Annotated in this window: 103 protein-coding genes and 1 tRNA gene (1 of these 104 running past the window's edge); 43 read left to right on the forward strand and 61 right to left on the reverse strand. The window is 66.7% G+C overall.

The annotated features are described in order from the left end of the window. Positions 1–81 precede the first annotated feature (81 nt). Complete coding sequence (locus B9P64_RS01850; RefSeq protein WP_085314587.1) at positions 82–1485, reverse strand: aryl-sulfate sulfotransferase; 1404 nt, start codon at positions 1483–1485, stop codon at positions 82–84. A gap of 305 nt (positions 1486–1790) precedes the next feature. Here B9P64_RS01850 and B9P64_RS01855 point away from each other — a divergent pair, with 305 nt between their 5' ends. Beyond that, complete coding sequence (locus tag B9P64_RS01855; RefSeq protein WP_085314588.1) at positions 1791–3572, forward strand: PepSY domain-containing protein; 1782 nt, start codon at positions 1791–1793, stop codon at positions 3570–3572. Between the two features lie 74 nt (positions 3573–3646). Further along, the gene (locus tag B9P64_RS01860) at positions 3647–4036 is read left to right on the forward strand and encodes a hypothetical protein (protein ID WP_085314589.1); all 390 of its coding nucleotides are present in this window, start codon (positions 3647–3649) and stop codon (positions 4034–4036) included. A 244-nt stretch (positions 4037–4280) separates the two neighbouring features. On the opposite strand, the gene B9P64_RS01865 is transcribed toward B9P64_RS01860, so the two are convergent. Further along, positions 4281–7007, reverse strand: coding sequence for a TonB-dependent receptor (locus B9P64_RS01865; protein ID WP_235839872.1), 2727 nt, complete (start codon positions 7005–7007; stop codon positions 4281–4283). 10 nt (positions 7008–7017) lie between these two features. Between B9P64_RS01865 and B9P64_RS23450 the strand changes: the two genes are divergently transcribed. The 4 genes from B9P64_RS23450 (at position 7018) to B9P64_RS01880 (ending at position 13606) form a co-directional block, all read left to right on the forward strand. Then, complete coding sequence (locus tag B9P64_RS23450) at positions 7018–7527, forward strand: hypothetical protein (protein ID WP_139826097.1); 510 nt, start codon at positions 7018–7020, stop codon at positions 7525–7527. Between the two features lie 71 nt (positions 7528–7598). Further along, a complete protein-coding gene (locus tag B9P64_RS01870; RefSeq protein WP_085314590.1) occupies positions 7599–10118 on the forward strand; it encodes a DUF3772 domain-containing protein in 2520 nt (839 codons plus the stop codon). A gap of 138 nt (positions 10119–10256) precedes the next feature. Continuing rightward, a complete protein-coding gene (locus tag B9P64_RS01875) occupies positions 10257–12968 on the forward strand; it encodes a lamin tail domain-containing protein (protein ID WP_085314591.1) in 2712 nt (903 codons plus the stop codon). A gap of 23 nt (positions 12969–12991) precedes the next feature. Beyond that, positions 12992–13606 (forward strand): NF038129 family PEP-CTERM protein, encoded by a 615-nt coding sequence (locus tag B9P64_RS01880; RefSeq protein ID WP_085314592.1) that lies wholly within the window; start codon positions 12992–12994, stop codon positions 13604–13606. A 49-nt stretch (positions 13607–13655) separates the two neighbouring features. Here B9P64_RS01880 and B9P64_RS01885 read toward each other — a convergent pair whose 3' ends face one another. Together B9P64_RS01885 and B9P64_RS01890 are read right to left on the reverse strand one after the other, a co-directional pair. After that, positions 13656–14459, reverse strand: coding sequence for a response regulator (locus B9P64_RS01885; RefSeq protein WP_085314593.1), 804 nt, complete (start codon positions 14457–14459; stop codon positions 13656–13658). Continuing rightward, complete coding sequence (locus tag B9P64_RS01890) at positions 14444–15961, reverse strand: sensor histidine kinase (RefSeq protein ID WP_085314594.1); 1518 nt, start codon at positions 15959–15961, stop codon at positions 14444–14446. Before B9P64_RS01890 ends, B9P64_RS01885 begins: the two co-directional genes overlap by 16 nt. Before the next feature lie 219 nt (positions 15962–16180). Between B9P64_RS01890 and B9P64_RS01895 the strand changes: the two genes are divergently transcribed. Both B9P64_RS01895 and B9P64_RS01900 read left to right on the forward strand, forming a co-directional pair. Next, positions 16181–17755 (forward strand): ABC transporter substrate-binding protein, encoded by a 1575-nt coding sequence (locus B9P64_RS01895; RefSeq protein ID WP_085314595.1) that lies wholly within the window; start codon positions 16181–16183, stop codon positions 17753–17755. A gap of 2 nt (positions 17756–17757) precedes the next feature. Then, positions 17758–18990, forward strand: a complete 1233-nt coding sequence (locus B9P64_RS01900) for an esterase-like activity of phytase family protein (RefSeq protein WP_085314596.1) — start codon at positions 17758–17760, stop codon at positions 18988–18990. 18 nt (positions 18991–19008) lie between these two features. Here B9P64_RS01900 and B9P64_RS01905 read toward each other — a convergent pair whose 3' ends face one another. Then, positions 19009–19488: a PRC-barrel domain-containing protein gene (locus B9P64_RS01905; RefSeq protein ID WP_139826145.1), complete on the reverse strand. Its 480-nt coding sequence runs from the start codon at positions 19486–19488 to the stop codon at positions 19009–19011. Between the two features lie 733 nt (positions 19489–20221). Here B9P64_RS01905 and B9P64_RS01910 point away from each other — a divergent pair. Both B9P64_RS01910 and B9P64_RS01915 read left to right on the forward strand, forming a co-directional pair. Beyond that, a complete protein-coding gene (locus B9P64_RS01910) occupies positions 20222–20914 on the forward strand; it encodes a cysteine hydrolase family protein (protein WP_085314598.1) in 693 nt (230 codons plus the stop codon). Positions 20915–20940: 26 nt separating this feature from the next. Next, positions 20941–22539 carry a regulator gene (locus B9P64_RS01915; RefSeq protein WP_085314599.1) on the forward strand — a complete coding sequence of 533 codons (1599 nt, stop codon included), beginning with the start codon at positions 20941–20943 and terminating at the stop codon, positions 22537–22539. A 93-nt stretch (positions 22540–22632) separates the two neighbouring features. On the opposite strand, the gene B9P64_RS01920 is transcribed toward B9P64_RS01915, so the two are convergent. Then, positions 22633–22977, reverse strand: coding sequence for a hypothetical protein (locus tag B9P64_RS01920; protein WP_085314600.1), 345 nt, complete (start codon positions 22975–22977; stop codon positions 22633–22635). Between the two features lie 149 nt (positions 22978–23126). Between B9P64_RS01920 and fldA the strand changes: the two genes are divergently transcribed. The 6 genes from fldA to B9P64_RS01950 all read left to right on the forward strand — a co-directional run bounded on the left by fldA (position 23127) and on the right by B9P64_RS01950 (position 29818). Next, positions 23127–23609 (forward strand): flavodoxin FldA, encoded by a 483-nt coding sequence (gene fldA, locus B9P64_RS01925; protein WP_085314601.1) that lies wholly within the window; start codon positions 23127–23129, stop codon positions 23607–23609. 127 nt (positions 23610–23736) lie between these two features. Further along, the gene (locus B9P64_RS01930; protein WP_085314602.1) at positions 23737–25917 is read left to right on the forward strand and encodes a TonB-dependent hemoglobin/transferrin/lactoferrin family receptor; all 2181 of its coding nucleotides are present in this window, start codon (positions 23737–23739) and stop codon (positions 25915–25917) included. A 20-nt stretch (positions 25918–25937) separates the two neighbouring features. Next, entirely contained in the window at positions 25938–27017 is a 1080-nt protein-coding gene (locus tag B9P64_RS01935) for a hemin-degrading factor (protein WP_085314603.1), read from the forward strand. Continuing rightward, on the forward strand, positions 27005–27961 hold the full coding sequence (locus B9P64_RS01940; RefSeq protein WP_235839873.1) for a heme/hemin ABC transporter substrate-binding protein: 957 nt from the start codon (positions 27005–27007) through the stop codon (positions 27959–27961). The genes B9P64_RS01935 and B9P64_RS01940 overlap by 13 nt, the downstream gene beginning before the upstream one ends. Positions 27962–27986: 25 nt before the next feature. Beyond that, entirely contained in the window at positions 27987–29042 is a 1056-nt protein-coding gene (locus B9P64_RS01945) for a FecCD family ABC transporter permease (protein WP_085315067.1), read from the forward strand. Then, complete coding sequence (locus B9P64_RS01950; RefSeq protein WP_085314604.1) at positions 29039–29818, forward strand: ATP-binding cassette domain-containing protein; 780 nt, start codon at positions 29039–29041, stop codon at positions 29816–29818. Before B9P64_RS01945 ends, B9P64_RS01950 begins: the two co-directional genes overlap by 4 nt. Positions 29819–29889: 71 nt before the next feature. Here B9P64_RS01950 and B9P64_RS01955 read toward each other — a convergent pair whose 3' ends face one another. The 4 genes from B9P64_RS01955 to B9P64_RS01970 all read right to left on the reverse strand — a co-directional run bounded on the left by B9P64_RS01955 (position 29890) and on the right by B9P64_RS01970 (position 33240). Then, positions 29890–30627, reverse strand: a complete 738-nt coding sequence (locus B9P64_RS01955; RefSeq protein WP_085314605.1) for a 4'-phosphopantetheinyl transferase family protein — start codon at positions 30625–30627, stop codon at positions 29890–29892. Then, entirely contained in the window at positions 30620–31075 is a 456-nt protein-coding gene (locus B9P64_RS01960) for an RrF2 family transcriptional regulator (protein ID WP_085314606.1), read from the reverse strand. The genes B9P64_RS01955 and B9P64_RS01960 overlap by 8 nt, the downstream gene beginning before the upstream one ends. Positions 31076–31238: 163 nt before the next feature. After that, positions 31239–32534 carry an NAD(P)/FAD-dependent oxidoreductase gene (locus tag B9P64_RS01965; RefSeq protein WP_085314607.1) on the reverse strand — a complete coding sequence of 432 codons (1296 nt, stop codon included), beginning with the start codon at positions 32532–32534 and terminating at the stop codon, positions 31239–31241. Between the two features lie 205 nt (positions 32535–32739). After that, positions 32740–33240: an AsnC family transcriptional regulator gene (locus tag B9P64_RS01970; protein WP_085314608.1), complete on the reverse strand. Its 501-nt coding sequence runs from the start codon at positions 33238–33240 to the stop codon at positions 32740–32742. A gap of 220 nt (positions 33241–33460) precedes the next feature. Between B9P64_RS01970 and B9P64_RS01975 the strand changes: the two genes are divergently transcribed. Further along, positions 33461–34768, forward strand: coding sequence for a D-amino acid dehydrogenase (locus tag B9P64_RS01975; protein ID WP_085314609.1), 1308 nt, complete (start codon positions 33461–33463; stop codon positions 34766–34768). A gap of 153 nt (positions 34769–34921) precedes the next feature. Beyond that, positions 34922–35347, forward strand: a complete 426-nt coding sequence (locus tag B9P64_RS01980; protein WP_085314610.1) for a response regulator — start codon at positions 34922–34924, stop codon at positions 35345–35347. Between the two features lie 78 nt (positions 35348–35425). On the opposite strand, the gene B9P64_RS01985 is transcribed toward B9P64_RS01980, so the two are convergent. Then, a complete protein-coding gene (locus B9P64_RS01985; RefSeq protein WP_085314611.1) occupies positions 35426–36433 on the reverse strand; it encodes a TraB/GumN family protein in 1008 nt (335 codons plus the stop codon). A 159-nt stretch (positions 36434–36592) separates the two neighbouring features. Then, positions 36593–37009, reverse strand: a complete 417-nt coding sequence (locus B9P64_RS23455) for a hypothetical protein (RefSeq protein WP_139826098.1) — start codon at positions 37007–37009, stop codon at positions 36593–36595. A gap of 883 nt (positions 37010–37892) precedes the next feature. Between B9P64_RS23455 and B9P64_RS01990 the strand changes: the two genes are divergently transcribed. The 3 genes from B9P64_RS01990 (at position 37893) to B9P64_RS23465 (ending at position 39444) form a co-directional block, all read left to right on the forward strand. Continuing rightward, entirely contained in the window at positions 37893–38264 is a 372-nt protein-coding gene (locus tag B9P64_RS01990) for a DUF2513 domain-containing protein (protein ID WP_085314612.1), read from the forward strand. Positions 38265–38381: 117 nt separating this feature from the next. Continuing rightward, positions 38382–38903, forward strand: coding sequence for a hypothetical protein (locus B9P64_RS23460; protein ID WP_139826099.1), 522 nt, complete (start codon positions 38382–38384; stop codon positions 38901–38903). A gap of 283 nt (positions 38904–39186) precedes the next feature. Beyond that, positions 39187–39444, forward strand: a complete 258-nt coding sequence (locus tag B9P64_RS23465; protein WP_139826100.1) for a hypothetical protein — start codon at positions 39187–39189, stop codon at positions 39442–39444. A 783-nt stretch (positions 39445–40227) separates the two neighbouring features. Here the strand turns inward: B9P64_RS23465 and B9P64_RS01995 are convergent. After that, complete coding sequence (locus B9P64_RS01995; protein WP_085315068.1) at positions 40228–41151, reverse strand: LysR family transcriptional regulator; 924 nt, start codon at positions 41149–41151, stop codon at positions 40228–40230. A 115-nt stretch (positions 41152–41266) separates the two neighbouring features. Here B9P64_RS01995 and metE point away from each other — a divergent pair, with 115 nt between their 5' ends. Next, a complete protein-coding gene (metE, locus tag B9P64_RS02000) occupies positions 41267–43612 on the forward strand; it encodes a 5-methyltetrahydropteroyltriglutamate--homocysteine S-methyltransferase (protein WP_085314613.1) in 2346 nt (781 codons plus the stop codon). Between the two features lie 276 nt (positions 43613–43888). Here metE and B9P64_RS23470 read toward each other — a convergent pair whose 3' ends face one another. Both B9P64_RS23470 and B9P64_RS02005 read right to left on the reverse strand, forming a co-directional pair. Then, positions 43889–44482, reverse strand: a complete 594-nt coding sequence (locus tag B9P64_RS23470; RefSeq protein ID WP_139826101.1) for a hypothetical protein — start codon at positions 44480–44482, stop codon at positions 43889–43891. A gap of 1063 nt (positions 44483–45545) precedes the next feature. Further along, entirely contained in the window at positions 45546–46385 is an 840-nt protein-coding gene (locus B9P64_RS02005; protein WP_217808634.1) for a PhzF family phenazine biosynthesis protein, read from the reverse strand. A gap of 152 nt (positions 46386–46537) precedes the next feature. On the opposite strand from B9P64_RS02005, the gene B9P64_RS02010 reads away from it, so the two are divergent. Then, complete coding sequence (locus tag B9P64_RS02010) at positions 46538–47617, forward strand: alkene reductase (protein WP_085315070.1); 1080 nt, start codon at positions 46538–46540, stop codon at positions 47615–47617. A gap of 52 nt (positions 47618–47669) precedes the next feature. On the opposite strand, the gene B9P64_RS02015 is transcribed toward B9P64_RS02010, so the two are convergent. From B9P64_RS02015 to yaaA, 3 genes are all read right to left on the reverse strand, one after another. After that, on the reverse strand, positions 47670–48281 hold the full coding sequence (locus B9P64_RS02015) for a hypothetical protein (RefSeq protein WP_085314614.1): 612 nt from the start codon (positions 48279–48281) through the stop codon (positions 47670–47672). A gap of 134 nt (positions 48282–48415) precedes the next feature. Then, positions 48416–49534 (reverse strand): M14 family metallopeptidase, encoded by a 1119-nt coding sequence (locus B9P64_RS02020; RefSeq protein WP_085314615.1) that lies wholly within the window; start codon positions 49532–49534, stop codon positions 48416–48418. A 17-nt stretch (positions 49535–49551) separates the two neighbouring features. Then, complete coding sequence (gene yaaA, locus B9P64_RS02025; protein ID WP_085314616.1) at positions 49552–50346, reverse strand: peroxide stress protein YaaA; 795 nt, start codon at positions 50344–50346, stop codon at positions 49552–49554. Positions 50347–50466: 120 nt separating this feature from the next. Here yaaA and B9P64_RS02030 point away from each other — a divergent pair, with 120 nt between their 5' ends. Both B9P64_RS02030 and B9P64_RS02035 read left to right on the forward strand, forming a co-directional pair. Then, on the forward strand, positions 50467–51144 hold the full coding sequence (locus tag B9P64_RS02030; RefSeq protein WP_176256687.1) for an energy-coupling factor ABC transporter permease: 678 nt from the start codon (positions 50467–50469) through the stop codon (positions 51142–51144). After that, positions 51141–51620, forward strand: coding sequence for a putative toxin-antitoxin system toxin component, PIN family (locus B9P64_RS02035; protein ID WP_085314618.1), 480 nt, complete (start codon positions 51141–51143; stop codon positions 51618–51620). The genes B9P64_RS02030 and B9P64_RS02035 overlap by 4 nt, the downstream gene beginning before the upstream one ends. On the opposite strand, the gene B9P64_RS02040 is transcribed toward B9P64_RS02035, so the two are convergent. Continuing rightward, a complete protein-coding gene (locus tag B9P64_RS02040) occupies positions 51589–53979 on the reverse strand; it encodes a transporter substrate-binding domain-containing protein (protein WP_176256688.1) in 2391 nt (796 codons plus the stop codon). The genes B9P64_RS02035 and B9P64_RS02040 overlap by 32 nt on opposite strands. 42 nt (positions 53980–54021) lie before the next feature. Between B9P64_RS02040 and B9P64_RS02045 the strand changes: the two genes are divergently transcribed. Beyond that, positions 54022–55215: a pyridoxal phosphate-dependent aminotransferase gene (locus B9P64_RS02045; protein ID WP_085315071.1), complete on the forward strand. Its 1194-nt coding sequence runs from the start codon at positions 54022–54024 to the stop codon at positions 55213–55215. 70 nt (positions 55216–55285) lie between these two features. Here B9P64_RS02045 and B9P64_RS02050 read toward each other — a convergent pair whose 3' ends face one another. Both B9P64_RS02050 and B9P64_RS02055 read right to left on the reverse strand, forming a co-directional pair. Beyond that, complete coding sequence (locus tag B9P64_RS02050; protein ID WP_085314620.1) at positions 55286–55918, reverse strand: 3-oxoacid CoA-transferase subunit B; 633 nt, start codon at positions 55916–55918, stop codon at positions 55286–55288. 12 nt (positions 55919–55930) lie between these two features. Continuing rightward, on the reverse strand, positions 55931–56629 hold the full coding sequence (locus B9P64_RS02055) for a CoA transferase subunit A (RefSeq protein WP_085314621.1): 699 nt from the start codon (positions 56627–56629) through the stop codon (positions 55931–55933). A gap of 309 nt (positions 56630–56938) precedes the next feature. Here B9P64_RS02055 and B9P64_RS02060 point away from each other — a divergent pair, with 309 nt between their 5' ends. The 3 genes from B9P64_RS02060 to B9P64_RS02070 all read left to right on the forward strand — a co-directional run bounded on the left by B9P64_RS02060 (position 56939) and on the right by B9P64_RS02070 (position 62400). After that, on the forward strand, positions 56939–58618 hold the full coding sequence (locus B9P64_RS02060) for an electron transfer flavoprotein-ubiquinone oxidoreductase (RefSeq protein ID WP_085314622.1): 1680 nt from the start codon (positions 56939–56941) through the stop codon (positions 58616–58618). A 112-nt stretch (positions 58619–58730) separates the two neighbouring features. Then, positions 58731–59657, forward strand: a complete 927-nt coding sequence (locus B9P64_RS02065; protein WP_085314623.1) for a histone deacetylase family protein — start codon at positions 58731–58733, stop codon at positions 59655–59657. 55 nt (positions 59658–59712) lie between these two features. Beyond that, positions 59713–62400 (forward strand): bifunctional acetate--CoA ligase family protein/GNAT family N-acetyltransferase, encoded by a 2688-nt coding sequence (locus tag B9P64_RS02070; RefSeq protein WP_085314624.1) that lies wholly within the window; start codon positions 59713–59715, stop codon positions 62398–62400. A gap of 25 nt (positions 62401–62425) precedes the next feature. Here the strand turns inward: B9P64_RS02070 and B9P64_RS02075 are convergent, their stop codons facing one another. From B9P64_RS02075 to rpsO, 21 genes are all read right to left on the reverse strand, one after another. Continuing rightward, entirely contained in the window at positions 62426–63025 is a 600-nt protein-coding gene (locus tag B9P64_RS02075; RefSeq protein WP_085314625.1) for an NUDIX domain-containing protein, read from the reverse strand. Between the two features lie 9 nt (positions 63026–63034). After that, positions 63035–63355: a DUF2818 family protein gene (locus tag B9P64_RS02080; protein WP_085314626.1), complete on the reverse strand. Its 321-nt coding sequence runs from the start codon at positions 63353–63355 to the stop codon at positions 63035–63037. A gap of 10 nt (positions 63356–63365) precedes the next feature. Continuing rightward, the gene (nuoN, locus tag B9P64_RS02085) at positions 63366–64856 is read right to left on the reverse strand and encodes an NADH-quinone oxidoreductase subunit NuoN (protein WP_085314627.1); all 1491 of its coding nucleotides are present in this window, start codon (positions 64854–64856) and stop codon (positions 63366–63368) included. A 12-nt stretch (positions 64857–64868) separates the two neighbouring features. Continuing rightward, on the reverse strand, positions 64869–66362 hold the full coding sequence (locus tag B9P64_RS02090; RefSeq protein ID WP_085314628.1) for an NADH-quinone oxidoreductase subunit M: 1494 nt from the start codon (positions 66360–66362) through the stop codon (positions 64869–64871). A gap of 11 nt (positions 66363–66373) precedes the next feature. Next, entirely contained in the window at positions 66374–68404 is a 2031-nt protein-coding gene (gene nuoL, locus B9P64_RS02095; protein ID WP_085314629.1) for an NADH-quinone oxidoreductase subunit L, read from the reverse strand. A gap of 11 nt (positions 68405–68415) precedes the next feature. After that, complete coding sequence (nuoK, locus tag B9P64_RS02100; RefSeq protein WP_085314630.1) at positions 68416–68721, reverse strand: NADH-quinone oxidoreductase subunit NuoK; 306 nt, start codon at positions 68719–68721, stop codon at positions 68416–68418. Positions 68722–68765: 44 nt separating this feature from the next. Then, complete coding sequence (locus B9P64_RS02105) at positions 68766–69392, reverse strand: NADH-quinone oxidoreductase subunit J (RefSeq protein ID WP_085314631.1); 627 nt, start codon at positions 69390–69392, stop codon at positions 68766–68768. 37 nt (positions 69393–69429) lie between these two features. After that, on the reverse strand, positions 69430–69918 hold the full coding sequence (gene nuoI / locus B9P64_RS02110) for an NADH-quinone oxidoreductase subunit NuoI (protein WP_085314632.1): 489 nt from the start codon (positions 69916–69918) through the stop codon (positions 69430–69432). A gap of 27 nt (positions 69919–69945) precedes the next feature. Then, positions 69946–71004, reverse strand: coding sequence for an NADH-quinone oxidoreductase subunit NuoH (nuoH, locus tag B9P64_RS02115; protein ID WP_085314633.1), 1059 nt, complete (start codon positions 71002–71004; stop codon positions 69946–69948). Then, entirely contained in the window at positions 71004–73355 is a 2352-nt protein-coding gene (gene nuoG / locus B9P64_RS02120; protein WP_085314634.1) for an NADH-quinone oxidoreductase subunit NuoG, read from the reverse strand. The genes nuoH and nuoG overlap by 1 nt, the downstream gene beginning before the upstream one ends. A 93-nt stretch (positions 73356–73448) precedes the next feature. Continuing rightward, the gene (gene nuoF, locus B9P64_RS02125) at positions 73449–74762 is read right to left on the reverse strand and encodes an NADH-quinone oxidoreductase subunit NuoF (RefSeq protein WP_085315072.1); all 1314 of its coding nucleotides are present in this window, start codon (positions 74760–74762) and stop codon (positions 73449–73451) included. 4 nt (positions 74763–74766) lie between these two features. After that, positions 74767–75273 carry an NADH-quinone oxidoreductase subunit NuoE gene (gene nuoE, locus B9P64_RS02130; protein ID WP_085314635.1) on the reverse strand — a complete coding sequence of 169 codons (507 nt, stop codon included), beginning with the start codon at positions 75271–75273 and terminating at the stop codon, positions 74767–74769. 6 nt (positions 75274–75279) lie between these two features. Continuing rightward, entirely contained in the window at positions 75280–76533 is a 1254-nt protein-coding gene (locus B9P64_RS02135; protein ID WP_085314636.1) for an NADH-quinone oxidoreductase subunit D, read from the reverse strand. A gap of 1 nt (position 76534) precedes the next feature. Beyond that, entirely contained in the window at positions 76535–77131 is a 597-nt protein-coding gene (locus tag B9P64_RS02140) for an NADH-quinone oxidoreductase subunit C (protein WP_085314637.1), read from the reverse strand. Between the two features lie 4 nt (positions 77132–77135). Beyond that, positions 77136–77612: a NuoB/complex I 20 kDa subunit family protein gene (locus tag B9P64_RS02145; RefSeq protein ID WP_085314638.1), complete on the reverse strand. Its 477-nt coding sequence runs from the start codon at positions 77610–77612 to the stop codon at positions 77136–77138. Between the two features lie 61 nt (positions 77613–77673). Beyond that, positions 77674–78033 (reverse strand): NADH-quinone oxidoreductase subunit A, encoded by a 360-nt coding sequence (locus B9P64_RS02150; protein WP_085315073.1) that lies wholly within the window; start codon positions 78031–78033, stop codon positions 77674–77676. Positions 78034–78120: 87 nt separating this feature from the next. Then, positions 78121–78205 (reverse strand) — tRNA-Leu (locus B9P64_RS02155). A gap of 139 nt (positions 78206–78344) precedes the next feature. Continuing rightward, positions 78345–78674 (reverse strand): preprotein translocase subunit SecG, encoded by a 330-nt coding sequence (secG, locus tag B9P64_RS02160; RefSeq protein ID WP_139826147.1) that lies wholly within the window; start codon positions 78672–78674, stop codon positions 78345–78347. A gap of 47 nt (positions 78675–78721) precedes the next feature. Then, positions 78722–79456, reverse strand: a complete 735-nt coding sequence (tpiA, locus tag B9P64_RS02165; protein ID WP_085314639.1) for a triose-phosphate isomerase — start codon at positions 79454–79456, stop codon at positions 78722–78724. 253 nt (positions 79457–79709) lie between these two features. Then, positions 79710–81827: a polyribonucleotide nucleotidyltransferase gene (gene pnp / locus B9P64_RS02170; RefSeq protein ID WP_085314640.1), complete on the reverse strand. Its 2118-nt coding sequence runs from the start codon at positions 81825–81827 to the stop codon at positions 79710–79712. A gap of 181 nt (positions 81828–82008) precedes the next feature. Then, a complete protein-coding gene (gene rpsO / locus B9P64_RS02175; protein ID WP_085314641.1) occupies positions 82009–82278 on the reverse strand; it encodes a 30S ribosomal protein S15 in 270 nt (89 codons plus the stop codon). A gap of 342 nt (positions 82279–82620) precedes the next feature. Here rpsO and B9P64_RS02180 point away from each other — a divergent pair, with 342 nt between their 5' ends. From B9P64_RS02180 to B9P64_RS02210, 7 genes are all read left to right on the forward strand, one after another. Then, positions 82621–84183, forward strand: coding sequence for a methyl-accepting chemotaxis protein (locus B9P64_RS02180; protein ID WP_085314642.1), 1563 nt, complete (start codon positions 82621–82623; stop codon positions 84181–84183). 217 nt (positions 84184–84400) lie between these two features. Next, a complete protein-coding gene (locus B9P64_RS02185) occupies positions 84401–84994 on the forward strand; it encodes an RBBP9/YdeN family alpha/beta hydrolase (RefSeq protein ID WP_085314643.1) in 594 nt (197 codons plus the stop codon). Positions 84995–85004: 10 nt separating this feature from the next. Beyond that, positions 85005–86024 carry a sulfate ABC transporter substrate-binding protein gene (locus B9P64_RS02190; RefSeq protein WP_085314644.1) on the forward strand — a complete coding sequence of 340 codons (1020 nt, stop codon included), beginning with the start codon at positions 85005–85007 and terminating at the stop codon, positions 86022–86024. Between the two features lie 32 nt (positions 86025–86056). Continuing rightward, positions 86057–86956: a sulfate ABC transporter permease subunit CysT gene (cysT, locus tag B9P64_RS02195; RefSeq protein WP_085314645.1), complete on the forward strand. Its 900-nt coding sequence runs from the start codon at positions 86057–86059 to the stop codon at positions 86954–86956. Beyond that, positions 86953–87846, forward strand: a complete 894-nt coding sequence (gene cysW / locus B9P64_RS02200) for a sulfate ABC transporter permease subunit CysW (protein WP_085314646.1) — start codon at positions 86953–86955, stop codon at positions 87844–87846. The genes cysT and cysW overlap by 4 nt, the downstream gene beginning before the upstream one ends. A gap of 10 nt (positions 87847–87856) precedes the next feature. After that, complete coding sequence (locus B9P64_RS02205; RefSeq protein WP_085314647.1) at positions 87857–88930, forward strand: sulfate/molybdate ABC transporter ATP-binding protein; 1074 nt, start codon at positions 87857–87859, stop codon at positions 88928–88930. 137 nt (positions 88931–89067) lie between these two features. Further along, positions 89068–89283, forward strand: a complete 216-nt coding sequence (locus B9P64_RS02210) for a hypothetical protein (RefSeq protein ID WP_085314648.1) — start codon at positions 89068–89070, stop codon at positions 89281–89283. Between the two features lie 196 nt (positions 89284–89479). On the opposite strand, the gene B9P64_RS02215 is transcribed toward B9P64_RS02210, so the two are convergent. The 7 genes from B9P64_RS02215 to B9P64_RS02245 form a co-directional block, all read right to left on the reverse strand. Further along, the gene (locus B9P64_RS02215; protein ID WP_268877123.1) at positions 89480–90310 is read right to left on the reverse strand and encodes a sulfite exporter TauE/SafE family protein; all 831 of its coding nucleotides are present in this window, start codon (positions 90308–90310) and stop codon (positions 89480–89482) included. Then, complete coding sequence (locus tag B9P64_RS02220) at positions 90307–91128, reverse strand: ferredoxin--NADP reductase (protein ID WP_085314649.1); 822 nt, start codon at positions 91126–91128, stop codon at positions 90307–90309. The genes B9P64_RS02215 and B9P64_RS02220 overlap by 4 nt, the downstream gene beginning before the upstream one ends. A gap of 139 nt (positions 91129–91267) precedes the next feature. Next, positions 91268–92572 carry a sulfate adenylyltransferase subunit 1 gene (locus tag B9P64_RS02225; RefSeq protein WP_085314650.1) on the reverse strand — a complete coding sequence of 435 codons (1305 nt, stop codon included), beginning with the start codon at positions 92570–92572 and terminating at the stop codon, positions 91268–91270. 12 nt (positions 92573–92584) lie between these two features. After that, positions 92585–93499, reverse strand: coding sequence for a sulfate adenylyltransferase subunit CysD (cysD, locus tag B9P64_RS02230; protein ID WP_085314651.1), 915 nt, complete (start codon positions 93497–93499; stop codon positions 92585–92587). After that, a complete protein-coding gene (locus B9P64_RS02235) occupies positions 93496–94245 on the reverse strand; it encodes a phosphoadenylyl-sulfate reductase (protein WP_085314652.1) in 750 nt (249 codons plus the stop codon). The genes cysD and B9P64_RS02235 overlap by 4 nt, the downstream gene beginning before the upstream one ends. Before the next feature lie 37 nt (positions 94246–94282). After that, complete coding sequence (locus B9P64_RS02240) at positions 94283–94789, reverse strand: DUF934 domain-containing protein (protein WP_085314653.1); 507 nt, start codon at positions 94787–94789, stop codon at positions 94283–94285. Beyond that, the gene (locus tag B9P64_RS02245; RefSeq protein WP_085315076.1) at positions 94782–96452 is read right to left on the reverse strand and encodes a nitrite/sulfite reductase; all 1671 of its coding nucleotides are present in this window, start codon (positions 96450–96452) and stop codon (positions 94782–94784) included. Before B9P64_RS02245 ends, B9P64_RS02240 begins: the two co-directional genes overlap by 8 nt. Before the next feature lie 302 nt (positions 96453–96754). Here B9P64_RS02245 and B9P64_RS02250 point away from each other — a divergent pair, with 302 nt between their 5' ends. The 3 genes from B9P64_RS02250 (at position 96755) to B9P64_RS02260 (ending at position 100393) form a co-directional block, all read left to right on the forward strand. Beyond that, complete coding sequence (locus B9P64_RS02250; RefSeq protein ID WP_176256689.1) at positions 96755–97204, forward strand: Hsp20/alpha crystallin family protein; 450 nt, start codon at positions 96755–96757, stop codon at positions 97202–97204. 19 nt (positions 97205–97223) lie between these two features. Beyond that, positions 97224–98828, forward strand: a complete 1605-nt coding sequence (locus B9P64_RS02255; RefSeq protein WP_085314655.1) for a CYTH and CHAD domain-containing protein — start codon at positions 97224–97226, stop codon at positions 98826–98828. Positions 98829–99052: 224 nt separating this feature from the next. Beyond that, positions 99053–100393: a dicarboxylate/amino acid:cation symporter gene (locus B9P64_RS02260; RefSeq protein ID WP_085314656.1), complete on the forward strand. Its 1341-nt coding sequence runs from the start codon at positions 99053–99055 to the stop codon at positions 100391–100393. Between the two features lie 102 nt (positions 100394–100495). Here B9P64_RS02260 and B9P64_RS02265 read toward each other — a convergent pair whose 3' ends face one another. The 11 genes from B9P64_RS02265 to B9P64_RS02315 all read right to left on the reverse strand — a co-directional run bounded on the left by B9P64_RS02265 (position 100496) and on the right by B9P64_RS02315 (position 111883). Next, entirely contained in the window at positions 100496–101584 is a 1089-nt protein-coding gene (locus B9P64_RS02265) for a glycosyltransferase family 2 protein (RefSeq protein WP_139826104.1), read from the reverse strand. 121 nt (positions 101585–101705) lie between these two features. Then, entirely contained in the window at positions 101706–103262 is a 1557-nt protein-coding gene (locus tag B9P64_RS02270; protein ID WP_085314657.1) for a 2-isopropylmalate synthase, read from the reverse strand. A gap of 405 nt (positions 103263–103667) precedes the next feature. Continuing rightward, entirely contained in the window at positions 103668–104555 is an 888-nt protein-coding gene (gene pssA / locus B9P64_RS02275) for a CDP-diacylglycerol--serine O-phosphatidyltransferase (protein WP_085314658.1), read from the reverse strand. A 3-nt stretch (positions 104556–104558) separates the two neighbouring features. Next, entirely contained in the window at positions 104559–105197 is a 639-nt protein-coding gene (locus tag B9P64_RS02280) for a phosphatidylserine decarboxylase (protein ID WP_085314659.1), read from the reverse strand. 30 nt (positions 105198–105227) lie between these two features. Next, on the reverse strand, positions 105228–106640 hold the full coding sequence (locus B9P64_RS02285; RefSeq protein WP_085314660.1) for a sensor histidine kinase: 1413 nt from the start codon (positions 106638–106640) through the stop codon (positions 105228–105230). Continuing rightward, complete coding sequence (locus B9P64_RS02290; protein ID WP_085314661.1) at positions 106637–107323, reverse strand: response regulator; 687 nt, start codon at positions 107321–107323, stop codon at positions 106637–106639. Before B9P64_RS02290 ends, B9P64_RS02285 begins: the two co-directional genes overlap by 4 nt. A gap of 12 nt (positions 107324–107335) precedes the next feature. Then, complete coding sequence (locus B9P64_RS02295) at positions 107336–108103, reverse strand: SIMPL domain-containing protein (RefSeq protein ID WP_085314662.1); 768 nt, start codon at positions 108101–108103, stop codon at positions 107336–107338. Further along, complete coding sequence (locus tag B9P64_RS02300) at positions 108100–108336, reverse strand: hypothetical protein (RefSeq protein ID WP_085314663.1); 237 nt, start codon at positions 108334–108336, stop codon at positions 108100–108102. The genes B9P64_RS02295 and B9P64_RS02300 overlap by 4 nt, the downstream gene beginning before the upstream one ends. 138 nt (positions 108337–108474) lie before the next feature. Then, entirely contained in the window at positions 108475–109491 is a 1017-nt protein-coding gene (gene ilvC, locus B9P64_RS02305; protein WP_085314664.1) for a ketol-acid reductoisomerase, read from the reverse strand. Positions 109492–109534: 43 nt separating this feature from the next. After that, positions 109535–110026, reverse strand: a complete 492-nt coding sequence (ilvN, locus tag B9P64_RS02310) for an acetolactate synthase small subunit (protein WP_085314665.1) — start codon at positions 110024–110026, stop codon at positions 109535–109537. Between the two features lie 105 nt (positions 110027–110131). After that, a complete protein-coding gene (locus B9P64_RS02315; protein WP_085314666.1) occupies positions 110132–111883 on the reverse strand; it encodes an acetolactate synthase 3 catalytic subunit in 1752 nt (583 codons plus the stop codon). Between the two features lie 226 nt (positions 111884–112109). Between B9P64_RS02315 and B9P64_RS02320 the strand changes: the two genes are divergently transcribed. Continuing rightward, positions 112110–112646, forward strand: a complete 537-nt coding sequence (locus B9P64_RS02320) for an RDD family protein (RefSeq protein ID WP_085315077.1) — start codon at positions 112110–112112, stop codon at positions 112644–112646. Between the two features lie 7 nt (positions 112647–112653). After that, positions 112654–113697: an esterase/lipase family protein gene (locus B9P64_RS02325; protein WP_176256690.1), complete on the forward strand. Its 1044-nt coding sequence runs from the start codon at positions 112654–112656 to the stop codon at positions 113695–113697. Here the strand turns inward: B9P64_RS02325 and B9P64_RS02330 are convergent. Further along, positions 113658–114167, reverse strand: coding sequence for a GyrI-like domain-containing protein (locus tag B9P64_RS02330; protein ID WP_176256691.1), 510 nt, complete (start codon positions 114165–114167; stop codon positions 113658–113660). The genes B9P64_RS02325 and B9P64_RS02330 overlap by 40 nt on opposite strands. A 68-nt stretch (positions 114168–114235) precedes the next feature. Between B9P64_RS02330 and B9P64_RS02335 the strand changes: the two genes are divergently transcribed. Continuing rightward, complete coding sequence (locus B9P64_RS02335) at positions 114236–114949, forward strand: TetR/AcrR family transcriptional regulator (RefSeq protein ID WP_085314669.1); 714 nt, start codon at positions 114236–114238, stop codon at positions 114947–114949. A 30-nt stretch (positions 114950–114979) separates the two neighbouring features. Further along, positions 114980–115343, forward strand: partial view of an LOG family protein gene (locus B9P64_RS02340; protein ID WP_085314670.1) — the 5' portion only. It continues 230 nt past the right edge of the window; the window shows 364 of its 594 coding nt (coding positions 1–364); the start codon lies at positions 114980–114982; the stop codon falls past the right edge of the window.

Genomic DNA, 115343 nt, shown 5'->3' on the forward strand with positions numbered 1-115343 from the left:
CCCGCCGCGTCCAGCGGCGGCCGCTTGCGTCAGCCGCGCCCCGGCCCGATCCCCACCGCGCGCCGGAGCAAAACCAAAACCTCACCGGCCGCTGGGCAGCCACGAAGCCGGCACAGGCTGAGCCCGATAGAGCTGGTGATTCACGCTCGCGCGCCCCGTCACCGCATCCTTGCCGGTGCGCGGAAACGCATTCACGTACTCCCACACGATCTCGCCCTCGCGCGTCACCTGGAACAGCCGCCCGCTCTGCCCTTCGTCGATGAAGGTATTGCCGTTGGGCAGCCGCCGCGCGGCGCTGATGTGCGTGCTGCGGAAGCTCCAGCTCGGTCCGCCCGAATCCTCGCCGGTGTACTGCCACACGATCTGCTTGGTCACCGGATCGATCTCCAGCACGCGCGAGCCGCCGGTGGTCGGCAGCGCCACCGGCGGATAGCCGGCCTCGCCCTGGTTGTCGAACACCAGCAGATTGCCCGCGCCTGGCAGCCCCTCGGGAATGATCTGGGCATCGTGCTGGCCGCTGATCTGGTCGACTGGGCGCGGAACCTTCCGCCCGGCCGCGCCGCGCGGAATCTCGGGATAGTTGGGCCCGAGCGTCCACACCACCTTGCCGGTCTTGCGCTCGACGATGGCGATGAAGTTGGCGTTGCGCGAATCGACGATCAGGTTGTCGGGCGCGAAGCGCGTGTCGCCGGCGGCGAACCAGCGGTTGGGGCCGACCGGCTTCATGTTGTTGAAGTGCAGATAGTCGGCATCGTCGGTCGCGCGCAGCAGCGCCAGCTGCTCGGGCGTGAAGCCGAACTCCTCCACATGGTCGCCGGCGCGCCAGGTCCAGACGATCTCGCCGGCCGGGTTCACCTCGTGGATCACGTCGTCGAGCAGCTTCGGCAGCTTGAAGCCGGCGATGGCGCGGGTCTCGTTGGCCAGCACCACGGTGTTGCCGTTGGGCAACCGTGCCCAGTCGTGATGCTGGCGCGCAAAGCCGCCGGGCGCCTTGTCGCCAAAGCTCCACACCAGCTTGCCGTCCCAGTCCAGCTCGCCGATGGTCTTGCTTATGCGGTTGTTGACGCGGCCCGGGATCAGGTCGGTGCCGGCGCCCTCGCCGAGCGCCAGCGTGACGAACACATGGCCGCGCCGGCCGCCGTTGAGCGCCGGATCGATGGCGGTGCTGAAGGCGGCGGCGTCCTTCCATTCGCGCACCGTGTTGCCCTTGAGGTCGATGAGCCGCGCGATGTTGTCGCCGCCGGTGAACAGCACATAGCCGTCCCAGGCGCGCGCCGCGTCAAGCCGCGTGGTGCCGACCGGAAACACGCTCGGCCCGGCGACGGCGGACGGCGCCACGGCGGCGCCGAGGCCGGCCAGCGCCAGCGCCGCCGCCAGCTGGCGCAGACGACCCGCGCGCGGCTTGCGCGCCACGGCAGACGAAGCGAACCGGCGCGCGGCACGGCGGAAAACGGCGCCGAGGCGCAGGGAAACGGGCAGGGACATGAGCGGACTCTGAGCAAGGGAATGGGCAGCCCGTTGCAGCCGACATGCCATGCCGGTTCTGCTGCCGAGCCAGCAGAACCGCGCCCGCCCGGCCAAGGACGCAAGGCTTTGCAGCAGCGCCGCGCGCGCCGCTGACGCGATTGCAGCAGCCCGCGCGCGCAACTTGCGGAGAACCGCGCAGCCCGCCGCAGCCGCCTGAAAATCCCTTTCGCAATCAATGACTTGCAGACGGGCGTCGGCCGGCACCGAACTTGCCCGAGCGCGCCATCCCTTCATCCACTTCATCGCCGCCGGCCGGAGATTCGATGCAACGCCTGCTCTATCAAGTCCACCGCTGGGCCGGGGTCGTCCTCGCGCTCTTCATGCTCATCTGGTTCGGATCGGGCCTGCTCATCATGTATGCGCCGCCGTCCGCGCTCGGCCGCGCCGAGCAGCTCGAACACGGCGATCCGCTCGCGCCCGAGGCCGGCTGGCTCGGCGTGGGCGAGGCCTGGCAGCGCAGCGCCGCACAGCGGCAGGCGCAGGCGGCCAAGGCCGCCGCCAACAAGGCCGACGGCGCCAAGGACGCCGCCAGGCCGGAAGGCGCGATGGGCGCTGCCATGGGCGGCGGCGCAGCCCATGCCGACCACGGCGGCAAATCCGATGCGCGCGCCGACCTCGTCGCCGACGCCCGCCTCGTGCGTCAGGCCGGCACGCCGGTCTGGCTGGTCGAGGACGGACGCGGCCAGCGGCTCGCGCTGTCGGCGCTCGACGGCAGCCTGCGCCGCGTGTCGGCCGACGACGCGGTGCGCATCGCCGCCAACTGGATCGAGAACGATGCCGATACCGCGCCGGCCGACGCCGCCCGCCTGGTCCATCTCGACACCGGCCCGCAGGACTCGGCGGTGCGCAATCACGACGGCCTGCGCCCCTTCCACCGCATCGGTGTGAGCGGCAGCAGCCGCGAAATCCTGGTCTCGGCGCGCACCGGCGAGGTCGTGCGCGACAGCACCGCCTTCACGCGCGGCCTCTACTGGGCCGGCAACTGGATCCATCTGCTGCGCGCGGTCGACCTGTTCGAGGTGAAGGACCTGCGCCGCGACGTGCTGATGTGGCTCGCCTTCTTCTCGTTCGCCGCCAGCCTCACCGGACTCATCATCGGCTGGCAGCGCTGGCGCCCGGCCGGCGGCCGCAAGCCGCAGTACAAGGGCGGCCGCGCCCATCCCTACCGCGACGTGTGGAACACCTGGCACTTCTGGGCCGGCCTGATCGGCGGCATCGCCGCGCTGCTCTGGGGCTTCAGCGGCTGGTTCAACGGCAATCCGTTCCAGATGTTCACGCCGGCCAATCCCAGCCGCGAGGAGCTGGTGCGCTATCAGGGCGCCGGCCTGCCGCAGGCCGCGCTCGACTGGCGCCCGGCCGCGCTGGCCGCTGCCGGTGCCGATCCGGCCGCGCCCCTCGCCCTGGCCGGCGCCGCCAGCACCCGCCCGGTGGTCGAGCTGGCCTGGCGCCGCCTCGGCGATCAGGCCACCCTGGTCGCCACCACGCGCGACGGCGAACGTCTGCCGCAAACCGCCCCCGGCGCGGTCGACCGCTTCGGCGATGCCGCACTGGTCGCCGCCGTCGGCCGGCTCGCCGGTGCCACGCCGGTCGCGCAGCAGCAGCTCGTCACCGACTACGACAGCTACTACTACGCGCGCCATCGCCAGGGCGTGGTCGACCGGCCGCTGCCGGTGCTGCGCGTCGATCTGGCCGATGCCGCCGGCACCCGCTTCTATCTCGATCCGCAGGACGGCCGACTGCTGGTGCGCTCCGATACCAGCCGCCGCGTCTATCGCTGGGTCTGGTCGGCCATCCATCACTGGGATTTCGGCTGGCTCGCGCATCGCCCGGTCTGGGACCTGTGGATGCTGAGCTTCGTCGGCCTCGGTCTGGCGCTGTCGGTCACCTCGGTCGTGCTCGGCTGGAAGCGGCTGCGCCGCACCTTCGGCGTCAAGGACGCGCCCAAGCCGCGCCAGCCGGCGCCGGCACGCCCGGCGGCGGTCGATGCGCCCGGGCCGCTCGCCGATGCGGCGCGCGTCGTGGCCGACACCGCCCAGCCCGGCTGAGCGCGCACCGCGTTCAACTCGATCCAACCCGTCCCGCCCGCGCCTCGGCGCGGGCATTTTTTTGGAGTCTCGCCATGAACCGATCCGCCCTGACCCGATCCCGCCGCGCCGCACCGGCCGCGCTTGCCGCCCCGCTTGCCGCGCTGCTCGCGCTCGGCCTGCTCGCCAGCCCGGCAGCCCGCGCCGGCACGCTGGCCAACGGCAGCTGGACGCCCGCCAGCTGCGGCGCCCGGCCCGAAGCCCCGGCGCTCGATCTAAAGGATGAGAAGGCCTACAACCGCAGCGTCGACGCGGTGAACGCCTATCGCCAGGCCGCGCGCGCCTATGTCGACTGCCTGGCCACCGAAGCCAATGCCGATCTGCAAACCATCACCCGCAGCGCGCGCGATGTGCAGCAGGCCACGCGCGATGCCGACGCCAGGATCCTGGCCGACGTGAAGGCCGCCGAAGCGAAGTTCAAGTAAGCCGCCCGGCCGCCCGGGCCGCGCCGCCGCTGCGGCAGGGCGAGCGCGCAAAAAAAAGCCCGGACTTTCGTCCGGGCACAAGGTGCGTTGCGCACCTGAGGGGAAACCGCCAAGAGCCCCGCGGCCACCACCCCGGGACCGGTACGCAACGCCGGCCGGTGGCGCCTCCGCCGGGAGAACCGCCGGCCTGACCATCGAATCGCGCCCGCCGGCCGCCCGCATCGGGCGCCGGCGGGCGCGCGCATCACAGGCTGCCGCTCAGCACCAGACCGACCCAGCGCGGGTACGGATTCGGCTCATAGCTCGACCAGCCCTTTTCATGCGAGCGGTCGTCGAACAGGTTGCGCACCACGATCGAGGCATCGAAGCCCTTGCGCGCCGTGCCGACGCCGAACGACAGGTCGGTCGTCGAATGCGCGCCGACCCAGGTGAAGTCGGACAGCGATTCGTCGTTGTTGTAGCGCGTGGTGAAGGCCGTGTTCACGCTCACATGCGCCACCTTGTCGCCGTAGATCGGCTGGCGATACTCGCCGCCGACGTTGACCAGCAGCTTGGGCGCACCCGCCAGCGCCTTGCCGCTCTGGTCCACGAACACCGCGCTCAGGTAGTTCAGCTCCGACGGCTTGCCGGCATTGGTAAAGCGCTTGTACTTGGCATCGTTGTACGAGGCCGAGACGCGCAGCTGGGTGTTGCGCAGGCCGCTGTACACGCCGTCGATCTCGATGCCCTTGGACTGCACCTTTTCAGCATTGCCCTGCACCGACACGTACTGGGTCGAGCCCTGCTGCGCGGTCTGGAACTCGTCCACCGCCACCACCGTCTGCTGGTAGTCGCGGATGTTCATCAGGAACAGGTTCGCATTCAGCGTCAGCGTGCGGTCGAGCAGCACCGACTTGAAGCCCAGCTCGAAATCGTTGGTGCGCTCGGGCTTGACCGTCGTGTCGTGGTTGTTGACCTGGAGCACCGAGCCCGACTTCTCGCCGTACTGCCAGCTCACATAGCCGGTGAAGTTCTCGTTGAACTTGTAGGTCGGGCTCACGACTGCCGTCGGCAGCACGCGGTCCTTGTAGTCGCCGGCCACGCCCGAGTAGAGGCCGTTGATGCGCGCGAGCCGGATCGCCTTGGCCGCCGCGACCTGGGCCTTCTGGGCCGCGGTCAGGCTCGAATAGGTCGACACGCCGTAGTAGCGCTGCGCGACCGAGTCGGCGACTGCCGTCTGCGCCGCCGAATTCGCCGCGGTCAGATTGTTGGACGAGTCGAGCGCAAAGCCGCCGAGCGCGCCGCCGTTGGCCAGCTTGAGCCCGTACTGGGTGCTGGCCGGATTGAGCGCGCTGCCCACGCCGTTGTTGGCGACCCAGGCCCAGGTCTCGCTGTGGCGCTTTTCCTGGCCGATGCGCAGGCCGGTGTTCAGGCCCAGGTCGTCGGTCAGATGCCAGGTGGCATTGCCGTAGATCGCCGTGCTGCGGGTGCGGATGTTGTTGCGGCTGATCGTGTACAGGTCGTCGAGCGAATCGCGCAGCAGCGCCAGGCCGGCGCCGCGGTTGGTGCCGGCATTGGTGTCCAGCCGCTCGTACTGGGTGATGTTGGCGTACCAGGCGCCCGCATCGTTGCCAAAGCCGGCATGGCTCTCGACCGTGTCGCGGGTGGTCAGCGCATACAGGCCGGCCACGTAGTCCACGAAGCCGCCCGGCTGGTTGGCGATCTTCACTTCCTGGCTCAGCTGGTTGTAGTACACGCCGCCGCCGCCGAACTTGGCCACGTCGAACACCGTGCCTTCGTCGTTGCGCGCGTCGAAGGTGTAGTTGCGGAAGCCGGTGATCGAGGTGACCGTGTGGCTGCCCGTGTCCCAGTCGAGCTTGAGCGAGCCGCCCTTGTTGGACACGTACTGGCCTTCGGTGCGGTCAAAGCTCACCGAGCCGGAACGCACCGGCTGGTTGAGATAGTTGGCATAGGTCAGGCCACGGTTGGCAAACCACGACCGCGCCGAATGGCTCACGCCGTTCGCATCGGTAAAGCCGTTGAGCAGCGAGCGCACCGAGGTGCCGGTCTTGTCGACCAGCGTGCCGTCGGCGTAGCGCAGCGGCGTGTCCACGTAGTTGCTCAGGCCGTTCTGCAGCTGGGTGGTGTGCGGCTCGATGTCGATGCTGAACAGCGCCTTGAAGTCGCTGCTCGGCGTCAGCAGGAACTGGGCGCGGCCCGAGATGCGGTCCTTGTTGTAGAGGCTGTAGCTGCCGCGATCGTTGCTGGTGTTGCTGTAGTAGCCGCGCCCCTTGTTGACGCTGAAGGAGCTGCGCCAGGCCAGCAGGTCCTCGATGATGGTGCCGCCGAGCGCCGCCTTGGCGATGACCGTGTCGCGCTGGCCGTAGGTGAGCTGGTAGTCGGCGGTGGGTGCGAACGACGGCTGCTTGCTGTTGACCACCAGTTCGCCGGCGGTGGCGCCCTTGCCGCCGCGCGTGCCCTGCGGACCGCGATAGACCTCGACCGAATCCACGTCGTAGAAGTCGAAGTTGCCGAGCTGGGTCAGGCCGTAGCTCACGCCGTCCACGGTCAGCAGCACGCTCGGGTCCTGCGTCTCGGTAAAGCCGCGCTTGCCCAGGCCGCGGATCGACAGGCTGCCGCCGCGCGTATTGCTCTGGTTGTACGACACGCTCGATGCGCGCTTGGTGATCGAGCCGAGGTCGGCGGCCAGTTCACGGTCGAGCTCGGCGCCCGACACCACCGCCACCGAGACCGGCACTTCCTTCAGCTTCTCGATCTTGGGCCGGCCGCGCACGGTCACCGCCTCGAGCGCATTGGCCTCGGCCGCGTTGGGCGCGGCAGCCTGCTGGGCGACGGCATTGCCGCCCGCCAGCAGCGCCAGACCGGCCACCAGTGCGGCGGCCAGCGGCGAGCGACGGAACGGCGAAACGCCGGAATTGGCCTGGCCCCGGCGGGCTGCGGCGGAAATCGTTGGTTGGTTGCGCGGATTCAAGAGACCCCCCTTGTTTTTGGCTGATTACAAAATTGCGAGCCAGCTCCTTCAGCAGTTCACATGCCAATTGAAAAAACAATTTCCAATTGCGACCGCAATTGCAGCAGTCGCATCTGATTTGCAGCAGCAGGCTGTTGGCGCAATGACAGCGATGCGAATTGCAGCAGCGCCAACCGACCGCTCTGCGACAATTGCGGCAGCCCTTGCTGCGAATCGAACGCGCAATTGTTGCTGCCGGAAATCCTCACCTACCCAGGGGATTGCGGGCGCAGATGCAAATCGTTCAGGGCAGCGCCGGATTTTCGGCAGGCGCTTGCACAAAACCCTTCATGCAATTGGCGGCAATGAATTCATTGCCGCCAATTGCATGCGCGGCCCAAATTGCGGCGCATTGCCGGCAATCGGCAATATGCCGCCGCCGGCAATCTCCGGCGGGCGCACGGCAATTGGCCAGCAATCGGCCGGCAATCTGGCGGTGGCAATTGGCGCGCGCCGCCCGGTCAATTGGCGGGCCGGCTGAAACACACCGCCACGCGGCCGCCGCACGACGGGCGGCAGAATCGGCCGCTTCGCGATTCCTCCAGGCAGTCCATGACCCACGGCCCCTCCCCGCGCCGCGCCGGCCTGACGCGGGCGCTGCTGCGCTCGATCTGTGCCGCGCTCGCGCTGCTGCTGCTGCTCGCCGGCCCGGCCGGCGCCGCGCCGCATGCGCCCACGCCCGCGCCCAGCGCCGACACGCTGCGCATCGACGCCACGCTCGACGCAACCCGATCCCAGCTCGACGCGATCCAGAAGCGGCTCGCCGACGACATCGACGATGCCGAGCTGGCCCGGCTGCGCGACGGCGCGCTCGCCATCCAGGCGCGCGCCGACCAGACCGCCGCCGCGCTCGCGCCCCAGCTCGACGGCGTGAAGGCGCGCCTCGCCGAGCTGGGCCCGGCGCCCGAGGCCGGCGCGGTCGCGCCCGAGGCCGCCGACGTGGCGGCCCAGCGCAGCGCGCTCAACCGCGACAGCGCCACGCTCGATGCCCAGCTCAAGCTGGCGCGCCTGCTCGGCGTGGAGGGCGAGCAGGCCGCCAACCTCATCTCCGACCTGCGCCGCACCCGGTTCCAGGCCCGGCTCGGCGAGCGCACCGCCTCGATCCTGGCGCCGGCGTTCTGGACCGAGCTGGGCGCCAATCTGCCGCGCGACCTGAGCCGGCTGGCGCCGCTGCGCACAGAGCTGACCGACACCGTGCGGGCGGCGCCGGGCTGGCTCTGGCCGCTGGCGGCATTGGCGCTGACGGCGCTCGGCGCGGCGCGCTGGTGGCTCGGGCGCTGGCTGATGCGGCTGACCGCCTCGCGCGTGCCGGCCGGCCGGCTGCGCCGCTCGGCGCTGGCGGCGGCGCTGGCCACGCTCGGCACGCTGGCGCCCGGGCTGATGGCGCTGACGCTGCATGCGGCGCTCGATGCGCCCGGCCAGCTGTCGGAGCCGGTCGAGTCGCTGCTGGCCGGGCTGGTCGGCGTGGTGTTCTTCGGCGGCTATGTGGCGGGGCTGGGCCATGCGCTGCTGTCGCCCGAGCGGCCGTCCTGGCGCCTGCCGCCGCTGCCCGACAACACGGCGCGGCGCATGCGCATCTATCCGCGCCTGCTCGGCACCGTGGTGGTGGTCGGCTGGCTCGGCGAGCGGCTGGCCAGCACGGTGAGCGCGACGCTCACCACCGCCGTGGCCTGGAACTGCATCTACGGCCTGGTGCTGGCGCTGATGATGGGCAGCACGCTGCTGCGCATCGAGCGGCTGCGCCACGAGGCCTTCGCCGATCCGGCCCAGCCCGATCCGGCGCCGCGCCCGACCTGGCTGGCGCTGCTGATCGGCGCCGGCTGGGTCGCGCTGGTGGCCAGCGTGGCCAGCTTCGCCATCGGCTATGTGGCGCTCGGCGCCTTCATCACGCGCCAGGTGGCCTGGGTCGCCATCGTCGGCACCACCGCCTATCTGCTGCTCACGCTGATCGACGACGCCTGCATGGGCCTGGTGGCCGAGCGCGCCCGGCGCGACGACGCGGCCGCGCCGGCCGGGCATGGCGGTCATGCCGGCCATCCCGACCATGGCGGCCAGACCGCCGGCGCCGATCCGGCCGACGCGCCCCGCCCCGGCGGCGCGCGCCAGCTGGCGGTGCTGGCCTCGGGCCTGCTGCGGCTGGTGCTGCTGCTGTTTGCGCTGGCCATCGTGCTGGCGCCGTTCGGCGCCGGGCCCGATGAGCTGGCACATCGCGGCGCCCAGCTCGGCGAAGGGCTGGCGATCGGCGAGATCAACCTGAGCCCCTACGCGCTGCTGCGCGCGCTCGTGGTGTTTGCCGGCGGCATGTTCGCGGTGCGCATCGCGCGCGACTGGCTCGCCGAGCGCTTTCTGCCGACCACGCGGGTCGATGCCGGCATGCGCGCCTCGATGACCTCGCTGCTGGGCTATGCGGGCGGCGTGTTCGCGTTTGCGCTGGCGCTGTCGGCGGTGGGCCTGAGCCTGGACCGCATCGCCTGGGTGGCCAGCGCGCTGTCGGTCGGCATCGGCTTTGGCTTGCAGGCGGTGGTGCAGAACTTCGTCTCGGGCCTGATCCTGCTGGCCGAGCGGCCGGTCAAGGTCGGCGACTGGGTCGCGCTCGGCGGCGTCGAGGGCGACATCCTGCGCATCAATGTGCGCGCCACCGAAATCCAGATGGGCGACCGCTCGACGGTCATCGTCCCCAACTCCGAGTTCATCACCAAGACGGTCCGCAACGTCACCCGCGCCGATCCGCTCGGGCTGGTGCAGATCAAGCTGCCGATGCCGCTCGACTGCGACGTGAACCGGGTGCGCGCGACCATGCTCGAAGCCTTCACCGCGCACGAGGCGGTGCTGCCGGGCCCGGCGCCGAGCGTGTACCTGGACGGCATCGACGGCGGCAATCTGGTGTTCAACGCCACCGGCTTCGTCGGCTCGCCGCGCGACAGCTATGGCGTGCGCAGCGCGCTGCTGTTCGATGTGCTCGGCCGGCTGCGCGCCGCCGGCATCGGCATGGCGCGCCAGCCGACGATGCTGCTGCGCGAGGCGCCGGCCGCCGCCGCCGCGCCGCCTTCGCTGCCGCAGCCGCCGGCCTGAGCGACCGCGCCACGGGTGAGCGCTGACCCGCGCGAGTGCGTCACCGAAAGCGGTAAAACCCGGCATCGCATCACGGCCCTGCCATCTGGTTCGGACATTTTCGGAACAGCCTTCCGAAACCTTTCCGTCCGAGACCCGATGCCCACTCCTCCCGTCCTTCGCCCCCTCATCGTGGCGCTTGCGCTTGCCGGTCTGGCCGGCAATGCGCTCGCCGCCGGCAGCGTCGCCATCAGCCAGATCTACGGCGGCGGCGGCAACAGCGGTGCCACGCTCAAGAACGATTTCATCGAGCTGCGCAACATCGGCAGCGTCGCGGTCAGCCTCAACGGCTGGAGCGTGCAGTACGCATCCAGCTCCGGCACCAACTGGGCGGTCACGCCGCTCGGCAATCTCACGCTGCAACCGGGGCAGTTCTTTCTGGTGCAGGAAGCCCAGGGCGCCAACGGCACGACCGCCCTGCCCACGCCCGATGCGAGCGGCAGCATTCCGATGTCGGCCACGACCGGCAAGGTGGCGCTGGTCGGCAGCACCACCGCGCTCACCTGCGGCAGCAACTGCGCCGGCAACACGGCCGCCGGCGTGATCGACTTCGTGGGCTTTGGCAGCGCCAACAACGGCGAGGCCGGCACCACCGGCACGCTGAACAACAGCAGCGCCGCGCTGCGCGCCGGCAACGGCTGCACCGACAGCGACAGCAATGCCAACGACTTCACCGTGGGCACGCCCAATCCGCGCAACCGCAGCACGCCGTATGAGGCCTGCGCGGCGGGCGGCGGGGGCGGCGGCAGCGGCGGTTCGGGCGGCAGTGGCGGCACGGGCGGCGGCAGCGCCGGCAGCACCCGCATCCACGACATCCAGGGCCGCGCGCACCGCTCGCCGCTCGAAGGCACGACGGTGACCGGCGTGCCGGGCATCGTCACCGCCGTGCTCAGCGCCGGCTTCTATCTGCAAGACCCGACGCCCGATACCGACCCGGCCACCTCGGAAGGCATCTACGTCTACACCGGCAGCGCGCCCACGGTGCAGGTCGGCGACTCGGTGCTGGTCGGCGGCAAGGTCACCGAATACCGCCCGGGCGCCGATGCCGACAACCTGACCGTCACCGAACTCACCGCGCCCACGGTCAGCATCGTGTCGCGCGGCAATGCGCTGCCGGCCGCCACCGTGGTCGGCACGGCCGGCCGGCTGCCGCCGGGCAAGACCATCTATGCCGGCGCCAGCGGCGATGTGGAAACGCTCGGCAATCTCAAGCCCGCCAGCAACGGCCTCGACTTCTACGAAAGCCTCGAAGGCATGCGGTTGCAGCTCAACAACCCGGTCGCCAGCGGCCCGACCAACAGCTACAGCGAACTCTCGCTGCTGCCCGACTTCGGCAACGCCGCCAGCACGCGCACCACGCGCGGCGGCATCGTGATCGCGGCCGACGACTACAACCCCGAGCGCGTGATCGTCGACGACGGCGCGGTCAAGGTGCCGGCCGCCAACACCGGCGCGAGCTTCACCCGCGTGGTCGGCGTGCTCGACTACAACTTTGGCAACTACAAGCTGCTGGCGACCGAACTCGCGGGCTTTGCCGCCGGCACGCTGGCGCCCGAAACCACCCGCGCCGCCACGGCCGACGAACTCACCGTGGCCTCGTTCAATGTCGAGAACCTGGCCGCGACCAACCCGGTCGGCAAGTTCGACCGGCTGGCCGCGCAGATCGTGGGCAACCTGCGCGCGCCCGACGTGATCGGCCTGATGGAGATCCAGGACAACAACGGCGCCACCGACAACGGCGTGGTCGATGCGAGCAGCACCGTGGCCGCGCTCACCGCCGCCATCGCGCGCGCCGGCGGGCCGGCCTATGCCTTCCGCGCGATCAATCCGGTCAACGATCAGGATGGCGGCGAGCCGGGCGGCAACATCCGCCAGGGCTTTCTGTTCAACCCGGCGCGCGTGGGCTTTGTGGACCGTTCGGGTGCCACGCCCACCACGGCCAATGCGGTCGTCGTGAGCGGCGGCAAGCCGGCGCTCAGGTACAGCCCGGGCCGCGTCGATCCGACCAATGCGGCCTTCGCCAGCAGCCGCAAGCCGCTCGCGGCCGAGTTCACGTTCAACGGCCACACGCTGTTCATCGTGGCCAACCACTTCAACAGCAAGGGCGGCGACCAGCCGCTGTTTGGCCGCAACCAGCCGCCGGCGCTGGCGAGCGAAACCCAGCGCAATCAGCAGGCCAGCGTCGTGGCCGGCTTCGTGAGCCAGCTGCTCGCGGCCGACGCCAGCGCCAAGGTGCTGGTGCTGGGCGATCTCAACGACTTCGAGTTCTCGAATCCGGTCGGCAAGCTCAAGGCTGCCGGCATGGTCGATCTGGTCGAGACGCTGCCGGCGGTCGAGCGCTACACCTATGTCTACGACGGCAATTCGCAGGTGCTCGACCACATCATGGTCAGCAGCGCGCTGGCCAGCCGCGCCGACTACGACGTGGTGCATGTGAACTCCGAGTTCGCCGATCAGGCCAGCGATCACGAGCCGGAAGTGGTGCGGCTGAACCTGCCGGTGGTGTGGAAGAGCCTGGCCGGTCAGGCCGGCTACACGCTGTCGGGCCTGTCGTACAACCGGCTCACCCAGCTGTATCAGGGCACGGTCAAGCTCACCGCCAATGCCGATCTGGCGGCGCCGCTGGCGCTGGCGCTGTCGGGCCTGCCGGCCGGCGTGACGCTGGCCAATGCCGGGCTCACGGCCAACGGCCTGCCCGCCATCGAGCTGCCCGGCAGCCTCGCGCGCGGCGCGACGCTGACGCTGACGCTGCAGTTCCGCAATCCCGCCAACGTTCGCATCGGCTACACGCCGGTGCTGCTCGGCCGCTGAAGCCCGCTTTCCAGGACATCGCCATGACGACCCTCTTCCTCAAGCGCGGCCTTGCGCTCGCCGGCCTCGTCGCCGGTCTTGCGGCCGCCCTGCCGGCCCAGGCCGCGACCGCGTTCCGCTTCAGCTTCGACACGTCGAGTCTGGCCGGCAGCAGCGGCAATCTCGATTTCAGCTTCATCGGGCTGGCCGATGCGCCGGCCGCGACGGCCGCCATCGGCGCGCTGAGCGGCGGCAGCAGCGCCGGCAGCGCCCTGCTCGACGGCGACGCCAGCGCCACCGCCGGCGGCTGGCTGCTCGGCAACGGCGGCGGCTTCAACGCCGTGTGGCAGCCGTGGAGCTTTGGCCAGACGCTCAGCTTTGTCGTGAGCCTGGACGGCGACTACGGCGCCGCCGCCAGCGGCACGACCTTCGCGTTCCGGCTCTGGAATGCCGACGGCAGCCAGACCCTGCTCGGCGGCGACAACTTCGGCGATCTGGCGCATGCCGATCTGCTGCCCGGCGGCGCCGTCGTCACCACGCTGCTGACGGCGGCCGGCGGCGTGTCGCCGGTGCCCGAGCCCGACATGGCGCCGCTCGCCGGCCTGGGTCTGGCGCTGACCGGCTGGGCGGTGCGACGCCAGCGGCGCATGGCGGCCTGAGCGCGCTGGCCTGAGCGCGGCGGTCCGGGCGCGGCGGTCCGGGCGGCGCTCAGCCCAGCACCGCCTCCACCTCGGCCAGCAGCACGCGCGAATCGATCGGCCGCAGCAGATAGCGCACCGCGCCGAGCTGCAGCGCGCGCAGCCGGGCGCTCTGCTCCCAGCGCGTGCTGGTGATGAAGACGAAGGGCACGCCGCGCAGCCGGGCGTCGTCCTTGACCTGCCGGATGAAATCGAAGCCGCTGCCGGTGCCCATGCCCACGTCCGAGATGATGAGATCGGGCACTTCCTCGCGTGCCAGCGCAATGCCCTGCTCCACCGTGGCGGCGGTGCGCACGCGATAGCCGAGCGGCGTCAGGCAGCTGGTGACGATGCTCAGGTTGTCGGCCACGTCGTCCACCACCAGCACGCGTTCGCGCACGATGGCGCTGGCGCGCGGCTCGACGGCCGGGGCGGTGTGCGGCACTGGCGGCGCGGCCGACGGCCGGCGCGCCCGGCCCAGATGCATGCCGATGCGCTCGACGAAGCCTTCGGGCTCGATCGGCTTGGCGAGGTAGTCGTCGAAGCCCTCGGCCAGCAGCCGCTCGCGGTCGCCGAGCATGGCGAAGGCGGTCAGCGCCACGATCGGCACGTCGGCCAGCCGGGGCTCGGCCCGCGCCGCGCGCACGAAGGCATCGCCGCTCATGCCGGGCAGCTGGATGTCGCACAGGATCAGGTCGGGCCGGCGTGCCAGCGCCGCCTGCCAGCCGGCCTCGGCATCGGCGGCCACGCGGCAGTCGTGCCCCCAGACGCCGAGCAGATAGGTGAGCAGATCGGCGTTGGCCGGGTGGTCCTCGATGATCAGGATGTCCGCCATGCCACCGGCTCCAGCACCAGGGTGAATCGGCTGCCCACGCCGGCAGTGCTCTCGAACTCGATGCGCCCGCCGAGCAGTTCGGCGAGCTTGGCGCTGAGATGCAGGCCCAGGCCGGTGCCGCCGGCCTGGCGCTGGGCGTCGCCCACCTGCGAGAAGGCGCCGAACAGGCGCGGCTGGTCCTCGGCCGCGATGCCCACGCCGGTATCGGTCACGGAGAAGTCGAGCCGGCCGGCGGCGCCGTCGCCGCTGCGCGCGAGTTCGAGCGACACCCCGCCGCGGTCGGTGAACTTGATGGCATTGGCCACCAGATTGAGCAGCACCTGATGCAGCGCGCGCCGGTCGGTGTCGACCACGGTCTCGCTGCCGGGCAGGCGCAGGTCGAAGCCGATGCCGCGCGCCTGGGCCTGGGCCCGCAGCGAGGCATCGACCGCCAGCAGCACCTCGTCGCAGCTCACGCGGTCGCGCCGCAGCTCCACCCGGCCGGACTGGATCTTGGCCAGGTCGAGCAGGTCGTTGATGAGCGACAGCAGATGCTGGGCGCTGCCCTTGATGGTGCCGAGCTGGCGCTCCTGCTCGACGGTGAGCGGGCCCGGCAGCTTCATGAGCAGGATGCCGGTGAAGCCGATGATGGGGTTGAGCGGCGTGCGCAGCTCATGGCTCATGGTGGCGAGGAAGCGGTCCTTGGCCTGGTTGGCCAGCAGCAGCTCGGCATTCTTTTCCTGCAATGCGCGCTCGGTGCGGCGGCGCTCGGTGGTGTCGCGGATCGCGCTCATCACGAACAGGCCGTTGTTGGTGACGAGCGGGCCGAGGCTGATCTCGACCGGGAATTCGCTGCCGTCGGCGCGCAGGCCGTACAGGTCGAGCCCGGTGCCCATGTTGCGGGCGCGCGGCGCGGCGAAGTAGCCGCTGCGGTGGCCGGCATGGGCCTGGCGGTAGCGCGCCGGCAGCAGGGTCTCGATGGTGGCGCCGACAATGGCGCGCCGGTCATGGCCGAACATGCGCTCGGCATGGGCGTTGAACAGCACGATGCGGCCGCATTCGTTGACGATGACCGTCGGGTCGGGCACCGATTCGAGCAGGTCGCGGTAGCGCGCCTCGATGAACTCGGCATCGCGCCGCACCCGCGCCGCCGTGGTGTCGCGCAGCGCGCAGACGTAATGGCTGGCCGCGCCGGTGCTGTCGCGCACCACGCTCACGCTGGCTTCGACCGCCAGCAGCATGCCGTCGCGGTGGTGGCGGATGAAGCTGGCGCTGTCGTGGCCGCTGGCGGCGGCATCGGCCAGCATCCGGCGGTGCTCGTCGAGCCGGTCGGGCGGGACGATGAGGCCGGCGAGCTTGCGCCCGACCGCCTCGTCGGCGCTGTAGCCGAAGGTCCGGGTCGCGCCCGGGCTCCACAGCTGCACGCAGCCGCCGGCATCGAGCGTGATGAGCGCATCGGGCGAGGCATCGACGAACAGGCCGGCCAGCTGGGCCTGGTCGTCGGCAGTCAGGGCGAAGGGCATGTGCTCCCCCCTCGGGATGGGACGGGCAGTTGCGCCGCCAAGCGTGTCTGCCATCTGCGGATGTTGCGCGCAGTACGCGGCCGCTGCTGCAAAAGCCGCATTCCGGTTGCAGCTTTGTGCGGCGCCGCCGCCGGCGCCGGTATGTGTCAGGCCCTGTCGGCGCTGCGGATCGCCACGCGCGCTTCGTAGAATGGCCGCGCCTTCACTTCCAGAGCACGCATGCAACGTCGCCGCCTCCTCCAGAGCCTTGCCGGGCTCGCCCTGCCGCTGCCCGCCGCGCGCGCTGCCGATCCGGCCGAAAGCCTGCGCATCGGCCTCGCCGCCGACATCACCACCTTCGATCCGCACTGGCTCAACACCGCGCCCAACCTGTCGGCGCACAGCCATGTGTTCGAGGCGCTGACGCGCAACGACGCGGATGCGCGCGTGGTGCCGGGGCTGGCGCAGTCGTGGAAGGCGCTCGATGCCCACACCTGGGAGTTCAAGCTCAGGCCGGGCGTGCGCTTTCACGACGGCAGCGAACTCACGGCCGACGACGTGGCCTTCAGCCTGGAGCGGCCCAACACGCTCAGCGGCTCGCCCGGCCCCTTCACCAGCGCGACCCGGCCCATCGCCGAAAAGACCGCCGTCGACAAGCTCACGCTGCGCCTGCGCACCCGCGAGCCCAATTACGCGCCGCTGCTGATCGATCTGAACAGCGTGTTCATCGTCAGCCGGCGCGCCGCCGCCAAGGCCGGCGAGGAGGCGTTCACGCGCGGCACGGCGGCCATCGGCACCGGGCCGTACAAGCTCGCGCGCTTTGCGCCCGGCGAGGGCGTGGAGCTGGAGGCGTTTGCCGGCTATCACGGCAGCAAGCCGGCATTTGCCCAGGCACTGCTGCGGTCGCAGAGCAGCGATGCGGCGCGCGTGGCGGCGCTGCTGTCGGGCGATGTGGGCGCGATCGAAAGCCCGCCCACCGCCGATCTGGCGCGGCTGGCCAAGGACCCGCGCTGGCGCGTCGAGCAGAAGGTGTCGTGGCGCACGCTGTTCCTGCATCTGGATCAGGGCCGCGAGGTCTCGCCCTTTGTCGCGGCCAAGGACGGCAAGCCGCTGGCCGCCAATCCGCTGCGCGATCTGCGGGTGCGGCGCGCGCTGTCGCTGGCGATCAACCGCGCGGCCATCGTGGCGCGCGTGATGGAGGGCAATGCGGTGGCGGCCGGCAATCTGGTGTCGCCGCCGATCTTCGGCCACGACCCGGCGCTCAAGCCCGAGGCCTTCGATGCCGACGGCGCGAAAAAGCTGCTGGCCGAGGCCGGCTATCCGGACGGCTTTGCGCTGACGCTGCACGGCCCGGCCGACCGCTACATCAACGACGACCAGATTCTTCAGGCGGTGGCGCAGATGCTGGCGCGCATCGGCATCGCGACCAAGGTGCAGACCTATCCGGCGGCGGCCTATTTCCAGCGCATGCGTGCCGGCGAGTTCTCGGTGGCGCTGCTCGGCTGGGGCTCGCAGGCCGGCGATCTGGCGCTGCGCTCGCTGCTGATGACGCCCGACGCCGTCGCCGGCTGGGGCGCGTGGAACTGGGGCAAGTACAGCAATCCGGCGCTGGATGCTGCGGTGAAGCAGGCGCTGACCACGCTGGAGCCGAGTGCGCGCGAAGCCGCGTCGCGCGTGGCGATGGGCATTGCGATGAAGGATGTGGCCTGCATTCCGCTGCATCACCAGCTGGCCAGCTGGGCGACGCGGCGCGAGCTGCGCTATGCCGCGCGTACCGACGAATTCACCTTCGCCTTCGACTTCGCGCGCGCCTGACCGTGACCGCGCCGCACCCTGCCCCGTCGGCCGCGCCCGTCACGCCCGTCACGCCCGTCACGCCGCCCGCGCCCGCGCCGCGCCGCTGGCTCGCCGCGCTCGGCCTGCTCGCCAGCCTGGCGCTCGGCGCCTGCGCGCCGCCGGCGCCCGAGGCCGATCCGCGCAATGCCGCCGCCGCGCCCGCCGCCCGGCCGCAGCTGCGCTTTCTGGGCGAATTCAGGCTGCCCGCGATCAAGGTCGACGGCATGCCGGTCGGCGGCCTGTCCGGCATCGACTACGACGCGGCGCGCGACCGCTGGCTGCTCATCAGCGACGACCGCAGCCAGCGCGCGCCGGCGCGCTTCTTCACCGCCCGCATCGACTGGAACGAGGCGCTCGGCCTCGATGTGCAGGTGGACAGCGCCACCGTGCTGCGCCGGCCCGACGGCCAGCCGTTCTCGCGCGGTGCCATCGACCCGGAAAGCCTGCGCCTGATGCCGGACGGCAGCGGCGTCATCGTCGCCAGCGAGGGCCTGCGCCTGCGCACGCCGCGCCGCGCCTTCATCCAGCCGTTTCTGCGCGAATTCGCGCTCGACGGCCGGCACCGGCGCGAATTCATCCTGCCGCCCAATTTCGAGGCGCGGCCCGATCGCGGTCCGCGCTCCAATTCGGTCTTCGAGGGCACGGCCATCACGCCCGACGGCCGCTGGCTCTGGGCCGCGCTCGAAAGCCCGCTGCTCGACGACGACGAAGTGCCCGACGCCGAGCGCGGCGCCTGGCTGCGCTTCACCCGCTTCGACCTGAAGACCGGCCAGCCCGCGAGCCAGTCGGTCTATCCGCTGTCGCGGCTGCCGGCCAGGCCCTGGTTCGGCATCGGCGGCGGCGAGATGTTTCCTGACGTCGGCGTGAGCGAGATCGCCGCGCTCGACGACGAGCGGTTGCTGGTGCTGGAGCGCAGCTTCGTGTTCGGCCACGGCTTCGTCAGCCGGCTGTTCGTCGCCGATCTGGCCGGCAGCACCGACACGCTGGCCATCGACAGCCTCGCCGGCGCGAGCTTCGTGCCCGCCACCAAGCGATTGCTGATCGACCTGTCCAGCCTGCCGGTGGCGCGCGAGAACCTCGAAGGTCTGGCCATCGGCCCGCGACTGCGGCATGCCGACGGCAGCCCGGGCGGGCGGCTGGTGGTGCTGGTGGCCGACGACAACTTTCTGCCGCTGCTGCTCAACCAGTTCCTCGCCTTCGAGCTGCTCGACTGACGCCGCCAGCCGCCGGCGTCAGATCAGCGGCGTGAGCGGCTTGCCGCCCGCCACCACCGATTCGTCGGCATCGACGATGGCGGTCGTGCCGCCGAGCGTCGCCGAGCGGTCGGGCAGCGTGCCGCTGCGGCCCGGGCCGGCGTTGTAGAAGCGGTCGACCTCGCCAGCCCAGGTGCTGTCGGCCATCGACGGCCAATGGTCCTTGTCGAAGCCCGGCGCGTCCTTCAGCCGCTCCTTGTCCGCGTCGAGGCGGAAACACTTGGCCGAGGTGTCGAGCGTCAGCGCCGACCAGGGCACGGCGAACAGCTTTTCGCCGATGGTCAGAAAGCCGCCGAACGACAGCACCGCATAGGCGATGCGGCCGCCCGGCACGTCGAGCATGATTTCCTTGATGTCGCCGAGCTTCTCGTCGGTCGGGCTGTACACGTCGTTGCCGAGCAGGGTGTCGGCGCCCATCAGGCGCGGGCCGGGGCCTTCGGCCAGTTCGCCCGCATACATGCCGAGGCGGTCGCGCGTCAGATAGTTGTTCGGGGTGATGCTGTCCATGTCGGTCTCCTTGCCGTGTTGAAGGGAAAACCGCCTTGCCACCGCCGACCGCACGGGCCGGCTTGCGATGTGCAAGGCGTGATCCGACTGTGCGACGCGGGCGCCGTCGGGTCGGTCAGGCAGATGCGGGGCTGCATGACGGTGCGCCGGAAGCCTTGGGTAGGCGCGGGCCGACAGTGCGCTGCCCGTTTGCGGTGCAGCCACGGCGAATCCCTTATGGCTCAAGCACTTGGCGGCTTTCTCAAGCGGTTATCCACACCCTTGGGCACATTTTCTGTGGGTAATTCCCGAATCCGGCGCCGGCCGGCACCGCACGACGAGCGCCGCCACAAATTCGCCCGTCGGGCAGCAATCGCTTTGCAATCAATGACTTGAGTCGGTTCTCACAAGCTTGTTCACAGCCCTGCGCACATTTCCTGTGGACAGCTGGAGCGGTGGATTCTGTGGATAACTCGCGCAGTCATCCACATTTGCAGGTCAAACGGGCGCGCTGGGCGTTTTCGCGCCGCCGCGCCGCTTTGCCTTGCCGATCAAGGGCTTGCGACGACTGTCCGCGCGCTTCCCACGGCTTGCCCACAGCTCTCCCCACAGTTTCTGTGGACAGTTTCGGTGCATGGCCAACGCCGGACCGGATGGGCTTGCTTCTTGCGCTCAAGCTTGCATACAAGTTCGTCGGGAGCCGCCCATGCCGCGCATCGAAGTCCCCGCAGTCCCCGAGCCGATCGCGCTCGATACCGCCCGCACCGCCGTCGTCATCATCGACATGCAGCGCGATTTCCTCGAACCCGGCGGCTTTGGCGCCAGCCTGGGCAACGACGTGTCGCTGCTGCGCAAGGCGGTCGCGCCCTGCCGCGCGCTGCTGGCGGCGGCCCGCGCCGCCGGACTGCTGGTCATCCACACCCGCGAAGGTCACCGGCCCGACCTGAGCGACGCGCCGCCGGCCAAGATCGCGCGCGGCGCGCCGAGCCTGCGCATCGGCGATCTCGGGCCGATGGGCCGCATCCTGGTGCGCGGCGAGGTCGGCCACGACATCGTCGACGAGCTCTATCCCGAGGGCGACGAGCCGGTCATCGACAAGCCCGGCAAGGGCGCGTTCTGGGCCACCGACCTGCATTCCATCCTGGTCAACCGCTACATCGAGAACCTGATCGTCTGCGGCGTGACCACCGAGGTCTGCGTGCACACCACCGTGCGCGAGGCCAACGACCGTGGCTTTCGCTGCCTGGTGCCGGGCGATTGCTGCGCCTCCTACATCCCCGAATTCCATGAAACGGGCCTGCGCATGATCGCGGCCCAGGGCGGCATCTTTGGCTGGGTGACGGACAGCGCCGCCCTCATCGCAGCACTCGATTCGGCCCCGCTGCGCGCGGCCGCCTGAAGCACCCAACCTCGGGGAGTCCCGCCATGCAGACCAACACCCTTTCCGGCTTCAAGCCCCGACTCTGGGTTCCGGGCGACTGGAACGCCTTCTTCGGCTTCGGCACCAACATCCTGGTGAACATGCTGGTCCTCACCGGGCTGCTGCGCTTCGTCCTGAAGATGCCCGACGAAGTCGTCTTTGGCCGCATCCTGCCCGCCGTGGGCCTGATGATGGCGCTGAGCACCGGCTACTACGCCTGGCTCGCCTACAAGCTGGCGCAGCGCACCGGCCGCACCGATGTCTGCGCCCTGCCCTCGGGCATCAGCGTGCCGCACATGTTCGTGGTGGTGTTCGTGATCATGCTGCCCATCGCGCTCAAGACCGGCGACCCGATCCGTGGCTGGGAGGCCGGGCTGACCTGGGTCTTCGTGCAGAGCTTCGTGCTGATGGCGGGCGGCTTCGTCGCGCCGATCATCCGCCGCATCACACCGCGCGCGGCGCTGCTGGGCACGCTGGCCGGCGTGTCGGTGGCCTTCATCAGCGTGCGGCCGGCGCTGGAGATGTTCATGACGCCGGCCATCGGCGTGGTGTGCTTCGCGATCATCGTGGCCAGCTGGTTTGGCGGCGTGCGCTGGTTCAAGGGCGTGCCGGCCGGACTGGTCGCCATCGTGGTCGGCAGCGCGATTGCCTGGGGCAGCACGCTCACCGGCCATGCCATCGGCGGCATGAGTCTGGCCAAGCTGGGCGCGGCGGTGTCGAGCTTCGGCTTCTCGGTGCCGCTGCCGGCGGTCGGGCATGTGTTCTCGGGCTTCGAGTTCCTCGGCGTCATCCTGGTCACGGCGATTCCGTTCGGCATCTACGACCTCGTGGAAGCGATGGACAACGTCGAGAGCGCGGCGGTCGGCGGCGACAGCTACCCGACCACCCGCGTGCTGACGGCCGATGGCGTCATCAGCCTGATCGGCTGCCTGATGGGCAACCCGTTCATCAACGCGGTCTACATCGGCCATCCGGGCTGGAAGTCGATGGGCGGGCGCATCGGCTATTCGGCGGCGGTCGGCGCGATGGTCATCGTGCTGAGCTGGTTTGGCGTGATCGCGCTGCTGATGGCGCTGATCCCGGTCGTCGCCATCTCGCCGATCCTGCTCTACATCGGCATGCTGATCGGCGCGCAGGCGTTCCAGGAATCGCCGCGGCTGCATGCGCCGGCCATCGTGCTGGCGCTGGTGCCGCATCTGGCGGCCTGGGGCAAGTTGCAGATCGACAATGCGCTCGGCGCGGCCGGCACCAGCGCGGCGGCGGTCGGGCTCGACAAGCTCGGGCAGGTCGGCGTGCTCTACGAAGGGCTGGCGGTGCTGGGCGGCGGCGCGATCCTGGGCGGGCTGGTGCTGGGCGCCATCGCCAGCTTCATCATCGACCGCAAGTGGAATCAGGCGGCGGCGTTTGCCGGCGCGGGCGCGCTGCTGACGTTCTTCGGCTTCATGCACGGCGAGGCCATCGGCATCGGCGAATCGCCGGCGGTGGCCGTGGCCTATCTGGGCGTCGGCGTGGTGCTGCTGCTGGCCGGGCGGATGGGGGCGCCGGCGCCGGCCAGCGCGCCCGCGAGCGAGCTGGGCGGGCTGCACGACACGGCCGGCGCCTGAAGAGCCATCACCGGAAGGAAAAAGTCCGCGCCGACAACCATCGGCGCGGACAAGTGCCGGCGGCGCACGCGCGTCGCCAACAGGAGAAATCGGTCAGACGATGGCCAGCTCGGCGCGGCGGCGGAAGCCTTGCGCCTGCTGCATGTCGGCCGGGCTGAGCGCCATCCGGTCGAGCAGCGCGAGCTGTTCGGGCAGGTTGCGCATGCAGCGGTTGCGCCAGTGCAGCGGCAACTCGCGGTCGGTGGCGGTGTCGAGCAGCACCTGCGCCGTGACCACCGCCGCTTCCCACGGATCGATGCGGCTGCGCTGCGCCAGAAAGCCACCCACCTGCACGAACTGCTCGACCATCTCGGGATGCTCGGGATGCAGCGCGCAGCGCACGCGCATGGCGACAAAGCTCCATTTCTGGCGCGGGCTGAGATGGCAGAAGTAGCTCACGGTGGACCTCGGAATCGTCTGTAGATGCGAATGATTATCAATTCATAGCCATAACAGCACAAGTGCGATTACATTGTTATTGAGATCAATTCTCATCCAGATAACCGAGGGGCGCGATCCGCCGCCCCGCCTTCAATCAGGAAAGACGCATGAGCGTGACCATCGTTTACGGCTCGGACGGCGGCTGTACCAAGAAGCTCGCCAACAAGATCGCCAGCAAGACCAACGGCAAGGCCATCGACATCAAGAAGGCGCAGGCCACCGATTTCGAGAACGCCTCGCTGCTCATCCTGGGCTGCCCGACCTATGGCGACGGCGATCTCCAGACCGACTGGCAGGACCACATCGGCACGCTCGAAGAGGCCGATCTCGACGGCCGCAAGGTCGCGCTGTTCGGCACCGGCGACCAGATGAACTACCCCGATTCCTTCGTCGACGCGATCGGCATCCTCTACGACCTGGTCACGGAAAAAGGCGCCAAGGTGGTCGGCTTCACCGACACCAAAGGCTATGACTTCACCGGCTCGGCGGCGCTGCGCGATGGCCGGTTCGTCGGCCTCGCGCTCGACGAGGACAACCAGGCCGGCAAGTCGGAAAAGCGCATCGCCGAGTGGCTCGCGCAAATTCGCTGAACGATTTCCGCCCGGTTGCAGATGAGAGTAATTCGCAACTAAGATCCAGACGACGGGAAGCTTCCCGATCCGCATTGCACCCGCCAGCCCAGTCGCCAGCCGTGCCTCACCGCTCACTGACCCGACCATGCTGGCCTCGACCACCCGTCTTGCCCTGTCGCTCGCCCTGATCGGCGGCGCGACCTCCGCCTCGGCGCAAACCGCCGCCGCGCCCGTCACGCGCGAGGTGCGCGTGCAGCCCGTCACCGTCAGCGCCACCCGCACCGAGCGCGATCCCGACAGCGTGCCGGCCACCGTCACCGTCCACGATGCGGACGCCATCGAGCGTTCCGGCGCGCGCGACCTGAAAGACCTGTTCGCGGGCGAGATCGACGTGGAGCTGCGCGCCCAGGCCCGCCGCTTCACCGCCGCAAGCTCGGGCGTGGGGCGCGGCGGCAACGAAGCCATCAACATTCGCGGGTTGGAAGGCAACCAGGTGCTGATGCTGGTCGACGGCATCCGCGTGCCCTCGGCGTTTTCCTTCGGCCCCTTCGTGACGGGCCGGGGCGACTACTTCGACATCGACAGCCTGGCCCGCGTGGAAGTGCTGCGCGGCCCGGCCTCGACGCAATACGGCAGCGACGGGCTGGCCGGCGCGGTCAGCCTCGTCACCCTCGGGCCCGACGACGTGCTCAAGCCCGGCCGCGCGGTCGCCAGCTTCGTGCGCAGCGGCTATGCCAGCGTGGACCGGTCGTGGAACAGCAGCGCCGCCGTCGCCGGCCAGTCGGACGGCGTCAAGGCGCTGCTGCTGTACACGCGCCGCGACGGCCACGAGCTGCGCAACCAGGGCGACAACCACGCCGCCGACGCCACCCGCACCGCGCCCAATCCGCTCGACAGCGGCAGCGACAACCTGCTCGGCAAGCTGGTCTGGCAGGCCAGCGCCGAACACGAGCTTGGCCTGACCGCCGAATGGCTCGACCGCCGCGTCACCAGCGAGGTGCTGTCGGGCCGCGCCGCCACCGTCACCGCCAGCACCAGCGTGATCGACCTCGACGCCGACGACCGCCTGCGCCGCCGGCGCGTCTCGCTCCAGCACCGCTACACGCCGGTCTCGGCGGGGCTGTTCTCGGGCTGGACCACCCAGCTCTACGCGCAGGACGCCGAGCTGCGCCAGTACACCGCCGAGGACCGCGCCAGCGCCGCCGACCGCACGCGCGACAACCTCTACAAGGAGAAGATCGTCGGCCTCGGCACCCAGGCCGGGCAGCGCTTCGCGCCGTGGGAGCAGCGGCTGAGCTGGGGCCTGGACCTGAGCCGCGCCACCATCACCGGCCTGCGCGGCGGCACGGTGGCGCCGGCCGGCGAGAGCTTTCCGTCGAAGCCGTTTCCCGATACCGACACCACGCTGGCCGGCGCCTTCGTGCAGGACGAATTGCAGCTCGGCCCGGTCGGCGTCTTCACGGGCCTGCGCTTCGACCATTACAAGCTCGCGCCCTCGGCCAGCGGCTACACCGGCCGCGCGAGCACGCTGTCCGACCGGGCGCTGACGCCCCGGCTGGGCGCGGTGTGGAACCTGGACGAGCGCCTCGCGCCCTATGCGCAATGGGCGCTCGGCTTCAAGGCGCCGCAGGCCGATCAGGTGAACAACGGCTTTGCCAACCCGGCCCAGGGCTATCGCTCGATCGCCAATCCCGACCTGAAGCCCGAGCACGCCAACAGCATCGAGCTGGGCCTGCGCGGCCGGCTCGACACGCTGCGCTGGCAGCTCGCCGGCTTCGACAACCGCTATCGCGACTTCATCAGCCAGCAGCGCGTGAGCGGCGCCGGCACGGTCGCCGATCCGACCGTGTTCCAGTACATCAACCTTGCCAAGGTGCGCATCCGTGGCGCCGAGGCGCGCGCCGAATGGCGGCCGCTGCGCCAGCTCACCGTCGACGGCGGCATTGCCGGCGCCCACGGCGACAGCGAGATCGGCGCGGCCACCACGCCGCTCGACAGCGTGGCGCCGCTGCGCGCGGTGCTCGGCGCCAGCTGGGACGCGGGCGCATGGTCGGCCCGCCTGCGCTGGCGCCATGCCAACGCCAAGCACGCCGACCGCGTGGCCGACGCCACGCAATACCTCAGCCGCGCCTCCGACGTGCTCGACCTGGGCGCCAGCTGGCGCATCACGCCCGCGCTGCGGCTGCTGGCCAACATCGACAACGTCGCCGACGCCCGCTACTGGCGCTGGAACGACGTGCGCGGCCAGCTCGCGACCAGCAGCGTCATCGACGCCTACACCGCGCCCGGCCGCAGCTTCCAGCTCGCGCTGCGCGCCGATTTCTGACCCACCGCACCGGAGCCGCCATGGCCGACCTTCATCACGACCTGCGTCTTGCCTTCGCCGAAGGCCGCGCCGCCGGCGCGCGTCACCGCGACATCGCCGCGCGCCTCGGCGTGCCCGAGGGCGAGCTGATCGCGGCCCACGCCGGGCTGTTCGGCGCCGAGGAATCGCCGCTCAAGGCCACCCGGCTGCGCCCGCCCTGGGACACGCTGCTCGGCGCGCTCGAACCGCTCGGCGAGCTGCTCGCGCTGACGCGCAACCCGGCCTGCGTGCACGAGAAGACCGGCGTGTATCGCGGCCTCGGCGGCGCGGGCCCGGTCGGCCTGGTGCTGGGCGGCGCCATCGACCTGCGGCTGTTCTGGCGCGAATGGGCGCACGGCTTCGCGGTGGATGAAACGCTCGCCGACGGCCGCCATCAGCGCAGCCTCCAGTTCTTCGACGCCGGCGGCGAGGCGGTGCACAAGGTCTTCACCACGCCCGCGACCGACCTTGAGGAGTACTGCGCCCTGGTCGCGCGCTTCATGGACCCGAGGCTGTTCCACGGCATCGACTGCATCGGCCGGCCGGCGCCCGACGCGCCGCTGGCCGACGAGGACATCGACGTGACCGGCCTGCGCGACGCCTGGCTCGCGATGACCGACACGCACGAATTCTTCGGCCTGCTGCGCCGCTTCAAGGTGACGCGCGTGCAGGGCCTGCGGCTGGCCGGCCGCGCGCTCGCGCACCGCATCGACGGCGGCGCGGCGCGCGCGCTGCTCACCGGCGCGGCGGCCAGCGGCGTGCCGGTCATGGTGTTCGTCGGCAACCCCGGCTGCATCCAGATCCACACCGGCCCGGTGCGGCGCGTGGAGGCGCTCGGTCCCTGGCTCAACGTGCTCGACGACGGCTTCAACCTGCATCTGCGCGAGGACCACATCGACAGCGCCTGGGTCGTGCGCAAGCCCACGGCCGACGGCATCGTGACCTCGCTCGAAGTCTTCGACGCCGGCGGCCTCAACCTCGCCATGTTCTTCGGTGAGCGCAAGCCCGGCCAGCCCGAGCGGGCCGACTGGCGCGCGCTGGTCGCCGGCCTCGAAGCGGAGCCGCAGCCGTGCGCCCGGTGACGCGCCGGCACTGGCTGGGCCAGGGCGCGCTGCTGGCCGGCGCCGGCTGGCTGCCGCGCATGGCGCGCGCCGCGGCGCTGCCGGCGGCCATCGCGGCGCTGCTCACCGACGTGATGGCCGCCGCCACGCTCGGCGAAGTCCGGCCGGCACGCAGCACGCGGCGCATCGTGAGCGTGGGCGGCGCGCTGACCGAAACGCTCTACGCGCTCGGCGCCGAAAGCGAGCTGGTCGGCGTGGACAGCACCTCGCTGCATCCGGCGGCCGCGCGCGCCCTGCCCAACGTGGGCTATGCGCGCACGCTGTCGGCCGAGGGGCTGCTGGCGCTCGCGCCCACCCTCGTCGTCGCCACCGAGGACGCCGGGCCGCCGGCCGTGCTGCGCCAGCTCGAAGCCGCGCGCGTGCCGCTGGAAGTGCTCGATTCCAGTCACCGCTACGAGGGCCTGCTGGCGCGCGTGCGCCGGCTCGGCGAGATCACCGACCGCCGCGACGAGGCCACGCGCCTGATCGACCGGCTGACGCAGGAATGGCGCGCTGCGCAGGCGCTGGTGCGCAACCAGCCCGGGCCGGCGCCGCGCGTGCTGTTCATCCTGTCCCATGTGCCCGGGCAGGCGCGCGTGGCCGGACGCGGCACCGCCGCCGACGCGATGCTCGGCTATGCCGGCGCCAGCAACGTGATGGCCGCCTTCGACGGCTACAAGCCGCTCACGCCCGAAGCCGCGATCGCCGCCGCGCCCGAGGTGCTGCTGGTCACCACGCAAGGCCTCGACGCGGCCGGCGGCATCGACGGCCTGCTGGCGCTGCCCGGCCTGGCGCAGACGCCGGCCGGCCGCGCGCGCCGCGTGGTGGCCTTCGATGCGCTGGCGCTGCTCGGCTTCGGTCCGCGCATGCCGGCGCTGCTCGGCGAGCTGGCCGTGGCGCTGCGCCGGCGCGCCGCCACCGCATGAACATCGCGCCACGCGGCGGGCCGGCATGAGCGTGGCTTTGCCCGGCGCCGCCCCGGCCCGCGCGCGCCTGCCGGTGGCCGCCCTGCTCGCGCTGCTGCTGATCGCGGCCGCCGTGCTCGCCGCCAACGTGGGCGCGGTGCCGGTGCGGCCGGCCGACTGGCTCGCGCCCTTCGGCGATGCGCCGCTCGGAGGCAGCGCCCATGTGCTGTGGCATCTGCGGCTGCCGCGCATCGCGACGGCCACCGTCGTGGGCGCCAGCCTCGGCCTGGCCGGCATGCTGGCCCAGGGCCTGTTCCGCAATCCCATGGCCGATCCGGGCCTGCTCGGCGTCACCAGCGGCGCGGCCAGCGCGGTGGCGCTGGCGCTGACCTTCTTCGCGGCGGTGCAGGCGCCGTTGCCGCCGGCGTTGCGCATGTGGGTGCTGCCGGTGGCGGGCTTCGCGGGCGCGCTGGCGGTGTGCTTCGGGCTCGACCGGCTGGCGCGCTGGCTGGCGCCGGGCTCGATCGCGGCGCTGCTGCTCACGGGTCTCGCCATCAACGCGGCGGCCATGGCCGTCGTGGGCCTGTGCAGCTTCTTCGCCACCGACGAGCAGCTGCGCAGCATCAGCTTCTGGACCCTCGGCTCGCTGGCCGGCGCCAGCTGGGCGGTGTCCGGCGTGCTGGCCGTCGCGCTCGGCGCCACCGCGCTGGCCGGACGCCAGCTGGCCGCCGGGCTCAATGCGCTCGCGCTCGGCGAGTCGGTGGCGGCGCATGTCGGCATCGACGTGCCCCGGCTGCGCAACCGCGTGGTGATTGCGCTGGCGCTGGTCAGCGCGCTCGCGGTGGCGTGGTGCGGCGCGATCGGCTTCATCGGGCTGATGGCGCCGCACATCGCGCGGCTGGCGGGCGGCGCCGACCAGCATCGCGTGCTGCGGCTGGCGCCGCCGATCGGCGCGCTGCTGCTGCTGGTGGCCGACACGGTTGCGCGCACCGTCGCCATCCCGGCCGAGATTCCGGTCGGCATCTTCACCGCGCTGATCGGCGCGCCGTTCTTTCTGCTGTTGCTGCGCGGCATCGCGCGGCGCGACGGCGGCGTGGCGTGAACGCGCCGCTGCTCGACCTGCACGGCGCGCGGCTGCGGCTGGGCGGGCGCGACTTCGGGCCCTTCGATGTGGCCGCGCGGCCGGGCGAACGCATTGCCATCCTCGGCCCGAGCGGCGCGGGCAAGTCGACGCTGCTGCGGCTGGCCGCCGGCGATCTTGCCGCGCGCGACGGCGGCGTGCGGTTGGCGGGCCGGCCGGTGCGCGACTGGACGCCGGCCGCGCTGAGCCGCCGCCGCGCGGTGCTGCCGCAGGCCGGCACGGTGGCCTTCGGGCTGGAGGTGGAACTGGTCGTCGGGCTGGGCCGCGTGGCGCGCGGCACGGCGCCGGTCACAGCCGACATCGTTCGGCAGGCGCTCGCGCTGGCTTCGGCCGGGCATCTGGCCGGGCGCCGCTTCGACCGGCTTTCAGGCGGCGAGCAGGCGCGCGTGCATCTGGCGCGGGTGTTCGCGCAGTTGTGGGACGAGGAGTCGGCGCTGCTGCTGGCCGATGAGCCGCTGGCCGCGCTCGACCCCGGGCTGCAACTCGAACTGCTGGCTGCGCTCGACGGTTTCACGCGCCAGCGCGGTCATGCGCTGGTGGCGGTGCTGCACGACATCAATCAGGCGCTCGCGGGTTTCGATCGGCTCTGGCTGGTCAGCGCCGGCCGGCTGCTGGCCGACACGCCGGCCACGTCTGACGCGTTGCCGCTGCTTGAGGCGCTGTACGGCATCGGGCTCGATCGGGTGGATCGCGCCGACGGGCGTTGCGCGGTGTTGCCGCGCCGGCTGAGCGGCTAGGTGCCGGCCTTGCGGTTGGCGGCGCAGGCGGTGCGGCGTGCTTCGCGTTGCATTGCGCCGCACCGCCAGCGTCAGCCCAGCAGCGCCAGCGCAGCCGAATAGCCATCCGCCGCCGCCACGCGCCAGGCCCGCACCGGCCGCGCGAACGCCGGCCAGTCGACGCTGAACGCCTCCCCGTCCGGCAACACGCAGAGCCCGCGCATGCCATCGCTCAGGCCCGTGCCGGCAGCCTTGAACACCGCCTCCTTGCCCGACCAGATCGCAAAGAAGGCGGCCGCATCCGCGCCGTCGCCACAGGCCGCGCGCTCGTCGGGATGGAAGGCATGCGCAGCGATGCCAGCCAGCGCCGGCCGCACCGCGATGCGCTCGATGTCGACGCCGACCTCGCCCGCTTCCGACAGCGCGATCAGCGCATGCGCGCCCGAATGCGAGACGTTGAATTGCAGCGTCGCGCCATCGAGCATCGGCTTGCCATGCGCGCCGGCGCGAAACGCCAGCGCCGCCGGATCGCAGCCGAGCCGCGTGCCCAGCAGCCGGCGCAACGCACCGCGCGCAGCCACGAAGCGCAGACGGTCGTCGGTCATGCGCAGACGCAGCGCGCGCGCGCGCTCGGCCGCGTCGAGCAGCGGCCAGTCGGGGAAATGAACCGGATCGGCCGCGGGCGAGGCGGCCGAATCTGCAACCGCACGGCCAGCCTCGGGCGGCGCGACCGGCACATCGACGCGCCACAGCGCGACGCCATCAGGCACGCCGGCCGGCAGCGCCAGCCGCCGGCATGGCAGCCCGGCCGGCGCGGCGATCTCAGGCACGCGCGCGCAGCAGCGGCTTGCCGAACAGCAGCTTGGCGACCTTGTTGCGCTTGCCCATCAGGTCGGCCAGCGTGTAGCCGTCGAGCACCGCATAAAAGGCTTCGACCGCCTCGGCGAACACGTCGCGCATGCCGCAGGCCTTGGTGATGACGCAGGTGTTGGTGGCCTTGTCGAAGCATTCGGCCGGCAGCGCCGCGCCCTCGGTGCTGCGCACCAGTTCGCCCACCACGATGTTCTCGGGATCGAGCGCCAGCTCAAGACCGCCGCCCTTGCCGCGCACGCTGTTGATCCAGCCCACGCGGGCCAGGTGATGCACCACCTTCATCAGATGGTTTTCCGAGATGCCGAAGGCCGTGGCGATCTCGGCGATGGTGGCGCGGCGCAGCGGATCGGTGGCCAGATAAATGAGGACACGAATGCTGTAATCGGTGAAGTTGGTCAGTTTCATGGCGCGCGAAGATACACCCTTGATGCATCTTCATTTGCCACCGGACAAGCCTGCCCGCTTGACCTGACGCAAACGCCCAACGCAAGACGCCGCTGAAGCCGCCATTGGAATGCCGCTTATGCGGCCGGCGCGGCACCGAATTGCCGGTGCCGCGCCGCGCGCATCAGTGCAGCTTGAGCCGCCCCGACACCCGCTTGTGCAGCAGCCGTGCAAGCGCGAGCACCATCGTCTGCCCCACGCCCAGCACCGCGACGTGATGCGCGATGTGCAGCGACATGTACATCCACTTGGCGACCAGCCCTTCCACGAAGAAGTTGGTGCCCGACAGATTGCCCATGAGATTGCCCACGCCGCGATGCTCGCCGAGCGACACCAGCGAGCCGAAGTCCTTGTAGACGAAATCCTCGTCCACCTGGCCCTCGCGCAGCCGCGCCAGCAGCACCCGCGCCAGATAGCTCGCCTGCTGATGCGCCGCCTGGGCCCGCGCCGGCACGAAGCCCGGATGCCCGGTCTCGTTGGGCGGCAGCGGACAGGCCGCGCAATCGCCCATCGCATACAGGCCCGGCGCCGAGGTTTCGAGCTTGCGGTTCACCACGAACTGGTTGAGCCGGTTGGTCGTGAGCCCCAGACCCGGATTGCTGTCGGCCGCCTTGATGCCGGCCGCCCACACGATCAGCTCGGCCTCGATGTCGCCGGCCGAGGTAATGAGCCGGTCGGGCTCGATCGACGTGACCTTGGTGCCGGTCAGCACGCGGATGTTCTTGTGCTGGAGCGCCACCGTCGCCTGCTGCGAGATCTTTTCGGGCAGCCCGCCCAGGATGCGCGGCCCGGCCTCGACGATGGCGATGTCGAGCCGGAACCGGTGCTGCGGCCCGACGCCGGCCAGAAACACCTGATGCGACTCCAGCAGCTCGGCCGACAGCTCCACGCCGGTCGCGCCGCCACCGACGATGGCGATCGACAGCTGGCGCCGCTCGGCGAACGCCGCCCGCGTGAAGGCCGTGAGCAGCCGCTTGCGGAAGGCTTCGGCATCGGCCTCGCGCTCCAGCACCGCCGCGTTGTCGGCGCCCGGCGTGTTGAAGAAGTTGGAGCCGCAGCCGATCGCCAGCACGCCCCAGGTAAAGCTCACCTCGCGCGCCGGCACCACCAGCTTGCCGTGGTCGTCGGTGATCTCCTTGAGCTTGAGCGTCTTGCCGGCCGCGTCGAGCCCGGCCACTTCGCCGAGCGCAAAGCTGAAATGGTTGCGCTGCGCCAGCGTCGAGTAGTTGAGCCCTTCCTGATGGATGTCGAGCGTGCCCGCCGCGACTTCATGCAGCGTCGGCTTCCAGATGTGAAACAGCGAACGGTCGACGAGGAGGACTTTTTCGGGGCCCAGGCGCCGGCCGAGCTTGCGCCCGAGTGCCGCCGCCAGTTCCAGTCCGCCCGCACCGCCGCCCGCAATCACGATGTCGTAATGCATGCGATTTCCGGTTGAATTTCTTGGAGGAGGAAATGGATCGGTCAGACCCCGCGGCACGCCGGCTTCCAGCGTGTTGGCCGATCCAGACGCACGGCGACGGCGCGATTCGCACCCGTCCCGATCCGCGACTGACGGCGATCTGACGAGCGTCGAGGCTAGCGGCCGTCTGCCGCCGCCGCAATCCCATGTGCCGGAATGCCGAAACTCAGCTTCCCTCGGGTACCGGCAACGGCAGCGCCGTCGTTTCCTTGATCTCTTCCATCACGAAATAACTACGGGATTCGGTGACGCCGGGCAGATTGAGCAGCACTTCGCCGAGCATCTTTCGATAGGCGCCGATCTCGGAAATGCGCGCCTTGACCAGATAGTCGAAGTCGCCCGAAACCAGATGGCACTCCAGAACGCCGGGCAGGCTTTCCACTTCGCGGCGGAACTTTTCAAAGATGCTGCCCGACTTGGCCGACAGCTTCAGCTCGACAAACACCAGCAGCGGCAGATGCAGCGCCTGCGGACTGAGCCGCACGGTGTAGCCAAGAATCACGCCCTCGCGCTCCATCCGGCGGATGCGTTCGGCGCAGGGCGTGACCGACAGGCCGACGCGCTCGGCCAGTTCGGTCACCGGCATGCGGCCGTCGCGCTGCAATTCGTCGAGCAGCTTGATGTCGATGCGGTCAAGGTCGCGGGTGGTCTGGGTGCGGTTGCGCATGGCGATGACTCCTGGGCCGGATGAGCAGCAATCTTCGCTCCCGATGACCGTAAAAACAGCGGATTTGCATGTGCAGCAACGGGCAAACGGTGCGAGTCACCGCCGCAACCGCCGGAAAATCGCAAAAAAGCACGCGCGAAATCCTCCTGCCCGGCCTTGCGGCGATCCCGCAGCGCCACGGCGTCGCGCGCCGCCCCAACCATTCCCCGGGAGCAGCGCCATGCATGTGATCGTCCTTGGAAGCGGTGTCGTCGGCACCACCACCGCCTGGTATCTGGCCAGCGCCGGCCACCGCGTCACGGTCGTCGACCGCGCCGCCGGCCCGGCGATGGAAACCAGCTTCGGCAATGCCGGGCAGATTTCACCGGGCTATTCCACGCCCTGGGCCGCGCCGGGCCTGCCATTCAAGGCCATCAAGTGGATGTTCGAGCGCCACTCGCCGCTTTCCATCCGGCCCGACGGCACGCTGTGGCAGTTGCGCTTCATGGCGCAACTGCTGGCCAACTGCACGGCCGAGCGCTACGACATCAACAAGGAACGCATGGTGCGGCTGGCCGAATACAGCCGCGACTGCCTGCGCGACCTGCGCGCCACCACCGGCCTGCAATACGAGGGCCGCACCGGCGGCACGCTGCAACTGTTCCGCACGCATGACCAGGTGAAGGCGGCCGAGAAGGACATCGCGGTGCTGGAGCGCTGCGGCGTGCCCTTCGAGGTGCTGGACCCGGCCGGCTGCGCGCGCGTCGAGCCGGCCATCGTCAAGGAAAAGCTCGCGGGCGGCCTGCGCCTGCCGGGCGACGAGACCGGCGACTGCCAGCTGTTCACCACGCGGCTGGCCGAGCGCTGCCGGCAACTGGGCGTGGAGTTCCGCTTCGGCGCCAACATCCAGGCCATCGTGCCGAGCCGCGACCGGGTGGAAGCGGTGCGCATCGACGGCCAGCTCTACGGCGCCGATGCCGTGGTGTGCGCGCTCGGCAGCTATTCGCGCGACATGCTCGGCAAGCTCGGCATCGAGGCGCCGGTGTATCCGGTGAAGGGCTATTCGCTCACCGTGCCCATCACCGATGCGGCGCAGGCGCCGGTGTCCACGGTGCTGGACGAGAGCTACAAGATCGCCATCACCCGCTTCGACAACCGCATCCGCGTCGGCGGCATGGCCGAGCTGAGCGGCTTCGATCTGGGCCTGAATCCGCGTCGCCGCGAGACGCTGGAAATGGTGGTCGGCGACCTGTTCCCGCGCGGCGGCGACATCCCGGCCGCGAGCTTCTGGACCGGCCTGCGCCCGATGACGCCCGACGGCACGCCCATCGTCGGCGCCACGCGGTTCCAGAACCTGTGGCTCAACACCGGCCACGGCACGCTCGGCTGGACCATGGCCTGCGGCTCGGCGGCAGTGCTGGCCGATCTGATGCTGGGCCGCACGCCGGCCATCCGCGCCGACGATCTGGGCATTGCGCGCTACGGCCGGCCGGCACCGGCGAGCGCCCACCACCCCGCCGGCGGCGACCTGCCGCTGAGTGCCCACTGAGCGAAAAACCCCACGTTTGAAAGGCGACAAAGCCGACGCGCCGCGCGGCACAAACCATTCAAACGAGGCTTGATTCGCATCAATCGGCAGGGAACGGAGTTTGCAGGGAGTGACTACAGAACCTGTCACTCACCCCCGGAAAAGGATCGGACCATGCAGATCGGTGTGGATACCGCGCGCGCGGTGGAAAACAAGCGCGTCTTCGTCGTCGACAGCAATGACGTGACCGGCATGGCCTTGCAATTCATGCTGGCCGACGAGATGGAATGCAACGTCTACGAAGACGTGCAGACCGCGCTCGACTGGGCCGAGAACCGCCCGCCGCAGGTCATCCTGCTCGGCGAAGCGCTGCTGCTGAGCGATGGCGTGGACATCGTCGGCAAGTTCAAGGCCGCGATTCCCGAAGTGCGCATCCTGCTGGTGACGGCCGACGCCGCCGCCGAGCATGTGAAGGCAGGCATCGCCGCTGGCGCCGCGTCGAGCATCGTCAAGCCGCTGACCGTCGAGGCGGTGCGCCGCAAGGTCGATGCGCAGCTGGGCCGTCGCGCCGCGCTGAGCATTCCGGTCGCCCAGGGCTGACCGGGCTGGCGCGGGCCTTCCGCGCCAGCGCTGAATTTCCGGGCCGCCACCGCGCTGCCCGGCTGTCTCTCCTCCCCCTCAGAACACCCGCTCGACGGTAAAGCCGCGCGCCTCAAGCAGACGCGGCAGTCCGAGCGGACCCACCATGTGCAGCCCGCCCACCACGGCAAACGCCCGCTCGCCGGCCGCGTGGTGCGCGGCGATGCTATCGGCCAGCGGCGGATTGCGGTCGTCGAGCAGGCGCCGCATCTGCGCGCGCTCGGCCTCGTCGCGCATGCAGTCGCACCACTCCCCGTAACGCTCCAGCTCGTCGAGATTGCCGTCGGCCCAGGCGCGCAGCAGGCGCCGCGTCTGCGCCGCCTCCTCGCCCGAGGCGTTGCGCGCGAGGCCATCGAGGATGAAGGCGCGCGCCTGGGCGGCGGTCATCGGCGGCAGCAGCGCATCGATCTGCGCCTCGGGCGTTTCGAGCGCGACCAGCGGCAGCTTGTAGAAGCGCGCGACGCCGGCGACGGCGGTTTCCTGGCCGTAGGACGCCTCCAGTCCGGCGCGGCGCGCGTCGAGCACGGTGATAGTGATGAGCTGGATCAGCGGATGCAGGCCGGCGGCGATGCGCGGATCGGTGCACTGCTCGCGCCAGGCGTCGGCGAGCTTCTCGGCCACGTCGGCGTCGAGCTTGAACTCGGGCTTGCGCTTGGACGCCTGCTGGAGCCGGACCTGGGTCGCCGGGTCGGCCGGGTCGAGTTCCATGAGCACCACGTCGCTGGCGCGCATGGCGCGGCGGATCGTCGGGCCGAGGTAGATCCAGTCGGCCTCGCCGAGATGGATGCTGGCGAACAGCCACGAGGCGCGGCCGTCGCGCTCCAGCTTCCAGAGCAGGCCGCGGTCCCTTGAGTTGGCCTGGCCGATCTGCACTTCCTCGCGCGTGGGCGAGCGCGGGAAGGCGGGGCAGTCGGTGGCGATTTCGCGCGCGGCGAGGGGCGTGGTGAAGGTGGTGAGGAGCAGTGCGGCGAGGGTGGCGAGCTGGGCGGTGCGGCGGCGCAGTCGGGTTTGCGGGGTGAGGCGGGGTTGCGCCTCGGCGTGAGGCATTGCTTGTTGTTCCGACTTGCGCATTTCCGTTCCCCCGTTTGGTTGTTGTGGGTTGGACGGTTTCACAGCGGCGGGATTCGCGCCAGTCGGGGTGTGCTGGTGGCGGCCGCGCAGTGGCGATGCCGGCGCGGCCTTGCTGCCAACTCCAAAGTCGGCCTTTTATTCGGCACGCGGCTTTTTCTCACGCTGAAGTGCCTTGAATTCCAATTCCAGTGCTTGCAGCTTTGCATTGCGCTCGTCGTCGCTGCGCCAAGCCTCGACGCAATGGTTCTTGATTTGCGCGAAATGCTCGGAAGTCAATTGCTGAAGAAAGCCAGCCCGCAGCCTATTGGAAGCCAATATCGGCACCAGCAGGTCTTCCTCAATCTCCGTTGCGCAGGTAACGCTTGGATTAGCCTTCAGCCATTGCACATACGACATCACATTATCCACGGCGACCGTATCGCCCCGATCAATTGCATCCCTTAACACAAAGAACAACGGACGCTGCATCAACGCGCCGGCGTAATTTGCTTCCTGCGCAGCGTGTCGAAACTCAGGGAAGCGGTTGATGAATTCACGGCGCCATTTAGACATTGCGACTCTCCTGTTGAATCAGCTTTTAATGCTTAACTGCTCGCTCATTGTGCAAATCGGCGTTGGCCAAAGCATGGCATCGCAGATTCACACGAGCGATTGACCCTGCAATCGAACAACTGCCCACGGCGTGTTCGGCAGCAGCAAACGGCCCTCGGTATTGATGGTTCGCAAGGTGAGCAGACCTGTTCAAGCTACAATTTCGGTATACAAATTTGATAACAAAATGCATAAAGATACGGCGCCACCGGAAAAATCGACTGAACGTGCTGCTTGAAACTTCGTTGATCGACTCGGCATAATATGCTAATGCTGCCCAATCTCAATGCCGCCAATATTCTCTTCGATACACCCAGGATTGCCCGCAACCATGACTAAGCGATCCGGCAAATCTGGTGGGGCTACAAAGTGGACACATGTTCTGATGTTGTCGGCCACGAAGCGACTAGTGGCAAATATGGCAGCACCGACTTCGATGAATGTGGCTGCTGCTAATGTATGGCAATAGAGCTTGGAATTTTTATTTTAGCAAAGTTACTTGGACGGATCAGAAGAGCAGTCGGATGTAAGTCCAGTCGCCCATTTCTCCATACAGGCCGATATTTGGTTAAATTGGCTATCATTATCACCGGGTTATCGTGCGAGTTATGGCACAAGCAATTGATTTGACAGACATTCTCTTGGACGATACCAAGCCATCCTACGGCCCCTAGGGACTTTCAGCGAGCCGGCGAAAAGCGCATAAGGTTCGACGTAAGTTTTAGTACGCAGACAGAATTATCCGGATCGATCGAAGTATTTGTGAAAACAGTGACTTGTTGGGTAAGCTAATAGCTAGAATGCACAATTCGCATTCGATTCATCCTAAACAGAGAGCCCACACATGAAACGAGATTGGGAAATCATTCGCACCGTCCTTTTGAAGCTAGAGGAGGCGCCAACCGCAAATACCAATCTAACACCGAACAAGTTGCCCGAGTATGCGGAGCAGGAAGTCGCGTACAACATGCGACTCCTCGATCAAGCCGGCTATGTCAACGGAAAATTCCTTGAATCGAAGTCAGGCAATGGCGCCATTCATGCTGCAATCGTCACCAACATGACAATTGCTGGGCATGAATTGCTTGATACCATCCGAAGCGAATCCGTTTGGAGCAAGACAAAGGAAACGTTCAAGTCCAAAGGACTTGATATGACGTTTGATCTCGTGATCTCCGTTGGAAAAAGAATCGTCGAGTCCATTCTCGCTTCATAGGCTGCAGAAACAATGCAACCAATTTGGCCTAACCCCTCTAGCGACCTCATACGAATGTTAGGTGGCATAGCTACGGACCCACGCTCGTCAGTTCACTATCATTCAACAAGGCTTACCTTGAAGTTTCTTCGCAATATCACTACAGCGCTGTCCCCTCGCCGCTCTCAGTTCGCAAAACAACTCCAGAGAAAGCGTCGTCAGCTGGCCGAAGAAAGCCTGCTGGCTGGGGTTTCTGTGAGTGGCACCGTACAAGACAGTTTGAGGCGGGCAGGTCTTGAAGCCATCGACCACGCGTTCTCGCCAGACTCCGTCATAGCAAACGCGATGGAAATTTATCGCTTCCCTCACCTACAGAGCTTCTATGGAAGTCTGACCGAAAAAACGCGCGCCACGATGGAAATGCAAGACCCCAAGAAATGGGCCGAGCGCCTGAATTCATTCGTGGGCCTGATCGACGTACACCTTACAGGTCGTGGAGATGCTGCCGTTCATTTACCTGCGTTTCGTTCTTTTCCTGAGTACTTGATATTTGCTGTGAAGCGAAATTATCCAGATCATCCATACCTCACCGCTGCGTATGGGTTCACGCCCGCGTATTTCAACTACGCCATTGAAGAGTCTAGTGTCGTGTTTGGTTAACGCACTGCCCAACTCAATTTACAAGGGTCTCCATCTTCGTCAAGAGAAACTGCCCATACAAGAGCAGAGCGAAAAGTCTGCTGTGGCTAGAACTTGGATCGGACGCTTGACGACCAAGGTAATCGATGGTGTGTCTGGGATTGGCATCGAGGTTGCTGCAACTGGCATTGCGAAAACAATCGCCGCCCATTTAGGGCTTCCAGGTGCATGACCCATCCACTCATTCCGCCCGCCTGCGCAGACCGGTGGATTCAGATGTTAGGCAATTCTCAAGGATATCTCAATGAACACAAAGTTTTCTTGGCAAGCGCAGTTGCCAAAGAGCATTAAAGCTCAAGCAGAGGATAATATTCGCAAGGACATTCCGCATTTACACCTAAAAGCATGTCATTCTGAGCCTGTCATCGTCACACTGGGCTCATCTGATCTGCTACTGAACTCTATAGGCGGCAGCATCAAGTGCAGCTGCGGAAAATTACTTAGCACTATCATAGGTGCCAGCGATGGTTCGAAACTCACATACACCAACGTGAGTCTCTGATACCACCTCAATCCAATCCATTTTTCAAAACACGACCGGCTAAATCCAGCCCTTTAGTTCAGGCTCTTAGCCAAAACACCAACTCTGGAGAGCGTATGCGTGCCCTTCTAATCACTGTTGCATTACTGTCACTCACCGCTTGTGCAACATCAAGACCGATTCAAGGCCCGAATGGCGGCACGGCCTATTTCATCAAATGTGGAAGTGCAGTAATTGACGCATGCTATGAAGAAGCGGCCAAAGTATGTCCAGCAGGTTACATATTCTTGGACAAACAAGGCAATCCCAACGCAGCAGTTTTGTCGAATGGAGCCGGCGGCTTTAACGTCATACGTGGCCCAAACACAATGCTGATAGAATGCAAGCAGTAATTTACAAATTGCTCGCCATGCGTTCCCAGCAATGTATAAGCCATAATTCCCGAGCAGATCCATTTCGGTACATTGCCCGCCGAAACTGGGATATTCATCAGAGCCCATTTGAAAACTTTCAAGCCGCCATCAGGAAGCCCACTTTAATGGCGCCACCCATCAAAAATCGCCTAGCTTTTATGCAGAACCACGACTATTGAGGCTGCGCGAAGGCTATCTTTCGACAGTCAATTGAGTTCCCAAAAAAACTCTCAGGATATTGACGAACAACATGATCCCGGAGGTCAGCGCTATCAGTGAGTCAAAGAAGGCTGACAAGTGGGAGCGCAAGAAATTCAGTCAAAATACGGCCATACCAGCGGCGCGTAGCAATTCTGGAAATGAATCAAGCTAATCCGCCCCCCCGCCAACTTCACAACAGCCCAATCCCCGCCAACCGCCCCGCGCAAATCTCCCGCACGATCCCCACGAAATCCTCGGCATAAGCAGTCCCCGCCAACGCCGCCGGCAACACCGCGTGCAATTCGCTCCACAACCCACCCGCGCCAATCGGCCGCGCGGTCACGTAGTCGTGGCTCACGTAGTTGTCCACACCCCAGTTGGGCAGCGCCGCAATCCCGCGCCGGCTGGCCACCAGCTGGAGGATGGCCACGGTCAGCTCGGCGGTGCGGCGCTCGAAGGCGATGCCGGCCGGCGCGAGCAGCTCGCGGATGAGGTCGATGCGCGCCTCGGGCACCGGGTAGGTGATGAGCGTCTCGCCGGCAAAGTCGGCCGCCTCCAGCCGCTTGCGCCGCGCCAGCCGGTGCTCGTTGGCCAGCACCGCAAGGATTTCGAAGCGGAACAGCGGCCGCACCGCCAGCGCCTTGCCGCGCGCGCCCGGTGCCGAGCCGATGACGACATCGGCGCGGCCTTCGTCGATCAGCCCGAGCGGATCGGCATGGAAGCCGGCCACCAGGTCCAGCTCCACCTCGGGCCAGCGGCGCCGGAATTCGTCCATGACCGGCATGAGCCAGTCGAAGCAGGTGTGGCATTCGAGAACGATGCGCAGCGTGCCGCCGCTCGCGCCCTTCATGCGCAGCAGGTCGCGCTCGGCGTCGTCGATGGCCGGGAGCTGGGCGCGCGCGAGCGCCAGCAGCCGCTCGCCGGCAGCGGTGAACTTGAGCCCGCCACGCGTGCGCTCGAACAGCGCGAGGCCGTAATGCGCCTCCAGCGCGCGGATCTGGTGTGACAGCGCCGATTGCGTGACGTGGACGCGCTCGGCGGCGGCGGCCAGCGTGCGGGTGTCGGCAATGGCGAGGAAGGAGCGCAGATGGCGCAGTTCGAGCGGGCTGGTCATGGCGCCGAGCATCGCACAGCATGAGCCGTACTCATCGAGCGTTGAAAAAACGTCGCTTGATTCATGCACATCGGCTGCCGAGACTGCGCTCCCAGACTTCTCTCAAGGCAGCGCCATGACCCTCGTCCACACCCTCGGCTTTCCGCGCATCGGCGAACGACGCGAACTCAAGTTCGCGCTCGAAGCGTTCTGGCGCGGCGATTCGCCGGCCGCCGCGCTGGAGGAAACCGCGCGCTTTCTGCGCGCCCGGCGCTGGCAGACCCAGGCCGCCGCCGGCCTCGGTTTGGTGACGGTCGGCGACTGCGCGCTCTACGACCATGTGCTCGACACGACGCTGCTTCTGGGCGCCGCTCCGGCGCGCTTCGGCTTTGGCGCGGCGCGCATCGGCCTGGCCGAGCAGTTCGCGCTGGCGCGCGGCAATGCCGATCAGCCGGCGCTGGAAATGACCAAGTGGTTCGACACCAACTATCACTACCTCGTGCCCGAGCTCGATGCGCGCACGCGGCTGTCGCTGCATGCCGGCGCGCTGCTCGACGAGGTGCGCGAGGCGCAGGCGCTCGGCCATCGCGTGAAGGTGGCGCTGGTCGGGCCGCTGACCTGGCTGGTGCTGGGCAAGTCGCATGAGGCGGACTTCGACCGGCGCGCGCTGACCGGCGCGGTGGCGGAGCAGTACGCGCGGCTGCTCGGCGAGCTGGGCGCGCTCGGCGTGGAATGGGTGCAGCTCGACGAGACGGCGCTCGTCACCGATCTGGATGCGGGCTGGCTGGCGGCGGCGGATGCGATCTATGCGCGGCTCGGCGCGGCAGCGGATGGGAAGGCGGGCGCGACCGCCGAGGCTGCCGCCGCCCGGCCGCGCCTGCTGCTCGCCGCCGCGTTCGGCGATGTCTCGCGCCACGCCGCGCGGCTGGCCGGCTGGCCGCTCGACGGGCTGCATCTCGACCTGGTGCGCGCGCCGGACCAGCTCGCCGCCTTCCTGCCCGACTGGCCCGAGGGCCGCGTGCTGTCGGCCGGCGTGGTCGATGGCCGCAACGTCTGGCGCAACGATCTGCGCCGCAGCCTCGCCACGCTGGCGCCGCTGCATGGCGCGCTCGGCGACCGGCTCTGGCTCGCGCCGTCGTGCTCGCTGCTGCATGTGCCGGTCGCGCTCGATGCCGAAACCCGGCTCGACGCCGAGGTAAAGCCCTGGCTCGCCTTCGCCACCGAAAAGCTCGGCGAACTCGCGCTGCTCGCGCATGCGCTCGATGCCGCCAGCCGCCACGACCTGGGCGCGCGCGCTGAAGACGACGCCGTCCTGGCCCGCGCCCTCGCCGCCTCCGACGCCGCGCGCGGTGCCCGGCTCGCCTCGCGCCGCACGCTGCACCGCACCGTGCGCGCCCGCGTCGACGCCATCACCGCCACGATGACCGAGCGCGCCAGCCCGCACGCCGTGCGCGCCGTCGCCCAGCAGGCCGCGCTCGGCCTGCCGCCGCTGCCCACGACCACCATCGGCTCCTTCCCGCAGACCGCCGCCATCCGCGCCGCGCGCGCCGCCCACCGGCGCGGCGAACTCGGCGCGCTCGACTACCTGCACGCCATGCGCGCCGAGGTCGCCGACGTGATCGCGCGCCAGGAAGCGCTCGGCCTCGACGTGCTCGTGCACGGCGAACCCGAGCGCACCGACATGGTCGAGTTCTTCGCCGAACGGCTCTGGGGCTATGCCGTGACCGAGCACGGCTGGGTGCAGAGCTACGGCTCGCGCTGCGTCAAGCCGCCGATCCTGTTCGGCGACATCCTCCGGCCCGAAGCGCTCACGGTCGACACCGCCAGCCACGCCCAGTCGCTCACCGCGCGGCCGGTGAAGGGCATGCTCACCGGCCCGGTGACGATGCTGCAATGGTCCTTCGTGCGCGACGACCTGCCGCGCGAGCAAGTGCAGCTGCAACTCGCGCTCGCCCTGCGCGACGAGGTGATCGCGCTCGAAGCCGCCGGCATCCGCATCGTCCAGATCGACGAGCCCGCCTTCCGCGAAGGCCTGCCGCTGCGCGCCGCCGACCAGCCGGCCTGGCTCGACGCCGCCGTGCGCGCCTTCCGCCTGAGCGCCGCCGGCGTCGCCGATAGCACGCAGATTCACACCCACATGTGCTACTCGGAATTCAACGACGTGCTGCCGTGGATTGCCGCGATGGACGCCGACGTCATCACCATCGAAACCTCGCGCTCCAACATGGAATTGCTCGATGGTTTCGCGCGCTTCGATTACCCGAATCAGATCGGCCCGGGCGTGTACGACATCCATTCGCCGCGCGTGCCGTCGGTTGAGGCGATGCTTGCGCTATTGAGGCGCGCATGCGCGGTGATTCCGCGCGAGCGGTTGTGGATCAATCCGGATTGCGGGTTGAAGACGCGGGGGTGGATTGAGACGCAGGCGGCGTTGGCGAATATGGTTGAGGCGGCTCGGCAGCTGCGGGGGGAAATGGCTTAAAGCGATTTTTAGCAGGGTTGCAGAATTACAAAGCGCGAGGCCGTTGGCCTCGCCTTATCCGAAACTCCCTACATCGCCGTGGCGAACATCAGCCAGCCGAATTTTTCAATAATTGCCTGCATGAAAGATGCTGCCCTCCATTTCAAGATATCTAAACTTATTTTAGATTGAGCAAACAGCCAATTTATAAATTAGAAAGTCCGTCAAAAACCGCTCACCTACGGCGACCGATCAATCTGTACAAAACGATAATAACCGCACGCTGCAAACGAAGTGTCACGCATGCTGCCATTGCATCTTAATTTCACCTCGAACACCATTCTCAATACACACACCAAAGGAATCCGGACGATAGTAAAGAGGTGCCCTAGCTATTGACTCCGGCAAAAGTCCGGGAACGAGCGCCTCGATAGAAGGAGGAATGTGACCGGGATAAAGACTTAAAAGTATAAATTGCCCCCTAAGACCAAAGACAAATCCACCGATACGACCATCGCGATACAAAGGAACCACAAAAATCTCGGCAGCACGGTAAATGTATGGCTTTTCTGGAAATAAAAAATATGCCCCCATTTTTGCGCAAAGGATCTCATCTCCAAACGCCACTGCGAGCAAATATGGACTTGGCCAACCCGGCTTGGAGTCATTCATGCCATAGCCAATATGAAAATCACCACCGACACTGAGATTAATTGCGGTTTTCACAAGCCAGCGCTCTAAAAGCGCACCGTTCAATACGCTATAACTGCGCCCCGCCGCAAATGCCTCAATTGCATGTTTCGCGGCTGCATCCGCTAATGACAGGTCATTATTGTGCTTTACACACAGGATTTTTCTTTGCAGAGCGTTAATACCAACGATCTTCTCCACTCCCTTACACCATTCAAAGCCTGAGACGTAAACAATCCGATCTGGAAACAATGCCTTCGAGACAAGGTGCTCATCTGACATACCTCGATCACAATCACCACGATAATTCGCCCAACAATGAGAGCAGTCAAACTTCATACAAACCCCAGAAAAATATACTGGCAAACCAAGTGCTGGCGAAACATGCAGACAAACTGCTAAACAAAGTCATTACTAAACATTAAAAGTCGGGGGCTTTGCGCTGCCATTTATTTTTGTATACTTTACTTAACTCTCGGCCATGAGCCCTATGCGTCCGCATCGAACCGACATACCCAAAACCTGGAAGTCTTGTTCTTTTGTTCACCACCAATGCCTGCAATGCAGGAAGCCCAGACCGCCCACAATAACTTTGAATAACCCCAAGAAACCATCTCGCGGATCGGTGATGCAATCCCAGCTCGGCACACAGCTCACCGTAAGTGAACGGCGGCCCATTCTCTTTTGCGCGCTTAACCAATATCGGCCATGCTCGTTTTGCTCGGGATACGTGATCAATGCTCATGGGGCACCTAACAAAATAGCTGAACAGCAAACTATGTCCGCAGACTAAAACCAACCCTAAACGTCGCACCAACAGTTTCACTGAGCATTTTCAATCTCTTGGTCCAGTTGAATGGCACCACGTACTCACTCAAAACCAAATCACTTGATCACTTTGCCAGAAAATATTGGCGATTCGCCTAAACCAAATTCATATTGTGCTACATCACCAATGAAACTATTGAGCGTTTCGCTCCACCTCTGCCACAAAGCACCCCGCCCGCCCCAGCCCCTCCCAATAGCCGCCAGCGACGCGGCGCGGGGATGAGCCCGGGCGGGGCGTCTGGCGCGCCGAGCGAAGGCGCCGGGCGCTGGTGAACGCCGCAGGCGTTCAGGTCCGCGTGTCTGAAGGTCGCGCAAGCGACCTGAGTTGGCGGACCGGCCAGCGCCCGGCGCCGCAGCGAGGGAAGCCTTGCGCCGCGCGCAAGGCCGCGCCAGTCGCCCCGCCCGGGCTCATCCCCGCGCCGCGTCGCCCCCACCATCAAGCGCCATTGGGCAACGACACCTGCCCACTCAGAAACTCCACGCAAGTCCCCGACAGCTTCACCCGATCCCCCACCAGCTCGCACAGCACCGCCCCACCGCGCCGCGACGCCTGCCAGGCACTCAGCGAATGCTTGCCCAGCCGCGCGGCCCAGAACGGCGCGAGCAGGCAATGCGCCGATCCCGTCACCGGGTCCTCGGCAATGCCGGCAAACGGCCCGAACATGCGCGAGACGAAGTCGTAGTCCACATCCTCGGCGGTGACGATGAGATTGCGTTCCTCCAGGCAGTCGAGCGTGCCGACGGGCAGCGCGGCTTCCACCGCCGCGCGGTTTTCCAGCCGCGCCAGGTTCATCGTCGTGCCGGTCCAGTACTCGACGATGTGAACGCCAAGCGCATCGACCAGCGCATCCGGCACGGCGGCCGGGATCGGCGGATCGGCCGGGAAGTCCATCGTCAGAAATTCGAGGCCCCGGGTCACGCGCAGCACGCCGCTCGCGGTGTCGAAGGCCACCTCGCGCAGATGCGGCGCGAGCTTGTGGGTGATGACCCAGGCCGCCGCCAGCGTGGCGTGACCGCAGAGGTTGACCTCGCAGGCCGGCGTGAACCAGCGCAGCCCCCAGTGCGCCGGCGCATGCGCGCTCGCGCCCACATGCGGCGCCTGCGCGGCCGAGGGCGGGCGGACGATGAAGGCGGTTTCCGACAGGTTGTTCTCGGCTGCAATGGCTTGCAGCGTGCGGTCGGGCAGCCAGTCGTCGAGCGGCACCACGGCGGCCGGATTGCCGCGAAACAGCTCGGTCGTGAATGCATCCACCTGATACATCGCCAGCTTGATCATCGTGTTCTCCTTGGCAGTCGAAGCGGCCGGGCGGCGTCGTGTGCCGGGCCGGCCCGCGTCGAAAGATGCTAGCGCGCCCACCGCGCCGCCGCGCGCGCTGCGCTACCGGGCTTTGCCGGCCTTGCGCCAATCCCGTCCTTGAAGGAATGCCGATGACCCGCCCTTTGTTCACCCCCTGCACGCTCGGCCGCATCGAGCTGAAGAACCGCTTCGTGATGGCGCCGCTGACGCGCAGCCGCGCCGGCGCGGGCAACGTGCCGCAGCCGCTGGCGGCGCTGTATTACGGCCAGCGCGCGAGCACCGGGCTGATCGTGGCCGAGGCGACCCAGGTGAGCGCGACCGCCCAGGGCTATGTGAGCACGCCGGGCGTGCACAGCGCCGAGCAGGTGGCGGGCTGGCGGCTGGCCACCGACGCGGTGCATGCGGCGGGCGGGCGCATCTTCTTGCAGCTGTGGCATGTGGGGCGCATCTCGCACACCGAGTTCCAGCCGGGCGGCGCGCTGCCGGTGGCGCCGTCGGCGGTGAAGGCCGAGGGCAAGGTCTACACGAGCAAGGGTTTCGAGGACATGCCCGAGCCGCGCGCGCTCGACCTCGACGAGATTCCCGGCATCGTCGAGAGCTTCCGCGCCGCCGCGCTCAATGCGATTGCGGCCGGCTTCGACGGCGTGGAGGTGCATGCGGCCAACGGCTATCTGCTCGACCAGTTCCTGCGCGATGGCGCCAACAGGCGCAGCGACGGCTACGGCGGCGGCATCGCCAACCGCGCGCGGCTGGTGCTGGAGGTGATGGCGGCAATCGCGGACGCGATCGGCGCCGACCGCACCGGCATCCGCATCTCGCCGATCAACAGCTTCAACGATCTGACCGACAGCGATCCGCAGGCGCTGTTCGACCATCTGGTGGCCGGGCTGGCGGGCAAGGGCTACGCCTATCTGCATGCGATCGAGGGCGACATGACCGGCAAGGACAGCCGGCCGTTCGACTGGCGCCGGCTGCGCGAGCGCTTTGGCGGCGTCTACATCGCCAACCTGGGCTATGACGCGGTGCGCGCCGATGCGGCCCTCGCCGACGGCCATGCCGACCTGATCGCCTTCGGCAAGCCCTTCATCGCCAATCCCGATTTCGTGTTGCGCACCCTGCTCGGCGCGCCGCTGGCCGAGCTGGACGGCGACACGCTCTACACGCCGGGCGCGCACGGCTATACCGACTATCCGGTGCTGGCGGGGATTTGAGCGGATGCGGCGCGCCGTCGCGGGCGCGCTCGGGTGGGCGCGTCCGGTGCGTTCAGCCCGCGTGCCGCCGGTTGCGCCGACGCAGTACCGCGGCGAGCAGGCCGCCGCCGGCCAGCAGCATCGCGGCGCTGTCGGCTTCGGGCGCCGGCGAGGCCGGGCCGAAGACCGCGCGGAAGCTGTGATCGAGCGCGGGCAGCGCGGTCCAGCGCGTGGGATCGGTCGGGTCTTCCGACCAGAAGCTGCTGCCGCCGGCATAGCTGTCGCCGGTGAAGTTGAGGTCGAGCCCGAGCTGGCCCTGGTAGACGATGACCGCCGCGTACTGCTGGCCGGCGTTGAGCGCCAGGTCGATGGCGTCGAACTGCTGATGGCCGCTGGCCGCCGCGCCGGTCACGCTGGTGGACCAGAGCGTCGCGCCGGTCGGCAGCCCGCCGACGAGCGCGCGGATGGAAAAGCTGTAGCCCGCAGCGTCGGCGCCCGGCTGGTCGAAGCTCCAGCTTTCGAGCACCCGGTCGAGCGCCGGCACGGTGAAGGTCTGGGCCGTGCCCCACCAGCCGGTGGCCTGGTCGCCGGTCCAGTCGCCCGTGGTGTCGATGACCTGGGTGGCACCGGCGCTGGCCGAGGCCAGGCACAGCAGGGCGGCGGCCGCGTTGCGCAATGCGGGCATGTCGTTTCCTTCGGTTACAAGAGGACAGGCATCTTGGCCTAGGAAAAACTACCCAAGTCACCTTGCCGCCGGACGGTTGAACGGCGCCGAAGACCGGATCGGCGGCCAGTGTTCACTGCCGCCGGCGCCGGGTTTCAGCCCAGCACTACCGCCAGCGCCGGCAGCAGCGCCGCGCCCAGCGCCTTGCTGCGCGCGCCGTCCCAGCCGCGCTTTTCATCGGGCAGATCGGCGTTGTCCTTGAACGGCATTTCCAGCGTCAGCGACAGGCAGCCGAATTCATAGCCGACCCATTTCGACGCGAGCTTGAGCGCCTCCTCGCTGTACTTGCCCGACGGATAGCCGTGCTCGGTCTGGAAATCGGGCGCGGCGGCCTTGAAGGCGGCGCAGAACGCCGCCTGCGCCTTGGCTTGCGCCTCGGTGAAGCCGGGCAGCATCTCGCTGCCGGCGACAAAGACGTAGGGCAGCCCTTCGTCGCCGTGCACGTCGAGGAAGAACTCGCAGCCGGTTTCGAGCAGCTTCTCGCGCACCGCCGCGACCTCGGGCGCGCGCTCGGACGGCTCCATCCATTCGCGGTTGAGATTGGCGCCGGCGGCATTGGCGCGCAGATTGCCGCGCACCGCGCCGTCCGGATTCATGTTGGGCACGACGAAGAAATGCGCCTTGGCGAGCAGGCTGCGCGCGAGGCTGTCGGCCGGGTCGAGCAGGCGGTCGACCATGCCTTCGACAAACCATTCGGCCATCGCCTCGCCCGGATGCTGGCGCGCGATGATCCAGACCGGCGCGCCGTCGGGGTTGCCGAACTCGATGCCGTCCATGTCGCGGCCGTCGACCGTGCGGCCCAGATCGAGATGGCGCACGCCGTCGATGCCGAGCCACTTGCCGAGCTGGCGCTGGTGGCGCTCCCACGAGTAGGGCTCGAAATAGGCGAACCACACCACGCCATGCTCGGGCGTGAAGTCGGCTTCGAGCAGCACATCGTCATAGCGGGTGTCGATGCGGAACCAGGTCTCGCGGTCGTAGCTGGCGCACAGCCTGTAGTCGCGCCAGCCGTCGGGATAGGTGCATTGGCGCGCGTTGAGGAAACGCAGCTGCACCGGCTCGCCGGGCGTGGTGGCCAGCCGAAAGTGGAACCACTGGCGGAAGTCGCACAGCGGATCGAAGGTGGAATCGACCGGGATGTCGAGGTCGATGCGGTTGCCGTCGATCTTCACGAGCTCGATCGAGCCGCTGTCGAAGTTGTCGCTGATGCGCATGGCGGGCTCCTGTGAAATCACTCGACGCGGCGCCGGAAGCGCCAGATGGCGTCGTCGGACGCGGCGGCGTCGAAGGCATAGCCCTCGCTGTCGAAGCGCTTGAGCTGCTCGACATCGCTCACGCGGTGGTCGACGGCATAGCGCGCCATCAGGCCGCGCGCGCGCTTGGCATAGAAGCTGATGATCTTGAACTTGCCGCCCTTCCAGTCCTCGAAGACCGGCGTGACGAGCCGGGCGGCCAGCAGCTTGGGTTTGACGACCTTGAAGTACTCCTCGCTGGCGCAGTTGACGACCACCGGCTGGGCGGCCTTCTGCGCGGCGAGCGCCTCGTTGAGCTTGAGCGTGACCTTGTCGCCCCAGTAGCCGTAGAGGTTGGTGCCGATGTCGGCTTCAACCTTCGTGCCCTTGAGGCGGGTGCCCATTTCAAGCCGATAGGGCTGCATGCGGTCGAGCGGGCGCAGCACGCCGTACAGGCCGCTCAGGATGCGCAGATGGTCCTGCGCCCAGGCGAGGCCGGCGGCGTCGAGCGTGGCGGCGTTCAGCCCTTCGTACACATCGCCGTTGAAGGCGAGCACCGCCTGCTTGGAGTTGGTGTCGGTGAACTCGGGCGACCAGCTCTGGAAGCGGGTGACGTTGAGCACGGCCAGCTCGTCCGAGATGCCCATGATCTGCGCCAGATCCTGCGGCCCGAGCCGGCGCATGTGCTGCGCGAGCGTGGCGGATTCGGGGATGAAGTCAGGCAGCGTGGCCGGGCGCGGCGCGGCGAGCGGTGCGGTATCGAGCGACTTGGCGGGTGAGAGCAGCAGCAGCATGGCGAGGTCCGGCGCGGCCGGTGTTATTGACGTTGACGAGGGCAGCCTGTGCGGCAGCGCGACAATATGCCTGTCGCCTGCCTGCGGGCGATTCGTTCGCATTCTTCAGAGGGAGCCCTCATGGGCCTGTTTCACTCGGCGCTGCCGGCCTGGCTGGCGATCGCCAGCTGGACGCTCGCGGGCGGCCTGCTCGGCTATTGCGCAGTGCGTGCGCCCTGGCAGCGCATCCGCGAGAACGCGGTGCTGTTCACCTGGCTGGGCACCTCGACGCTGCTGGCGCTGGTGTGGTTGCTGAGGTTCCGTCTGCATGAAGACCTGACCTTGCAATTTCTGGGCGCGGCGCTCATGGCCTGGATGTTCGGCCCGCGGCTGGCCACGCTGGGCCTGGCCGCCACGCTGGCGTTCTACCTTCAGACCACCGGCGGACCGTGGGCCAGCTACGGTCTCAACCTGCTGCTGATGGCGGCGCTGCCGGCGTTTTCGGTTGGCGCGATTGGCTGGTTTGTCGGACGTTTCGCGCCGCGCAACCTGTTCATCTTTCTGATCGGCAACGGGCTGTTCGGCAGCTTTGCGGCCACGGTGCTGTCGATGTGCGCCTCGATGCTGGTGCTGGCGGCGCTCGGCAGCCATGCCTTCGGCTGGTTTGCCGAGGAGGTGCTGCCCTGGACCCTGCTGCTGGCCTGGGGCGAGGCGATCACCACCGGGATGATCGTGACGCTGCTCACCGTCTATCTGCCGGCGGTGATGCTGAGCTTCGACGACCGGCTCTATCTGCGCCGGCCGGATCGGCTGTCATGAGCGCGCTGCCTGCCGCCACGCCGCCGCGCATCGTGCTCGACACCAACATCTGGCTCGATCTGTACGTGTTTGCCGATCCGCGCAGTGCGCCGATTGCCGCCGCGCTGGCCGCCGGCACGGTGCGGGTGCCGATCTCGCCGGGCTGCTTCGACGAGCTGTGCGCGGTGGTCGACTACCGCAAGTGGGACGGTCTGATCGCCGACCGGCCGGCCGTGGTGGCGCGCGTGGCCGCCGCCACCGAGCGCATGGAAGTGCGCAGCGATCCGGCGCTGCCGCGCTGCACCGATCCCGACGACCAGAAGTTCGTGGAGCTGGCGCTGGCCAGCGGCGCGCGCTGGCTGGTCACCAAGGACAAGGCGCTGCTGCGGCTGGCAAAACGGCTGCGGCCACGCGGCTGCGAGGTGCTGCGGCCCGAGCAATGGACCGGGCCCGAGGCGGCGCCGCTCAGTCCAGGTCGAGCGGCAGCGTCACGCTGAAGCGGGCGCCGCCGCCGGGCGCATTGGCTGCCGCCAGTTCGCCGCCCATGGCCGCCACCAGCTGCCGGGTGATGGCCAGCCCCAGCCCGGCGCCTTCGCGCAATTGCCGGCCCTGCTCGCCCTGCACATAGGGCTCGAACAGCGTGGCCAGTTCTTCCTGCGTGAGGCCGGGGCCGCTGTCGGTCACCGTCAGCTGCAAGCGGCCCCGGCCGCCGTCGGTGGCGGTGCTGAGCACGGCCTCGATCCGCACCAGGCCGGCCGGCGTGAACTTGATGGCGTTGCCCATCAGATTGCCGACCACCTGACCGAGCCGCAGCGGATCGATGCGCGCGCTGCGGTCGAGCCCGTCGGTCTGCCAGTCGAGCGCCAGTCCCTTGGCTTCGGCGGCGATGCGGGCCGGCGCCAGCGCGCCGTCGAGCCAGTCATCGAGCCGGACCGACTCGGGCCGCAGCACGATCGGCCGGGCCAGGTTCTGCTCGTACTCCAGCGTGGTGTCGAGCAGGCTGCGCAGCGTATGCGCCGAGCTGCCGATGGCCAGCAGCAGCCGGTTGCGCGTGCTGTCGGCGATCGGCCCGCGCAGCATTTCCACGCCCTGGGTGATGCCACCGAGGCTGCCGCGCAGCTCGTGCGACAGATAGGCCAGGAAGCGGCCGCGCGAGCGCGTCGCCTCCTCGGCCAGCTGGCGGCCGTGCGCCTCCACGCCGCGCGCGCGGCTGGCCTGGGCCTGGGCGCGCCACAACAGCGCCAACCCCACCAGCAGCGCCAGCAGCAGCGGGCCGGCGGTGCGCGCCAGCTCGCGCCAGGCCATGCGCGGCCGCACCTCGATGCTGAGCCAGCGCGCCAGCACCTCGGACTGCTCGCGCTCGTTGACCGCTTCGAGCCCCTTGCGCAGCACCCGCGCCAGCTCGGGCTTGTCGCGCGGCACGCCGAACCACAGCTCGCTGTCGCCGTCGTGCACCGTGCCCGAGATGAGCAGCCGGCCGGCCCAGCGCCGCTCGATCAGATCGCTCACCACCTTGATGTTGCCGATGGCCAGCTCGACCGCGCCCTCGGCCAGCGCGCTCAGCACCTGGTCCTGGCGGTCGAGCTCGACCAGCTGGATGCCGGGATAGCGCGCGCGCAGCTCGGGCAGCAGAAAGTGGTCGCGCAGCAGGCCGACGCGGGCCCGGCCGGCCAGCGCCAGATCGTCGATGCCGTCGCTGTCGAGCCGGGTGACGATGGCCGTGGGCACGCGCAGGAAGGGGCCGACGAAGTCGTAGGCGAGCCGGCGCTCGGGCGTGCGCGCCATGCCGACGAACACGTCGAGCTCGCCGGCGCGCACCCGGCGCGACAGGTCGGCAAAGCTGCCGCCGACGGCGCGCACCACTTCGAGCCCGGCCTTGTCGGTCGCCAGCTTGAGGAAGTCGGCGCCCAGTCCGCGGAACTCGCCGAGCTCGCCGGTGAAGGTGATCGGCGCGAAGGTGGCGTCGTAGCCGACGCCGATGCGGCGGTGCGCCTCGACCCAGGCCAGTTCGCCGTCGGTGAGTTCGGCCGTGGTGGCGGGCTGGGCCGCGAGCACGCCCGCCGGCAGCCAGCGCGCCGCCAGCCGCGAGCGGTCAGCCGGCGTGATGGCGCCGAGCGCCCGTTCGAGGATGGCGGCGAGCTGGGTCTGGTCGGGCCGCAGCACCGGCCCGAGCGGCGTGTCGCCGACGCCGGCATGACTGCGCAGCTCGACATTGGCGAGCAGGTCGCGCTCGATGAAGAACACCGTCTCATGCTGGTAGCCGATGAACAGGTCGGCGGCGCCGGTGGCGACGGCGCGCAGCGCCAGATCGGCGCGCGCAAAGGTTTGCACCGTGGCGCCGGGATGACGCTCGGCCAGCAGCCGTTCGGCATCGGAGCCGGCCTGCACCGCGATGCGCCGGTCGCCGAAATCGTCGGTCGGCGACACGTCGGGCAGATCGCGCCGCGCCGCCACCACCAGCCGGGTCGCGAGCAGCGGCCGCGCCAGCCGCAGGTAGTGCCGGCGGTCGAGCGCGGCCGGCGCCATCGGCACCAGATCGGCGCGGTGCGCATCGAGCGCCGCCAGCGCCGCGCCGGCACTGGCATGGCGCTGGTAGCGGAACTCCAGCCCGGTGCGCTGGGCAACCAGATCGAGCGCCTCGACCAGAAAGCCCCAGGGCTCGGCCGCATTGGCCGGGAAGAAGCAGTAGGGCGGGAAATCGGGCGCCAGCGCCACGGTCACGACCGGATGCGCGGCGATCCAGGCAGCCTGCTCGGGCGTCAGGTCGAGCCGTTGGGCGCGCGCAACTGCGGGCAGCAGTGCCAGCCACAGCAGCAGCGTGGCTGCGAGCCAGCCGCCAGGGCCGGCGACGCGCATGCACAATCCCTCCGATCGCTCCACCCTGCTCCCCCCATCGTGATGACCGCTGCCGCCACCGCTCCCGGAACGCCCCGTCTCGTCTCGCGCCTGCCGCGAGTGGGCACCACCATCTTCACGACCATGAGCGCGCTTGCAGCCGAACATGGCGCCATCAACCTGGGCCAGGGCTTTCCGGATTTCGACTGCGATCCGGCGCTCGTCGCCTGCGTGGAACGCGCAATGCGCGCGAACCATAACCAATATCCACCGATGGCGGGCGTGCCCGCATTGCGCGATGCGGTCGCCGCCAAGATTGCGCTGCTGCACGGTCGGCGCTACGAGCCGGCGAGCGAGATCACCATCACCGCCGGCGGCACCCAGGCCATCCTCACCGCCATCCTGGCCTGCGTGCATCCGGGCGACGAAGTGGTGGTGATCGAGCCGGCCTACGACAGCTATCTGCCCGGCATCGCGCTGGCCGGAGGCGTGGCGGTCAAGGTGCCGATGCAGCGCCAGCCCGGCGCCGGCTTCGCCATCGACTGGGATGCGGTCGGCGCCGCGCTCACGCCGCGCACCCGGCTCGTGCTGGTCAACTCGCCGCACAACCCCACCGGCGCCAGCTTCGAGCCGGCCGATCTCGACCGGCTCGCGGCGCTGCTGCGCGATACCGACATCCTGGTCATCGGCGACGAGGTGTACGAGCACATGGTGTTCGACGGTCGCGCGCACTGCTCGCTCGCCGGGCATGACGAACTCGCGGCGCGCTCCTTCGTGCTGTCGAGCTTCGGCAAGACCTTTCACGTCACGGGCTGGAAGGTCGGCTATTGCGCCGCGCCGGCCGCGCTCACCGCCGAGTTCCGCAAGGTGCATCAGTTCAACGTGTTCACCGTCAACACGCCGATGCAGCACGGCCTCGCCAGCTATCTCGACGACCCCACGCCATGGCGCGAGCTGCCAGCCTTCTACCAGAGCAAGCGCGACCGCTTTCGCGCCGGCCTCGCGGGCACGGGCTTCCGGCTGCTGCCCAGCACCGGCACCTATTTCCAGTGCGCCGAATACGGCGGACTGAGCGCCGCGCCGGCCGGCCTGAGCGAGCTCGACTTCTGCCGCTGGCTCACCACGCAGGTGGGCGTGGCCGCGATTCCGCTCAGCAGCTTCTACGACGCGCCGGTCGAGAACGGCATCGTGCGGTTCTGCTTCGCCAAGCGCGACGACACGCTCGACAGCGCCATCGCCCGGCTCGCGGCGCTCTGAGCGCATTTGCGGCGGACGCAAAAAAGGGCGCCGCAGCGCCCTTCCCTTCGATGCCGACTCGGCCCGCGCGTTACGCGAACTTCACCGCGCAGCCGGTCTTGGCGGCGATCTCGTCCTGCGTCACCTCGGGCGCGATCTCCACGCACACCAGCCCGTCGGCGGTCACGTCGAACACGCCCAGGTTGGTGATGATGCGATCGACCACGCCCACGCCGGTCAGCGGCAGATCGCACTTGGGCAGGATCTTGTGGGCGTCGCCCTTGGCGGTGTGATCCATCAGCACCACCACGCGCTGCACGCCGGCCACGAGGTCCATCGCGCCGCCCATGCCCTTGACCATCTTGCCGGGGATCATCCAGTTGGCGAGGTCGCCCTGCTCGCTCACCTGCATCGCGCCCAGGATCGACAGATTGACCTTGCCGCCGCGGATCATCCCGAAGCTGTCGGCGCTGCTGAAAAAGCTGCCGCCCGGCAGGATCGTGACCGTCTGCTTGCCGGCGTTGATGAGGTCGGCGTCGATCTCGGCCTCGGTCGGGAACGGGCCGATGCCGAGCATGCCGTTCTCGCTTTGCAGCACCACGTTCACGCCGGGCGGAATGTGGTTGGCCACCTGGGTCGGCATGCCGATGCCGAGGTTGACGTAGAAGCCGTCCTGCAACTCTTGCGCTGCGCGCGCGGCCATTTGAGTGGGGGTCCATGCCATGACGTTCGCTCCTCAGGCCTGACGGATCGTGCGTTGCTCGATCCGCTTCTCGGGGGTGGGGTTGTGGACGATGCGGTGCACATAGATGCCCGGCGTATGCACGTTCTCGGGATCGAGCGCGCCGATCTCGACGATCTCTTCCACTTCCACCACCGTGATGCGGCCCGACATGGCGCACACCGGATTGAAGTTGCGCGCCGTCTTGCGATAGACGAGGTTGCCGGCCTTGTCGGCCTTCCACGCCTTCACCAGCGCCACGTCGGCGACCAGGCTGCGCTCCATCACGTAATGCTCGCCGTCGAATTCGCGCGTTTCCTTGCCCTCGGCCACCAGCGTGCCGTAGCCGGTCTTGGTGAAGAAGGCCGGGATGCCGCAGCCGCCAGCGCGCAGCTTTTCGGCCAGCGTGCCCTGCGGCGTGAATTCGAGCTCGAGTTCGCCAGCCAGGTACTGGCGCTCGAACTCCTTGTTCTCGCCCACGTACGACGAAATCATCTTCTTGATTTGGCGCGTGGTCAGCAGCTGGCCCAGGCCGAAGCCGTCGACGCCGGCATTGTTGGAGATGGCGGTCAGATTCTTGACGCCGCTGTCGCGCAGCGCCGCGATCAAGGCCTCGGGGATGCCGCACAGGCCGAAGCCGCCGACCGCGAGGGTCTGGCCGTCCTTGACGATGTCGGCGAGCGCGGCTTGCGCGCTGGCAAAGACTTTGTTCATGGGATGTCTCAGCGCGGTATTCGCGTGATGGATGAAGGGGGCAAGGCCGGATGGCGACGCCGGACTGCCGAGCACTGCGGCTGTGCAGTGCGGCAAACTCCCGCCCGGCGTGTCCGCCCGAGTCTACCCAAGCCCCCAGGCGCCGCGAGTACGCGTAATTCCTGATGCAGTGCGACATCGCGTGCTAGCGGGCAAGAAACCGGACTCGCCTAGAATCCCGAACATACGGTACCGTCTGGTGCCGCAGCCATAGACAAATCAAGGCCATGCGCGCTCGGCGCAGCACGGCCGCCACGGAGATCGCCTTTCATGAACCATGCCGAACTCGTCGCCCTGTCGCAGAAGCTCGTCGAGGAAAACGGGCCGCGCGAATCGATGGAGTACGACGTCGTCATCGTTGGCGGCGGTCCGGCCGGCCTCGCTGCCGCCATCCGACTCAAGCAGCTCAATGCCGATCTGGGCGTATGCCTGATCGAAAAGGGCTCGGAGCTGGGCGCGCACATCCTGTCGGGCGCCGTCATGGACCCGCGCGCCATCGACGAGCTGATCCCCGACTGGAAGGAAAAGGGCGCGCCGCTCAACGTGGCCGTGAGCGAGGACCGCTTCCTGTTCCTGACCGAAACCGCCGCCCATCAAACGCCCAACTGGGCCCTGCCCGCCTCGTTCAAGAACCACGGCAACTACGTGATCAGCCTGGGCAATGTGGTGCGCTGGCTCGGCGAGCAGGCCGAGGCGGCCGGCGTGGAAATCTTCCCGGGCTTTGCGGCCGCCGAGGTGCTCTACCACGACGACGGCTCGGTGAAGGGCGTGGCGACCGGCAATCTGGGCATCGACAAATCGGGCCAGCCGACCGCCGACTTTCAGGTGGGCATGGAGCTGCATGCCAAGTACACGCTGTTCGCCGAAGGCTCGCGCGGGCAACTGGGCAAGCAGCTGATCGCCAAGTTCGCGCTCGACCGCGATAGCGATCCGCAGTCCTACGGCATCGGCATCAAGGAGCTGTGGGAGATCGATCCGGCCAAACATCAGCCCGGTCTGGTGGTGCACACCGCCGGCTGGCCGCTCGACAGCAGCACCTACGGCGGTTCGTTCCTGTATCACGCCGAGAACAATCAGGTGGTGGTCGGCTTCGTCGTCGGACTCGGCTACGAGAACCCCTACCTCAGTCCGTTCGAGGAATTCCAGCGCTACAAGACGCATCCGGCGATCCGCCATTTCTTTGAGGGCGGCCGGCGTCTGGCCTATGGCGCGCGCGCCATCACGGCGGGCGGCATCACCAGCCTGCCCAAGCTCACCTTCCCGGGCGGCGCGCTGATCGGCTGCGACGCGGGCTTTCTGAATGCGTCGCGCATCAAGGGCAGCCATGCGGCGATCAAGAGCGGCATGCTCGCCGCCGAGGCGCTGGTCGAGGCGCTTGCCGCCAGCCGCAGCGGCGACGAGATCACCGCCTACAGCGCCAGCTTCAAGGACTCCTGGCTGCATGCCGAGCTGTGGAAGGCGCGCAACTTCAAGCAGTGGATGAGCAAGGGCCTGTACCTGGGCGCGCTGATGGTCGGCGTGGAAGACAAGGTGTTCGGCGGCAATCCGCCGTGGACGCTGCATCACCAGCATGCCGACCACGAAAAGCTCAAGCCGGCGAGCCAGTTCGCGCCCATCGCCTACCCCAAGCCGGACGGCAAGATCAGCTTCGACCGGCTGTCGTCGGTGTTCATCAGCAACACCAATCACAACGAGCACCAGCCGTCGCATCTCACGCTCAAGGACGAGTCGGTGCCGGTGGCGATCAACCTCGCGCAGTACGCCGGCCCCGAGCAGCGCTACTGCCCGGCCGGCGTCTACGAGTTCGTGAAGAAGGACAGCGTCGACCGCTTGCAGATCAACGCCCAGAACTGCGTGCACTGCAAAACCTGCGACATCAAGGACCCGACGCAGAACATCGTGTGGATGGCGCCGGAAGGCGGTGGCGGCCCCAATTACCCGAACATGTGACTGGGGAATGACTGCGCTCAAGGGCGGCGTAAGTCCCTCTTCCTAGACTGGAAGGGTGCGACATTCGTCACGAGGCCCGCGGAGACCGGGCCCCATTCCCAGAGGAGCCCAGATGCTGCCCGCCTACATCACCCATCCCGACTGCGCCAAACACGAGATGGGCCGCGACCATCCCGAAGCGCCCGAGCGCCTCGGCGCAGTGAGCGACCAGCTGCTGATCCGGGGCCTGCTCGACGTGATGCAGCCCTACGAGGCGCCGCTCGCCACCGAGGAGCAGCTGGCCCGCGCGCACAGCGCGCTCTATGTGCGCGAGACCATCGCCCGCTGCCCCAGCGAGGGCTATGAGCATGTCGATCCCGACACGCTGATGTGCCCGGCCACGGTGCGCGCCGCGCTGCGCTCGGCCGGCGCCGCCATCCTGGCGACCGATCTGGTCATCGACCGCAAGGCGCAGACGGCGTTCTGCAATGTGCGCCCGCCCGGCCATCATGCGGAACGCGAGCAGGCCGCCGGCTTCTGCTTCTTCAACAACATCGCGGTGGCCATCCGCCATGCGCTCGACGACCGCGGCATCGAGCGCGTGGCGCTGATCGATTTCGATGTGCATCACGGCAACGGCAGCGAAGACATCCTGGCCGGCGACGACCGGGTGCTGATGTGCTCGATCTTCCAGACCGGCATCTACCCGTTCTCGGGCGACACGCCGCTCGGAAAGAACATGGTGAACGTGCCGATGCCCGCGTATTCGGGCGGCGAGAAGTTCCGCGAAGCTGTCGACATGGCCTGGATTCCGGCGCTCGACCGCTTCAAGCCGCAAATCATCTTCGTGTCGGCCGGCTTCGACGGTCACCGCGAGGACGACATGGGCCAGCTCGGGCTGGTGGAGTCGGATTACGAATGGGTCACGCGCCAGCTTGTCGCCGTGGCCGAACGCCATTGCGAGGGCCGCATCGTGTCGGTGCTCGAAGGTGGATACGCGCTGAGCTCGCTCGGCCGCAGCGCGGCGGCACACGTCAAGGTCTTGATCGGCGCCGACTGACGTCATTGCGCCGTGGGTATGCTGGCCGAGTCACCTCCCTAGAACGAGATCCGTCATGGACCAGCACTACCTCAACGCGCTGTTTGCGCCCAAGTCGATCCTGGTGCTCGCAAGCAAGGAAGTCGACGGCAAGCGGCCCGCACCGGGCCAGGCGCTGGTCGCCGCCTTGCGCGCCGGCAGCTACAACGGCGAGGTCGTCTATGCCGACGACGAGGCCACGGTGCTCGGCGAGCTGAGCCACAGCCGCTTCGATCTGGCGCTGATCGCGCTGCCGAGCGAGGAGGTCGAAGACGGCCTGCGGCTGGCCGGTCGGCTCGAATGCCGCACCGCGATCATCCTGGGCTCGGGCATTCACGGCGAGGCGGCGAGCCAGCTGGTGGCGACCGCGCGCCGGCTCGGCATCCGGCTGCTGGGGCCGAACAGCCTGGGCATGCAGCGGCCCGGCATCGGCCTCAACGCGAGCATTGCCGGCGGCCTTGCGCAACGCGGCTCGCTGGCGGTGATTTCGCAGTCGGGCGCGATCACGGCGGCGGTGCTCGACTGGGCGGTGCGCAACGGCATCGGCTTTTCGGGCGTGGCATCGGTCGGGCGCGATTCGGCGCTCGACCTGTCGGACATGCTCGATTTCTTCGGCAACGATCCGGCGACACAAAGCATCGTCGTGTACTTCGAGGGCATCTCGAATGCACGCCGCTTCATGAGCGCGCTGCGGCTGGCGGCGATCGCCAAGCCGGTGGTGGTGCTCAAGGCCGGGCATGTGCGCTTCGGTCAGGCATCGCAGGGCGGCGTTGCGGCGCGCACGCATTCGGGCGCGATGGTCGGCAGCGACGAGGTGTTCGATGCCGCGCTGCGGCGCTCGGGCGCGGTGCGGGTGCGGTCGTTCGTGCAGCTGTTCTCGGCGGTCAAGTGCCTGGCGTCGCGCTACCGGCCGGCCGGCAAGCGGCTGGCCATCATCACCAACGGCGGCGGGCCCGGCGTGCTGGCAGCCGACTGGATCAACGAGCTGGGCCTGCATCTGGGGCTGATCGGCGCCGAGCTGTTCGAGCCGCTCAAGTCCAGGCTGCCGCCGCAGGCGTCGATCAGCGACATCATCGATCTGTCGGAAGACGCCGGCGGCGAGGCCTATCGCATCGCGCTCGAAGCCGCCGCGCAGGAGCGCGACATCGATGGCGTGGTCGTCATCCACACGCCCAAGGCCGGCGTCGATCCGACCGAAGTGGCGCGCGCCGTGGTCGATGCCAACCGCAAGCTCGGCAAGCCGCTCATCGCGACCTGGATGGGCGACGACAGCGTCGGCGAGGCGCGCGTGCTGCTGAGCGGCGCGTCGATCGCCAACTTCCGCACCCCCGAGGCGGCGGTCGATGCCTTCCACAACATCGCGTCCTACTACGAGAACCAGCAGCTGCTGATGCAGACGCCGCCGCCGCTCAGCGATCTGGGCGAGCCCGATGTGGAAGGCGCGCGACTGCTCATCGACAGCGTGCTGGCCGAGCGCCGCAAGACCCTCACCGAGATGGAATCGAAGGCGCTGCTGTCGGCCTTCCACATTCCGGTCACGCGCACGATGCTGGCCACCACGCCGAACCAGGCCATCCTCATCGCGACCCAGCTCGGCTATCCGGTCGCGCTCAAGATCGATTCGCCCGATGTGCTGCACAAGTCGGATGTGCAGGGCGTGGCGCTCAACATCGCCAACGCGGTGCAGGTGCGCGACACCTATGTGCGCATGATGGAAACCGTGCGCAAGGCCTGTCCGGGCGCGCGCATCAACGGCATCACGATCCAGAACATGTCGGGCAAGGAGCGCGGCCGCGAGCTGTTCATCGGCCTGGTCAGCGACGCGCCGTTCGGGCCGGTGATTACCTTCGGCGCCGGCGGCACCATGGTCGAGCTGATCCGCGACCGCGTGACCGAGCTGCCGCCGCTCAACCAGTTCCTCGCGCAACGGCTCATCAACCGCGCGCGCGTCGCCGAAACCCTGGGCGAATGGCGCGGCGCGCCGGCCGTGGCCATCGACAGCATCGAGCGCGTGCTGCTGCGCGTATCGGAAATGGTCTGCGAGCTGCCCCAGCTGCGCGAGATGGACATCAATCCGCTCATCGTCGACGAGCATGGCGCGGTGGCGGTCGATGCGCGGATTGCGCTGGAGCCGGCCGGCCATTCCACGCAGGCCTACCAGCATCTGGCGATCCTGCCCTACCCCGCCAACTGCGAGCAGCTGTGGATGCTGCCCGGCGGCGCCGAATGCCTGCTGCGCCCCATCAAGCCCGACGACGCCGAGATGCTCCAGCGCTTCGTGCGCGAGCTGTCGTCGGAAAGCCGCTACATGCGCTTCGCGTCGGCGATGCGCGAACTGTCGGCGCGCATGCTCGCGCGCTTCACGCTCATCGACTACGACCGCGAGATGGCGCTCGCTGCCGTCGCGGTCGAAAAGCATGTGGACGAGCACGGCGAGACGGTCGAGGAGGAGCGCGTCATCGGCATCTCGCGCTACATCACCAATCCCGATTCGACCAGCTGCGAGTTCTCGCTCGTGGTGGCCGACGACTACGCTCGCATGGGCCTGGGCCGGCGGCTGATGCACGCAATCATGGACATCGCGCGCCAGCGCGGCCTGACCGAAATCGACGGCCTGGTGCTCGCGGTGAACGACAAGATGCTCAAGCTCATGCGCGACCTCGGCTTCGAGGTGAAGAGCTATGTCGACGATCCGGAGTTCATGCTGGTGAGCCGGTCGCTCTGACCGGCTCGGGCTGGGCGGCGCCGGTTCAGGCCGGCGCAGTCCAGCGACCGGCCAGGAACAGCTCGGCCCAGTAGGCGCCGATGATGGTCTTCACGTCGGTCACTTCGCCGCTGCGGATCCAGCCGAGCAGTTCGTCGAGCGTGGCAGTGACCACTTCGAGATGCTCATGCTCGTCGAGCTGGCGCGCGCCCGACTGTTCCAGCCCGCGCGCGAGCCAGATCTCGATGACTTCGTCGCAATAGCCGATGGCGTTGTTGATCGCGCCGAGCCGCACCCATTCGCGCGCGCGATAGCCGGTTTCCTCGTAGAGCTCGCGCTCGCCGCAGACCTGCATCGCTTCGCCGGCGTCGATCTTGCCGGCCGGGAATTCAAGGAAGACGCGCTGGAGCGGATAGCGGTACTGGCGTTCGAGTACCACGCGACCGTCGTCGAGCAGCGGCACGATCATCACCGCGCCCGGATGAAGAATGTGCTCGCGCGTGGCGGTGCGCCCGTCCGGCATGCGGGCCACGTCGCGCCTGACCTTCAGGAAATGACCACTGAAGACCGTCTCGCTCGACACCGTGTGCTCATCAAGCGCCGGATCGCTGGTCGAAAGACGGGGATCGAGCTGCTTGCTGTTCATGCCATTTCCTCAGCGCGCCGGAGAGCGCCGGCGCAGATAGCGGAAAACGAAACCCGGATAGGCGGCCACCACGAACAGGCAGGCCGTCACCGCGAAGAACTGCCATTCCTGCGGCGCAACCGGCCCGAACCGGGCCTCAATCGCGCGCCCGATCACCAGCGTGATGCCGTAAAGCAGCGCCAGTTCGATCAAGCGGAACCAGAGCGGCTTGATGACCGCCGGCGCGCGCCGGTAGGGCAGCACCGCAAACACCCGCTCGCTCGCGAACGGGAGGTTGGCGGCGATCAGCCCGACGGCAACCACGATCCAGAGACCTGCGGTGGAATCCACGCTGGCGCGATCAGCCGGGAATGGCGAGCTTGATCGAATTGAGGCAGGCGACCATCAGGCTGTCGCCGAACAGGCCCAGCAGCAGCACCAGCGCGCCGTTGATCGCCAGCACGACATTGGCGTCGGCCGGCGCGGTGATCGGCGTGGAATGCGTCGGCTCGTCGAAGTACATGACCTTGACCACACGCAGGTAGTAGTAGGCCGCGACGAGCGAGAACATGACCGCGAAGATCGCCGTGTACAGATGACCGGCGCCGATGGCCGCTTCGAGCACAGCCAGCTTGGCGTAGAAGCCGACGGTCGGCGGAATGCCCGCCAGCGAGAACATCAGCAGCAGCATGACGAAGGCCATCCAGGGCGAACGGCGGTTGAGGCCCTTGAGGTCGTCGATCTCGATGCAGTCGAAGCCCGCGTCGCCATCCTTGCGCGACAGCAGCATCAGCACGCCGAAGGTGCCGAGCGTGGTCAGCACATAGACGATTACGTAGTACATCGACGCGCTGTAGGCGCTGACCGCCGCCTCGGGCGTGCCGCCGACGGTCACGCCGGACATGAAACCGAGCAGCATGAAGCCGATCTGACCGATGGCCGAGTAGGCCAGCATCCGCTTGATGTTGGTCTGGGCGATCGCAGTCAGGTTGCCGACCGCGAGCGACACCACGGCAAGCACACCCATCATCTGCTGCCAGTCGGGCGCGAACGGAATCAGGCCGTCGACCAGCAGGCGCATGGTCATCGCAAACGCGGCGAGCTTGGGACCACCAGCGATGAGCAAGGTCACCGCAGTCGGCGAGCCTTCGTAGACATCGGGTGCCCACATGTGGAAAGGCGCGGCGCTGAGCTTGAAGGCAATGCCGGCAACCAGGAACACAGCGCCGAAGACCAGCACCGTCTCGTTGATCTGATCGCTGGCGGCAGCCCGGCCGATCTCGGCGATGTCGAGCGAACCCGTGCCGCCATAGACCATCGAGATGCCGTAAAGCAGGAAACCGGAAGCCAGCGCGCCGAGCACGAAATACTTCATCGCCGCTTCGGTCGCCTGGACCGAATCGCGCCGCAGCGCCACCAGCGCATAGAGCGAAAGCGACATCAGCTCGAGCCCGAGATAGATCACCAGCAGGTTGTGCGAGGAAATCATCACGAGCTGCCCAAGCAGCGAAGCCAGACCCAGCACATAGAACTCGCCGCGCATCAGGCCGCGGTCGGCGGCGTACTGGCGCGAATAGACGAAGGCCGTGAATGCCGCCAGACAGGCAAACAGCTTCAGCAGCACCGACATCGGATCGGAAATGAACATTCCGCCGAAGGTCTCGACCGATTCCTCACCCAATTTGGCCCATACCGCCGCGCCGGTCACGACGGTGGCAACCAGCGCGAGGAAATAGGTGGTGGTACGAGACTTCTCGCCGAGGAAGATATCGGCGATCAGCACGACGCCGATTGACAGCAGTAACACCAGTTCCGGGGCAAATACCGAAACATTGATTGCCGGGACGTTCATCGCGTCTGAGCCTTATTGTGCGACCGGAATTTTCGACTGGGCGACATGCGCCAGCAGATCGACAACCGAAGCATGGATTACATCGGTGAAGGGCTTCGGATAGAGGCCCATGAAGAGCGCGAACGCAGCCAGAAGACCAAGCATGAAGAATTCACGCCGATTGATATCCGTCAGTTCGCGGACGTGATCGTTGGCGATCTCACCGAATACCACCCGCTTGTACATCCAGAGCGAATAGGCAGCGCCAAAGATCAGCGTGGTGGCGGCCAGCAAGCCGATCCAGAAATTGAACTCAACCGCGCCGAGGATCACCATGAATTCGCCGACGAAACCCGAGGTGGCCGGCAAGCCGCAATTGGCCATGGCAAAGAACAGGAACAGCGCAGCGAACTTGGGCATCGTGTTGACGACGCCGCCGTAATCGGCGATCTGCCGCGAATGCACACGGTCATAAAGCACGCCAATGCTGGCAAACATGGCGCCCGACACGAATCCGTGGGAAATCGCCTGAATGATCGCGCCTTCGGTCGCCATGAGATTGAAGACGAAGAAGCCGAGCGTCACGAATCCCATATGAGCGATCGAACTGTAGGCGACCAGCTTCTTCATATCCTTCTGCACCAGCGCAACCACGCCGATATAGACCACCGCGATCAGCGACAGCGTGATCATGAAACCGGAAAGATAGTGGGCAGCGTCAGGCGCAATAGGCAGCGAAAAGCGCAGGAAACCGTAGGCACCGAGTTTCAGCATGATCGCGGCCAGCACGATGGAACCGCCGGTCGGCGCTTCGACGTGGGCATCGGGCAGCCAGGTATGCACCGGCCACATCGGCACCTTTACCGCAAACGCCATCAGGAAGGCGACAAACACCGCAACCTGAACCGACAAGGGCAAGGGCAGCTTGTGCCAGACAAGAATGTCGAAACTGCGATCGGCCGCGAAATAGAGATAGATCAGCGCGATCAGCGTCAGCAGCGAACCGAGCAAGGTGTAGAGAAAAAACTTGATCGCGGCATAAACCCGATTCGGGCCGCCCCATACCCCGATGATCACGAACATCGGGATCAGCGTCGCCTCGAAGAACACATAGAACAGCATGCCGTCGAGTGCGCAGAAGACGCCGATCATCAGCCCGGAAAGAATCAGGAATGCCGCCATGTATTGGGCAACCCGCTCCTGAATCACTTCCCAGCCGGCAATCACCACGATCACCGTGGTGAAAGCAGTCAGCAGCACAAACCAGAACGAAAGCCCGTCCACGCCGAGGTAGTAATCGACGTTGTATCTCGTGATCCAGTGGGCTCGCTCCACGAATTGCGGTGCCGACGAAGAGACATCGAACCCGGGCAATAGCAGCAGACTGAAAAACAGTCCGGCGAGAGCGCCAATCAGCGCAACTGCACGAACCACTGCCGCATTTCGGTCGGAACCGATCGCGAGCAGGATCAGACCGAAAACGATCGGCGTCCAGATCGAAAGACTTAGCAAAGGAGCTGACTGCATGGGCTTGTTATTTACTTTTGCAGGAACAGGAAGTAGGTCATCAAGCCCACAGCGCCAACGATCATTGCAAACGCGTAATGGTAGATGTAGCCCGACTGGAGATACCGCACCACCGACGCGAACCAACCCACGACACGGGCGCTTCCGTTGACGAAGAAACCGTCAATCACATTCACGTCACCGAATCGCCAGAAAGCCGAACCCACTGCGCGGGCGCCCCCTGCGAAAACGATTTCGTTGAATCGATCCAGGTAGTACTTGTTTTCTAGCAGACGCAGAATCGGGGCGAAGGTCGACGCAAACCATGCCGGAACACGGGGGTTCACGAGATAGCAATACCAGGCTGCCGCGACGCCGGAGAAGGCAAGCCAGAAAGGAAGACTGGTAAATGCATGCAGCCCCATCGCAAGCCAGCCATGCTCGGCATCTGCCTTTACAAACTCTTCGAATGCCGGGTGAGCATGATGATCGATCTCGATGACACCCTTGAAATACTCGCCGACGATCAGCGGCTCCAGGGCGATTGCGCCAATGAGCAAAGAAGGGATCGCAAGAGCAATCAGCGGCAGTGTCACGACAAGCGGCGATTCATGCGGCACGAGAGGACCGTGATGATCGTCATGACCATGTGAATCGTGATGATCGTCGCCATGCGCATCGTTGAAACGCTCCTTGCCGTGAAACACAAGGAAAAACATGCGGAACGAATAGAACGCGGTCACGAAGACGCCAGTCAGCACGGCAAAGGCAGCAAATCCAGCACCGGGCACATGTGACTCAAGAGCAACCGCAATGATCGAGTCCTTGGAATAAAAGCCCGAAAAGAACGGGGTTCCGATCAGCGCCAATGAACCCACCAGCGAAGTGAACCAAGTGATCTTCATGTGCTTCCAGAGACCGCCCATGTGGCGGATGTCCTGATCATGGTGCATTCCCATGATGACCGAACCGGCAGCAAGAAACAGCAGCGCCTTGAAGAAGGCATGCGTCATCAGATGGAAGATGGCGACCGGATAAGCCGACAGTCCCAATGCAACCGTCATGTAGCCAAGCTGAGAAAGCGTGGAATAAGCAACGACTCGCTTGATGTCATTCTGGACGATGCCCAGAAATCCCATGAACAGCGCAGTAATGGAACCAATCACCAGAACGAAGGACAACGCGGTCGTCGACAATTCGAAAAGCGGCGACATGCGCGAAACCATGAAGATGCCGGCCGTCACCATGGTCGCAGCATGAATCAGCGCCGAAATTGGGGTCGGACCCTCCATCGAATCCGGCAGCCAAACATGCAGCGGGAACTGAGCCGACTTGCCCATTGCGCCGATGAACAGGCAGATGCAGGAAACGGTAATCAGCGACCACGAATGCCCAGGGATCAATTCGATCTGAATCGCAGAAACCTCGGGGAGCTTTGCGAAAAGCTCCGAATAATTCATGGTGCCTGAATAAGCCAGAAGCAAACCGATGCCAAGAATGAACCCGAAGTCACCAACACGGTTTACCAGGAAGGCCTTCATGTTCGCGTACACGGCTGTCGGTCGCGTGAACCAGAAACCGATCAGCAGATAGGAAACAAGACCAACCGCCTCCCAGCCAAAGAACAATTGCAGGAAGTTGTTGCTCATGACCAGCATGAGCATTGAAAACGTGAACAACGAGATATAGCTGAAGAACCGGGCATATCCCGGATCCTCTTCCATATAGCCAATTGTGTAGACGTGAACCATCAACGACACGGAGGTCACAACGACCATCATCGTGGCGGTAAGGCTGTCAATCTGGAAACCGACCTCGAGCTTCAACCGACCAACAGTTGCCCAAGTATAGATGGTCTGATTGAACAGCGTGGTTCCAGCAGGCGCAGCAAGCACAAGCGACAACACGTAAAGCGCGATGCCTGCAGCAATTGCAACACCAAGAATCGTCACTCGATGAGCATTGGCACGACCGATTTGTTTGCCAAACAAACCCGCCAACACTGAGCCAAACAGCGGCGCCAGCGGAACGGCAAGAAGCAGAGTTTTGAGGTCCATTGTCATTTCTGCCCGAATCAGCCCTTCAGCTGGTCGAGATCCTCCACGTTAATCGTGCTCAGGTTCCGGAACAGCACAACGAGAATCGCGAGACCGATCGCCGATTCCGCTGCCGCCACGGTCAGGATGAAGAAAACAAACACCTGCCCAGAGTGATCACCCAGGAATCGCGAAAATGCAACGAAATTCATGTTGACCGCCAGCAGCATCAATTCGATAGCCATCAGCAGAACAATCACGTTCTTTCGATTCAGGAAGATACCGACGATGCTGATGGCGAACAGAATGGCACCGAGCACCAGGTAATGCGTGAGGGTCAGCAACGAACGCTCCCGGTTGTTTTCATTGAATGTAGAGCGAAGCCCAATCAGCCCTCTGATGTCGAGGATGAGGCGACTTTCTTTTCTGCCGACACCTTGACGATACGGAGCCGCTGCGCCTTGGTGACTGCCACCTGCTGGCCAACCACCTGATATTTGCTGTCTTTCCGACGCCGCAATGTCAGGGCGATGGCTGAAACGATTGCAACCAGCAGGATCACCGCAGCTATTTCGACCGGAAAGACATACTCGGTGTACATCAGCTTGCCGAGCTCACGTGTATTGCTGTAATTGCCCGCAGCCACCGCTGGCCAAGATGCGTCAGCCACATCGAATGAGCCGTAGATCACCGCAGACATTTCGGCCACCACGACCAAGCCGATGAAAATGGCCAGCGGTACATTTTTCTTGAAACCTACGCGCAGTCGATCCGTATTGATGTCCAGCATCATCACGACGAAAAGGAACAAAACCATCACCGCGCCGACATACACCAGTACAAGCGTGATCGCCAGAAACTCAGCCTGAAGCAGCAACCAGACGCCGGAAGCATTGAAAAAAGCGAAAACCAGGTAGAGCACCGCGTGCACCGGATTCCGGGCTGTAACCACCCTCAGCGCTGAAAACACCAGCACGGCAGAAAACAACCAGAACAGCAGGTTCTTGAATTCCATGGCTTGAATCAACTCTCAATTCAGACTGCCAACCACATTAGCGGTAGGGAGCATCTTTCGCACGGGCGGCAGCAATGTCGGCTTCATAACGATCGCCAACGGCCAGGAGCATTTCCTTGGTGAAATAAAGGTCACCCCGAACTTCACCGTGATATTCGTAATGTCCGGTTTCGACGATCGAATCGACAGGACAACTCTCTTCACAAAAGCCGCAAAAAATGCACTTGTAAAGATCGACGTCATATCGAGTCGTTCTACGCGTGCCATCGGCCCGCTGTTCCGACTCGATAGTGATCGCCATTGCAGGACAAACTGCCTCGCAAAGCTTGCAAGCAATGCACCGCTCCTCGCCATTGGGATAGCGCCGCAATGCATGCAATCCCCGAAAACGCGGTGACTGCGGAGTTTTCTCCTCCGGGAACTGCACCGTGACCTTGCGAGCGAACATGTAGCGTCCGGTCAATGCAAGCCCTTTGAGCAGCTCTGTCAGCATGAGGCTGCTGAAGAAATCCTTGATTGCATCCATTTGGATCTTGCCTCTCTTGTTGCTGTATCAGGCCCAGATATTCCAGGGGGTCTGCATCCAGATGGCCACCACCACCAACCAGACCAGCGTGAGCGGAATGAAAATCTTCCAGCCCAGACGCATGATCTGGTCATAGCGATAACGCGGGAGCGATGCACGAAACCAGACGAACAAGGACACAACAAAGAATGTTTTGATGAACAACCAAGCCCAGCCGGGAATGAACGTGAATGGCGCGAAATCCAGCGGAGGCAGCCAACCGCCCAGAAACATGATCGCGGCCAGAGCCGACAACAAAATCATGTTTGCATATTCGGCAAGAAAGAAAACCGCAAAACCCATGCCCGAGTATTCGACCATATGCCCGGCAACGATTTCCGATTCACCTTCGACCACATCGAACGGATGGCGATTGGTTTCTGCAACGGCCGAAATCACATGAATCACGAACAACGGCAGTAGCGGCAGCCAGTTCCATGACAAGAAATTCAGGCCCATGTCTGCAAATCGCCCGCGATCTTGCGAGATGACGATGCCAGAGACATTGAGCGTGCCCGACACCATCAACACAGTAACCAGCACAAAACCAATGGCCAGCTCGTAGGACACCATCTGAGCCGAAGCTCGAAGAGCCCCGAGAAATGCATACTTTGAATTCGAAGCCCAGCCAGCCAGAATGACGCCGTAAACCCCGATCGAGGTGATCGCCATGATGTAGAGCAATCCGGCGTTTATGTCCGACAAAACCAGCTCAGGCCCGAAAGGAATTACCGCCCATGCAGCCAAGGCCGGCATCATCACGACTACCGGTGCAATCAGATAAAGAGCCTTGTCTGCCTGCGCAGGAACAATCAACTCCTTGAAGATCAGCTTGACCGCATCTGCGATGGGCTGAAGCAACCCCGCCGGGCCAACTCGATTGGGGCCAAGGCGCACATGCATCCAGCCGATCATCTTGCGTTCCCACAGCGTCAAATACGCCACGCTGAGCAATATTGGAACGACGATGGCTACGATCAGCAGCATCGATTTGATGAGGAGAAACAGCCCTGGCCAAGCCAAGGCAAAATTCTCGATGGCTTGCATCACATACGCTCCAAAGTCACTTCACCGAACATGGGTCCGATACCACTTGTCGAACTATGTCCGGCAGCGACCAAGATTGCATTTTCAGGAATTGCGGAATCGGCAGCGGCAATAAGCTCTACTGCGCCAGCGCCCTGACGAACCCGCACTCGATCTCCAGCGGCAATGCCAAGACGAGCCAGTAGCGCCGGATTTGCGACTGCCCCCGGAACTCTTCCATCCCTGGTCAGTTGCAGAGAAGGGGCACGTCGAACAATGGAATCGCTCGCGTAAATGCCAACCGGAGCAAGTCGTTCGAGCATCAAGGCATTCGATGCGGCCGGCTTAACCAATTTCGCAGTCACGCTGTTATCCAGCTTGCTCTCGATATCGATACCACCAAGTGCTTCGGTCAGAACAGCTTCACTCGAAGAATGTTCGAATCCTGACAGGTCCAACGTATTGGCCAATACACGCAGAATCTTCCAAGCCGGGCGTGCATCTCCAAGCGGATGAACCACGCCAGCAAATGACTGAAGCCGTCCTTCGGCATTGACGAAACTGCCGGAAGTTTCCGTGAACGGTGCCATTGGCAGAAGAACATCTGCGTATTCCACCGCAGAGCCCTTGAATGGAGCAATGGCAACGACAAACTCAGCGGACTTGAGCGCAGCACTTGCGGCGGGACCATCAGCGCTATCGAGCTCAGGCTCAACATTCAGTAACACCAATGCCTTGAGTGCAGCCTCATCCAGCTTGGCAACGGAACGACCAGTATCCGGCAAGGCATTGACCAAATAGGCTCCGACAGAATTCGCACCTTCGGTCAGTACACCAAGAGTCGCGCCAGTCTGATTCGCAATCCACTGAGCAGCGGCTGTAATCGCCAGTGCTTCAGGGTGCTGTACGGCCGCGTTCCCCAAGAAGACCGCCTTCTTCTCGCCACTGAGCAGGGAACTTGCAACTGCCGCACTGGATTCCGAAACAGTGACTTCTGCAAATTCAGCCGGGCATTCGATCCCTTTTTGCACCGAAATTGCTCGAGCTATGCCTGCCAACAAACGCAACCAATCGGAAGGGGATGCAACAAGCTTCTCCGCAATTGGCAACAACCAATCCTCGTCGAGACCATGCACGGCGGAAACCTCAAGCCCTTGCTTGGCAGCGCCACGAATTCTCGCTGCAAGCAGCGGATGATCCTTGCGCAGATAGCTTCCGATAATCAATGCACGATCAAGGAGAGCAATCTCGGCGATCTGCATGCCTAACCATGGAATACCGTTTCTGGCATCTCCAAGCGCGACATTCGCGACCCGCAAGCGCGTTTCCACAAATCCGGCGCCGAAACTGCGCGCCAGCTTTTGCAGCAGGTGCAACTCTTCGACAGTTGACGTCGGTGCGCCCAAGAAGCCCAGCGATTGCGCACCGTTTCGCGCCTTCACGCCAGCCAAACCTTCGGCAGCGAATGCGATCGCGATATCCCATTCAACTTCTTGCCAAACCCCATCCTTGCGAATTAGTGGCTTGAGCAGTCGATCATCCGAATCGAGCGCTTCGTAGCTGAAGCGATCACGATCAGAGAGCCAGCATTCGTTGATTTCCTCATTTTCATAAGGAACAACGCGCTTTACGCGACCATTTTTGACCTGAACGACAATATTCGAGCCGAGACTGTCATGCGGGGCAACGGAACGACGTCGAGCCAATTCCCAGGTACGAGCGCTGTAGCGAAAAGGCTTGCTGGTCAGTGCCCCAACAGGGCACAGATCGATCATATTCCCCGAGAGTTCACTATCAACGCTACGACCAACAAATGTCATGATTTCGGAATGCTCGCCGCGATTGGCCATTCCGAGTTCCATGACACCCGCAATTTCCTGCCCGAAACGAACGCAGCGCGTGCAGTGGATACAGCGCGTCATTTCTTCAGCAGAAATCAACGGACCGAGCGGCTTGTGAAACACAACCCGTTTTTCTTCCTGATATTGCGAGCTCGAGCCGCCGTAACCAACGGCCAGATCCTGCAGTTGACATTCACCGCCCTGGTCGCAAATCGGGCAATCAAGCGGGTGATTGATCAGCAGAAACTCCATCACCGACTTTTGAGCAGCAATGGCCTTCGGGCTTTTAGTCTTGACAACCATGCCGGGAGTAACCGGCGTAGCACATGCGGGAAGCGCTTTCGGGCTCTTTTCGACTTCGACCAAGCACATCCGGCAATTCGCCGCGATGGTCAACTTCTTGTGATAGCAAAAATGCGGGACATACACACCAGCTTTGCTAGCGGCTTCCATGACCATCGCACCGGGCGCTACTTGTACCTTAGCCCCGTCGATCTCTATTTCTACGCCTTGACCATCGACTGCGCTCATGCGAGTCCTTACCAAATCCCGTTTACTCTCAAGCGCGATAGAAACTGATCAATCGCGCATCGACTATCTTTCGCTACGACAAAGTCGACGAAATCAAACGTACTGAGGAACCAAGCACTTCTTGTTTTCCACGTGATACGCAAATTCATCGCGGTAATGCTTCAAAAATCCTCTGACCGGCATTGCGGCGGCATCACCGAGCGCGCAAATCGTGCGCCCCATGATATTGCCGGCGATACGGTCCAATTCATCCAGATCTTCGAGTCGCCCGGCACCGTGCTCGATCCGATGAACCATGCGGTAGAGCCAGCCGGTGCCTTCTCGGCAAGGGGTACATTGGCCACAGCTTTCTTCAAAGTAGAAATAAGAAAGCCGTTCCAGAGATTTGACGGCACAGCGCGTCTCATTCATGACGATCACTGCACCTGATCCAAGCATCGATCCCGCCTTGGCGATCGAATCGTAGTCCATCGTGCTTTCCATGATGATGTCAGCAGGCACGACAGGAGCAGACGAGCCGCCAGGAATGACCATTTTCAGCTTCTTGCCGTCCCGCATACCGCCAGCGAGCTCCAGCAACTTTGAAAACGGAGTACCCAAGGGAATTTCATAGTTGCCTGGTAGATTCACATCCCCAGACACCGAGAAAATCTTTGTACCCCCGTTGTTCGGCTTGCCCGACGCAAGATACGCATCGCCCCCGTTACGGATGATCCAAGGTACGGCAGCGAAAGTTTCGGTATTGTTGATCGTCGTGGGCTTGCCATAAAGGCCGAAACTGGCCGGGAATGGCGGCTTGAACCGAGGCTGGCCCTTTTTTCCTTCAAGGGACTCGAGAAGAGCAGTTTCCTCGCCGCAGATATAAGCGCCGAATCCGTGGTGAGCGTGAAGCTGAAAATTGAAGCCAGAGCCGAGCAAATTGTCGCCCAAATATCCTGCGGCGCGGGCCTCTTCAAGAGCACGCTCGAAGCGATCGTAAACTTCCCAGATCTCGCCGTGGATATAGTTATAGCCAACCGTCACGCCCATTGCATAGGCGGCAATGGCCATGCCTTCAATCACGATATGCGGATTGAAGCGAAGAATATCCCGATCCTTGAAGGTTCCAGGCTCCCCCTCGTCGGTATTGCATACAAGGTATTTTTGGCCAGGGAATGTGCGCGGCATGAAGCTCCACTTCAGGCCGGTGGGAAAACCAGCTCCACCGCGACCGCGCAATGCTGATGCTTTCAACTCCGCGATGACCTGATCCTGCGTCATCGAACTGAGTACCTTGCGCAGCGCCTGATATCCGCCACGCTGTTCGTATTCGCTCAAGCTCCAGTTCTCGCCATTCAGATCGGCAAGAATCTGCGGGGCAATATGTCGCTCATGGATACTGGTGGAAAAAGTGGGGCTGTAGGTCATCACGTCACTCCTTCCTGAGTTCCGCAAGGAGTCCGTCGAGTCGCTCGTCGCTCATGAAACTGCACATACGCTTGTTGTTGACCAGCAATACCGGTGCATCGCCGCAGGCCCCCATGCATTCACCCTCGATCAAAGTGAACTGACCATCTTGCGTAGTTTCTTTGTAATCGATTCCCAATTTTGCGCGCAGGTATTGCGCCGCGCGTTCCCCGCCGGACAATGCACACGGCAGATTGGTACAGACTGAGATCTTGTATTTGCCGATCGGCTTGGTATCGAACATGTTGTAGAAGGTAGCAACCTCCCACACAGCCATCGGGGCCACACCGATATACCGAGCGATATCGTCAATCGCAGGTTGCGAGCACCAGCCAAGCTCATCTTGAGCGATCGCGAGCGCTGCCATCACAGCCGACAGCTTCTGATCATTCGGATACTTCGCCAGAGCCTTATCGATCAAACGATAGGCTTCATCGCTAAGCAGCCGGGGTGAATTAGGAACAGCGCTCATGCCAAGTTACCGGTCAATTGAACCAAAAACGATGTCTTGAGTGCCAATGATGGTCACAGCATCGGCAATCATGTGGCCGCGCGCCATTTCGTCCAGCGACGAGAGATGCACGTAATCGGGCGTACGAATCTTCAACCGATAGGGCTTATTGGCACCATCGGAAACCAGATAGATACCGAACTCTCCCTTGGGATGTTCGATCGCCGAATATGCCTCCCCTTCCGGCACATGCATACCTTCGCTGAAGAGCTTGAAATGGTGGATCAAGTCCTCCATGTTGGACTTCATGCCTTCACGCTTGGGGGGCGCAACCTTGTTGTTGCCAGTGATTACCGGCCCCGGATTGTTTCTCAGCCATTCAATACACTGCCGAATAATCCGATTCGATTGCCGCATCTCCTCCACTCGCACGAGATAACGGTCATAAGAATCACCATTCGTACCGACCGGGATATCGAAATCCAGCAGGTCATATACTTCGTAAGGCTGGTTCTTCCGCAGGTCCCAAGCAATGCCTGATCCACGCAAAAGCGGTCCGGTAAAGCCAAGTTGATAGGCACGTTCCGGAGTTACCACACCGATACCGACCAAGCGCTGCTTCCAAATCCGGTTCTCGGTAAGAAGCGTTTCGTACTCGTCGACATAAACGGGGAAGCGGTTCGTAAAGTCCTCAATAAAATCGAGCAAGGACCCTTCTCGATTGCTATTGAGTTCCTTCACTGCTTTTTCGTTGCGTACCTTTGAGACACGATATTTCGGCATCTCTTCCGGCAAATCACGATAGACACCGCCCGGCCGGTAATAGGCTGCATGCATCCGGGCGCCGGATACCGCTTCGTACATGTCGAAGAGATCTTCACGCTCGCGGAAGGCATACAGAAACGGCGCCATGGCACCGACGTCAAGTGCATGCGCGCCCAACCACATCAAATGATTCAGCAGCCGCGTGATCTCATCGAACATCACGCGGATGTATTGCGCCCTGAGCGGCACCTCGATACCCAGCAATTTTTCAATCGCGAGGACATAGCCGTGCTCATTGCACATCATCGACACGTAGTCGAGACGATCCATATAAGGCACGCTTTGCAGGAACGTCTTGTTCTCTGCAAGCTTTTCGGTTCCCCGATGAAGCAGACCGATGTGGGGGTCCGCACGCTGAATGACTTCCCCATCCAACTCAAGCACCAGTCGCAGCACACCGTGGGCAGCCGGATGTTGCGGGCCAAAATTGAGCGTGTAATTCTTGATTTCGGCCATTTCAGCGTCCTTGACCGTAGGCATCTTCGCGAATGATGCGGGGCACGATTTCGCGGGGCTCGATAGTCACGGGTTGATAAACGACCCGCTTTTGTTCAGGGTCGTATCTCATTTCTACATAACCTGACAGCGGAAAGTCTTTCCTGAACGGATGTCCGATAAAACCGTAATCGGTCAATATCCGCCGCAGATCATCGTGACCATCAAAAACGATACCGAACAGGTCAAAAGCCTCTCGTTCGAACCAGTTGGCAGAACTCCAGATATCCACCACCGACGCCACGGTCGGCAATTCGTCATCCGTCGCATGCACTCGAACCCGCACGCGCCAGTTGTAGTCGACTGAAAGGAGATGAGAAACGACCGCGAAACGGCCGCTTTCACGAGGCAGATTACCGTAGCTGTAATAGTCGATGCCGCAGAGGTCGATCAGCTGCTGAAAACGCAGAAGCTCGTGATCCCGCAATACCTGCATTGCAGACTTGTAATCTGCTGCGCCTACCTCGATCGTCACTTCGCCCAAGGCAATTTTGCTGCTGACGATCTTGGACCCCAAGACCTCAAGCAAAGACGCGTGCAACCGTTCGATCTTGATCATGGTCTTATCGCGCGATGGTGTTGGTGCGGCGAATCTTGTGATGCAGCTGGAGCACGCCGTAGATCAGCGCTTCGGCGGTCGGCGGGCAGCCAGGAACATAGATATCGACGGGAACGATGCGATCGCAGCCGCGCACCACCGAATAGGAATAGTGGTAATAGCCGCCACCGTTGGCACACGAGCCCATCGAAATGACCCAACGCGGTTCGGCCATCTGGTCGTAGACCTTGCGCAGTGCTGGCGCCATCTTGTTGCAAAGCGTTCCCGCAACAATCATGACGTCCGATTGGCGCGGACTGGGTCGATAGAAAGTGCCGAAACGGTCCAGGTCATAACGGGCAGCACTGGCATGCATCATTTCAACTGCACAACAGGCCAGCCCGAAAGTGACCGGCCAAAGCGAACCGGTCTTGCCCCAGTTGATCAGCTTGTCAACCGTGGTGGTGACAAAGCCTTCGCTGAGAATCCCTTCGATGCTCATACATCACGCCCCGTTTTATGCTGGAAAGTAGGTGCCAGCGAATTGCAGATCGCAGCCGGCTTCATTCCCAATCGAGCGCGCCGCGCTTCCATTCGTAGATGAATCCAACCGTCAGGATCCCGAGGAAGATCATTGCAGTCCAAAACCCGAGTCGACCGATGTCACCAAGAGATACGGCCCAGGGGAACAGGAATGCGATCTCGAGATCGAACAGAATGAAGAGGATTGCGACGAGGTAATACCGAACGTCGAACTTCATCCGAGCATCCTCGAACGCCTCGAAGCCGCACTCATACGGAGAAAGTTTTTCCGGATAAGGACGATTCGGGCCGAGAATGGCTCCCGCGAGAAGCGGACCGACGCCGACAGCGGCACCGACGAGAATGAAAAGCAGGATGGGGAAGTAGCTTTGCAGGTTCACGATCACGCAGCCATTTGGCAGGAGGGGGGGAGTGAACTGAATCCGCTGCCAGGGTGTCGCTCAAGGCGAGTTGCAGCGGTTGACTTATGGTGCCGACGGCGAGACTCGAACTCGCACAGCTTTCGCCACTACCCCCTCAAGATAGCGTGTCTACCAATTTCACCACGTCGGCACATGGTCCTGCATACGAGGGGCGGTGTGGATGGCTGCGATTTGCTGACTGAGGAAGTCATCTCGCGCCTACCGCCAAAAGAGCAATAGATATTAGCGTCTTTTCTGGCCTCGCACCAGCGGGAACGCTATTCCCGTACTTACTTTGGGATATCTGTGGGCGCCGGCGCAACGGACTCGGCAGCAGGCGCGGTCGATTGCGCCGGCACTTGCTCGGTCGCATTCGTCATCACACCGCCCGCGGAACGCGATGCGTCGGGATTCGAAATCATCGCGAGCACCAGAGTGCATACAAAGAAAGCAGCGGCAGCAACCGCCGTGGAACGGCTGAGGAAATTGGCCGAACCCGTGGCACCGAAAAGACTGCCCGATGCGCCGCTCCCGAAAGCAGCCCCCATATCAGCGCCTTTACCGTGCTGAAGCAGAACCAGCACGATGACGCTGATGGCCGCCAGCAGTTGAATCACCATCACAATCGTTGACAACACGAAAGACTCCTGAATACCCGGCGACGCAGTCAGAGCGCCGCAACAATCGCCGCGAAGTCGGCCGCGACCAGCGATGCACCGCCAATCAGACCGCCATCGACATCCGGCATCGAGAAAATGGACGAGGCGTTCGCCGCCTTGACACTGCCGCCGTAAAGAATTGGTACCGTGGCGCCAGCCGCACCCAAAGCCGCACGGATCGACGCGTGCACTTCCTGAGCCTGCTCCGGCGAAGCGGTACGCCCGGTTCCGATGGCCCATACAGGCTCATACGCGAGCAGGACTTGCGAGACGCTTTCGCCGAGCGCGGCGACAACCGCGCCGACCTGCCGACCGACGACCTCGAACGCCTGCCCCGCATCACGTTCTGCCAGGGTTTCACCGACGCACACGATCGGCACCAGGCCGGCCGCCAGGGCGGCAGCGGCCTTGGCCGCCACCAGCGCATCGGTTTCGCCGTGATATTGGCGCCGCTCCGAGTGACCGACGATGACCTGAGCGACGCCGGCATCGGCCAGCATCGATGCGCTGATCTCGCCAGTAAAGGCACCCGGCGCGGTTTGCGCGCTTACATCTTGCGCGCCGAGCGCAACCCGGCTATCGGCCAAGATCTGCCTGGCCTGCGCCAGATAGACGAAAGGCACGCAGACGCCCACGTTCGCGCCATCGCGCGGTAGCCCGACGACTTCGGCGAGCAGGCTCGCATTGGCCGCGAACGAACCGTTCATCTTCCAGTTTCCGACTACCCAGCGTGCTCGGCTCATGACTCGACATCAGACGACACCGGGAGCGGTGCCGTGGAAATTTGGAGGGTGCTGCGATGGCGGCATGACCGCCCGGCGCAACCCGGGAATGCCACCAATTTGGTTACAGGCTTTGGCGGCCGGGCGCGATTATAGCCATCCGTCCGGGCACTAACCGACGGTCAGACGCGCGTCAACGTAGGACAACGCGCATAAGCTGGCCGTCAGCATTCAATGCTGACGGCCAATGCGAGCCAGGCCCGGCTCACCCAACTCAGGCAGCCGGCGCCTCGTCGGTGGCGGCAGCCTTCATCGACAAGCGCAGACGGCCCTTGTCGTCGGCTTCCAGCACCTTCACGCGCACTTGCTGGCCTTCCTTCAGATAGTCGCTGACCGCGTTGACGCGTTCCTTGGCGATCTGGCTGATGTGCAGCAGACCGTCCTTGCCGGGCAGCACCTGCACGATGGCGCCGAAGTCGAGCAGCTTGAGCACGGTGCCTTCATAGATCGCGCCCACTTCCACGTCGGCCGTGATGGCCTCGATGCGGCGCTTGGCTTCCTCGCCGGCCGCCGCGTCGACCGACGCGATGGTGACGATGCCGTCGTCCTGGATGTCGATCTGCGTGCCGGTCTCTTCGGTCAGCGCGCGGATGACCGCGCCGCCCTTGCCGATCACGTCGCGGATCTTTTCCGGATTGATCTTGATGGTGATGAGACGCGGCGCGAAGGCCGACAGCTCGGTGCGCGCACCGCCCACCGCGCCCTGCATCTTGTCGAGGATGTGCAGGCGGGCATCGCGGGCCTGGGCCAGCGCCACCTGCATGATTTCCTTCGTGATGCCCTGGATCTTGATGTCCATTTGCAGCGCGGTCACGCCGGTGGTCGTGCCGGCCACCTTGAAGTCCATGTCGCCGAGGTGATCCTCGTCGCCCAGGATGTCGGTCAGCACGGCGAACTTGTTGCCGTCCTTGATCAGGCCCATCGCGATGCCGGCGACATGCGCCTTGAGCGGCACGCCGGCGTCCATCAGCGCGAGGCTGCCGCCGCACACCGACGCCATCGACGACGAACCGTTCGACTCGGTGATTTCCGAGACCAGACGCATCGAGTAGCTGAATTCCGAATCCTCGGGCAGCACGGCGATCAGCGCGCGCTTGGCAAGGCGACCATGGCCGATTTCGCGCCGCTTGGGCGTGCCCACGCGGCCGGTTTCGCCAGTGGCGAACGGCGGCATGTTGTAGTGCATCATGAAACGGTCGCGGTACTCGCCCATGAGCGCATCGATGATCTGCTCGTCCTGCTTGGTGCCGAGCGTGGCCACGACCAGCGCCTGCGTCTCGCCACGCGTGAACAGGGCCGAGCCGTGGGTACGCGGCAGCACGCCGGTGCGGATCTCGATCGGGCGCACGGTGCGCGTGTCGCGGCCGTCGATGCGCGGCTCGCCGGCCAGGATCTGGCTGCGGACGGTGCTGGCTTCGAGGTCGAACAGCAGGTTGCCGACGTCGACTTCGCCCGGCGCGGCGGTGCCGGCGGCGGCGGCTTCGGCGGCCAGCGCGGCATTCACGGCGGCGAACACTTCCTTGAGCTTGGCGCTGCGGTCCTGCTTCGAGCGGATTTCGTAGGCGGCACGGATCGGGGCGGCGGCCAGTTCGGCCACGCGCGCAACCAGCGTTTCGTTCTTGGCGGCGGGCGCCCAGTCCCATTCCGGCTTGCCGGCGTCGCGCACCAGCGCATGGATCGCGTCGATGACCTTCTGCATCTGCTCATGGCCGAACACCACGGCGCCGAGCATCACTTCTTCCGACAGCTGGTCGGCTTCGGATTCGACCATCAGCACGGCGGCTTCGGTGCCGGCAACCACCAGGTTGAGCTGCGACTTCTTGAGCTCGGAGGCGGTCGGGTAGAGCAGGTATTCGCCGTTCACATAGCCGACGCGCGCCGCGCCGATCGGGCCGTTGAACGGAATGCCGGAAATAGCCAGCGCCGCCGAGGCGCCGATCATGGCCGCGATGTCCGGATCGACTTCCGGGTTCACCGACAGCACATGGATGATGACCTGCACCTCGTTGTAGAAGCCGTCCGGAAACAGCGGGCGCAGCGGCCGGTCGATCAGGCGCGAGGTGAGCGTTTCTTTCTCGCTCGGCTTGCCTTCGCGCTTGAAGAAGCCGCCCGGAATCTTGCCGGCGGCATAGGTCTTCTCGATGTAGTCGACGGTGAGCGGGAAGAAATCCTGGCCGGGCTTGGCCTTCTTCGCCGCCACGACGGTCGCGAGCACCACGGTGTCCTCGATGTTGACGAGGACCGCGCCCGACGCTTGTCGGGCGATCTCGCCGGTTTCGAGCACGACCTTGTGCTGGCCGTACTGGAATTCCTGGGTGACCTTGTTGAACACGTTGCTTTCCTTTCTATAGACCCGCGGAATTCCGTGCGCCGCGGCTCGCACCTACAACGTCCGCAATCGGCCGCCGGCACATTGCGTCGCACCAATGGAAAAAGCCCGCAGCGGAAGACCGCGGCGGGCTTCGACCTTCATGGTGCAATGCACCGGAGGCGATTCCGGAGGGGAAGCTTGATTACTTGCGCAGACCCAGCTTTTCGATCAGCGAGCGATAGCGCTGCACGTCGCGGCTCTTGAGGTAGTCGAGCAGCTTGCGGCGGCGCGACACCATCTTGAGCAGACCGCGGCGGCTGTGGTGATCCTTCACATGGGCCTTGAAGTGGCCGGTGAGTTCGTTGATGCGCGCGGTGAGCAGCGCGACCTGGACTTCGGGCGATCCGGTGTCGTTGGTGGCGCGGGCATGGGCGGCAACGATGCCAGCCTTGTCGATATTGGCGACGGACATGAATGACTCCTGACTTGCGGACCTTGCAGGACCGGGCGCTGTTGCCCGGAAAAGCCCGCGGGCGGTCCGTGAACTGATGACTTGAACCCGGCACTCTGGCACCGGACGACTCGCTCCGCCGCAAATCCGGCGAAACGGGAACCGCGCAGTGTAATCGAAATGTCGGCGACCTCGCACCGACTCAGCGCAACGAACTATGCGGCCTGAATGCGGTGCTTATCGAGTGTTGGGCTGGCAAGGGTCACCACTAGGCTTCGCCGATCGACATTGCCGTCCCTTCAGCATTGGCGCGCCGATCAGGCGCGGCACCAGCCCAGCCCTCAGACGCTCAAAAGGCCACCCATGCGCACCAACCTGCCCGTGACCCAGCGCGAGTACGACTATCCAGACAGCCAGCCCCTGGTTTCGACGACCGACCTGAAAAGCCGGATGCAGTACTGCAACAACGCCTTCGTCGAGGTAAGCGGCTTCACGCGCGAAGAATTGATCGGCCAGGAGCACAACATGATCCGGCATCCGGACATGCCGGCCGAAGCCTTCCGCGACATGTGGCGGACGATCGGGCACGGCGACCCGTGGTGCGGCCTGGTGAAGAACCGGCGCAAGAACGGCGACCACTACTGGGTGATGGCCAACGTCACGCCGATCCTCGAGCGCGGCAAGGTCCAGGGCTATGTGTCGGTGCGCACCAAGCCCACCCGCGAGCAGATCAAGGGCGCCGAGGCGCTCTATGCCCGCATGCGCGCGCAAGCCGAGCGCGGACGCCTGACCCATGTGCTGCAGAACGGCTATGTCATCCGCAATCACCTGGCCGGCCGGCTCTGGCAGAAGTTCAACCGGTCGGTCGCGGCGCCGATCGCCACCGCGATGGCCGGACTGGCGGTGTCGTCGGTTGCGGTGACCGCGCTGCTCGGCGACTGGAGCACGGTGCTGGCCATGATCGGCGTGCAGTCGCTTGGCGGAATTGCCGCGATGGCCTGGCTGCGCGGCCGCATCGTGCGACCGATCGCCAGCTCGATCGGCTTTGCCAACCGGCTCGCGGCCGGCGACATCGCGGTACGCCGCAGCGATCGCAAGTCGGTCGACGTGGGCGGGCTGATGCGCGCGCTGACCCAGCTCAACGTCAATCTCCAGGCCATCTGCGGCGATCTGCATGCCGAGGTCGATGGCATGAGCGAGGTCACGACCAAGATTGCCCGCGGCAATGCCGACCTGTCGGCGCGCACCGAAAGCCAGGCCAGCAACCTGGAGCAGACCGCCGCCGCCATGGAACAGCTGAGCAGCACGGTCAAGCACAACGCCGACAGCTCGCGCGATGCCAAGCAGCTGGTGGCCGAGGCCAACGAAACCGCCCAGCAAAGCGGCGCGGCGGTGTCGCGGATGATCGAGACGATGCGCGGCATCAATCAGTCGTCGGGCAAGGTCGGCGAGATCATCCAGGTGATCGAGGGCATCGCCTTCCAGACCAACATCCTGGCGCTCAATGCGGCAGTCGAGGCGGCGCGCGCCGGCGAGCAGGGCCGCGGCTTTGCCGTGGTGGCTGGCGAGGTGCGGGCGCTGGCGCAACGCGCGTCGAGCGCGGCCAAGGAGATCAAGGGCCTGATCGAGGAATCGACGGGCAAGGTGCGTCAGGGCGAGCGCACGGTCGAGGAAGCCGGCGCCATCATCCAGACCGTGGTCGAGCGGGTGGCGAGCGTGTCCGAGCTGATTACCGACTTCGCCAATGCCACCGAGGAACAGTCGCTCGGCATCGGCCAGGTCGCGGATGCGATCCAGCAGCTCGATGCCGTCACGCAGAACAATGCCGCCCTGGTCGAGGAATCGGGCGGCGCCACCGCCTCGCTGCGCCAGCAGGCCGACAGCCTGCGCAGCACGATGTCGATCCTGAAGCTGGGCGGTCGCTGAGCCCGGCACCGCACCCCGGATCCCCTCAATAAATAACTTGTGGTTGTTTGCAACTAGCCATTAAGAACTTAGTTGTCTGAACAAGGCTGCGCATGATCGGTCGCCCTGACCGGAGACTTCCATGCGCTTTCAATCGCCCGCCCCATCCGCTGCAAGGCCTGTGCGCGCCCAGATCGCGCCGATGCTGCTCGCGCTGGCGCGCTAGGCGGCGCAGGCGATGCGTACCAAGGTTCTTCTCGTCCCCGGCTGGCGCGATTCCGGCCCGGATCACTGGCAGACGCGCTGGCAGAAACGCTTCCCGGCATTCCGCCGGCTTCAGCTTGCCGCCGCCGACTGGGAAACCCCCAACCGCGAGGTGTGGGTCGAGGCGCTGACCGCCCGGATCGCCGAGCTTGGCGCGCCGGTGGTGCTGGTGGCACACAGCCTCGGCTGCATTGCGGTCCAGCATCTGGCGCCGCTGGCGCTGGCGCCGGTGGTGGGCGCCCTGTTCGTGGCGCCGGCCGATCCCGAGACGCGCGAGCCGCTCGCCAGCTTCGCGCCGGTGCCGATGCGCCGGCTGCCCTTCGTGTCCAAGGTCATCGCGAGCGCCGACGATCCCTTCTGCCCGGCCGACCGCTCCAGCGCCTATGCCGAAGCCTGGGGCAGCCGCATGACGCTGCTCGACAATGCCGGCCACATCAATGCCGAGTCTGGCCACGGCGACTGGCCCGAGGGCCTCAAGCATCTCGAAACCCTGCGCCGCGAGATCGACTGGAAGACCCAGCCGCGCGAAGTCGTCCGCGCGCCGCGCGCCACCCGCTCCACGACCTGAGGTCACTGCCATGAACCGAAGACATGTCTGCGCCGCCCTGCTCGCCCTGACCGCCGCCGGCCTCGCCGGTCCGGTCCGCGCCGCCGGGCCGACCACTCTGCTCAACGTCTCCTACGACGTGATGCGCGACTTCTACAAGGACTTCAATCCGGCCTTTGCCAAGGCCTGGGCGGCCAGGAACGGGGGCGAAGTCATCACCGTGAACATGTCGCACGGCGGGTCGAGCCGGCAGGCGTCGGCGGTGGTGGACGGGCTGGAAGCCGACATCATCACGATGAACCAGGCCACCGACATCGACCTGCTGGCGCGCAACAACCTGGTGCCGGCCGACTGGGCCAAGCGCCTGCCCGACCGGGCCGCGCCGTTCACCTCGGCCACCGTGTTCCTGGTGCGCAAGGGCAATCCCAAGGGCGTGAAGGACTGGGGCGATCTGGTCAAGCCGGGCATCCAGGTGGTCATTCCCAATCCCAAGCTGTCGGGCAACGGCCGCTACTCCTATCTGACCGCCTGGGGCTTTGCGCTGCGCCAGCCGGGCGGCAACGAGGCACGCGCCCGGGAATTCGTCGCCGCGCTGTTCAAGAACGTGCCGCTGCTCGACAGCGGCGGCCGTGCCGCGACCACCAGCTTCATGCAGCGCCAGATCGGCGATGTGCTGGTCACCTTCGAAAACGAGGCCGAGATGATTGCGCGCGAATTCGGTCGCGGCGGCTTCGAGGTGGTCTACCCGAGCCTGAGCATCCGGGTCGAGCCGCCGGTCTCCATCGTCGACAAGGTGGTCGACCGACGCGGCAGCCGCGCGCTCGCCACCGCCTATGCCGAGTACCTGTGGTCGCCCGAAGGCCAGGAGATCGCAGCGCAGAACTACCTGCGTCCGCGCGACGCGAAGCTGCTGGCCAAGTACGCCGCGCAATTCCCGCCGATCAAGTTCTTCGGCGTCGAGGACAGCTTCGGCGACTGGAGCCGCGCCCAGAAGACCCACTTCGACGACGGCGGCCTGTTCGACCAGATCTACGTTCCCGGCGGCCGCTGAGCGACCGCATCACCTCACCAAGAAGAAGACCCATGTCCGCAGTCGCAAGCCCTCCGCTCGCCGGCGCCGCGCCGCCGGCCAAGCGCTCGCCCTGGCGCCAGCCGAGCGTGCTGCCGGGATTCGGCATCACCTTCGGCTACACCCTGCTCTATCTCAGCCTGATCGTGCTGATCCCGCTGGTGGCGCTGTTCCTCAAGACCGCCACGCTCACCTGGGACCAGTTCATCGCCGCGACCACTTCGGCGCGCGTGGTGGCGGCCTACAAGGTGAGCTTCGGCGCCTCGTTCGCGGCGGCGCTGGTCAATCTGTTTGCCGGGCTGCTGGTGGCCTGGGTGCTGGTGCGCTACCGGTTTCCGGGCCGGCGCTTCATCGATGCGCTGGTCGATCTGCCGTTCGCCCTGCCGACCGCCGTGGCCGGCATCGCGCTGACCGCGCTCTATGCGCCCAACGGCTGGATCGGCCAGTACCTGACGCCACTCGGCATCAAGGTGGCGTTCAGCCCGATCGGCATCGTGATCGCGCTGATCTTCATCGGCCTGCCCTTCGTGGTGCGCACGGTGCAGCCGGTGCTCGAAGAAGCCGAACGCGAGCTGGAGGAAGCCTCGGCCATGCTCGGCGCGACGCGCTGGCAGACCTTCCGCTTCGTGATCTTCCCGGCCGTGCTGCCGGCGCTGCTCACCGGCTTTTCGCTCGCGTTCGCGCGCGCCATCGGCGAGTACGGCTCGGTCATCTTCATCGCCGGCAACCTGCCGATGGTGTCCGAGATCGGCCCGCTCATCATCATCACCAAGCTTGAGCAGTACGACTACGCCGGCGCCACCGCGGTGGCCACCGTGATGCTCGGCGTGAGCTTCGTGCTGCTGCTGGTCATCAATCTGCTGCAAGCCTGGCAGGCCAAGCGCTCCGGCGTGGTCGCGGGAGGACGCAAATGAGCGCGCCGCAAAAGGTTTCCGTTACCGAACCGCGCTGGGTGCAGCGGCTGCTGATTGGCGCAGCGCTGGCCTTCCTCGCCTTCTTCCTGCTGCTGCCGCTGCTGGCGGTGTTCACCGAGGCGCTGCGCAAGGGCTTCGATGTCTACCTCAACTCGATCACCGAAGAAGATGCCTGGTCGGCGGTCAAGCTCACGCTGACCGTGGCTGCGCTCGCGGTGCCGCTCAATCTGTTCTTCGGCATCTGCGCTGCCTGGGCGGTCGCCAAGTTCGACTTCAAGGGCAAGCAGTTCCTGATGACGCTGATCGACCTGCCGTTCTCGGTGTCGCCGGTGGTGTCGGGCCTGATCTATGTGCTGGTGTTCGGCGCCCAGGGCTGGTTCGGCCCCTGGCTGCTGGAGCACAACATCAAGATCATCTTCGCGGCGCCGGGCATGGCGCTGGCCACCATCTTCGTGACCTTCCCGTTCGTGGCGCGCGAGCTGATCCCGCTGATGGAAGCCCAGGGCACGGATGAAGAACAGGCTGCCATCGTGCTCGGCGCGAGCGGCTGGCAGACCTTCTGGCGCGTGACCCTGCCCAATGTGAAGTGGGGCCTGCTCTACGGCGTGATTCTTTGCAATGCGCGCGCCATGGGCGAGTTCGGCGCGGTGTCGGTGGTGTCGGGGCATATCCGCGGCATGACCAACACCATCCCGCTGCATGTCGAAATTCTCTACAACGAGTACCAGTTCGTCGCCGCGTTTGCCGTGGCCTCGCTGCTGGCGCTGCTGGCGCTCGTGACGCTGGCGCTCAAGAGCTGGATCGAATGGCGCGGCCTGCTGGCCGTGCCGTCCGACGACCTTCCGCCCGAAAACCCGAATCCGCCGGCCGCGACCGGCGTGCACGCCTGAGCCTGCCGCCATGACCATCCAGATCCGTTCCGTCTCCAAGCATTTCGGCGCCTTCACCGCGCTCAACGGCGTGAATCTCGACGTCGCGCCCGGCGAACTCGTCGCGCTACTCGGCCCCTCGGGCTGCGGCAAGACCACGCTGCTGCGCATCATCGCCGGCCTTGAATCGGCCGACGCCGGCAGCGTGCTGTTCAGCGGCACCGACGCCACCCATCTCGATGTGCGCGAGCGCCATGTCGGCTTCGTGTTCCAGCACTACGCGCTGTTCCGCCACATGAGCGTGTTCGAGAACGTCGCCTTCGGCCTGCGCGTGCGGCCGCGCAGCACCCGCCCGAGCGACGCCAAGATCCGCGAGAAGGTGATGGAGCTGCTCAAGCTGGTCCAGCTCGACTGGCTCGCCGACCGCTTTCCGGCCCAGCTGTCGGGCGGTCAGCGCCAGCGCATCGCGCTGGCCCGGGCGCTTGCGGTCGAGCCGCAGGTGCTGCTGCTCGACGAGCCCTTCGGCGCGCTCGACGCCAAGGTGCGCAAGGAGCTGCGCCGCTGGCTGCGCCGGCTGCATGACGAGCTGCATGTGACCAGCATCTTCGTCACCCACGACCAGGAAGAAGCGCTCGAAGTGGCCGACCGCGTGGTGCTGATGAACCGCGGCCAGATCGAGCAGATCGGCACGCCCGAGCAGGTCTGGGCCGAGCCGGCCAGCCCCTTCGTCTACGGCTTTCTCGGCGATGTGAACCTGTTCCACGGCCGGGTCGAGCATGGCCAGGCGCATCTCGAAGGCATCCAGGTCGCGGCCGACGATCACGCCAGCGTCGCCTCGGCCAGCGCCGTGGCCTATGTGCGGCCCTATGACCTGGAGGTGGAACGCCCCGGCACCGGGCGCGGCGGCATTCCGGTCAAGCTCGCGCGCTCGCTGGTGGTCGGGCCGATCGCGCGGCTGGAACTGGAGCGGGTCGACGACGCCGGTCGCGGCATCATCGAGGCGCAGATTTCGACCGACCGCTTCCGCGAACTCGGCCTGCAACTCGGCGAGCCGCTGGTCGTCAATCCGCGCGAAGCCCGGGTCTTCCTCGCCGACGGCATCTGAGGTTTTTCTATCGCTGCAATCGCCGTTGGCTATCCCGACTGATTTGCACGGTTGTTGCTAAAGAAGGCTTGCGGACCGGTGCCACGACACAGGCCGCAAACGACAACCCGACATTTGCAGACAGCAAGGAGCTCACCATGGCGTTGAACAAACTCAGCTTCAAGACCGAAGGCGCGGCCTACACCTGCGCGGCCGAAGGCGACCAATCCGGCGACTACGTGAAGGCCACCGACGCCGAAAAGCTCGAAGGCGTGCTGTCCAAGCTCGTCTGGGAAGTGCTCTACGGCAAGGCCTTCGATGCGCAATCGGCTGCCGCCGCCGCCGAACGCGCGCTGGCCGAAATCCGCGGCTGATCGACAAGCAGTACGCCGGGCCGCAACGGCCCGGTGTGCGGCGGGATGCCCCCGTCGCGCTCATGACAACAGGCAGGCCCGCTTGTCATGAATCAAACAAATCCAACACTGTGTTTGCCACCAAGTTGATCCAGATCATGCGAGGCACTTGCCAAGCGTGACGCCGCGATGACGGTTCACGCCCGGCAGTCGGCGTTCAGGCAAACACCAGCTTGGCGCCGATCACGATCAGCATCGTCGCGAGAAAGCCGCGCAGCAGCTTTTCGGGCACGCGCGCCGTCAGATGGCTGCCGAGCGTGATGGCCGGCAGCGAGCCGACCAGCAACGCCGCCAGCATCGACCAGTTGACGCTGCCCATGATGGCGTGGCCCGCGCCCGCCACCAGCGTGAGCGGCACCGCATGCGCGATGTCCGAACCGACGATGCGGCGCGCCGGCGCATTGGCATACAGGAACATCAGCGCCACCACGCCGAGCGCGCCCGCGCCCACCGAGGTAAGCGCGACCAGCGTGCCGATGGTGACGCCGAGCAGAAACGTCGGCAGCCAGCGCACGGCCTCGGGATCGCGCGCGGCGGCGCTGCCGACCGTGCCGCCCGCCGCCTGGCGCCGCGCCGCAAAGCGCTGACCGAGCGCGCGAATCTGGTTGCGCAGCACGATGGCCGTCGCGGTGAGAAACAGCGCCACGCCCAGACCGCGCGCCATCACCTTGGCCAGCGCGCCGTTGTCGAGCCCGGCCAGATGCAGGCCGCCGAGCGTGAGCGCCGCCGCCGGCACCGAGCCGGCCACCAGCCAGCCGGTGATGTGCCAGTTGACGTTGCCCTTGCGCGCATGGGTGACGATGCCGCCGGCCTTGGTGACGGAGGCGAACAGCAGATCGGTGCCGACCGCCACCGTCGCCGGCACGCCGAACACCAGCGTGAGCAGCGGCGTCATCAGCGAGCCTCCACCGACGCCAGTCATGCCGACGATGAAGCCGACGAAGGCACCGCCGAGCACGAACTGGAAGAAATGCAGATCGAAGCTCACCAGTAGTTCTCCACCGCCATCGTGCCGGGCACGCCGCGCCGGCTCACGGCAAAGCCGGACTTCGCGAGCTGCTTGCGGATGTCGTCGACCATTTCCGGGTTGCCGCAGATCATCACGCGGCTGGTCGCGGGATCGAGCTTGAGGCCGGCCTCGGCTTCGAGGCTGCCGTCGGCGAGCGCTGTCGTGATGCGCTTGTTGAGCATCGGTCGGCCATCGGCATGAACGGCGGGCGCGCGCGTGACCAGCGGCACATAGACCACCTTGCCCGGCGACTCGGCCAGCAGCTCGCCGAAGGCTTCGTGATCCTTCAGGCCCTCGATGCTGTCGCGATAGGCCAGCTCGTTTTCCTGCCGCACGCTGTGCACGACCACGATGCGCTCGTACTGCGCCCAGATGTCGAGGTCGAACAGCACGCTCAGGAAGGGCGCGAGGCCGGTGCCCGAGCTGAGCAGCCACAGGTCGCGGCCGCCCTCGAAGCGGTCGGTGGTGAGGAAGCCGTAGTTGGTCTTCTCGACCAGGATTTCGTCGCCGACCTTGAGCGAGGCGAGCGTGGTGGTGAACTCGCCGTCGGGCACGACGATGGAATAGAACTCCAGGAACTCGTCATAGCTGGCCGAGGCGATGGAATAGGCGCGCCAGACCCAGCGCGGCCCCTTCTTGTCGGCCGGGTCGCCGTCGTCGCGATACACGCCCAGCCGCGCGAACTGGCCCGGGATGAAGCGGAAGCCCGGCGCGCGCGTGGTGCGAAAGCTGAACAGGTGTGGCGTCCACGGCTTGATCCAGGTGATGGTCTCACGCGTGTACTTGTCGGGCGGCATCTCGCCCGGAAGCTTCCTGGGCTTGGCGGGCGCGGCAGCGCCGCCGTCTATAGGCGGCGCGGCGGGTCGAGGCTCGGCCGGGGCAGCCTCGCCGCCCGGCACTTCAGGCGTATTGCTCATGGGAGGAGAGGCTGCGCTTTCAGGCGATGAGGCCGGCGGCCACGGTGTCGTTGGTGGCTTCGTCGATGAGGATGAAGCTGCCCGTCACGCGGTTCTCGGCATAGGCATCGGCCACGAGCGGCTGCTGGGTCTTGATGCTCAGCTTGGCGATGTCGTTGAGCGCGACCGGCTGGTCGCTCGGCGACCAGGTGAGGCTGGCGAGATCGAGCTTGCTTTCGACCGCCGCGATCTTGGCCTTCACCTCGCGCGAGGTGTGGCGAAGGATGTAGCTGCGGCGCGGGTCGAGCGCGTTGTGGCCGAGCCAGCTCACGGTGGCCGAGATCTGCTGGCGGCCTTCGGGCACGCCTTCGCTTGCCTTGACGAACATGTCGCCGCGCGAGATGTCGACCTCGTCGGCCAGCGACAGCATCACCGACTGGCCGGCGAAGGCTTCGGCAAGCTCGGCTTCGCCCAAGCCGATGCGCACGACCTTGGAACGGCGGCCCGACGGCAGCACGACGATCTCGTCGCCGACGGCAATCGTGCCTTCCTCGATGCGGCCGGCGTAGCCACGGAAATCGCTCTGCGACGGGCGGCAGACCCATTGCACCGGAAAGCGCCAGGCCGCATCGGCCTTGAGCTGGGTGCTGGGCGCGGCTTCGAGCAGTTCGAGCAGCGTCGGGCCGGTGTACCAGCCGAGCGGCTGCGCGTCTTCGTCCGAGTCTTCCTGCGGCACGCCACGGTTCACGACCATCGCGCCTTCGAGCGCCGACAGCGGCACGCTGTGCACCTCGGCCGGCGTGGTCGCATGCAGCGCCAGCCATTCGCGGAACTCGCCATCGATGCGGTCGAACACGGCCTGGTCGTAGCCGACCAGGTCCATCTTGTTGACCGCGACGATCAGCTGGCCGATGCCCAGCAGCGACGCGATGGTCGCGTGGCGGCGGGTCTGCGGCAGGATGCCCTTGCGCGCATCGACCAGCAGGATGGCCACGTCGGCGGTGGACGCGGCCGTGACCATGTTGCGCGTGTACTGCTCATGGCCCGGCGCGTCGCCGATGATGAACTTGCGCGTCGGCGTGGCGAAGTAGCGATAGGCCACGTCGATGGTGATGCCCTGCTCGCGCTCGGCCGTGAGGCCGTCGGTCAGCAGCGACAGGTCGATGGCGCTCAGGCCCTTCTTCTTCGCGTTGCGTTCGAGCGTGGCGATCGTGTCGTCGAGGATGGTCTTGGTGTCGTACAGCAGGCGCCCGATGAGCGTGCTCTTGCCGTCGTCGACGCTGCCGCAGGTGAGGAAGCGCAGCACGCCGAGGTCGGCGTCTTGATGGGTGTCGTGAAGATTCATTGTCATGGCACCTTAGAAGTAGCCTTCCTTCTTGCGCTGTTCCATCGACGCTTCGGACGTCTGATCGTCCATGCGCGTCGCGCCGCGTTCGGTGAGCGTGGCGCCCACGGTTTCGGCCAGGATTTCTTCGTAATTTTTTGCAGTGGACGCGACCGGGCAGGTGCAGGTGATGTCGCCAACGGTCCGGAAGCGCACGCTGACCACTTCCACCTTGTCGCCGTCCTTGGCCGGCGTGAGCGGCGTGACGGGCAGCAGCGATTCACCGCGCCGCACCACCTCGCGCTCATGCGCAAAGTAGATGCTCGGCACTTCGAGCTTTTCGCGCGCGATGTACTGCCACACGTCGAGCTCGGTCCAGTTGCTGATCGGGAACACGCGCATGTTCTCGCCCTTGGCGACGCGCGCGTTGTACAGGTTCCAGAGCTCGGGCCGCTGGTTCTTCGGGTCCCACTGGCCCCATTCGTCGCGGAAGCTGAACACGCGCTCCTTGGCGCGCGCCTTCTCCTCGTCGCGCCGGGCGCCGCCCAGGCAGGCGTCGAATTCGAACTCGGCGATGGCGTCGAGCAGCGTGACGCTCTGGTGCTTGTTGCGCAGCTCGTCGGGCGAGCGCAGCACGATGCGGCCGGCGGCGATGCTGTCGTCGAGCGTGCGCACGATGAGCCGCTCGCCGAGTTGCGCGGCGCGGTAGTCGCGGAAATCGACCACTTCCTGGAAGTTGTGGCCGGTGTCGATGTGCAGCAGCGGGAACGGGAACTTGCCCGGCCGGAACGCCTTGGTGGCGAGATGCAGCATCACGATCGAGTCCTTGCCGCCCGAGAACAGCAGCACCGGATTGGTGGTCTGGCCGGCCACCTCTCGCATGATGTGGATGGCTTCGGCTTCGAGCCAGTCGAGATGGCTCAGCGAGCGCGCTGCGACGGCGTTCATGCGGATTCCTTGGCTTTGAATTTCAATGGCGATACCTGTCCGTCCTTGACGTGCAGGCCGCATTCCTTCGACTCGGGGTTCTCCCACCACCAGCGGCCGGCGCGCACATCCTCGCCGGGGGTGATGGAGCGCGTGCAGGGCGCGCAGCCGATGCTCGGAAAGAAGCGGTCGTGCAGTGCGTTGTACGGCACGTCGTGGCGCCGGATGTAGGCCCAGACCTCGGCCTCGCTCCAGTCGACCAGCGGGTTGAACTTGGTGAGCTGGCGCGCGTCGTCGAACTCGCGCGCCGGGGTGTCGGTGCGGGTGACCGACTGCGCCGCGCGCAGGCCGGTGACCCAGGCCTTCTTGCCGGCGAGCGCCTTTGCAAGCGGCTGCATCTTGCGCACGCCGCAGCATTCCTTGCGGTTGTCGACCGAGTCGTAGAAGCCGTTGATGCCGTTCTTCGCGACCAGCGCGGCGACGGCGGCAGCGTCGGGGAAATGCGTGAACACGACCTTGCCGTAGCGCGCCTCGGCGGCTTGCATCACGGCATAGGTTTCCTCGTTGAGCCGGCCGGTATCGAGCGTGAAGCTGGCGATGTCGAGGCCGTGGCGCGCGATGAGATCGAGGATGACCATGTCCTCGGCGCCGAAGCTGGTCGAGAACACGGCGGGCTGCTCGGCCGCCGCTGCGCGCAGCGTGGCAAGCGCCGAGGCTTCGCGCGCGTCGAGGATGGCGAGGTCGATGTTGGGCGTGGGGGCGGTCATGCGGTGGCTCCGGTGATGGCGCGGGCAGGCGCCGTGCTCAAGCGAGCGTTCCGGCGAGCCAGGCCGGCGCGCGGCCGTCGGCGCTCAGCTGGTAGGCGCCGCTGAAGGCCTTGAACGACGCGAGCGAGGCTTCGGCGTTCTGGCCCTCGGCCAGCACGAAGCTGCTGAAGCCGCTGCGGCGCAGGTTGTAGAGCTGGTCGCGGCGCACGTCGCCAAAGGCGCGCACGTCGCCGGTGTAGCCGAGCCGCTTGCGCAGCAGCCAGGCGATGGAATGACCGCGGCCATCGACGAACTTGAGGTACTGCACCGCCACGACGGCGGCGCTGGCGAGCAGCGGCGCTGCGGTCTCGACCACGTCGTCGGGCTTGAGCCAGATGCCGAAGTCGCCGCGCGCACGCAGCTCGTCGGCATGGTCGAGCGCCCAGGCCAGCGGCACGATGACCTTGCCGGCGGCCGGAATGCCGGCAGCGGCATCCTCGATGCGGGTCCAGTCGTCGATGACGAGCGCCGGCGTGCCGCCAAGGATGGTGATGACGTTAGACATTGGCGGCTCCTTCTTCCTCGGCGTAGGCGGCCTGCTTGAACGATGCGATGCCGATGCGGCGGAAGGTGTCGACGAAGCGCTCCTCCTCGCCTTCGCGGTTGACGAGGTAGTGCCGCACGATCTTCTCGACCACGTCAGGCACCTGATCGGCCGCGAAGCTCGGGCCGATGATGGTGCCGATGCGGGCCTGCTCGGGCGAGGCGCCGTAGTCGCCGCCGAGCGTGACCTGGTACCACTCCTCGTCATGCTTATCGACGCCGAGGATGCCGATGTTGCCGACGTGATGATGGCCGCAGCTGTTGATGCAGCCCGAGATGTTCAGGCTGATCTCGCCGATGTCGTGCTGGTAGTCCAGATCGTCGAAGCGCGCCTGCAAGGCCTGCGCGATCGGGATCGACTTGGCATTGGCCAGCGCGCACAGATCGCCGCCGGGGCAGCAGATGATGTCGGTGATGAGGCCGACATTGGGCGTGGCCAGACCGTGCTCGGCCAGCCGCGCATGCAGCGCCGGCAGGTCGATGGCGCGCACATGCGGCAGCACCAGATTCTGCTCATGCGTCACGCGCAGCTCGCTGGCGCTGAACTCGTCGGCCAGCGCGGCCACCACGTCGAGCTGGTCGGCCGTGGCATCGCCGGGCGGCAGTTCGCGGCTCTTGAGCGAGATGGTGACGGCGCGGTAGCCGGCCTGACGATGGCCGCGCACGCTGCGCGTGGCCCAGCGCTGGAAGGCCAGCGATTCGCCTTCCACGTCGAAGTCGTCGGCCAGGGTTTCGTAGTCGGGCAGCGTGAAGTCGGCGGCGATGCGGTCGAGCTCGCTCTGCGGCAGGGTGCCGGGACCGTCCTTGAGGTGCTGCCATTCGGCCTCGACCTCTTCGGCGAACTTGGCCGCGCCAAGCGCCTTCACCAAAATCTTGATGCGCGCCTTGTAGAGGTTGTCGCGCCGGCCGTGCAGGTTGTACACGCGCAGCGTCGCCTCGATGTAGGTGACGAGGTGCTGCCACGGCAGGCTGCGGCGAATGAGGCTGCCGATGATCGGCGTGCGGCCCATGCCGCCGCCCACGTACACGTCGGCCACCAGCCGGCCGTCTTCGAGCCGCAGTTGCAGGCCGATGTCATGCACCGAGATCGCGGCGCGGTCGTCCTTCGTGCCGCTGATGGCGATCTTGAACTTGCGCGGCAGGTTGGCGAACTCGGGATGGAAGGTGCTCCACTGGCGCAGCAGCTCGGCGATCGGGCGCGGATCGACCAGCTCGTCGGGCGCCACGCCGGCAAAGGCGTCGGTGGTGATGTTGCGCACGCAGGCGCCCGAGGTCTGGATCGCGTGCATCTGCACCTTCGCCAGATCGGCCAGCATCGCCGGCGTGTCCTCGAACCTGAACCAGTTGTATTGCAGGTTCTGGCGGGTACTGAAGTGCGCCCAGCCGCGGTCGTACTTGCGCGCGATGGCCGCCAGACCGCGCAGCTGATAGGCCGCCAGCACGCCGTAGGGAATGGCGACGCGCAGCATCGGGCCGTGGCGCTGGATGTACAGGCCGTTCTGCAGGCGCAGCGGGCGCAGTTCGTCGTCGGCCAGTTCGCCGCGCAGGTTGCGCGCCATCTGGTCGGCGAATTGCGCGACGCGTTCGTCGACCATCTGCTGGTCGAACTCGGTGTACCGATAAATGCGTGGGGGGGAAGCCTGCGGCATGGTCGTCGGGAGAAGGAGGGGCTGTCGGTGCCGACGGTCGCAGGCGCGCGGCAGCGCCGGCGTGGCGACCCGGAAGGCGGACCGGGCGGAGGCGCGAGGATAAGTCAGCACCTAGCCGGCCCCTAGGTAATTGCGGCAATAGCGCTATGCCGAAAGCACATAAGCGGCCGCATCTCGGGTTTGCAGGACGCAATTTCAAGATCTTGAAGCGGCCGGCGCGGCGCCCATTTTCCAGGCATCGGCGCCAGTCCGGCGTCACCGCCCAAGGAGATCAAGTCATGAACCCGACCGTCCGCACCGCCGTTGTCCGCGACCCCTTCCTGTCGTTCTTCGACGACGTGGTCAACGATCTTTTCGTGCCGCGCACCGTGGCCGCGCGCAACGCCGCGCCGGAAGCGCTGGTCACCAAGGCGCGCGTCGATGTGGTGGATCGCGGCCGCGCCTACGAGGTGACGGCCGACCTGCCCGGCGTGGCCAAGGAAGACATCCGCATCAAGGTCGAGGGCAAGCGGCTGTCGATCGAGGCCACGGCGCGCAACGAGCGCACGCTGAACGAAGGCGATCAGGTGCTTCATACGGAACGCTACGCAACTCAGTACGCTCGGGCCTTTGCGCTGCCGGCCGATCTGGACGACAGCCGCGCCGAGGCGCGCTTCGAGAACGGCGTGCTGACCCTGGTGCTGCCCAAGCGCGAAGTGATCGCGGCGCGCACGATCACCGTGCAATAAGCCTGTCGAAGGAGACCCGATGGCGAACGAAATCGAACTCAAGCTCGCCATCGCGCCCGACGATGTCGCCCGGCTGCGCTGCCATCCGCTGGTGGAGCGCTTTGCCGAGGGCGAAGCCGAAATCCACCGGCTCGCCAACCGCTATTTCGACACGCCCGAACGCGAGCTGGCGCGCGGCCGGGCTGCGCTGCGGCTGCGCCGGAGCGGCGAGCGCTGGCTGCAAACCCTCAAGACCGCGCCCGGCAGCGCCTCGGGCCTGAGCGCGCGCGGCGAATGGGAACTGCCGGTGGCCGGTCCGGCGCTGGAACTGGCCGCCTTCACCGATCTGCCGCCAGAAGTGCGCGCGCTGCTCGACCGGCTCGCGCCCCGGCTGGCGCCGGTGTTCGACACCGATTTCGAGCGCGAGGCGCGGCTGCTGCGGCTGAAGGACGGCACCCGCTTCGAGCTGGCCATCGACCGCGGCGAGCTGCGCGCCGGCAGCGGCAAGCGGGCCCGCCGCGCGCCCATCTGCGAGGTGGAGCTGGAGCTGATCGAGGGCGACGCGCGCCGGGTGGTCGACTTTGCCGAGCGGCTCGCCGCCGACCTCGCGCTCATCCCCGAGCCGCGCAGCAAGGCCGCGCGCGGACTGGCGCTGGCCGACCGCAAGCCGGTGCAGGCGGTGAAGCCCGCGCTGCCCGATGCCGATGCCGCCGCGCCGGCCGGAGCCACGCTCGCGGCGGCGATCGGCCGCTGCCACGAGGCGCTGCTGCTCAACACCGCATCGATCCGCGCCGGCACCGACGATGCCGAACTCGTGCATCAGGCGCGCGTGGCGCTGCGCCGGCTGCGCGTGGCCTTGCGCCATGCGCGTGCGCTGCTGCCGCGCCGCGCCGCCGCCCTGCGCGCGCCGCTGCGCGAACTCGGCCAGCGCCTCGGGCGCAGCCGCGACCTCGATGTGCTCACCGGCCAGACGCTGCCGCGCCTCGACGCCCAGCTCGCGCGCCAGACGGCGGCGGCGCCGGCCAGCCCACCGCCCCTCGCCCGCCCTGCCGCGCCGCCGCGCGACGACGACTATTCCGATGCCGACGTGCGCGCGGCGCTCGACGCCCGCCTCGCCGCCGACCGCGACCAGGCATGGGCCGAACTGCGGCTCGCGCTCGCCACGCCGGCCTTCGCCCGCAGCATGCTGGCGCTCGAAGGGCTGACGCTGCGGCTGGCCGGCAAGACCGGCAGCAGCACCGCGCGGCTCGCGCAACGCGAACTGCGGCTCGCGCGCGACGGCGCCCGCGACACGGTCGCGGCGCTCGACGGCGACGATGCCGATGCGCGCCACCGTTTCCGCATCGCCATCAAGCGGCTGCGCTACGCGCTCGACATGTACGGCGCGCTGTTCGCGCCCGACGCCGTCGCGGCGCAGCGCCAGGCGCTGGCGCAATTGCAGGACGTGCTCGGCGAGATGAACGACAACGCCGTGGCCGCCGCACGACTCGATCTGCTGCCGTCGAGCCCGACCGCCGCCGCGCTGGCCGGCGCCGCCCGCGGCACCATCGCCGCCGCCCGGCCCGAGGCGGCCCGGCGCGCGCGCGCGCTGCTCGCCCTGCCCGCGCCGTGGAAGCGCGCGCGCGCCGCCGGCCGCAAGCGCTGACCCGCCGGCGCGCACCGCACCGCACCGCACCGCACCGCACCGCACCGCACCGCACACCGCACACCGCGCACCGCGCACCGCTCCGAACCGCTGCGCCAGCCGCCGCGCAGCGCCCGGCCGCTGTGGAAATCCGACATGTCGCGGCGCCCGCCGGCTGCCTAACATCCGCGCACAGATGCAGCGGCTGTCCGCCCGGACCGCAACGCCGCGCACGGGAGACAGCCTTGAAGAAACCGCTCTACAAAAGCCTGTACGCACAGGTGCTCGTGGCCATCGCGCTCGGTGTTGCGCTCGGTCACTTCTGGCCCGCCACGGGCGCCGACCTCAAGCCGCTCGGCGACGGCTTCATCAAGCTCATCAAGATGCTGATCGCGCCGATCATCTTCTGCACCGTGGTGGTCGGCATCGCCGGCATGGAAGACATGAAGAAGGTCGGCCGCGTCGGCGGCAAGGCGCTGCTGTATTTCGAGGTGGTGAGCACGCTCGCACTTGCGCTCGGGCTGGTCGTCGTCAATGTGCTCAAGCCGGGCGTCGGGCTGAATGCCGACGTGGCCTCGCTCGACACCAAGGCGCTGACCGCGATCACGTCGAAGGCGTCGCCGCAGACCACGGTCGACTTCTTCATGAACCTGATCCCGTCGACCTTCGTCGACGCCTTCGCCAAGGGCGAGATTCTTCAGGTGCTGGTGCTGTCGGTGCTGATGGGCTTTGCGCTCAGCGCCGCCGGCGAGCGCGCCAAGCCGCTGGTCAAGCTGATCGAGGAATTCGGCCACACGCTGTTCATCGTCATCGGCTTCGTGATGAAGCTCGCGCCGATCGGTGCCTTCGGTGCGATGGCCTTCACCATCGGCAAGTTCGGCGTGGCCTCGCTGCTGCCGCTGATGAAGCTGATGGGCAGCTTCTACCTGACCTGCCTGCTGTTCATCTTCGTGGTGCTGGGCGCGATCGCGCGCTGGGCCGGTTTCAGCATCTTCAAGTTCGTCGCCTACATCAAGGAGGAGCTGCTGATCGTGCTGGGCACCTCGTCGTCGGAATCGGCGCTGCCGCGCATCATGGTCAAGCTCGAAAAGCTCGGCTGCTCCAAGCCGGTGGTGGGGCTGGTGGTGCCGACGGGCTATTCCTTCAACCTGGACGGCACGGCGATCTACCTGACGATGGCGGCCATCTTCGTGGCCCAGGCCACCAATACCGACCTGACGCTGATGCAGGAGCTGACCATCCTCGCGGTGCTGCTGCTCACGTCGAAGGGCGCGTCGGGCGTGACCGGTTCGGGCTTCATCGTGCTGGCGGCGACGCTGGCGGCGGTGCCCACCATTCCGGTCGCGGGTCTGGCGCTGATCCTCGGCATCGACCGCTTCATGTCCGAGGCGCGCGCGCTGACCAATCTGATCGGCAACGGCGTCGCGACCATCGTGGTGTCTAAGTGGGAGAAGGAACTGGACCACGCCCAGATGGAACGCGTGCTGACCCACGGCGTGGAAGACGAACTCGATGCCGAAGCCACGCTCAAGCATGCCGCACCGGTGACGCCGGGCGAGCCGCTGCCGGAAGCCGCACGGGCCTGATGGCCGGGCGCTGCGGCCGGATCGGCCGCAGCCGCTCAGCATGAAACGGCGCTGCACTCCTCACGGGGTGCGGCGCCGTTTGCATTGGGCGCGCCGGATGGTTCAGGAATGCAGATCGCCCGAGCGCGAGATGCCGCCGGCCGGGTCGGGCGGCAGTGCCGGCTCGGCGGCGGCGCTGCCGGCCTTGCGGCGCAGCCGGGCCAGGGCGTCGTCGCAGGCCAGCGCTGCGCCGATAGCGGCCGGGCTGGCGCGGCGGGCGGCCTCGGCGCGCGCCGCCGCGCGCTCGCTGCGCCGGCGCAGTCGCTCGCTCAGGCGCCAGTCGCGCAGCAGCGCGGACGGCAGCACGCGGCGCTCCGCGCGCGCAAACGCGCCGTCGCGCCACAGGCCGAGCGCGCCGCGCCACAGGTGGCCGGCGCGGGCCAGTTCGACCAGGCCGGCGGCGGTTTCGCGCAAGGCCAGATGCAGCGGCAGTCGCAGCCAGGCCAGCCAGACGCGGTCGCGCGCCTGCTGCCAGCGCGCGGCGGCCGGCGCGGCCGGTGCCCGGCGCGTCACGATCAGCTCGGGGCAGTACAGCAGCAGCCAGCGCGCCGCGGCGCAGTCGAGCGCGAACAGGGTTTGCGCGCCGGCGCCGGTCAGCTCGCGCCGATAGCCGCCCATGGCCACGAACAGATCGCGCCGCATCACGCAGGCGCCGGCCACCAGACCGAGCACCGGGCGGCCCGGCAGACCGTCGGCCGCGAGCGGGCTGGCGGCCATCAGGCTGCTGACCGGATCCTCGATGCCCGAGGCATTGCCCAGTCGCAGCCGCGCGCACAGCACGCCCACGGCCGGAAAGGCCTCGAACAGCATGGCCGCGCGCGCGAGTGCGCCGGGCTGCCATTCGCAGTCGTCGTCGCAGAAGGCGATGTAGGCAGTGCGGGCGCGCTCGGCGCCCAGATTGCGGCCGGCCGCGCCCAGATTGCAGGGGCTGCGCACCACCTCCACGCGCGGAAAGCGCGCCTGCACCGCCTCGACCGTGCCGTCGCTGGAAGCGTTGTCGACCAGCAGCACCGGCGGCGCTTCGGGCAGATCGAGCAGCCGCGCCAGCGTGACCAGCACCTGATCGCGCCGGTTGTGCGTGAGCACGATGACGGTCGTGCGGGCCGCGCCGGCACGGCCGCGGCCCGCAGGCGATTCGGTGGACTGGTTCATGGCAGGCGATCGGGAACCCGGATCGCCTTGGTATCGCAACAAGCCGGCCCGCCGGCGGCCGGCACCGCCCGGCGCTGACCGGCGGCGGGCGCCGCGCAGCCTGCGGCGCCCGCGACCCGCGTCAGATGTTGTCTTCCTCGGCGGTCTGCGGATTCAGCTTGGTCTTGTCGTGCAGCTTGTTGAGTGCCGACAGATAGGCCTTGGCGCTGGCCGCGACGATGTCCGGATCGGTGCCCACGCCATTGACGATGCGGCCGGCCTTGGTGAGGCGCACGGTCACTTCGCCCTGGGCCTCGGTGCCGCCCGAGATCGCGTTGACCGAGTACAGCACCATCTCGGCGCCCGAGCCCACTTCGGCCTCGATGGCGCGAATCGACGCATCGACCGGACCGTTGCCGGCGGCCTCGCTGTTCACTTCCGCGCCGCCGACGGTGAAGCGCACCCGCGCGCTCGGCCGCTTGCCGGTCTCGCTGTACTGCGACATCGACACGAACTTGTAGAACTCCTGCTCCACGCCGTCCACGCCGTCGGCCGAGAACAGCGCCTGGATGTCCTCGTCGTAGATCTCGCTCTTGCGGTCGGCCAGATCCTTGAAGCGCGTGAAGGCGGCGTTCAGGTCGGTGTCGCTCTCCACCGGAATGCCCAGCTCCTGCACCCGCTGCTTGAACGCGTTGCGGCCCGACAGCTTGCCCAGCACGATCTTGTTGGCGGCCCAGCCCACGTCCTCGGCACGCATGATTTCGTAGGTATCGCGCGCCTTGAGCACGCCGTCCTGATGAATGCCCGAGGCATGCGCGAAGGCGTTGGCGCCGACCACCGCCTTGTTCGGCTGCACCACGAAACCGGTGATGCCCGACACCAGCTTGGACGCCGGCACGATCTGGCTCGCGTCGATGCCCAGCTCCAGATCGAAGTAGTCGCGCCGCGTGCGCACCGCCATCACGATCTCTTCGAGCGCGGTATTGCCGGCACGCTCGCCCAGGCCGTTGATGGTGCATTCCACCTGCCGCGCGCCGCCGATCTTGACGCCGGCCAGCGAGTTGGCGACCGCCATGCCCAGGTCGTTGTGGCAATGCACCGACCAGATCGCCTTGTCCGAGTTGGGCACGCGCTCGCGCAGCATGTGGATGAACTCGCCGTACAGCGCCGGCACGCCGTAGCCGACCGTGTCCGGGATGTTGAGCGTGGTCGCGCCGGCCTTGATGACGGCTTCGAGCACGCGGCACAGAAAGTCGGGGTCCGAGCGGTAGCCGTCCTCGGGCGAGAACTCGACATCGTCGATGCTGTTGCGCGCGAAGCTCACCGCGCGCACCGCCTGGTCGAGCACCTGCTCGGGCGTCATGCGCAGCTTCTTCTCCATGTGCAGCGCCGACGTGGCGATGAAGGTGTGCACGCGGCGGCGCGGCGCCGGCGCGACGGCTTCGAGCGCGCGGGCGATGTCGCGGTCGTTGGCGCGCGCCAGCGAGCAGACGGTCGATTCCTTGATGGTCTGGGCGATCGCGCGGATCGCCTCGAAATCGCCGTTGGAGCTGGCGGCGAAGCCGGCCTCGATCACATCGACCTTGAGGCGCTCCAGCTGGCGCGCGATGCGCAGCTTTTCTTCGCGCGTCATGGAGGCGCCGGGGCTTTGCTCGCCATCGCGCAAGGTGGTGTCGAAAATGATCAGCTTGTCGGCCATCGTGGGCTCCCTGGGGGTGGATCGCTTCGCGGGCGCGCAGGTCTCGGGAAATGCGGTCGTCCGGCGCGAAACGTATTTGGTGTGCGGGGGGGGATTGTGCTCGGGCGGCGGGTTGCGTTCGGCAGTCAGGCGATGGTTTGCCCCGCCTTCACCAGCCGGGAAGGCGCGTGGTACTGCCAAATTGTGGGGGTGGGGTTATCTGCGCGCGGGGCGCAGAAGCAGCAGAAGGCCGAGCGCCAGCGCATCGCGGGGAGCGATGGCTTCGATCGAGAGGATGGCGGCGCGGGCTTGCATGGTCGGGCGACTGTAGCCCATGAAACCGGGCCCGGCAAGCCGCAAGAGGCATGGCGAATACCGCTTCATTGCAACGCTGCCGAGTGCGGCGGCAGCGTTGCGGCGGACGGCTCAGCGGCCGGCCGCATCCTCGGCATCCTTGGCGCTGCCGCTGCCGGACTCGCTTTCGGGCTCGGTCGAGATCAGCGGCCCGGCGCGGCCGCGCAGCATGCGGCGCGCAAACAGCACGAAGCCCGACAGCCCGTACAGGCAGAACATGCCGAACAGCACCGTCGGCGGGTCATAGGCCACCAACCCGAAGAACAGCACCACCGCGAACACTGCGATGAAGGGCACGCTCTTCTTGAAGTTGACGTCCTTGAAGCTGTAGAACGGCGCGTTCGACACCATCGACAGGCCGGCGTAGATGGCGATGCCCCAGGCCGGCCAGCGCAGCGTGTCGCCGTCGACGCCGTAGTCGTTCATCACCCACACGAAGCCGGCCACCAGCGCCGCCGCCGCCGGCGACGGCAGACCCTGGAAGAAGCGCTTGTCGACCACCGCGATGTTGGTGTTGAAGCGCGCCAGCCGCAGTGCCGCGCCGGCCACGTAGATGAAGGCCGCGATCCAGCCGAGCTTGCCGAGCCCCTTCAGGCTCCATTCATAGGCCACCAGCGCCGGCGCGACGCCGAAGCTGACCATGTCGGACAGCGAGTCGTATTCGGCGCCGAATGCGCTCTGCGTGTTGGTCCAGCGCGCGACGCGGCCGTCCATCGAATCGAGCACCATCGCCACGAAGATGGCGATGGCGGCCTGGTCGAAGCGCTGGTTCATCGCCTGGACGATGGCGTAGAAGCCGCAGAACAGCGCCGCCGTGGTGAACAGGTTGGGCAGCAGATAGATGCCGCGCCGCCGGGGCCGCTCGACCGCCTCGGGTGCGGCGGCGGGCGCGGCCGACGGCGGTTCGCGGCGCGCGCTGCGGCCGGTGGGCAGGCGGAGCTTGTTCTTGCGCAGCGCCATGGCTCAGAACCGCGCGAGGATGGTGGTGGTGGCGCTGACCTTCTCGCCGATGGTCACGGCCGGCCGCGCATCGGTGGGCAGATACACATCCACCCGCGAGCCGAAGCGGATGAAGCCGTAGCGCTGGCCACGCGCCAGCGTGTCGCCGACGTTCACGTAGCAGAGGATGCGGCGCGCGATCAGCCCGGCCACCTGCACGAAGGTCACGGTCTTGCCGTCGGCGGTGTCGACCACCACGGCATTGCGCTCGTTTTCGAGCGAGGCCTTGTCGAGATCGGCGTTGACGAACTTGCCCGGGAAGTAGCGGATGGCGCGGATCTGGCCATCGACCGGGGCGCGGTTGCTGTGCACGTTGAACACGTTCATGAACACGCTGATCTTGATGGCGTCGCGGTCGGCATAGGTGTCGCGCACCTTTTCGACCGCCACGATGCGGCCGTCGGCCGGCGACAGCACCACGCCGGGCTCGGCGGTGATGGGCCGGGGCGGATCGCGGAAGAACTGGAGCACAAAGAGGAAGACGATCCAGATCGGCAGCGCGATCCAGAAGCCCGCCAGCAGTTGCACGACGAGCGCCGCGGCGAAGGTTCCGCCGAGGTAAGGCCAGCCCTCGCGGGCGATGATCGGATGGGGATAGTTCATGCGTGGGGAGATGGGTGACGCGAGACGCCCTCAGGCCGGCTGCGCGGGAACCGGCAAGTGTAGCGAAGCGCGCAATCCGCGCCGCCCGCCGGCATGTTCGAGCGCGAGCCGCCCGCCGTGGGTCTGCATCACCTCGCTGACCAGCGCGAGGCCGAGGCCGGTGCCGGGCGTGTCCTTGCGGTCGCCGCGATAGAAGCGCTCGGCGAGCCGGCCGAGCTCGCTGTCGGGCACGCCGGGGCCGTCGTCCTCCACGGCCACCACGGCGCCGTCGGCATCGCGGCCGACGCGCACCAGCACCCGGCGGCCACGTCCCTGGCCGCAATACTTGATGGCGTTGTCGATGAGGTTGGACAGCGCCTCGCTGAGCAGATGGCGGTCGGCATCGACCGACAGCACCTCCAGGTCGGCCTCGAATTCGAGGTCGAGCCGGGCGCGCATCGCGGCCGGCACCCATTCGGCGCCGATCTCGCGCGCCAGCGCCACCAGATCGATGCGCTCGCGCGGCATCGGATCGTGGGCCTGCTCGGCGCGCGCCAGTGCCAGCAGCTGCTCGGCGACGCGGATGGTGCGTTCGACCGTGGCGGCGAGCCGCGCGAACACCGCCTGCGCGGCGGCATCGGGGAATTCCTGGCGCGCATCCTCGATTTGCAGCCGCAGCGCGGTCATCGGCGTGCGCAGCTGATGCGCGGCATCGGCGGTGAACTTGCGCTGGCGCCGCAGCACCTCGTCGAGCCGCGAGACGAGCCCGTTGACCGCGCCGACCAGCGCCGCCACCTCGCGCGGCATGGGTTCGCGCGGCAGGCGTACCGGCGCCAGCGCCTGGGTCTGCAACTGCGCCTCGACCAGCGCCAGCGGCCGCACCACATGCGCGAGTCCGCCGGTCACCACCGCGACCGCGATCGCCAGCAAGGCAAGCTGCGGCACGACGAATACCGCCGCCAGCTCCTCCAGCGTGGACAGGCGCCGGCGCGTGGTGCGCGCGATGCGCACCGTGACCAGCCCGCCGTCGCGCATGCGCGGCACGCCGATCTCGACCGCGCGCATGCGGCCGTCGGGCGTGTCGAGGTCGTAGATGAGGCCGCGCCGGAAATGCGCGGCATTGGCCGGCGCCGGCGCGATGGTGTCGGGCCCATAGTCGACGCTGCCGATGCGCACCGAGTAGACGATGCTGTCGACCTCGTCATAGGTCACCTCGGCAAAGCGCTCGACCTGGGTGCCCAGGTCCTGCTCCTGCGCGCCGGCCATCACCGAGGCCACCGAGGCCGCATCGTCGTAAAGCTCGCGGTCGTAGACGGCGTTGACGTAGCGCGCGGCGAGCCAGAGCGATACCGCCACGCTGAACAGCAGCAGGCCGATGAGCGGCGCGATCAGCCGCCGCATCAGCACCCGGCGCAGCGCCGGGCCGGCCGGCGGATCGAGCGCCGGCTCGGCGGCCGGCGTCATGCGGCGGCGTCGCTCTCGACCGGCACCAGCATGTAGCCGAAGCCGCGCGCGGTGCGGATCTCGGCGCCGGCGCGGTCGAGCTTGCGCCGCACCCGATGCACATAGAGCTCGATGGCCGATTCGGCCAGCGCGTCATCCCAGTTGCACAGGTGCTCCTCGATCTGCGCCTTCGACACGACGGTGCCGGCCCGCATCATCAGCACTTCGAGCAGGCCGTATTCGCGCGGGCTCAGCTCCAGCGCGGCGCCGTCGCATTCCACCGTCTTGCGCTCGGACATGAGCCGCAGCCGCCCCACCTGCACCGGGCCGGCGGTATTGGCCACGGCGCGCCGCAGCACGGCGCGGATGCGCGCCTGCAATTCGCTCAGCTCGAAGGGCTTGACCAGGTAGTCGTCGGCGCCCAGGTCGAGCGTATCGACGCGTTCGCCCACGCCGTCGCGCGCGGTGATGACGATGACCGGCGTCTTGCTGCCGCGCGCGCGCAAGGCCCGCAGCACTTCGGTGCCCGACTTGCCGCCGGGCAGGCCGAGGTCGAGCAGCACCAGATCGAACTCGGCGCCGGCCAGCGCGTGTTCGGCCTCGGCGCCGTTGCGGGCAATGTCGACCGCATGGCCGGCGCGACCGAGCGCCGAACGCAGCGAGTCGCCGATCTGGGTGTCGTCTTCGACGATCAGGAGTCGCATGGAATTTCTCCCTCAGGGCTGGATGCGCACGCGCGCGAGAAAGGACAGGCTGCGGGTCGAATCGCCAGCCTCGAAGGACGGCGCGTCGGCCGCCTCGGGCACCGCGCCGCGCGCCGCCATCGCAAAGGCACGCGGCGCGGGTGCCGCGTCGCCGCCATCGAAATCGAGCTGCTCGATCAGCGCCAGCTCGGGCTTGCGGCCGAGTGCGCGCGCCACGTTGGCGATGCGCGCGCGCAGGTCGGCGAAGGCCTGATCGAACAGCTGGGCCTCGGCCTTCAGCCGCGCCTCGCGCGACAGGCCGAAGCTCACGCTCTGCACCGCCACCTGCGCCTGGGCGCGCTGCACCGTCGCTTCGAGCGACTTGAGGTTGCGCGTGACCAGACTCAGATCCTGGCGCGCGGTCCAGCCGTTGGGCTGGCCGTTCTTGTTGTAGCTCGGGCTCATCGAATAGCCGGCCGAGCGCAGTTCGGCCGACGGGTCGGCGGCCTTGAGCGCGGCGGTCGCCTCGCGCATGCGGCGGTTGACGGACGCCGCCACCTGGGCGCGGTCGGCGCCCTGCTCCTGGGCGTAGAAGGCGACGCGCGCCTCGTCGTTGTCGAACTGGGCTTCGGCCTGGGCGCGCAGCAGCGCGACGGTGCCGGCCGCGGCCGTGCTGCCGTCGGCGGCGCGCGGCGCATCGGCAGCCTGGGCGCCGGCGACCAGCGCCGCGCCGAGGCACAGCGCGGTCAGCGACCGGCGCGCGGCGCGCCAGCGGCGCGGATCGAGGACGGGCGGCTTCATCGCGAGGCCTCGTCGATCTGGCGCCGGGTGTCGTCGCCGTGCTGCATCTGCGTCGCCTCGACGCCCTTGGCCGCGTCGAGCGGACGGTGCAGCGCATCGGCGGCCGCGCGACCGAGCTCGCTTTGCGGCTGCGGCGCGGCGGTGGCCGGCGCCGGCGGCTCATGCCGCGAGCAGGCCGTCAGTGCCAGCGCCACCACGGCGAGGCCAAGGACGGACGAAATCGGGAAATTCATGGGCAGCAGCCCCCCAAAGAAAAAGGCCGACCCAGTCTAGAACGGGTCGGCCTTCGCGAGGCTGAAGCGCGGTGACGAGGCGTGTGCCGTCCGTCGCCGCGCCCGTCCGGATTGCCGGACGGCGCTCGATTCACGCGATCAGTTGCGCGACTTGTCGACGAGCTTGTTCGCCTTGATCCACGGCATCATCGCGCGCAGCTGTTCGCCGACGACTTCGATCGGATGCTCGGCGTTCAGGCGACGACGGCTCAGCAGCGTGGGCGCGCCGGCCTTGTTTTCCAGGATGAAGCTCTTGGCGTATTCGCCGGTCTGGATGTCCTTGAGCGCCTGCTTCATCGCGGCCTTGCTCTGCTCCGTGATGACCTTCGGACCCGTCACGTACTCGCCGTATTCGGCGTTGTTCGAGATCGAGTAGTTCATGTTGGCGATGCCGCCTTCGTAGATCAGATCGACGATGAGCTTGAGCTCGTGCAGGCATTCGAAGTAGGCCATCTCGGGCGCGTAACCGGCTTCGGTCAGCGTCTCGAAACCGGCCTTGATGAGCTCGACCGCGCCGCCGCACAGCACGGCCTGTTCGCCGAACAGGTCGGTTTCGGTCTCGTCGCGGAAGGTGGTTTCGATGATGCCGGCCTTGCCGCCACCGTTGGCGACGGCGTAGCTCATCGCGATGTCGCGCGCCGAGCCCGACTTGTCTTGATAAACGGCGATCAGGTGGGGCACGCCGCCACCTTGCGTGTAGGTGCCGCGCACCGTGTGGCCCGGGGCCTTGGGCGCAACCATCCACACGTCGAGGTCGGCACGCGGCTGGACCTGGCCGTAATGCACGTTGAAGCCGTGCGCGAAGGCCAGCGACGCGCCGTCCTTGATGTTGGGTTCGATGTCGTTGGCGTAGACGGTGGCGATCTGCTCGTCGGGCAGCAGGATCATGACCACGTCGGCCGACTTCACGGCTTCGGCCACTTCGGCGACCTTGAGGCCAGCCTTCTCGACCTTGGCCCACGACGGACCGCCGCGACGCACGCCGACCGTGACGTTCACGCCCGAGTCGTTCAGGTTCTGGGCATGGGCATGGCCTTGCGAGCCGTAGCCGATGATCGCGACGTTCTTGCCCTTGATGAGGGAGAGGTCGGCGTCCTTGTCGTAGTAAACCTTCATGGTGTTCCTCGCTGGTAAAGCTTGAATAAAGAGCGCGCGCCGGTCAGACGCGCAGGATGCGTTCGCCACGGCCGATGCCCGAGGCGCCGGTGCGGACGGTTTCGAGAATGGCTGCGCGGTCGATCGCCTCGATGAAGGCGTCGAGCTTGCTCTGGTCGCCGGTGAGCTCGATCGTGTAGCTCTTGTCGGTCACGTCGATGATGTGGCCGCGGAAGATGTCGGCGGTGCGCTTGAGTTCCTCGCGCTCCTTGCCGACGGCCCGCACCTTGATGAGCATGAGTTCGCGCTCGATGTGGGCGCCGTCGCTCAGGTCGACCACCTTCACCACCTCGATGAGCCGGTTCAGGTGCTTGGTGATCTGCTCGATGATGTCGTCGTTGCCCTCGGTGACGATGGTCATGCGCGACAGGCTTCGGTCCTCGGTCGGCGCGACCGTGAGGGTCTCGATGTTGTAGCCGCGTGCCGAAAACAGGCCCACGACGCGCGACAGCGCGCCCGGCTCGTTCTCGAGCAGCACGGAAATGATGTGACGCATGTTGTCCTCGGAATAGTTGTCGTGCGCCGCCCTCGTGGAGCGGCGCCCTGGTGGCCCGGCCGGACGGCAATCCGGGCGGGCCTGAGGTTCAGTCGCGATCGGTGATTACAGGTCTTCCGAACCGAGCAGCATCTCGGTCAGGCCCTTGCCGGCCTTGACCATCGGCCAGACGTTCTCGGTCTGGTCGGTGATGAAGTCGAGGAAGACCAGACGGTCCTTGTTCTTGCCGAAGGCCTCGCGCAGCGCCGGCTCGACATCGGCCGGATTGGTGATGCGCAGGCCCACATGACCATAGCTCTCGACCAGCTTCACGAAGTCGGGCAGCGCATCCATGTAGCTCTCGCTGTAGCGCGAGCCGTAGTCGATCTGCTGCCACTGGCGAACCATGCCCAGATAGCGGTTGTTGAGCAGGATGACCTTGGGCGACAGCCGGTACTGCTTGCAGGTGCTCAGCTCCTGGATGTTCATCTGGATGCTGCCCTCGCCGGTGATGCAGGCCACCTGCGCGCCCGGGTTGGCGAGCTGCACGCCCATCGCATACGGCAGGCCCACGCCCATGGTCCCGAGGCCGCCCGAGTTCATCCAGCGGCGCGGCTTGTCGAAGCGGTAGTACTGCGCGGCCCACATCTGGTGCTGGCCCACGTCGGAGGTGACGAAGGCGTCGCCGCCGGTCACTTCCCACAGCTTCTCGACCACGAACTGCGGCTTGATGACCTCGTCGCTCTTGCGATAGTCGAGGCAGCGCACGCCGCGCCATTCGTCGATCTGCTTCATCCAGGCATCGATCTTGGGCACCTGGCCGGCGGCCTTGCCCTGCTCGACCAGCTTGACCAGCTCTTCGAGCACGTCGAACAGATTGCCGACGATGGGCACATCGACCTTCACGCGCTTGGAAATGCTGCTCGGGTCGATGTCGATGTGGACGATCTTGCGTTCGTTCTGCGCGAAGTGCTTGGGGTTGCCGATCACGCGGTCGTCGAAGCGCGCGCCCACGGCCAGCAGCACGTCGCAGTGCTGCATCGCCATGTTGGCTTCGTACCAGCCGTGCATGCCGGGCATGCCGACCCACTTCGGGTCGCTCGACTTGTAGCCGCCCAGGCCCATCAGCGTGGTCGTGACCGGGAAGCCCAGTTCATCGGCCAGCTTGTTGAGCAGCGGCGCGGCATCGGCCAGCACCACGCCGCCACCGGCGTAGATCATCGGGCGCTCGGCGGTCAGCAGCAGCGCGGCGGCCTTCTTGATCTGGCCGAGGTGGCCCTTGCCGGCCGGGTTGTACGAGCGCATTTCCACGCGCTCGGGGTATTCGAACTTGCACTTGGCGATCGTGATGTCCTTCGGGATATCGACCAGCACCGGGCCGGGACGGCCGGTCTTGGCGATATGGAAGGCACGACGGATGGCCGGCGCGAGGTCGCGCACGTCCTTCACGAGGATGTTGTGCTTGACGCAGGGCCGGGTGATGCCGACGGCGTCGCATTCCTGGAACGCGTCCTGGCCGATGGCGGCGGTCGGCACCTGGCCCGAGATCACGACCATCGGGATCGAGTCCATGTACGCGGTCGCGAGACCTGTGACCGCATTGGTCACGCCCGGGCCCGAGGTGACGATGGCCACGCCGATCTTGTTGCTCGACCGCGAATAGGCGTCGGCCGCATGCACGGCAGCCTGCTCATGGCGAACCAGGATGTGCTGGAACCGGTCCTGCTTGAAGATCTCGTCGTAGATGTAGAGCACCGAGCCGCCCGGATAGCCGAACAGGTGGGTGACGCCTTCTTCGGCGAGGGCGCGGCAGACGATCTCCGCGCCGGTGTATTCCTTGGTGGAAGGCTTGAGAACGTCCGGTTTGAACGCGTCCATGACTAAGTCCTTTCAAAGCGCACAGCGCCAAGAGTTTGATCGGGCTCCCTGTGCCGGCCTCGTGAGCCTGGTTTCGGGGACGCGTCTTAGAGCGGCCTGGGCGGGCCAAAACGGCAGTGCCCGGCGCTGAAAGACTGCTTCGCATGGCGGAGGTCCCGCACGCGAAGCCGGCGATGATACTTCGCGGCTTGACAAAGCGTCAAAAGCGGCGATGCCCGGGCGCCAGATGCCGTGCGGGCCGGGCGCTAAACTCCGCCGCCATGTCGAGCCTGCCCGCCCCCGCCCTTTCCGCCGCCCCCCCCCGCCGCGCCGCTTCGCATCCGCCCTCTACGAAGGCTGCCTGCTGTTCGGCGTCACCTTCCTGGCCGGCTATCTGTTCATCACGCTGAGCCAGTCGCGCTGGCCGATGCCGCCGGAGCGGCTGCTGGCGTTCCGGCTCTATCTGTTCTTCGTGGTGGGGCTGTACTTCGTGTGGTTCTGGCGCCGTGGCGGTCAGACGCTGGCGATGAAGACCTGGCGCATCCGGCTCGTGGGCGCGGATGGCGGCGCGGTGGCGCTGCTGCCGGCGCTGCTGCGCTATCTGCTGCTGTGGACGCCGATGCTGCCCGCCGCCGCCGCGCTGGTGGCGCTGCCGGCCCAGCCGCTGCTGGCGCTGCCGGCGCTGCTCGGCACGGTGCTGCTGCAATGGGGCTGGGCCCTGGTCGACCGCGAACGTCAGTTCCTGCATGACCGCCTGCTCGGCACCCGGCTCGTCGCAGCCTGAGCGCGCGGTGCCCTCGCCCTACGACGCGCATGCGATTGCGGCCGGCGAACGCTGCCTGACCGTCGCCGGCCTGCTGCGCCGCTGGCTGGCCTGGGAATGGGCGCTGTGGATCGCCGGCTGCCTGTGGCTGCTGCTGCGCGCCGGCATCGCGCCGGGCTGGACGCTGGCCGTGGCGCCGGCGAGCTGGCTGCTGACGCGCTGGCTGGTGTTCGTGCTCGAACTGCTGCTGGCGCTGACGCTGCGCTACCGGCTGCCGGCCAGCCTCGGCAGCGCCATGCCCGCTGCCGCGCCGCCCGCCGGACCGCTTGCACTGCTGGGCTGCATCACGGTCGAGTGGTGGCACTGGCTGTTCAACTTCGTGTTCGGGCAAGCGTTTGCATGGCGCGCGCCGGCGCCGCTGCCCACGCATGGCCGGGGCCCGGTCGTGCTGCTGGTGCATGGCTTCGGCTGCAACGCCACCATCTGGCGCCATGCGGCAGTGCGGCTGGCCGATGCGGGCTATCGCGTCGCCGCGCTCGATCTGCTGCCGGTGTTCGGGCCGATCGAGCTGTATGTGGAGCAACTGCATGCGCGCATCGAGGCGCTCTGCGCCGAGCATGGCTGCGACCGGCTCATGACCGTGGGCCACAGCATGGGCGGCATCGCGCTGCGGGCCTATGCGGCGCGGCACGGCGATGCCCGGCTGGCGCGGCTGGTCACGCTCGGCTCGCCGCATCGCGGCACCTGGTTTGCGCAGCTGTTCCTGTCGCCCAATGTGCGGCAGATGCGCATCGGCAGCGACTTCCTGCGCGAGCTGGCCGAGGTCGAGGCGGACCGGCCGGCGCAGGACCGCATCTGCCTGTGGTCGCGGCATGACAACGTGGTCACGCCCCAGCTGTCGGCGCGGCTGCCCGGCGCGCGCGAGGTGGCGATCGAGCGCATCGGCCATCTGTCGCTGATCTGCACGCCGCGCAGCATCGCGCTGCTGCTGGCGGCGCTGGCCGAGCCCGGCCAGGGCAGCGCCAACGCCGCTCACACCGCCACACCCAGCTTGCGCTTGACCGCGATGTAGAGCTCGCTGCGGTCGGGCCGGCCGTAGCACTCGAATTCGGCGGTGTAGGCACGCTCGAAGCGGAACGCCAGCGGATGACTCGGCTGCTGGAAGAACTCCGCCACCTCGCGCCACAGATGCGCCAGCGTGAGCGCGCCCTGCCCGGGATGCGTGAAGCGCAGGTATTCGCCGGCCGACACGCGCACTTCCACCAGTCCGTCGGGCCGGCGATAGGCGCGCCGCATCTGCACGCCGGCAGTGACCGTGAAGGCGCCGCGCCCGCCGTTCTCGAAATCGTGGCGCACGCCGACGATGCGGCCGTTCTCGCCATTGGCACGCAAATGAAACGGCAAGGCACGCGCATGGAACTGGCGCCAGAGCTGGCCGATGCGGGCGCGGTCGGCGGTGGCCTCGATCTCGGCCGAGGTGCGCACGCCGAGGCCGAAGGCGGTGAAGCCCGGATGGCGCACCACCTCGGGCAAGGTTTCCAATGCGATTGACTCCTCGCACGCGCTAGATGAAAGCCTGCGTCTCATAATGTGAGTACTCGCAAATCATTATGTCGCCCGGTCTGGAAGCCATGGAACGCAAGAGCCCTCGCCGCACCCGGGAACGCATCCTCGAACTCGCCCTGCGCCTGTTCAACGATCACGGCGAGCCCAATGTCTCGACCGGTGCGCTCGCCGACGCGCTCGAAATCTCGTCCGGAAATCTGTACTACCACTTCCGAAACAAGGACGACATCGTCAATTCCCTCTTCGGCGAATTCGAGCGCGATCTTGAATTGGCGCTTGACGAGGCGCGCGCCCGCTCCGGCCGCATCGAGGACACGCCGGAATTTCTCGCCTCGCTGTTCGGCGTGTTCTGGCGCTACCGCTTCCTGTATCGCGACATCAACGAGCTGCTGTCGCGCAACCGCCGGCTCGAAATGCGCTTCAAGCGCATCGTCGAGCGCGAGACCGAAATCGTGCTGTCCTGGCTGCAGGACCTCGCGCGCGAACATGAACTGCTGGCGCCGCCCGACCGGCTCGAAGCGCTCGCCACCAACATGGTGGTGGTGTCGAGTTTCTGGCTTTCGTTCGAGTACGTGCGCGACGCGCGCAGCTTCGGCACCGGCCGCCACATCGCGGCCTCGACCCGGCGCGGCATGCATCAGACGCTGGCGCTGCTCGATCCCTGGCTGAGCGACGGCGCGCGCGCCCGGCTGGCGCAGCAGCTGGGCACGGCCGCGATCGCCGCCGCCGCGCATTCCGACGTCAGCCGCGCGTTGTAAGGTGCGCGCCGGTTCACTGAGGAGCAGGCGATGACGGCAAACCGCGCCGCGATTTGTATCTTTTGCGGGTCGAGCGCAGGCACGCGCCCGGCCACCGTCGACGGCGTGCGCGCCTTTGCCGGCGCCATCGCGCGGCTCGGATTCGGGCTGGTGTACGGCGGCGGCCATACCGGCCTGATGGGCGCGGCGGCAGACGCGGCGCTGGCCGCCGGCGGCCATGTGATCGGCGTGATTCCCGAGCATCTGGTGGCGCGCGAACGCGCCCATCGCGGGCTCGACGAGCTGGTGGTGGTGGCGTCGATGCATGAGCGCAAGGCCGAGATGGCGCGGCTCAGCCAGGCCTTCGTGGCGGCGCCGGGCGGCATCGGCACGCTCGAAGAGCTGTTCGAGGTGC

The sequence above is a fragment of the Derxia lacustris genome (genome assembly GCF_002105195.1).
GTDB classification, from domain to species: Bacteria; Pseudomonadota; Gammaproteobacteria; order Burkholderiales; family Burkholderiaceae_E; genus Derxia; species Derxia lacustris.

Bases quoted from the DNA above. Each gene is read 5' to 3' on its own strand.
- B9P64_RS01850 (WP_085314587.1), bottom strand. From the start codon at position 1,485: ATGTCCCTGCCCGTTTCCCTGCGCCTCGGCGCCGTTTTCCGCCGTGCC.
- B9P64_RS01855 (WP_085314588.1), top strand. From the start codon at position 1,791: ATGCAACGCCTGCTCTATCAAGTCCACCGCTGGGCCGGGGTCGTCCTC.
- B9P64_RS01860 (WP_085314589.1), top strand. From the start codon at position 3,647: ATGAACCGATCCGCCCTGACCCGATCCCGCCGCGCCGCACCGGCCGCG.
- B9P64_RS01870 (WP_085314590.1), top strand. From the start codon at position 7,599: ATGACCCACGGCCCCTCCCCGCGCCGCGCCGGCCTGACGCGGGCGCTG.
- B9P64_RS01875 (WP_085314591.1), top strand. From the start codon at position 10,257: ATGCCCACTCCTCCCGTCCTTCGCCCCCTCATCGTGGCGCTTGCGCTT.
- B9P64_RS01880 (WP_085314592.1), top strand. From the start codon at position 12,992: ATGACGACCCTCTTCCTCAAGCGCGGCCTTGCGCTCGCCGGCCTCGTC.
- B9P64_RS01885 (WP_085314593.1), bottom strand. From the start codon at position 14,459: ATGGCGGACATCCTGATCATCGAGGACCACCCGGCCAACGCCGATCTG.
- B9P64_RS01890 (WP_085314594.1), bottom strand. From the start codon at position 15,961: ATGCCCTTCGCCCTGACTGCCGACGACCAGGCCCAGCTGGCCGGCCTG.
- B9P64_RS01895 (WP_085314595.1), top strand. From the start codon at position 16,181: ATGCAACGTCGCCGCCTCCTCCAGAGCCTTGCCGGGCTCGCCCTGCCG.
- B9P64_RS01905 (WP_139826145.1), bottom strand. From the start codon at position 19,488: ATGTATGCGGGCGAACTGGCCGAAGGCCCCGGCCCGCGCCTGATGGGC.
- B9P64_RS01910 (WP_085314598.1), top strand. From the start codon at position 20,222: ATGCCGCGCATCGAAGTCCCCGCAGTCCCCGAGCCGATCGCGCTCGAT.
- B9P64_RS01915 (WP_085314599.1), top strand. From the start codon at position 20,941: ATGCAGACCAACACCCTTTCCGGCTTCAAGCCCCGACTCTGGGTTCCG.
- fldA (WP_085314601.1), top strand. From the start codon at position 23,127: ATGAGCGTGACCATCGTTTACGGCTCGGACGGCGGCTGTACCAAGAAG.
- B9P64_RS01930 (WP_085314602.1), top strand. From the start codon at position 23,737: ATGCTGGCCTCGACCACCCGTCTTGCCCTGTCGCTCGCCCTGATCGGC.
- B9P64_RS01935 (WP_085314603.1), top strand. From the start codon at position 25,938: ATGGCCGACCTTCATCACGACCTGCGTCTTGCCTTCGCCGAAGGCCGC.
- B9P64_RS01945 (WP_085315067.1), top strand. From the start codon at position 27,987: ATGAGCGTGGCTTTGCCCGGCGCCGCCCCGGCCCGCGCGCGCCTGCCG.
- B9P64_RS01960 (WP_085314606.1), bottom strand. From the start codon at position 31,075: ATGAAACTGACCAACTTCACCGATTACAGCATTCGTGTCCTCATTTAT.
- B9P64_RS01965 (WP_085314607.1), bottom strand. From the start codon at position 32,534: ATGCATTACGACATCGTGATTGCGGGCGGCGGTGCGGGCGGACTGGAA.
- B9P64_RS01970 (WP_085314608.1), bottom strand. From the start codon at position 33,240: ATGCGCAACCGCACCCAGACCACCCGCGACCTTGACCGCATCGACATC.
- B9P64_RS01975 (WP_085314609.1), top strand. From the start codon at position 33,461: ATGCATGTGATCGTCCTTGGAAGCGGTGTCGTCGGCACCACCACCGCC.
- B9P64_RS01980 (WP_085314610.1), top strand. From the start codon at position 34,922: ATGCAGATCGGTGTGGATACCGCGCGCGCGGTGGAAAACAAGCGCGTC.
- B9P64_RS01985 (WP_085314611.1), bottom strand. From the start codon at position 36,433: ATGCCTCACGCCGAGGCGCAACCCCGCCTCACCCCGCAAACCCGACTG.
- B9P64_RS23455 (WP_139826098.1), bottom strand. From the start codon at position 37,009: ATGTCTAAATGGCGCCGTGAATTCATCAACCGCTTCCCTGAGTTTCGA.
- B9P64_RS01990 (WP_085314612.1), top strand. From the start codon at position 37,893: ATGAAACGAGATTGGGAAATCATTCGCACCGTCCTTTTGAAGCTAGAG.
- B9P64_RS23465 (WP_139826100.1), top strand. From the start codon at position 39,187: ATGAACACAAAGTTTTCTTGGCAAGCGCAGTTGCCAAAGAGCATTAAA.
- B9P64_RS01995 (WP_085315068.1), bottom strand. From the start codon at position 41,151: ATGACCAGCCCGCTCGAACTGCGCCATCTGCGCTCCTTCCTCGCCATT.
- metE (WP_085314613.1), top strand. From the start codon at position 41,267: ATGACCCTCGTCCACACCCTCGGCTTTCCGCGCATCGGCGAACGACGC.
- B9P64_RS02005 (WP_217808634.1), bottom strand. From the start codon at position 46,385: ATGATCAAGCTGGCGATGTATCAGGTGGATGCATTCACGACCGAGCTG.
- B9P64_RS02010 (WP_085315070.1), top strand. From the start codon at position 46,538: ATGACCCGCCCTTTGTTCACCCCCTGCACGCTCGGCCGCATCGAGCTG.
- B9P64_RS02015 (WP_085314614.1), bottom strand. From the start codon at position 48,281: ATGCCCGCATTGCGCAACGCGGCCGCCGCCCTGCTGTGCCTGGCCTCG.
- B9P64_RS02020 (WP_085314615.1), bottom strand. From the start codon at position 49,534: ATGCGCATCAGCGACAACTTCGACAGCGGCTCGATCGAGCTCGTGAAG.
- yaaA (WP_085314616.1), bottom strand. From the start codon at position 50,346: ATGCTGCTGCTGCTCTCACCCGCCAAGTCGCTCGATACCGCACCGCTC.
- B9P64_RS02030 (WP_176256687.1), top strand. From the start codon at position 50,467: ATGGGCCTGTTTCACTCGGCGCTGCCGGCCTGGCTGGCGATCGCCAGC.
- B9P64_RS02035 (WP_085314618.1), top strand. From the start codon at position 51,141: ATGAGCGCGCTGCCTGCCGCCACGCCGCCGCGCATCGTGCTCGACACC.
- B9P64_RS02040 (WP_176256688.1), bottom strand. From the start codon at position 53,979: ATGCGCGTCGCCGGCCCTGGCGGCTGGCTCGCAGCCACGCTGCTGCTG.
- B9P64_RS02045 (WP_085315071.1), top strand. From the start codon at position 54,022: ATGACCGCTGCCGCCACCGCTCCCGGAACGCCCCGTCTCGTCTCGCGC.
- B9P64_RS02050 (WP_085314620.1), bottom strand. From the start codon at position 55,918: ATGGCATGGACCCCCACTCAAATGGCCGCGCGCGCAGCGCAAGAGTTG.
- B9P64_RS02055 (WP_085314621.1), bottom strand. From the start codon at position 56,629: ATGAACAAAGTCTTTGCCAGCGCGCAAGCCGCGCTCGCCGACATCGTC.
- B9P64_RS02060 (WP_085314622.1), top strand. From the start codon at position 56,939: ATGAACCATGCCGAACTCGTCGCCCTGTCGCAGAAGCTCGTCGAGGAA.
- B9P64_RS02065 (WP_085314623.1), top strand. From the start codon at position 58,731: ATGCTGCCCGCCTACATCACCCATCCCGACTGCGCCAAACACGAGATG.
- B9P64_RS02070 (WP_085314624.1), top strand. From the start codon at position 59,713: ATGGACCAGCACTACCTCAACGCGCTGTTTGCGCCCAAGTCGATCCTG.
- B9P64_RS02075 (WP_085314625.1), bottom strand. From the start codon at position 63,025: ATGAACAGCAAGCAGCTCGATCCCCGTCTTTCGACCAGCGATCCGGCG.
- nuoN (WP_085314627.1), bottom strand. From the start codon at position 64,856: ATGAACGTCCCGGCAATCAATGTTTCGGTATTTGCCCCGGAACTGGTG.
- B9P64_RS02090 (WP_085314628.1), bottom strand. From the start codon at position 66,362: ATGCAGTCAGCTCCTTTGCTAAGTCTTTCGATCTGGACGCCGATCGTT.
- nuoL (WP_085314629.1), bottom strand. From the start codon at position 68,404: ATGACAATGGACCTCAAAACTCTGCTTCTTGCCGTTCCGCTGGCGCCG.
- B9P64_RS02105 (WP_085314631.1), bottom strand. From the start codon at position 69,392: ATGGAATTCAAGAACCTGCTGTTCTGGTTGTTTTCTGCCGTGCTGGTG.
- nuoI (WP_085314632.1), bottom strand. From the start codon at position 69,918: ATGGATGCAATCAAGGATTTCTTCAGCAGCCTCATGCTGACAGAGCTG.
- nuoH (WP_085314633.1), bottom strand. From the start codon at position 71,004: ATGCAAGCCATCGAGAATTTTGCCTTGGCTTGGCCAGGGCTGTTTCTC.
- nuoG (WP_085314634.1), bottom strand. From the start codon at position 73,355: ATGAGCGCAGTCGATGGTCAAGGCGTAGAAATAGAGATCGACGGGGCT.
- nuoF (WP_085315072.1), bottom strand. From the start codon at position 74,762: ATGACCTACAGCCCCACTTTTTCCACCAGTATCCATGAGCGACATATT.
- nuoE (WP_085314635.1), bottom strand. From the start codon at position 75,273: ATGAGCGCTGTTCCTAATTCACCCCGGCTGCTTAGCGATGAAGCCTAT.
- B9P64_RS02135 (WP_085314636.1), bottom strand. From the start codon at position 76,533: ATGGCCGAAATCAAGAATTACACGCTCAATTTTGGCCCGCAACATCCG.
- B9P64_RS02140 (WP_085314637.1), bottom strand. From the start codon at position 77,131: ATGATCAAGATCGAACGGTTGCACGCGTCTTTGCTTGAGGTCTTGGGG.
- B9P64_RS02145 (WP_085314638.1), bottom strand. From the start codon at position 77,612: ATGAGCATCGAAGGGATTCTCAGCGAAGGCTTTGTCACCACCACGGTT.
- secG (WP_139826147.1), bottom strand. From the start codon at position 78,674: ATGGTGATTCAACTGCTGGCGGCCATCAGCGTCATCGTGCTGGTTCTG.
- tpiA (WP_085314639.1), bottom strand. From the start codon at position 79,456: ATGAGCCGAGCACGCTGGGTAGTCGGAAACTGGAAGATGAACGGTTCG.
- rpsO (WP_085314641.1), bottom strand. From the start codon at position 82,278: ATGTCCGTCGCCAATATCGACAAGGCTGGCATCGTTGCCGCCCATGCC.
- B9P64_RS02180 (WP_085314642.1), top strand. From the start codon at position 82,621: ATGCGCACCAACCTGCCCGTGACCCAGCGCGAGTACGACTATCCAGAC.
- B9P64_RS02185 (WP_085314643.1), top strand. From the start codon at position 84,401: ATGCGTACCAAGGTTCTTCTCGTCCCCGGCTGGCGCGATTCCGGCCCG.
- B9P64_RS02190 (WP_085314644.1), top strand. From the start codon at position 85,005: ATGAACCGAAGACATGTCTGCGCCGCCCTGCTCGCCCTGACCGCCGCC.
- cysT (WP_085314645.1), top strand. From the start codon at position 86,057: ATGTCCGCAGTCGCAAGCCCTCCGCTCGCCGGCGCCGCGCCGCCGGCC.
- cysW (WP_085314646.1), top strand. From the start codon at position 86,953: ATGAGCGCGCCGCAAAAGGTTTCCGTTACCGAACCGCGCTGGGTGCAG.
- B9P64_RS02205 (WP_085314647.1), top strand. From the start codon at position 87,857: ATGACCATCCAGATCCGTTCCGTCTCCAAGCATTTCGGCGCCTTCACC.
- B9P64_RS02210 (WP_085314648.1), top strand. From the start codon at position 89,068: ATGGCGTTGAACAAACTCAGCTTCAAGACCGAAGGCGCGGCCTACACC.
- B9P64_RS02220 (WP_085314649.1), bottom strand. From the start codon at position 91,128: ATGCCGCCCGACAAGTACACGCGTGAGACCATCACCTGGATCAAGCCG.
- B9P64_RS02225 (WP_085314650.1), bottom strand. From the start codon at position 92,572: ATGAATCTTCACGACACCCATCAAGACGCCGACCTCGGCGTGCTGCGC.
- cysD (WP_085314651.1), bottom strand. From the start codon at position 93,499: ATGAACGCCGTCGCAGCGCGCTCGCTGAGCCATCTCGACTGGCTCGAA.
- B9P64_RS02235 (WP_085314652.1), bottom strand. From the start codon at position 94,245: ATGACCGCCCCCACGCCCAACATCGACCTCGCCATCCTCGACGCGCGC.
- B9P64_RS02240 (WP_085314653.1), bottom strand. From the start codon at position 94,789: ATGTCTAACGTCATCACCATCCTTGGCGGCACGCCGGCGCTCGTCATC.
- B9P64_RS02250 (WP_176256689.1), top strand. From the start codon at position 96,755: ATGAACCCGACCGTCCGCACCGCCGTTGTCCGCGACCCCTTCCTGTCG.
- B9P64_RS02255 (WP_085314655.1), top strand. From the start codon at position 97,224: ATGGCGAACGAAATCGAACTCAAGCTCGCCATCGCGCCCGACGATGTC.
- B9P64_RS02265 (WP_139826104.1), bottom strand. From the start codon at position 101,584: ATGAACCAGTCCACCGAATCGCCTGCGGGCCGCGGCCGTGCCGGCGCG.
- B9P64_RS02270 (WP_085314657.1), bottom strand. From the start codon at position 103,262: ATGGCCGACAAGCTGATCATTTTCGACACCACCTTGCGCGATGGCGAG.
- pssA (WP_085314658.1), bottom strand. From the start codon at position 104,555: ATGGCGCTGCGCAAGAACAAGCTCCGCCTGCCCACCGGCCGCAGCGCG.
- B9P64_RS02280 (WP_085314659.1), bottom strand. From the start codon at position 105,197: ATGAACTATCCCCATCCGATCATCGCCCGCGAGGGCTGGCCTTACCTC.
- B9P64_RS02285 (WP_085314660.1), bottom strand. From the start codon at position 106,640: ATGACGCCGGCCGCCGAGCCGGCGCTCGATCCGCCGGCCGGCCCGGCG.
- B9P64_RS02290 (WP_085314661.1), bottom strand. From the start codon at position 107,323: ATGCGACTCCTGATCGTCGAAGACGACACCCAGATCGGCGACTCGCTG.
- B9P64_RS02295 (WP_085314662.1), bottom strand. From the start codon at position 108,103: ATGAAGCCGCCCGTCCTCGATCCGCGCCGCTGGCGCGCCGCGCGCCGG.
- B9P64_RS02300 (WP_085314663.1), bottom strand. From the start codon at position 108,336: ATGAATTTCCCGATTTCGTCCGTCCTTGGCCTCGCCGTGGTGGCGCTG.
- ilvC (WP_085314664.1), bottom strand. From the start codon at position 109,491: ATGAAGGTTTACTACGACAAGGACGCCGACCTCTCCCTCATCAAGGGC.
- ilvN (WP_085314665.1), bottom strand. From the start codon at position 110,026: ATGCGTCACATCATTTCCGTGCTGCTCGAGAACGAGCCGGGCGCGCTG.
- B9P64_RS02315 (WP_085314666.1), bottom strand. From the start codon at position 111,883: ATGGACGCGTTCAAACCGGACGTTCTCAAGCCTTCCACCAAGGAATAC.
- B9P64_RS02320 (WP_085315077.1), top strand. From the start codon at position 112,110: ATGCCGTGCGGGCCGGGCGCTAAACTCCGCCGCCATGTCGAGCCTGCC.
- B9P64_RS02335 (WP_085314669.1), top strand. From the start codon at position 114,236: ATGTCGCCCGGTCTGGAAGCCATGGAACGCAAGAGCCCTCGCCGCACC.